General features: G+C 52.6%; 98 protein-coding genes and 1 riboswitch (2 of these 99 only partly in view). Of the genes, 51 read left to right on the forward strand and 47 right to left on the reverse strand.

What is annotated here, in order from left to right:
• Positions 1-501, forward strand: the 3' portion of a protein-coding gene (locus IMCC3135_RS33255; protein WP_088921506.1) for a hypothetical protein. Its footprint begins 114 nt before the window's first position; 501 of the gene's 615 nt are visible here — the last part of the coding sequence; the start codon falls outside the window, past its left edge; it ends in the stop codon at positions 499-501.
• Positions 502-602: 101 nt separating this feature from the next.
• Here the strand turns inward: IMCC3135_RS33255 and IMCC3135_RS33260 are convergent, their stop codons facing one another.
• Positions 603-1730 carry a class II glutamine amidotransferase gene (locus IMCC3135_RS33260; RefSeq protein WP_205737831.1) on the reverse strand — a complete coding sequence of 376 codons (1128 nt, stop codon included), beginning with the start codon at positions 1728-1730 and terminating at the stop codon, positions 603-605.
• 118 nt (positions 1731-1848) lie between these two features.
• On the opposite strand from IMCC3135_RS33260, the gene IMCC3135_RS33265 reads away from it, so the two are divergent.
• The 5 genes from IMCC3135_RS33265 (at position 1849) to IMCC3135_RS33285 (ending at position 6528) form a co-directional block, all read left to right on the forward strand.
• A complete protein-coding gene (locus IMCC3135_RS33265) occupies positions 1849-2064 on the forward strand; it encodes a hypothetical protein (RefSeq protein ID WP_157736511.1) in 216 nt (71 codons plus the stop codon).
• 26 nt (positions 2065-2090) lie between these two features.
• On the forward strand, positions 2091-2243 hold the full coding sequence (locus tag IMCC3135_RS35695) for a tetratricopeptide repeat protein (protein ID WP_418251453.1): 153 nt from the start codon (positions 2091-2093) through the stop codon (positions 2241-2243).
• Between the two features lie 174 nt (positions 2244-2417).
• Positions 2418-4322, forward strand: a complete 1905-nt coding sequence (locus tag IMCC3135_RS33275; protein WP_088921508.1) for a hypothetical protein — start codon at positions 2418-2420, stop codon at positions 4320-4322.
• A 1011-nt stretch (positions 4323-5333) separates the two neighbouring features.
• The gene (locus IMCC3135_RS33280; protein ID WP_088921509.1) at positions 5334-5696 is read left to right on the forward strand and encodes a hypothetical protein; all 363 of its coding nucleotides are present in this window, start codon (positions 5334-5336) and stop codon (positions 5694-5696) included.
• Between the two features lie 7 nt (positions 5697-5703).
• On the forward strand, positions 5704-6528 hold the full coding sequence (locus tag IMCC3135_RS33285; RefSeq protein ID WP_169727563.1) for a hypothetical protein: 825 nt from the start codon (positions 5704-5706) through the stop codon (positions 6526-6528).
• Positions 6529-6929: 401 nt separating this feature from the next.
• On the opposite strand, the gene IMCC3135_RS33290 is transcribed toward IMCC3135_RS33285, so the two are convergent.
• Positions 6930-7787, reverse strand: a complete 858-nt coding sequence (locus tag IMCC3135_RS33290) for a hypothetical protein (protein WP_157736512.1) — start codon at positions 7785-7787, stop codon at positions 6930-6932.
• A gap of 329 nt (positions 7788-8116) precedes the next feature.
• On the opposite strand from IMCC3135_RS33290, the gene IMCC3135_RS33295 reads away from it, so the two are divergent.
• The 8 genes from IMCC3135_RS33295 to guaD all read left to right on the forward strand — a co-directional run bounded on the left by IMCC3135_RS33295 (position 8117) and on the right by guaD (position 17651).
• A complete protein-coding gene (locus IMCC3135_RS33295) occupies positions 8117-8983 on the forward strand; it encodes an aromatic ring-hydroxylating oxygenase subunit alpha (RefSeq protein ID WP_088921512.1) in 867 nt (288 codons plus the stop codon).
• Positions 8984-9112: 129 nt separating this feature from the next.
• Positions 9113-10921 (forward strand): Rieske 2Fe-2S domain-containing protein, encoded by a 1809-nt coding sequence (locus IMCC3135_RS33300; protein ID WP_088921513.1) that lies wholly within the window; start codon positions 9113-9115, stop codon positions 10919-10921.
• Between the two features lie 34 nt (positions 10922-10955).
• On the forward strand, positions 10956-11597 hold the full coding sequence (locus IMCC3135_RS33305; protein ID WP_088922214.1) for a glutathione S-transferase family protein: 642 nt from the start codon (positions 10956-10958) through the stop codon (positions 11595-11597).
• A complete protein-coding gene (locus IMCC3135_RS33310; RefSeq protein WP_236994711.1) occupies positions 11594-13111 on the forward strand; it encodes an ABC transporter ATP-binding protein in 1518 nt (505 codons plus the stop codon). Before IMCC3135_RS33305 ends, IMCC3135_RS33310 begins: the two co-directional genes overlap by 4 nt.
• Positions 13111-14178 carry an ABC transporter permease gene (locus IMCC3135_RS33315; RefSeq protein ID WP_088921515.1) on the forward strand — a complete coding sequence of 356 codons (1068 nt, stop codon included), beginning with the start codon at positions 13111-13113 and terminating at the stop codon, positions 14176-14178. Before IMCC3135_RS33310 ends, IMCC3135_RS33315 begins: the two co-directional genes overlap by 1 nt.
• The gene (locus IMCC3135_RS33320) at positions 14178-15101 is read left to right on the forward strand and encodes an ABC transporter permease (RefSeq protein ID WP_088921516.1); all 924 of its coding nucleotides are present in this window, start codon (positions 14178-14180) and stop codon (positions 15099-15101) included. Before IMCC3135_RS33315 ends, IMCC3135_RS33320 begins: the two co-directional genes overlap by 1 nt.
• Before the next feature lie 41 nt (positions 15102-15142).
• Positions 15143-16237: a BMP family ABC transporter substrate-binding protein gene (locus IMCC3135_RS33325; protein WP_088921517.1), complete on the forward strand. Its 1095-nt coding sequence runs from the start codon at positions 15143-15145 to the stop codon at positions 16235-16237.
• A 40-nt stretch (positions 16238-16277) separates the two neighbouring features.
• On the forward strand, positions 16278-17651 hold the full coding sequence (gene guaD, locus IMCC3135_RS33330; RefSeq protein ID WP_205737832.1) for a guanine deaminase: 1374 nt from the start codon (positions 16278-16280) through the stop codon (positions 17649-17651).
• Positions 17652-17655: 4 nt separating this feature from the next.
• Here the strand turns inward: guaD and IMCC3135_RS33335 are convergent, their stop codons facing one another.
• Positions 17656-18333: a Crp/Fnr family transcriptional regulator gene (locus IMCC3135_RS33335; RefSeq protein ID WP_088921518.1), complete on the reverse strand. Its 678-nt coding sequence runs from the start codon at positions 18331-18333 to the stop codon at positions 17656-17658.
• 212 nt (positions 18334-18545) lie between these two features.
• Positions 18546-18827, reverse strand: a complete 282-nt coding sequence (locus tag IMCC3135_RS33340) for a hypothetical protein (protein ID WP_157736513.1) — start codon at positions 18825-18827, stop codon at positions 18546-18548.
• Positions 18828-19292: 465 nt separating this feature from the next.
• Between IMCC3135_RS33340 and IMCC3135_RS33345 the strand changes: the two genes are divergently transcribed.
• The 6 genes from IMCC3135_RS33345 to IMCC3135_RS33370 all read left to right on the forward strand — a co-directional run bounded on the left by IMCC3135_RS33345 (position 19293) and on the right by IMCC3135_RS33370 (position 40425).
• Positions 19293-19826 carry a DUF6484 domain-containing protein gene (locus tag IMCC3135_RS33345; RefSeq protein WP_205737833.1) on the forward strand — a complete coding sequence of 178 codons (534 nt, stop codon included), beginning with the start codon at positions 19293-19295 and terminating at the stop codon, positions 19824-19826.
• A gap of 17 nt (positions 19827-19843) precedes the next feature.
• Complete coding sequence (locus IMCC3135_RS33350; RefSeq protein ID WP_088921520.1) at positions 19844-21100, forward strand: TIGR02270 family protein; 1257 nt, start codon at positions 19844-19846, stop codon at positions 21098-21100.
• 1 nt (position 21101) lies between these two features.
• Entirely contained in the window at positions 21102-22202 is a 1101-nt protein-coding gene (locus IMCC3135_RS33355) for a DUF2169 family type VI secretion system accessory protein (RefSeq protein WP_088921521.1), read from the forward strand.
• A complete protein-coding gene (locus IMCC3135_RS33360) occupies positions 22199-23221 on the forward strand; it encodes a 3-oxoacyl-ACP synthase (RefSeq protein WP_088921522.1) in 1023 nt (340 codons plus the stop codon). Before IMCC3135_RS33355 ends, IMCC3135_RS33360 begins: the two co-directional genes overlap by 4 nt.
• A gap of 11 nt (positions 23222-23232) precedes the next feature.
• Entirely contained in the window at positions 23233-23733 is a 501-nt protein-coding gene (locus tag IMCC3135_RS33365) for a DUF4150 domain-containing protein (protein ID WP_088921523.1), read from the forward strand.
• A gap of 507 nt (positions 23734-24240) precedes the next feature.
• Positions 24241-40425 (forward strand): OmpA family protein, encoded by a 16185-nt coding sequence (locus tag IMCC3135_RS33370; RefSeq protein WP_088921524.1) that lies wholly within the window; start codon positions 24241-24243, stop codon positions 40423-40425.
• 173 nt (positions 40426-40598) lie between these two features.
• Here the strand turns inward: IMCC3135_RS33370 and IMCC3135_RS33375 are convergent, their stop codons facing one another.
• Positions 40599-40802, reverse strand: a complete 204-nt coding sequence (locus IMCC3135_RS33375) for a CsbD family protein (protein WP_088921525.1) — start codon at positions 40800-40802, stop codon at positions 40599-40601.
• A gap of 332 nt (positions 40803-41134) precedes the next feature.
• On the opposite strand from IMCC3135_RS33375, the gene IMCC3135_RS33380 reads away from it, so the two are divergent.
• The 5 genes from IMCC3135_RS33380 (at position 41135) to nrdF (ending at position 45934) form a co-directional block, all read left to right on the forward strand.
• Positions 41135-41821, forward strand: a complete 687-nt coding sequence (locus IMCC3135_RS33380; protein WP_088921526.1) for a cupin domain-containing protein — start codon at positions 41135-41137, stop codon at positions 41819-41821.
• A 76-nt stretch (positions 41822-41897) separates the two neighbouring features.
• Positions 41898-42089: riboswitch (cobalamin riboswitch) on the forward strand.
• Positions 42090-42181: 92 nt separating this feature from the next.
• Positions 42182-42403, forward strand: a complete 222-nt coding sequence (nrdH, locus tag IMCC3135_RS33385; RefSeq protein ID WP_088921527.1) for a glutaredoxin-like protein NrdH — start codon at positions 42182-42184, stop codon at positions 42401-42403.
• A gap of 4 nt (positions 42404-42407) precedes the next feature.
• Positions 42408-42824, forward strand: coding sequence for a class Ib ribonucleoside-diphosphate reductase assembly flavoprotein NrdI (gene nrdI / locus IMCC3135_RS33390; protein ID WP_088921528.1), 417 nt, complete (start codon positions 42408-42410; stop codon positions 42822-42824).
• A complete protein-coding gene (gene nrdE / locus IMCC3135_RS33395) occupies positions 42794-44947 on the forward strand; it encodes a class 1b ribonucleoside-diphosphate reductase subunit alpha (protein WP_236994712.1) in 2154 nt (717 codons plus the stop codon). The genes nrdI and nrdE overlap by 31 nt, the downstream gene beginning before the upstream one ends.
• Before the next feature lie 9 nt (positions 44948-44956).
• Entirely contained in the window at positions 44957-45934 is a 978-nt protein-coding gene (nrdF, locus tag IMCC3135_RS33400; RefSeq protein WP_088921530.1) for a class 1b ribonucleoside-diphosphate reductase subunit beta, read from the forward strand.
• A 31-nt stretch (positions 45935-45965) separates the two neighbouring features.
• On the opposite strand, the gene IMCC3135_RS33405 is transcribed toward nrdF, so the two are convergent.
• Together IMCC3135_RS33405 and IMCC3135_RS33410 are read right to left on the reverse strand one after the other, a co-directional pair.
• On the reverse strand, positions 45966-48332 hold the full coding sequence (locus IMCC3135_RS33405; RefSeq protein WP_088921531.1) for an ATP-binding protein: 2367 nt from the start codon (positions 48330-48332) through the stop codon (positions 45966-45968).
• Between the two features lie 261 nt (positions 48333-48593).
• Entirely contained in the window at positions 48594-49679 is a 1086-nt protein-coding gene (locus IMCC3135_RS33410) for a flavin monoamine oxidase family protein (protein ID WP_088921532.1), read from the reverse strand.
• A 140-nt stretch (positions 49680-49819) separates the two neighbouring features.
• Between IMCC3135_RS33410 and IMCC3135_RS33415 the strand changes: the two genes are divergently transcribed.
• Both IMCC3135_RS33415 and IMCC3135_RS33420 read left to right on the forward strand, forming a co-directional pair.
• Entirely contained in the window at positions 49820-50377 is a 558-nt protein-coding gene (locus tag IMCC3135_RS33415; RefSeq protein WP_157736514.1) for a TetR/AcrR family transcriptional regulator, read from the forward strand.
• A gap of 235 nt (positions 50378-50612) precedes the next feature.
• Positions 50613-50858 (forward strand): EF-hand domain-containing protein, encoded by a 246-nt coding sequence (locus tag IMCC3135_RS33420; protein WP_088921534.1) that lies wholly within the window; start codon positions 50613-50615, stop codon positions 50856-50858.
• Between the two features lie 114 nt (positions 50859-50972).
• Here the strand turns inward: IMCC3135_RS33420 and IMCC3135_RS33425 are convergent, their stop codons facing one another.
• From IMCC3135_RS33425 to IMCC3135_RS33490, 14 genes are all read right to left on the reverse strand, one after another.
• The gene (locus IMCC3135_RS33425) at positions 50973-51911 is read right to left on the reverse strand and encodes a carbohydrate kinase family protein (protein ID WP_088921535.1); all 939 of its coding nucleotides are present in this window, start codon (positions 51909-51911) and stop codon (positions 50973-50975) included.
• Between the two features lie 87 nt (positions 51912-51998).
• Positions 51999-52919, reverse strand: a complete 921-nt coding sequence (locus tag IMCC3135_RS33430) for a class II fructose-bisphosphate aldolase (protein WP_088921536.1) — start codon at positions 52917-52919, stop codon at positions 51999-52001.
• An 18-nt stretch (positions 52920-52937) separates the two neighbouring features.
• Positions 52938-53852 (reverse strand): ROK family protein, encoded by a 915-nt coding sequence (locus tag IMCC3135_RS33435; RefSeq protein ID WP_088921537.1) that lies wholly within the window; start codon positions 53850-53852, stop codon positions 52938-52940.
• On the reverse strand, positions 53849-54376 hold the full coding sequence (locus IMCC3135_RS33440) for a P-loop nucleotide/nucleoside kinase family protein (protein WP_088921538.1): 528 nt from the start codon (positions 54374-54376) through the stop codon (positions 53849-53851). The genes IMCC3135_RS33435 and IMCC3135_RS33440 overlap by 4 nt, the downstream gene beginning before the upstream one ends.
• Positions 54377-54385: 9 nt before the next feature.
• A complete protein-coding gene (locus tag IMCC3135_RS33445; RefSeq protein ID WP_088921539.1) occupies positions 54386-55138 on the reverse strand; it encodes an ATP-binding cassette domain-containing protein in 753 nt (250 codons plus the stop codon).
• The gene (locus tag IMCC3135_RS33450) at positions 55135-56166 is read right to left on the reverse strand and encodes an ABC transporter permease subunit (protein ID WP_205737834.1); all 1032 of its coding nucleotides are present in this window, start codon (positions 56164-56166) and stop codon (positions 55135-55137) included. The genes IMCC3135_RS33445 and IMCC3135_RS33450 overlap by 4 nt, the downstream gene beginning before the upstream one ends.
• A 181-nt stretch (positions 56167-56347) precedes the next feature.
• Positions 56348-57313 carry an ABC transporter substrate-binding protein gene (locus tag IMCC3135_RS33455; protein ID WP_088921540.1) on the reverse strand — a complete coding sequence of 322 codons (966 nt, stop codon included), beginning with the start codon at positions 57311-57313 and terminating at the stop codon, positions 56348-56350.
• A gap of 140 nt (positions 57314-57453) precedes the next feature.
• Entirely contained in the window at positions 57454-58641 is a 1188-nt protein-coding gene (locus IMCC3135_RS33460) for an ROK family transcriptional regulator (protein ID WP_088921541.1), read from the reverse strand.
• Between the two features lie 155 nt (positions 58642-58796).
• Positions 58797-60023 (reverse strand): MFS transporter, encoded by a 1227-nt coding sequence (locus tag IMCC3135_RS33465; RefSeq protein WP_088921542.1) that lies wholly within the window; start codon positions 60021-60023, stop codon positions 58797-58799.
• Positions 60024-61334 (reverse strand): TRAP transporter large permease, encoded by a 1311-nt coding sequence (locus IMCC3135_RS33470; protein WP_088921543.1) that lies wholly within the window; start codon positions 61332-61334, stop codon positions 60024-60026.
• A 34-nt stretch (positions 61335-61368) separates the two neighbouring features.
• Positions 61369-61830, reverse strand: coding sequence for a TRAP transporter small permease (locus IMCC3135_RS33475; protein WP_088921544.1), 462 nt, complete (start codon positions 61828-61830; stop codon positions 61369-61371).
• Positions 61831-61861: 31 nt separating this feature from the next.
• Positions 61862-62920, reverse strand: coding sequence for a TRAP transporter substrate-binding protein (locus tag IMCC3135_RS33480; RefSeq protein WP_157736515.1), 1059 nt, complete (start codon positions 62918-62920; stop codon positions 61862-61864).
• A 31-nt stretch (positions 62921-62951) separates the two neighbouring features.
• Positions 62952-63566, reverse strand: coding sequence for a phenylacetic acid degradation protein PaaY (locus IMCC3135_RS33485; protein ID WP_088921546.1), 615 nt, complete (start codon positions 63564-63566; stop codon positions 62952-62954).
• A 113-nt stretch (positions 63567-63679) separates the two neighbouring features.
• The gene (locus IMCC3135_RS33490) at positions 63680-65788 is read right to left on the reverse strand and encodes a 3-hydroxyacyl-CoA dehydrogenase NAD-binding domain-containing protein (protein ID WP_236994859.1); all 2109 of its coding nucleotides are present in this window, start codon (positions 65786-65788) and stop codon (positions 63680-63682) included.
• A gap of 242 nt (positions 65789-66030) precedes the next feature.
• Here IMCC3135_RS33490 and IMCC3135_RS33495 point away from each other — a divergent pair, with 242 nt between their 5' ends.
• Positions 66031-66624, forward strand: coding sequence for a TetR/AcrR family transcriptional regulator (locus tag IMCC3135_RS33495; RefSeq protein ID WP_088921547.1), 594 nt, complete (start codon positions 66031-66033; stop codon positions 66622-66624).
• A 73-nt stretch (positions 66625-66697) separates the two neighbouring features.
• Here the strand turns inward: IMCC3135_RS33495 and paaZ are convergent, their stop codons facing one another.
• From paaZ to IMCC3135_RS33555, 12 genes are all read right to left on the reverse strand, one after another.
• Positions 66698-68749: a phenylacetic acid degradation bifunctional protein PaaZ gene (gene paaZ / locus IMCC3135_RS33500; RefSeq protein WP_088921548.1), complete on the reverse strand. Its 2052-nt coding sequence runs from the start codon at positions 68747-68749 to the stop codon at positions 66698-66700.
• 22 nt (positions 68750-68771) lie between these two features.
• On the reverse strand, positions 68772-69542 hold the full coding sequence (locus tag IMCC3135_RS33505; protein ID WP_205737835.1) for a Phenylacetic acid catabolic protein: 771 nt from the start codon (positions 69540-69542) through the stop codon (positions 68772-68774).
• 10 nt (positions 69543-69552) lie between these two features.
• Positions 69553-70629 carry a 1,2-phenylacetyl-CoA epoxidase subunit PaaE gene (gene paaE, locus IMCC3135_RS33510; protein ID WP_088921549.1) on the reverse strand — a complete coding sequence of 359 codons (1077 nt, stop codon included), beginning with the start codon at positions 70627-70629 and terminating at the stop codon, positions 69553-69555.
• A gap of 16 nt (positions 70630-70645) precedes the next feature.
• Entirely contained in the window at positions 70646-71140 is a 495-nt protein-coding gene (gene paaD, locus IMCC3135_RS33515) for a 1,2-phenylacetyl-CoA epoxidase subunit PaaD (RefSeq protein ID WP_236994713.1), read from the reverse strand.
• A 33-nt stretch (positions 71141-71173) separates the two neighbouring features.
• Positions 71174-71944 (reverse strand): 1,2-phenylacetyl-CoA epoxidase subunit PaaC, encoded by a 771-nt coding sequence (gene paaC / locus IMCC3135_RS33520; protein ID WP_088921551.1) that lies wholly within the window; start codon positions 71942-71944, stop codon positions 71174-71176.
• Positions 71944-72288 (reverse strand): 1,2-phenylacetyl-CoA epoxidase subunit PaaB, encoded by a 345-nt coding sequence (gene paaB / locus IMCC3135_RS33525; protein ID WP_088921552.1) that lies wholly within the window; start codon positions 72286-72288, stop codon positions 71944-71946. Before paaB ends, paaC begins: the two co-directional genes overlap by 1 nt.
• Positions 72285-73277: a 1,2-phenylacetyl-CoA epoxidase subunit PaaA gene (gene paaA / locus IMCC3135_RS33530; protein ID WP_088921553.1), complete on the reverse strand. Its 993-nt coding sequence runs from the start codon at positions 73275-73277 to the stop codon at positions 72285-72287. Before paaA ends, paaB begins: the two co-directional genes overlap by 4 nt.
• A 41-nt stretch (positions 73278-73318) precedes the next feature.
• Positions 73319-74626: a phenylacetate--CoA ligase PaaK gene (gene paaK, locus IMCC3135_RS33535; protein ID WP_088921554.1), complete on the reverse strand. Its 1308-nt coding sequence runs from the start codon at positions 74624-74626 to the stop codon at positions 73319-73321.
• Positions 74627-74665: 39 nt separating this feature from the next.
• A complete protein-coding gene (gene pcaF / locus IMCC3135_RS33540; protein ID WP_088922220.1) occupies positions 74666-75871 on the reverse strand; it encodes a 3-oxoadipyl-CoA thiolase in 1206 nt (401 codons plus the stop codon).
• A 66-nt stretch (positions 75872-75937) separates the two neighbouring features.
• Positions 75938-76381, reverse strand: a complete 444-nt coding sequence (paaI, locus tag IMCC3135_RS33545) for a hydroxyphenylacetyl-CoA thioesterase PaaI (RefSeq protein ID WP_088921555.1) — start codon at positions 76379-76381, stop codon at positions 75938-75940.
• A 3-nt stretch (positions 76382-76384) separates the two neighbouring features.
• The gene (gene paaG / locus IMCC3135_RS33550; protein WP_088921556.1) at positions 76385-77176 is read right to left on the reverse strand and encodes a 2-(1,2-epoxy-1,2-dihydrophenyl)acetyl-CoA isomerase PaaG; all 792 of its coding nucleotides are present in this window, start codon (positions 77174-77176) and stop codon (positions 76385-76387) included.
• Between the two features lie 349 nt (positions 77177-77525).
• Positions 77526-78743, reverse strand: coding sequence for an MFS transporter (locus IMCC3135_RS33555; protein WP_088921557.1), 1218 nt, complete (start codon positions 78741-78743; stop codon positions 77526-77528).
• 332 nt (positions 78744-79075) lie between these two features.
• Between IMCC3135_RS33555 and IMCC3135_RS33560 the strand changes: the two genes are divergently transcribed.
• Complete coding sequence (locus IMCC3135_RS33560) at positions 79076-80887, forward strand: PHA/PHB synthase family protein (RefSeq protein WP_205737836.1); 1812 nt, start codon at positions 79076-79078, stop codon at positions 80885-80887.
• 67 nt (positions 80888-80954) lie between these two features.
• Here IMCC3135_RS33560 and IMCC3135_RS33565 read toward each other — a convergent pair whose 3' ends face one another.
• Positions 80955-81221, reverse strand: a complete 267-nt coding sequence (locus IMCC3135_RS33565) for a TIGR03643 family protein (protein ID WP_236994714.1) — start codon at positions 81219-81221, stop codon at positions 80955-80957.
• A 527-nt stretch (positions 81222-81748) separates the two neighbouring features.
• On the opposite strand from IMCC3135_RS33565, the gene IMCC3135_RS33570 reads away from it, so the two are divergent.
• On the forward strand, positions 81749-84406 hold the full coding sequence (locus IMCC3135_RS33570) for a PAS domain S-box protein (RefSeq protein WP_088921558.1): 2658 nt from the start codon (positions 81749-81751) through the stop codon (positions 84404-84406).
• 14 nt (positions 84407-84420) lie between these two features.
• Here the strand turns inward: IMCC3135_RS33570 and IMCC3135_RS33575 are convergent, their stop codons facing one another.
• From IMCC3135_RS33575 to IMCC3135_RS33585, 3 genes are all read right to left on the reverse strand, one after another.
• A complete protein-coding gene (locus IMCC3135_RS33575) occupies positions 84421-84765 on the reverse strand; it encodes a DUF1428 domain-containing protein (protein ID WP_088921559.1) in 345 nt (114 codons plus the stop codon).
• An 80-nt stretch (positions 84766-84845) separates the two neighbouring features.
• On the reverse strand, positions 84846-86267 hold the full coding sequence (locus IMCC3135_RS33580; protein WP_205737837.1) for a hypothetical protein: 1422 nt from the start codon (positions 86265-86267) through the stop codon (positions 84846-84848).
• 244 nt (positions 86268-86511) lie between these two features.
• Entirely contained in the window at positions 86512-87336 is an 825-nt protein-coding gene (locus tag IMCC3135_RS33585) for a type VI secretion system accessory protein TagJ (protein ID WP_169727565.1), read from the reverse strand.
• A gap of 300 nt (positions 87337-87636) precedes the next feature.
• On the opposite strand from IMCC3135_RS33585, the gene IMCC3135_RS33590 reads away from it, so the two are divergent.
• From IMCC3135_RS33590 to cueR, 21 genes are all read left to right on the forward strand, one after another.
• Positions 87637-88329, forward strand: a complete 693-nt coding sequence (locus IMCC3135_RS33590; protein ID WP_088921561.1) for a beta-ketoacyl synthase chain length factor — start codon at positions 87637-87639, stop codon at positions 88327-88329.
• Entirely contained in the window at positions 88329-89141 is an 813-nt protein-coding gene (locus tag IMCC3135_RS33595) for a lysophospholipid acyltransferase family protein (protein ID WP_088921562.1), read from the forward strand. The genes IMCC3135_RS33590 and IMCC3135_RS33595 overlap by 1 nt, the downstream gene beginning before the upstream one ends.
• The gene (locus IMCC3135_RS33600) at positions 89113-89382 is read left to right on the forward strand and encodes a phosphopantetheine-binding protein (protein WP_088921563.1); all 270 of its coding nucleotides are present in this window, start codon (positions 89113-89115) and stop codon (positions 89380-89382) included. The genes IMCC3135_RS33595 and IMCC3135_RS33600 overlap by 29 nt, the downstream gene beginning before the upstream one ends.
• Positions 89372-89653 carry an acyl carrier protein gene (locus tag IMCC3135_RS33605; RefSeq protein WP_236994715.1) on the forward strand — a complete coding sequence of 94 codons (282 nt, stop codon included), beginning with the start codon at positions 89372-89374 and terminating at the stop codon, positions 89651-89653. The genes IMCC3135_RS33600 and IMCC3135_RS33605 overlap by 11 nt, the downstream gene beginning before the upstream one ends.
• 14 nt (positions 89654-89667) lie before the next feature.
• Positions 89668-90186, forward strand: a complete 519-nt coding sequence (locus IMCC3135_RS33610; protein WP_205737838.1) for a COG4648 family protein — start codon at positions 89668-89670, stop codon at positions 90184-90186.
• Between the two features lies 1 nt (position 90187).
• Positions 90188-91909: an ApeI family dehydratase gene (locus IMCC3135_RS33615; RefSeq protein ID WP_088921565.1), complete on the forward strand. Its 1722-nt coding sequence runs from the start codon at positions 90188-90190 to the stop codon at positions 91907-91909.
• Positions 91906-92667 (forward strand): glycosyltransferase family 2 protein, encoded by a 762-nt coding sequence (locus IMCC3135_RS33620; protein WP_088921566.1) that lies wholly within the window; start codon positions 91906-91908, stop codon positions 92665-92667. The genes IMCC3135_RS33615 and IMCC3135_RS33620 overlap by 4 nt, the downstream gene beginning before the upstream one ends.
• A gap of 2 nt (positions 92668-92669) precedes the next feature.
• A complete protein-coding gene (locus tag IMCC3135_RS33625) occupies positions 92670-93602 on the forward strand; it encodes an LpxL/LpxP family acyltransferase (RefSeq protein WP_205737839.1) in 933 nt (310 codons plus the stop codon).
• A gap of 3 nt (positions 93603-93605) precedes the next feature.
• Entirely contained in the window at positions 93606-94043 is a 438-nt protein-coding gene (locus tag IMCC3135_RS33630; protein WP_088921568.1) for an acyl-CoA thioesterase, read from the forward strand.
• Positions 94040-94600 carry an outer membrane lipoprotein carrier protein LolA gene (locus IMCC3135_RS33635; protein ID WP_088921569.1) on the forward strand — a complete coding sequence of 187 codons (561 nt, stop codon included), beginning with the start codon at positions 94040-94042 and terminating at the stop codon, positions 94598-94600. The genes IMCC3135_RS33630 and IMCC3135_RS33635 overlap by 4 nt, the downstream gene beginning before the upstream one ends.
• A gap of 31 nt (positions 94601-94631) precedes the next feature.
• Positions 94632-97025 carry an MMPL family transporter gene (locus IMCC3135_RS33640; protein ID WP_088921570.1) on the forward strand — a complete coding sequence of 798 codons (2394 nt, stop codon included), beginning with the start codon at positions 94632-94634 and terminating at the stop codon, positions 97023-97025.
• Positions 97026-97047: 22 nt separating this feature from the next.
• A complete protein-coding gene (locus IMCC3135_RS33645; protein ID WP_088921571.1) occupies positions 97048-98283 on the forward strand; it encodes an NAD(P)/FAD-dependent oxidoreductase in 1236 nt (411 codons plus the stop codon).
• Positions 98284-98294: 11 nt separating this feature from the next.
• Positions 98295-98828 (forward strand): DUF3261 domain-containing protein, encoded by a 534-nt coding sequence (locus IMCC3135_RS33650; RefSeq protein ID WP_157736516.1) that lies wholly within the window; start codon positions 98295-98297, stop codon positions 98826-98828.
• Positions 98825-100003 (forward strand): beta-ketoacyl-ACP synthase, encoded by a 1179-nt coding sequence (locus IMCC3135_RS33655; protein WP_088921573.1) that lies wholly within the window; start codon positions 98825-98827, stop codon positions 100001-100003. The genes IMCC3135_RS33650 and IMCC3135_RS33655 overlap by 4 nt, the downstream gene beginning before the upstream one ends.
• On the forward strand, positions 100000-100494 hold the full coding sequence (locus IMCC3135_RS33660; protein ID WP_088921574.1) for a hotdog family protein: 495 nt from the start codon (positions 100000-100002) through the stop codon (positions 100492-100494). Before IMCC3135_RS33655 ends, IMCC3135_RS33660 begins: the two co-directional genes overlap by 4 nt.
• Entirely contained in the window at positions 100491-101216 is a 726-nt protein-coding gene (gene fabG / locus IMCC3135_RS33665) for a 3-oxoacyl-ACP reductase FabG (RefSeq protein WP_088921575.1), read from the forward strand. The genes IMCC3135_RS33660 and fabG overlap by 4 nt, the downstream gene beginning before the upstream one ends.
• Positions 101213-102475, forward strand: a complete 1263-nt coding sequence (locus IMCC3135_RS33670) for a beta-ketoacyl-ACP synthase (protein ID WP_236994716.1) — start codon at positions 101213-101215, stop codon at positions 102473-102475. The genes fabG and IMCC3135_RS33670 overlap by 4 nt, the downstream gene beginning before the upstream one ends.
• 169 nt (positions 102476-102644) lie before the next feature.
• Positions 102645-103088 carry an excinuclease ATPase subunit gene (locus tag IMCC3135_RS33675; RefSeq protein ID WP_088921577.1) on the forward strand — a complete coding sequence of 148 codons (444 nt, stop codon included), beginning with the start codon at positions 102645-102647 and terminating at the stop codon, positions 103086-103088.
• 56 nt (positions 103089-103144) lie between these two features.
• Positions 103145-103804, forward strand: coding sequence for a 4'-phosphopantetheinyl transferase family protein (locus tag IMCC3135_RS33680; protein ID WP_088921578.1), 660 nt, complete (start codon positions 103145-103147; stop codon positions 103802-103804).
• 71 nt (positions 103805-103875) lie between these two features.
• On the forward strand, positions 103876-106371 hold the full coding sequence (locus tag IMCC3135_RS33685; RefSeq protein ID WP_088921579.1) for a heavy metal translocating P-type ATPase: 2496 nt from the start codon (positions 103876-103878) through the stop codon (positions 106369-106371).
• Between the two features lie 12 nt (positions 106372-106383).
• Positions 106384-106776 carry a Cu(I)-responsive transcriptional regulator gene (gene cueR / locus IMCC3135_RS33690; RefSeq protein WP_088921580.1) on the forward strand — a complete coding sequence of 131 codons (393 nt, stop codon included), beginning with the start codon at positions 106384-106386 and terminating at the stop codon, positions 106774-106776.
• A gap of 97 nt (positions 106777-106873) precedes the next feature.
• On the opposite strand, the gene IMCC3135_RS33695 is transcribed toward cueR, so the two are convergent.
• The 10 genes from IMCC3135_RS33695 to IMCC3135_RS33740 form a co-directional block, all read right to left on the reverse strand.
• Positions 106874-107293 carry a F0F1 ATP synthase subunit epsilon gene (locus IMCC3135_RS33695; RefSeq protein ID WP_088921581.1) on the reverse strand — a complete coding sequence of 140 codons (420 nt, stop codon included), beginning with the start codon at positions 107291-107293 and terminating at the stop codon, positions 106874-106876.
• 2 nt (positions 107294-107295) lie between these two features.
• On the reverse strand, positions 107296-108681 hold the full coding sequence (gene atpD / locus IMCC3135_RS33700; RefSeq protein ID WP_088921582.1) for a F0F1 ATP synthase subunit beta: 1386 nt from the start codon (positions 108679-108681) through the stop codon (positions 107296-107298).
• A gap of 37 nt (positions 108682-108718) precedes the next feature.
• Positions 108719-109582 (reverse strand): F0F1 ATP synthase subunit gamma, encoded by an 864-nt coding sequence (gene atpG / locus IMCC3135_RS33705; RefSeq protein ID WP_088921583.1) that lies wholly within the window; start codon positions 109580-109582, stop codon positions 108719-108721.
• A gap of 6 nt (positions 109583-109588) precedes the next feature.
• Entirely contained in the window at positions 109589-111133 is a 1545-nt protein-coding gene (gene atpA, locus IMCC3135_RS33710) for a F0F1 ATP synthase subunit alpha (protein WP_088921584.1), read from the reverse strand.
• 77 nt (positions 111134-111210) lie between these two features.
• Entirely contained in the window at positions 111211-111744 is a 534-nt protein-coding gene (locus tag IMCC3135_RS33715; RefSeq protein WP_088921585.1) for a F0F1 ATP synthase subunit delta, read from the reverse strand.
• 117 nt (positions 111745-111861) lie between these two features.
• Positions 111862-112332 carry a F0F1 ATP synthase subunit B gene (locus IMCC3135_RS33720; protein ID WP_088921586.1) on the reverse strand — a complete coding sequence of 157 codons (471 nt, stop codon included), beginning with the start codon at positions 112330-112332 and terminating at the stop codon, positions 111862-111864.
• Positions 112333-112364: 32 nt separating this feature from the next.
• Positions 112365-112622, reverse strand: coding sequence for a F0F1 ATP synthase subunit C (gene atpE / locus IMCC3135_RS33725; protein ID WP_088921587.1), 258 nt, complete (start codon positions 112620-112622; stop codon positions 112365-112367).
• Positions 112623-112686: 64 nt separating this feature from the next.
• Positions 112687-113529, reverse strand: coding sequence for a F0F1 ATP synthase subunit A (gene atpB, locus IMCC3135_RS33730; RefSeq protein ID WP_088921588.1), 843 nt, complete (start codon positions 113527-113529; stop codon positions 112687-112689).
• 78 nt (positions 113530-113607) lie between these two features.
• On the reverse strand, positions 113608-114003 hold the full coding sequence (locus IMCC3135_RS33735; protein ID WP_088921589.1) for an ATP synthase subunit I: 396 nt from the start codon (positions 114001-114003) through the stop codon (positions 113608-113610).
• 292 nt (positions 114004-114295) lie between these two features.
• Positions 114296-115343, reverse strand: partial view of a ParB/RepB/Spo0J family partition protein gene (locus IMCC3135_RS33740; protein WP_088921590.1) — the 3' portion only. It continues 122 nt past the right edge of the window; only the last 1048 of its 1170 coding nucleotides appear in the window; its start codon lies beyond the right edge, outside the window; the stop codon is at positions 114296-114298.

A 115343-nucleotide genomic window follows, 5' to 3' on the forward strand; every position in this document is an offset into this window, starting at 1 on the left:
TTCGCCCGCTCAAGCCGAACACGGGATGGTGCACCTACGGTTGTTCCGGTCAATAGCATTGGGGCATCGGTCGAGGGTGTCATCCTGGTTCTGAATACTACTGTCGGGATCGATTTGGCTAAAGACCTGCTGTGGAGAAGAGAGACCCGGAACGAAGGCTCAGACAGGCACTACGCCAACCCGACCGGAGCTCCTGCCAATCAGGTGATGGTGGTTGAAGTTGAAGGCCTGGGCGGTATTGATGTTGTTCTGTACACCAGCATCAAAGCCAATATCTCCCACCCTACAGTAAATGAGCTAGCCCACCTGGCTATCAACAGCGCCAAGGGCAAAGCCGGCTCTCAACACAAGGATGGTATAAGCTATTTGATCTCGCTAAAAAGGCAGAACATCGAAACGCCTTTGATGGCTGGGTATGAGGCTGAGATTCTGAACTTGACCGGTGCATCGTCATTGGAGGATGCATTAGCGCAAGTCGGACCTCGCGCCATCCGCCTATAGCTGGATGCCAATCCGTTTGTAGCGAGCTGCTCACAGATGGCTACATCTGCATTCAATTATGCAGTGCTCTCACCGAGAATTTTCCTAAACACTCAGGCCATCTACAGGTTTAATTTGCTCACCTTTCGGCTTATGCTTTCGCCCTTTTTCTCAAGCATGACAATCTCGCCAAACTCAAGTCTTGACCAGTCGTCAGTATTCTCGGTCAATGGCTCAGAGGCAAAGATGGCCGATGTCGCCTGATCGTCAGAGCAGACATCAATGCCGTAGGATTTTTCGTAATCCTGAAAATTTCGACCTGTCAGCAAATACATGGGTTCCAGAAGCATGGACAAAGCATAGTCATCGGTGCCGTGGCCGGATTTTCTCAACTCTTTCCAATCCCCAGCGACCTCTGTTTCTCCCTGGTGCCCCAAACCATAGTTGACGCCAATAATTCGATTGGGCGCAACCAGAGCAATCTTCAACTTCGTCAGCTCAGCCAGGTCCAGCTTTTTCATAGCCTCACTAATGAGCTTCAACATGTCCTCAAAGCCCTGCTGAACTTCCTCGTCACTGTCGCCCTTGAGCAACGAGAGTAGCAGCACATAAAGAAACTCTGTATCAGTAGTGCCGCGCATCTGCTCCAGATACTTATCCTTGCAGTGCGATAGCAATTCTTTTTGCAAGACTCTCCAGTTCGGCAAGGCACCGTTCTGGGCAATGATCCAAGGGGTCTCTTTATAGGAAAAGGGATGACAGTTTTCGTCAGCCAGAACCGTGTTCGAGTTGTAGGCTGCCGCTCTGACGTGGGCCAACATGGTGCTGGCCTGCAAACTGGGAATGAAACTTTTGGCATTGTCGTCATAGAAAGCGGCCATCGGCCTGCGATACAGCAATGCCTGTTCTGGCTTCAGAAGATGCTCACCCCATGCGCCAAATCCCCAGCCGGCCAGCTGCAATAACGGATGAAGCTCAGGATCCAGAGTCTGATTGATCAGACTATTCTCCGGCTCCAGCAGCAGACTTTCGATAGGTATCTCTGGCCCGATATAGGCAAGAACTCGACACATGATGTTCGCTGTCTCTTCACTTGGAAAGGGGCAGATACAGCCTGCCAGCTGTACCGATGGTTGACTGTTGGGAACACCTGCATACCTTTGCCAGCGTTCCGAGAAGGGACTGTATGCCAGAATGCTCTCCAGAAACTCTGGTTGTAGATTTGGTTGCTTGATTCCAAATGCAAGCAACTCGCATTCTGTGCCTGTGCTCGATTATCACGCTGAGCCGCCTTAAAACGAGTTGCGGCTCTGTAGCACGATGAGCAATCGAAGCCTTTCCTGGCTATTTGGAGCATAGATGCGACATTTGAACAATAGAAACAAAGTTTGGTTAACGATGGTGGCGGCCGGATTGACGACACTGATTCCCGTTGCTTGGGGAACAGCCGGCGCCGAAGAATCAAAGCCTCCCGTGTCACAACTGACGACAGACAGTGACAATGTCGCCGCTACCACCGACGCTGATAGCGCTGGAGTCAAGCAGCTCGAAGAAAAACAGCAAGACGAGGCCACCCGGCTTTAGCCACCAGTCTCAATAATCTGGCGCAGCTGTACAGAGCCCAAGAGCGTTACGTTGAAGCCGGCCCCCTGTATATCGAAGCAGTTGAAATATTAGAGAAGGTCGTCGGTGCAGACCACCCCAATACGATTGCAGTGAAGGGTACTTATGAACACTACAAAGCTGCATTAGATCGGCCCTAGGGCTATCGTGTAGCCATCATGAAATGACAGAATGATGTCTGCAACGTACAAAAAGGAATACAGTCACTCACCGCGTCCTGTGCATTATTACCGCTGAGCAATGTTTCTTCGAGGCCTATAATATGCGAGCCAGTACCGCATGTACTGGTCATTTTTCTTGCTCATGGACCCGGTATGAAACATTTGCTGAAATACAAACAATATTCACTACTTCTGACCTTGATGTTGCCCGGCCTCTACGCCGGCACACTGCACGCGGATAGCTTCGACTACAACGCCTCACCTGAATCCCCCAATCACGTATTGCTGGAACCCAATCTGAGCTTCGATGGAACAGAGCTGACCTACGGTCATATTTACAGCTCTATCTATGAGCTTGCAGACAGAGACGGTGACGCTCTGCCCGAAAGAGCATTCATGGTGAGTGAGCCCGGCATCAGTTGCCTGACCTTGGTCTATGTACCCTCGACTCAACTCTCACAGGGAGATATCGATTCCAGTGACCTGTCTGCTTATGCACGAGTCAGGAATATCGGCTATCCCTACCTGTCTTCCGATGATTCCATCTGCCAGAATTCAGGACCTGGTCTGCAATCCATAGAAGGTGATTTGCATCTGGAATCGATTAGCGATATCAGTGGTGATGGTGTACCTGATTTCCTGATTAACGACTTCGAATATGTAGGAGCGATATTGCTCAAAGGCGATCTGGTTCCCGGGGTTGTCTACGATGCTGCCGACGCCGATGCCCATGTTGCAACGACGATTACTACCGGGTATATCGGCACTGTTCTGGAGGACATTGATCAGGACGGACTGGGCGAGATTTCCATGGAATGGTACCCGGATAGCGAGGATTCAGAATCCGAAAGGAGTTGCGTTGTTTATGCCGGCGGCATAGGCAACTTTCCTGCAAATGTGGATCAGCAGGATTTCAGTGCTGAGCAGACTCTTTATCTGCAATCGGAAGAATACTGTGGCTATGTGCAGAACCTGGGCGATGTCAATGGAGACGGTGTACAGGATCTGAGCATGAATGAAGCTCGGGTGGACGACAACAACAGCGTCACCTGGGTAATTCACGGTGGCTCCTATTTACAAGCAGAAGGCTCCTTGATGCCTGACACCTTCCAGCAGGCGGCGAATGCCTATGCTCTGGAATTTGACACGGTAGAAGGTGAATCGGCATCTATCAACATTCAGAGTATTGGCGATTTCGATGCTGATGGTTATGATGATGTACGCACCAACACCCTTAGAAAATCGATGGAGCTGGCACTGACCGCACCGGGAACCGATTTCTACAACAACAGCTCATTGATTCTCTACGGTAGTGCCGAAGGCCTGCCCAGAGATGTCAGCCCAGGGGTACTGAGCACGGATCAGGTATCCCAGATAATGGGTTTCGAGCAACTGAATAAGTTTACTGACGTCAACAACGATGGCGCTGCCGATCTGACAACGGATTATCCTTTTTCAGTGTATCTGGGCACACCCGGTGATCGTTTTGCCTTCCTGCTACCAAACGGTACAACGTCGAATGAAAATGAGAGCTACCAGTTGCAGGGTTTTGAGTATGGCGAGAGTTTCGGTGAACTTGTCTGGAACCAGACCAAACTGTTCGCCCTGGTATGGCAAGACGGTGAACTGGTCACCCGGACTGAAACCAACAGCCTGATGATTCCTCGGGATATCGCGGGTGGTGGCACATTCAAGCTGACGCCAGATTTTCTAGGCAAAGAACTCGGCAGTTCCATCATGATCAGTGATATCCGTGAACCTCTGATGGGTAGCAATGAAGTCACGCTTCTATCTGGCGAAGCAGTTTGTAATGCCAACGACGGTGATACCAGCGTAGCAGTCGCACCCCAGGTTGCAGGACTGAACGTCAGCTGGCCAACGGCGTGTGCAAAAACCATCAACGTCCATCGCGGCGATGGTAGCTACCTGACCACCCTGCCGGGTGATGTCACGGACTGGACAGCCACCGAGTCTGGTGAGTTCTTTTTTGTCAGCACCAATGCGGGTAACTGGTCTAGCTGGCAGCGTTCGGGTGTTGTTAGTTTGAATGTGAACTGAGGGCTGCGGGAACTTTCGCTAGCTTTTGTAGCTATGGCGTCACTCAGGGAGTTTTGAGTGACGCTATGGACTTTCCCGGAAGGACCACTCTTTGAGCTCGCCCCCAAACCGTTAACGACTTCCTCTACGTACTTTCTAGAACCTGTAGCAAATTTACCTGTAAAACAAAATATTCGGTCTGCAAATTCAATATCCGGATAGGGTTCGCACAAAGGTAAACCACTAGAGTTTGATCGCATCTGACCATCACTTTGAGGGTCGCCAGTTGCCTTTATCAAGGTATCAATTAAATCTCTCTCCTCATCGCTATCCAGAACTCCATCGGCGAGTACAGACTCAATCCTTGAGAAGATGATATTTGCAGGCCAGTGATTTGCAATATCCTTGTTCGCACGAAGCCAATCTTGCATATATTGCGCTTCGCTTAACGTAACAGCCCCATCGGCAAGTACTCCTCGACACAGGCCAATTAGCTCGTCTATTTTTCTGTCATTTATTCGTGCAGCACCAAAACGGCGGGCAACTGGCTGACCGTCGTCATCTAACATAGTCATATCATCGATATCCTTTTTGCATACCACGAGAACCTGGAGGAGTGTGTATCGCGGCGGAGTTACGACAGACGTTCAAAGAGATTCGGAGAATTAACCAAAAAACGATACTTCAGAGGTGGAAGTCATACATTGGGCAGTTCGCCTCAGTAGATAATGCGTCTTCGCATGCCTCCAGCTCATATTTAACGTGCATTGCTCAATGCATACTTCCAAACTATTCAGTAGTGTAATCGTCGAATTGCAATAATCAATGCTGTGATCACAAGAGCTCATACGCACTTTTTCCACCGCTTCGACCAATATGTAGATCACGTGATTTTTCTTGGCGAGCCACTGTGTGCCCACCTTCAGCTCCTGTTATATTCTGTAGGTACTGCGCGGATCAATTGATACCAGCACATCAGTAGCTTGTCAGTCTGCGGAAACTCCCAAAGCAAGAAAACAACGAGAACCGACCATGTTCGAAATCACGGATGTCTTGATAGCTGGCGTTATCGCACTTTTGTGTGGTGTGGTGACGTATTCCTCTATCAAGAATAATCGCAACAACACAAGTACCGAACTGACGGACAAAAAAAAGCGAAGGCAAAAAAAACTCCTTCAAAAAGAGCTCTGGGAACATGCAGCCTACTCATCGGCATACGGAATTGCCATGTTCATATTCTTTGTGTTTAATGCAGCTAAAAATTTGTCTCACTATCCATTCTGGCTCCGATTAGTTGTTTCGCTTGCATGCTTCCTTGCTGTGTTATTTGTCCTGCGTCTGACGACGCATGCTGTGTTTCGGTATTTTGTAAATAGAGCGAACACAGCTTCGTGATTAGCGAATGGGTAAATACTTGCTAGTAGAAACCATTTTGGACTCAATGTCTAATGTCAAGAAGCCTCAACGAAAATTCATAAGTGCTTTGTTCGCTGTGTTGGTCGTATTTCAAGGTAAAGCCAACTTCAGAAACATGAGCCGCTATAGCAGCATCAGTGAGAAATGCTTCAGTCGCTGGTATCGGCACCCCTTCGATTTTTCACAATTCAACACCGCCTTGCTCCTTCATGAAAGCCCTGATCCAGAACAATTCATTGCAGCCATTGATGCCAGCTTTTTAAGCAAGTCTGGGAAAAAGACGCAAGGATTGGCTTGGTACTACAACGGCGCTGCGGGGGAGGCACAGCAAACCTTGGATGAGGCGGAGAAAACACGCGTTGATTTATATGCTGAACATTTAGTATCCAAGGCCACTGCGCTCAAAGAACTGGGAGTCAAGCACATCGCGGCGGATGCGTACTATAGCAAAACCAAGTTTGTCTCGGCTGTCACCAAAGCAGGCTTTGAGCTTGTGGGCAAGCTACGGGTTGATGCCAATATGAAATGGCTGTACGAAGGCGACTATGCTGGAACGGGGCGCCCCAGAAGGCTTGACGGGAAAGTGGATACTAATACGGACATGGCTCGTTTTGAAGAGGTGGAATCATGGGTGGAGGGGGGCGATGCGTATACAGCGGTGCTGTATTCAACGCACTTGAAACGCAATATACGTGTCGTGTTGTTGAAGCAGGCATTGGCTCAAAAGACGCCACGAGGCTTATTCGTTATTACAAAGCGCGTTTTCAAATCGAATTTTTGTTCCGCGATGCGAAGCAATATACGGGGCTGACACACTGCTAGTCACTACGCAAGGAGGCAATCCATACACAAACTAACGCCTCGTTGAGTGCGCTCAATTTATTGAAACTCGAAGACCGAAAAGAGAAGCAAACTGAGTCTGAAACGGTGATTTCCATTGCCTCCTGGTAGAGAAAGAAATTCAATCAGCATGTGATGAACAGACTTTTTGACAAGTTAGACTTGGACCTGACATGTGAAAAAGTCTCACGGGTATATGAAAGCATGAAGAACTACGGGGTTATTGCCGCCTAGAAACTGTCCACAGTGTTGTCTATTCAGAACCTGACAAAAATGTTTGTATCTGACGGAAGTGATGGATTTGCATTCCATTTGAGGCTGGAGCGTATCAATGAAACCAGGGGACTTTCATCTGTCGCCCGAAACCCGCCATCAAAAAACCTCAGCATGCACAGTACTATCATCAACAATCTGGCGATAACCCGCATGCTCCCCACAAGCAACATTCAAAGCTTCATTGAAACCTTCGCTGTTGACAAGCAGGCTGACGGTCTTTTGAGTACCGCTCTCGTCATGAACCTCCAGATTAATGGACACGCCTTTATTCATCAATGAAAGCAGGCTAACCGCCTCTGAAAATCCGAGTATGTTCCCACCGCTCTCAGCCCCATAGCTTGACAGCCTTCCATCGCCATAAGCGGTCACTGTATATAGGGACGGCTCCCAAGGCTCAGGGGACAGGATTTGCAGTTTTATGGAATCGAACAAATCCATGCAAACGGCGGATATAACATAGCCGTCAGGATGCTGCGCAAGCTCTCCCACAGAAAGGTATGACACCATGCTGATGTTCATATCTCCGCCTTGTTGGTGATCGACTCTCCAGCCACCATAGACGTTACTTGTATTGTCTGATGACCTGTCAGCCTCCTGATCGTCCACCGTGACGCTATTGCCTGCAGGTGTAAGGGATTGAATATGGTTGATTGTATTTTCAACATCAGCGGCATAGATACTTGAATCGGCAAAACTCGATGCAGATACGCCCATCAAGATCAAGCTGGCAATAGTGCGATGCAAATTCTTTTTTATTATAAAACTCATCGAACTCAAGTACCCCTCATCGCCGCAGGCCTCCGACAGCTTCAAACTCTTCGAAAGAATTCCCGCCCAGATGGGCTGTAGCGGTTTCGCGCCTCCCATCTTGATTACCTTGATGTTCGATGTAACCATATAAAGCGAATAATGGCTGCTTAGCCCCGTAAACTTACAAAGCTGTAAACAAGCCACAACCTACCGGACAAGTCCCGGGAGGATAGTTAAGGATGTGGAGAAGCTATATGCAGCAGGCTTGGTTACATTCTCCAATCAGGTCTGTAAGTACGGCAAAGCTGATCCACAGGTTGTGACGTTCTGTGCGGTTGTGACCGACTCACAACCGCATTTTTTTATGCTCGCTTGAATACCTACCCGCTGCAGGCAGCCTAAGCGCCCCCCTATATATCGCGATATCAACATTCGGCAGCAAGTCTTGTCGTATTTCTGATCCGGTTTGACAGACCCAGGTCTCCTTGGCACAGTAAGGGATTGAATCGCCCTCCCCTAGCGTGTCACCGCTGATGAATCACCCACACACTCTTTGTTCAGATCCTGTCGCTCTGGGTCTCTGGCATCCTATTGCCGCGCTGGAAGATTCGGCAAGCGGCGTCAGGCTCACCACCCGCTTGCTGGGTGAGAGAATTCACTACACCAAGCTCGACGATCAGCAGGTGTCTGTTGAACACGGTGATCGCTCACTACCCGTGACGCTGGCCTATGGCTACATCTGGACCTGCATGGGCACACCCACGACCCCCTTGTTCGACTTGCCCGAATACGCCGAGTCTGACCGACGCAATGTCTGCGCAGCCACCGTCGGTGTAAAGACATCGGCACCGCGTGCAGTGGAAAACTTTCTGGACATGGGGCACTTCCCGTTTGTGCATACCGGCATCCTGGGGACAGAACCGCACACCGAGGTACGCGAGTACGAGGTCACTCTGGACGAAAAGCGTGACGAGATCCTCGCTACAGAATGCATCTTCTACCAACCGCAAGCCGCGGCAGGCGCAACCGGCGGCATCATGGCCGATTACATCTACCGTGTGCCTCACCCCTATTGCAGCGTCTTGTACAAGTCCTGCCCCACTGATGAATCGCGTCTGGATGTCATCGCCCTGTTCCTGCAGCCGGTGGACGAGGAAACCATCAGAGCCCATGCTCTGGTCAGCGTCATCGATGCGCAAAGCAGTGATCTGGATATCCGCATGTTCCAGCAGACCATCTTCGGTCAGGACAAGCCTATCCTCGAAAACCAGCTGCCTAAAAGACTACCGCTGGATCCACGCGCAGAAACTCCTATCAGGGCTGACAAGGCCGCTATCGTCTATCGACGCTGGCTACGCTCCAAGGGCTTGAACTACGGGGTCATTCCTGCCGCTGCGTGATATCGCATTTCGGCAATCAGCGTCAAAAAACCGTTGATTCATAAACGTAAATCTGTTTATCTTGAGTGCTTGCCAAGGCCTCTGTGCTCTCCTAACCTTCTCTCAAAAGATGCTCTCTTTTAGTGCCCTATGATCGATCTTGAAGCAGCCCGATATCTCTGGCACCCGGTCGCAGCGAGTAGCGATCTTGTCTATCGGCACGTCTATCAGGCCATGATCCTGGGACGTGAGCTGGCCGTCTGGCGAGCTGACGATGGCAATGTGAATGTCTGGGAAAACCGTTGCCTGCATCGTGGCGTGCGTTTGTCTATCGGCATCAACGATGGTACCGAGCTGGTCTGTCAGTATCATGGCTGGCGCTACGCCAACCGGACTGCAGGTTGCACCTATATACCGGCACACCCTGCCGACGCACCGGCCCGCTCTATCTGCAACAACACCTATGCGGTCGCCGAGCGCTTTGGCCTGATCTGGAGTGGTGAATCACCGGATGTCGCCCTGCCCGAGTTAGGCATGCTGGACACCAGTCACGTTACCCCACTGATGGGCATGACTCTCAACGCCCCCTTGCATCGCGTGGCATTACCGTTGATCGAGGCCTACACGGTGCAGCATTCAACACAGATCGGCACACAAAGTGTGCGCTACGGTGCCAACACCCCCGACCCCTACACCATCATTTTGCATGCTGACTGCTCGCAATCCGAGTCTCCGTCACCCGATATTGCCTTTTTCCTGCAACCCATCGACTCGGGCCGCACCGCCATACGCGGTGTTCTGTGCGGCCTGGATGAGACGACAACCGACAAAGCCAGCATTACCCAGCTACTGCGCTGCCACCACCATGTGATCAACAACGTGCGACGACAGTTAGAGTCCCTGATCGCCAGCGAACCCGCTCCTGCCCCGTGGATACCCATCATCCCCACGGTCAGCGAAGCTCAGGCAGGTCTGCCACCTCTGGGCAGTTCGGGACGCAGTGCCACACAGCGCGTTCGGGTCGCAGCCATCGATACCGTGGCTCAACACATCAAGTCGTTCAGACTCGAAGCCATCAGCGTGTCTGGCGCTCTACAACTACCTGCCTCGCAACCCGGCGCCCATATCGACGTGCATTTGCCAGAAGGACTGATCCGGCAATACTCCCTGATCAACGGCCCTGGCCAGACCGATCACTACGCCATTGCGGTCAAGGAAACTGCCGACTCCGCTGGTGGCTCCAGCGCTCTGCACCACAACATCAGAGTCGGTGACTTGCTGGCCACCTCGGCACCACGCAACAACTTCACCCTGCGTCGTGATGCCGAGCATACGATGCTGCTTGCCGGCGGTATCGGTCTGACGCCATTACTATCGATGGCCAGAGCACTGAATAAAATGGCTCGCCCATTTACGCTGCATTATTTTGTGACCACTGAAGACCAGATCATGTTCAGGGATGAACTGGAATCCCTGCACGGCGATGTTCAGTTCCATATAGGACTGGATCCGCAACAAACCGAACAGAAGCTGGCCACACTACTGGCCAATCCTCCTGCCCACCACCATCTCTACCTATGTGGCCCAGGCCCCATGATGGACTGTGCCCGTGACACGGCCAGCTCCCGGGGCTGGGCAGACAACACCGTACATTTTGAGTATTTCAAAAACTTAACGACCCTGGATGACTCATCCAGCTTTGTTGTGGAACTGGCTCGCTCAGGTTTGACGCTGCAGGTCCCGGCAGGTGAGAGTCTGCTGACGACACTGCGCCACAATGGCGTGGCCGTGCCCTCCTCCTGTGAACAGGGCTCTTGTGGCACCTGTCGTGTCAACGTGCTGGAAGGCGAACCCGATCATCAGGATGTCTATCTGAGCCAGAGCGAACAGGCCCGTGGAGATTGTCTGATGAGCTGTGTCTCCCGCGCCCGCTCTGAAAAACTGGTACTTGACCTGTGAACATTTTCTCAATGAACCTGCCCCTGAAAGCCGCATGATCTCACTGTACGATTACGAGTTATCGGGCAACTGCTACAAGGTTCGCCTGCTACTGAGCATGCTGGGTATTGAATACCAGACGAAGGTTGTCGAGTTCTACCCGGCAGCCGAGCATAAGCAAGCTGCTTTTCTGGCCGTCAGTCCTCTGGGAGAACTGCCGGTTCTGCAAGATGGTGAACTGATACTGCCAGACTCACAGGCGATACTGGCCTACCTTGCTACACAGTACGACAAGTCCGGAACCTGGCATCCACAAACATCGCCAACCATTGCAGCCCAAGTCACCCAGTGGTTGTGCTTTGCCAACGCCCTAACCTCAAGCGCCTCTGCTGCGCGCCTGGCAGACGGCTTCTTCTACGATTTTGATATCGATGAATGCCGCACTCGTGCGCATCGACTGTTTCGCATTCTGGATGAACATCTGTGGCTTCAGGAACGTGACAAGCAGAACTGGCTAGTCAATGGTGATGCACCCACCATTGCTGATATTGCCTGCTTTCCTTACATCATTCTCTCAGAAGAGGGTGGCATTTCCCGCATGGATTACCCTGCTATACGTCGATGGACCGACCGGATCAAACGCATTCCCGGCTTCATCGTCATGCCTGGTGTTTTCCCTGCGGGTCCGGGCGCTTGAGCGCGCTACTGCAGCTGCGCGGCATTAGCAAGGCCTACCCTGCTGTCATTGCCAACGATCAGATTGATCTGGACATACAACGTGGCGAAATCCACGCCATTTTAGGTGAGAACGGTGCGGGTAAATCCACACTGATGAAACTCATCTATGGTGTCAGCCAACCCGATGAAGGTCAGATCCTCTGGCAGGGCCAGCCAGTGAGTATCCGTAGCCCATCGCAAGCTCGCAGTCTTGGCATCGGCATGGTTTTCCAGCATTTCTCATTATTCGAATCCCTGACGGTTGCCCAGAACATTGCCTTGGCTGTGAAGGGTTCCATCAAATCACTTTCCGCTCAGGTGGAAGAGGTGGGAGAACGCTTCGGACTGCCTTTGTCTGCCGATACGGTAGTGCACTCACTATCAGTTGGTGAACGTCAGCGTGTCGAGATTATCCGCTGCATCCTGCAAAAGCCGAAGCTGCTGATCATGGATGAACCTACCTCTGTACTACCACCACAGGGTGTACAGCAATTGTTTGAAACCCTGCGCACACTGCGCGAGGATGGTTGCAGCATCTTGTACATCAGCCACAAGCTGGATGAAATACGCCAACTGTGTGACAACGCCACTATTCTCAGAGCTGGCAAAGTGGTGGGCAGCACCCAGCCTGCCAGCCAGAGTAACGAGTCATTAGCACGCATGATGATAGGTCGGACCATCGATCCACCGGCCCATGCACCCGCGGTACCCGATAGCCGCATAAGACTGTCAATTCAAAATCTACAACACGAACCGATCGATCCCTTCGGCACGACCTTGAAGAAGGTGTCTCTGCAAGTCAGCCCCGGTGAGATCGTTGGCATCGCCGGTGTCTCGGGCAATGGCCAGAACGAGCTGATGCGCCTGATATCCGGCGAAGTACTTTTTGCGGGTAAAGACATCGGTGACATACGCTTTGATGACACATCAATCAAAACCCTGCCACCCACAAAACGCCGACTGATGGGCCTGGGCTTTGTACCAGAGGAACGGCTGGGACGAGGCGCGGTTCCCGATCTGTCACTGGCCTATAACGCACTACTGACTGCCTACCGGCATGGACTGACCAAATTGGGCATGATCCGCTTTGGCGCCATGCATCGGTTTGCGCAGGATTGCATCGAGGATAACGATGTGCGCTGCGGCGGCATTCAATCGATGGCTGGCAGCCTGTCGGGTGGCAATCTGCAGAAGTTCATTGTTGGCCGGGAAATGGCCTTGCAACCCACTTTGCTGGTGTTGTCACAACCCACCTGGGGACTGGATGTGGGCGCTGCCAACAATATCCGTACAGCCCTGCTGAAAATGCGCGATCAGGGTGCCGCCGTTCTGGTGGTCTCCGAAGAGCTGGAGGAGTTGTTTGAAATCAGTGATCGTTTGCATGTCATGTACGACGGCAATCTTTCACCTTCGCTGCAGACGCGCGACACCAGCTCGACCCAGATTGGTCGCTGGATGACTGGTGAGTTTCTGCATGAGTCAGGAGCCGCATAATGGCCTACCGAATCGTTGCTCGCACCCAGACCTCATTAAAAGCACAGTTGCTGGTGCCTCTGGCAGCCGTGGTGCTGACGCTCATAGCAGGCTCCATCCTGTTCACGCTGCTGGGTAAAAACCCACTGGCAGCATTTTACGCCTTCTTCATCGAACCGCTGACAACGCAATACGGTATTGGCGAGGTGCTGCTCAAGACTGGCCCCTTACTGCTTATTGCCCAAGGCCTGGCTATCGGCTTTCGGGCACGTGTCTGGAATATCGGCGCCGAGGGTCAGCTGCTGGCAGGCGCCATGGCAGCGGGTGCGCTGGCTCTGCATTTCGAGGATTCAGAATCCGCCTGGTTGCTGCCGGCCATGGTCTGTATCGGCACCCTGGCAGGAGCGGCCTGGGCGGGCATTGCCGCCTGGCTGCGCACCCAGTTCAACGCCAACGAGATACTGGTGACCTTCATGCTCTCCAGTATTGCACTACAACTGCTGTACTTTCTGGTCAGCGGCCCCTTGCGTGACCCCATGGGCATGAGCTACCCACAATCAGCCCTGTTTGGCGATGCGGCCCTGTTTGCCCCTTTGATTGAACATACCCGCGTCAACTCCTCTTTGTATCTGGCACTGGGCGCCTCTGTACTGGCCTGGGTATTCGTGCAACGCAGTTTGCCCGGCTACAAACTGCTGGTGGGAGGTCAGGCGCCGCATGCCGCACGCTACGCAGGCTTTGCCGAGAAAAAGGCTGTCTGGGTCGGCTTGTTGATCGGTGGCGCGGCGGCCGGTATGGCAGGTGTTGGTGAGGTAGCAGGACCGCTGGGCTTGTTGCAACGATCCATCTCTCCAGGCTACGGCTTCGCAGCCATTATCGTCGCCTTCCTGGGTGGACTACACCCTATCGGTATCGTCTTCGCAGCGTTTTTCATGGCGCTGATCTACGTGGGCGGCGATATGTCGCTGGTCTCGGTCGGGCTACCTAATGCCTCCACCACCATTTTTCAGGGCATGCTGCTGGTGTTCTATCTGGCTTGCTTTCTGTTTGCCAATCACCGCTTGCAAAAAGTCGAGGTTCGTCACTGATGCTCGACTCACTTACATTCTTGATCGCTGGCACCCTGGCCGCCGCCACCCCCTTGCTGTTTGCCGCCATGGGCGAGGCGGTGGTTGAAAAGTCCGGTGTATTGAACCTGAGTATCGAAGGCATGATGGCGGTCGGTGCCGCCACAGGCTTTGCTGTGACGACACTCAGTGGCTCCTATGTCAGCGGCTTTGCCATGGCAGCGCTGGCCAGTGCGGCTCTGTCGGTGATCTTCGCCTGTCTGGTGCTGGTGTTTCTGGCCAATCAGGTAGCAGCAGGTCTGGCTGTGGGCATATTGGGTCTGGGCGCATCGGTTCTGATTGGCAAGAACTACGAGAGCCGCACCATCAGCCCCCTTGATGGACTGGAGCTGGGCTGGCTGTCGGACCTGCCCGTGCTGGGTGAGGTGCTTTTTTCGCATGACATCATGCTCTATGCGGGCATTGCCACCACCTTGTTTGTCTGGTGGGTACTGAATCACTCCAAGCTTGGCCTGATCATACGAGCGGTGGGCGAGTCTCCCAAAGCTGCCAGCGCCATTGGCTATCCGGTGATCCTGATCCGTTTTCTGGCCATCGCCTTCGGTGGCGCCATGGCGGGTCTGGGTGGCGCCTATCTGACACTGGCCTACACCCCGTTATGGGCGGAAGGTCTGGTGGCAGGTCGTGGCTGGATTGTTATCGCTCTGGTGGTATTCGGTATGTGGCAACCCCTGCGTATCGCCATTGGTGCCTATCTCTTCGGTGCTGTCTCACTGCTTGAACTGTTCATTCAGGGTCAGGGCTTTGCCATTCCCTCGCAGCTCATGTCTGCCATGCCCTACATCATTACCATCATCATTCTGGCCGTCATGTCGCGCAATCCGCGACTGATCCGACTTAACCATCCGGCCTCATTGGGCCAGCCCTACCACCGGGACGCCTGATTACCCATTTCTTCTTTCTTTAAAGCAACTGGCATCAACACATGAAAAACTGGACTGACCGTATACGCACCACAGCCATGGCTGTCACGGTGGCACTCGGCCTCGGTGCCACGAAGGCACAGGCGCAGGACGCCTTCACCATCGGCTATATCTACCCCTCTCCGGCAACCGATGTCGGCTGGGCACACGAGCTGGATCGTGGTCGTCAAGCCATCGAAGAAAAGTTTGGTGACAAGGTCAAGAGCATCGTTGTCGAGAACATTCAGGACGGTCCGGATGCTGCTCGCATCATGAATCAGATGGCCGCCTCTCAGGGCGTCGATATGATGGTGCTCGGATCCTTTGGTTATATGAACGATGGCCTGAAAATCGCCAAGCGTTATCCCGATATCGATTTCATCCACGCCAGCGGTTACAAGACTTCCAAGAATTTCTCCACCTTCCTGACGCGCAATCATGAAAGCGCCTATGTAGCTGGCATGGCGGCAGGCTATGTCACAAAATCCAACACCATCGGTGTGGTGGCAGCCTATGCCATTCCTGAAGTGGTCGGCATCATCAATGGTTTTACTCTGGGTGCCCAGGCAACCAATCCGGAGATCACCGTCAAGGTTGTCTGGCTGAACTCCTGGTTCGACCCCAGCAAGGCGCAGGAATCTGCCCGCTCACTGATCGCACAGCAATCCGACGTTCTTTTTTCCGTCTATCAGGACACACCTTCAGTGGTCTCGGTCGCCGAAGAGGAAGGCGTTTATGTGGTCAATACCAGTTCCGACATGAAAGCCTATGCGCCTGAACATCTGCTGGCTTCCATGCAGATCTCATGGGCAGACTATTTCATCGAACAGGTGCAGGCATCCATGGATGACACCTTTGCAGGCAGTGCTTTCTGGGGCGGCATGGCAGACAAGGCCGTCAGCGTCGAGTCTTTGAGCGATGATCTGAGCGAAGAGCAACGTGCCACACTGGATGCGACCATCGCCGACATCACCAGTGGCGTGCTGAGCCCTTTTGTAGGTCCTGTGTTCGATCAGGACGGCGTAGAAAAAGTAGCGATAGGCGAAAACTTGAGTGACAACGACTTGCTGAGCATCAGCTGGTTGGTGACAGGCATCGAAACCAAACTACCCAAGTAATCAATCCAGACAGGCCTCTCCATTCTGAATGACTGAACAAATGACATCACAACATGCTCAGTCAGACAGCTGGCATCTGGGTCTGTTCATGCATATGCCCCGCATGAGCAGACTCGAGGTGCTGGAGAACACACTGATCCAGGTCGATGCTCTTGGCAGCATTGTCTCGCTCACCCGTCCGGATGAGCCTGAATACACAGAACGCCTGCACACTGCTCGACGCAGTGGTGCACTGACCGAAATGAGTTCCCAGCAGATGATGATCCCCGGACTGGTGGATCTGCATGTGCATGCGCCTCAATGGCCGCAACTGGGCAAGGCTTTGCACCTACCCTTGCAGGACTGGTTGAACCACTACACCTTTCCGCTGGAAGCACGCTATCAGGATATTGATTTTGCCCGGCAAGTCTATCCGTCTCTGGTGCGTGCCCTGCTGGCCAATGGCACAACCACAGCCATGTATTTTGCCACTGTGCATGAAGAGGCCACCGAATTGCTCGCAGCCACCTGCCTGGCTCTTGGTCAGCGCGCCTATGTAGGTCGCGTAGCCATGGACGATCCTCAGCAGTGCCCGGATTATTATCGCGACAGCGATGCACAAGCAGCCGTTGCCGCCTCGGAGCGCAGCATCCATGCAATCAGACAACTATCGGGCAATCAGAACCAGCTGGTAAAGCCTGTTATTACACCCCGTTTCATACCCAGCTGCACCAACGACTTGCTGGCAGGTCTGGGCGAGCTGGCAGCACGCCATCAATGCCATGTTCAGACGCATTGCTCGGAGAGTGACTGGGAACATGATTACGTGCTGAACCGACTGGGCAAGACCGACACCCAGGCACTGGCAGATTTTGGCCTGCTGAACCGGCACACCGTGCTGGCACATTCCAACTTCATCACTGACAGTGATATGGGCCGGATACAGGAAGCCGGCAGCGGCATCGCTCATTGCCCCTTGTCCAACAGCTATTTCGCGGACAGTGTTTTTCCCTTGCGTAGAGCACTCGACAAGTCATTACGAGTGGGGCTAGGCACCGATATCGCAGGCGGTCATAGCGCCTCCTTGTTCAATACCTGTCAGCATGCCGTGGCCTCATCGCGCATGCTTGAATCCGGTGTCGATGCGCGACTGCCTGCCGCTGAGCGAGGGCAAGCCAACGCTCGCATCAACTTTCTGGAAGCCTTCTATCTGGCAACGGCCGGTGGCGCTGATGTGCTTGATAGCCCCACGGGTTTGTTCGAGCCAGGCAGGCAGTTTGATGCCCTGCTGTTGGATCTTGACTGTCCTGAGAATCGATTGAACGAGTTCACCCGGGCCAATGACTGGGAGGATCTACTGGGCTGTGTGGTCTATAATACGCAGCCATGCAATATCGGCAGAGTCTGGATCGACGGGCGTTGTGTTCATGGCTGAAGTATTACCAGCGATCGGGTAAGTCCTTGTGGATTTTCACGCAATGGCTTTCGATTGAAATATAACCACCAACCCGAAGTTCCTTGAGAATCTTGCTGATCATCTCCCGGCTTGATCCGACCCGACTGGCCAATTCCTGATGGGTGACTCTTTCTGTAATACGTGTGCCATCTTCCTGTTCGGATGCCGATGAATTCAGGGCACGTACCAGACGACCATAAACATCCATTAATGCCAGACAACTGACATCTTCTGTCATACCACGGATGCGCCCCACCAGAGAGTGAATAATGGCTTGTGCCACCAGAGGTTCTTTCAGAATTTCGTGAGTGATATCGGCACTGGGTACGACAAGACAATGACAGGCGCTGGTTGTAATCACATTAGCGGTGCGGGTGTGACCATCCAGTAGTCCCAACTCACCGAAGCACTCGCCTGAGGAAAACGTGCCAACGATGAATTCGTTGCCATCGTCATCATCGATAAAGGCATAGGCGGTGCCTTGCAACAGTACATAGGCCGCATGACTCTCTTCGCCTGCCACAATAATATGTGTGTTCTTCCTGAACTTGCGCAGTGTTGAAGCGCGTTCCAGGTTCGCAATGGCGGCTTCAGGAAAGGCCTTGAAAAAATCCACATCTGACAGTGAGGGCAGACTATCGACCGCTTTCAGCTTTCCCATAGGTAAAAAAACTCGTAATCTATAGTGTACAAACCATATCGATGGTGCAGGCTGCAGGCAGAGTTTAATCCACCGCTCCCCGTCGAGGATTCAGCTTAACACCAGAGTCCAACCGGCAACATCCTTCATTCGCAAAACGCAGGCAGGGCTGAGGTTTCATCCATGATGTGTTTGGATATCAGCGCTTTGTCAATGTAGCTTGCAGACGATGTTCAGTAACCGGCAGACAACTGAATATCATCATAGCAATGGCAGATCTGGTCAACGGTATCTGCCTCCGCTCTCACCGAACCCAGCTTGTTATAAGCCACCAGCAAACGGCTTTCCAGCGTGCCGATGAACAGGTAACGGCTACCGACATCCATATATCGTTGGGCCCGCTCGTAGAATCCCAGCACAATAGTCCAGCCGGACTGCGAATCCAGACTCTGCCAATGTATTTCAATGGCCTCCTGTTGGGCTACGATCTCTTCGAGTATTCCATTCACAGCCATTTGGGCATCGCATAGCTCCTCTTGAAAACAATCGGCCAAAACCGGAGGAGATCTCAAGCCTGATACCAAAAACAAGAAAAGCAATGATATTTGCATAAAGTTGACGTTCATCAGTAGCGTGTTTCCATGTCGATGTCCAGTCACACCCGTTCTGGATAAAGACACTATCGACGACGAACTCGCTTGCGGATGTAACTGGGCGGTTTCTAAAAAAGTGAATATTCACAATCTGTGACAATTACTGCTCAGCGATATAACACAGGTATGAAACCCTCTATTCCTAGCCTAAAGTCGAGGACGAATAGATAATGAAATAATGACTTATCGCTTAATCTAAAATAAAAATTTGGAAGGGCCATTCACAACACAGAAATGCCCTCTCCGGGTTAAGCATTAAGTTCAATCACGAAGTTCTTCTCGTATCACTGGGTATGATGAAAGCCATGACGAAAGGGGACTCTGAATATGCAAAAAATTGCAGAAATTGATCTACCTGTCCATTCCGACAAGATCAATATAAATGAGTCTCGGAACTCAGCCTTACCAGCCCCTGTGCACGGAGTCCTGATCGGGGTATTGGCAACACTCAATCAAATGGGTCAACCTAGTGTTACCTATGCCGGAAATCACACAGCACGACCGGTACTGGCCAAGTCAACAACCTTGATACCTACCGATGCCATCGGCAAGAAAGTCGCCCTTCTGTTCGAAAACGGTGACATCACTCTGCCCATTGTCATCGGCATCTTGCAGGAGCCTTGCACAACAGCGCCAGTGCTCAGCACCATCGAGGACGACACGATTCACCCGGCGCAGAGCGAACTCATCGTGGACGGACGTCCAATAGACCTTCAGGCACGCGAACAGATTATCTTGCGCTGCGGAAAATCCAGCATCACAATGACCAGTGCTGGCAAAATCATTATCCGTGGAACTTATGTTTCAAGTAAATCGTCGGGAGCCAATCGCATCCGCGGCGGTTCGGTACAGATAAACTGAGGGCAGCACCTGCCCTCATGCCGCACATTATCGAGACCGTTGTGTACCAGCATGCAGAGAATGCCTGTGCACTTTGGTGGCAATGGCATCTGGCGCTTGACCAACCACACTATACATTGGGGGATCTGACAGGGATTGAAAAGCGAATCAATGCCAATATGAACGGTCTGCGCATTGCTGGCAAAAACGCCTTGATACAGGTACAGGAACTGGCTGATGCCAACGATGAGGGAGCCATTTTCGTCTCGGCACTGCTTGCGATTCAGCGTGGCGATATATCAGGCTTTCTCACACTTGCAGAGACTGACTGCGTAAAGCCGGGCGGACTTGCCGAGCTGAGCACGGCACTGGCATGGGCCGATCATGATCAGTCGCAACGTATCATTCTGCAACTGCTGAACAGCGACAGAGCCGAGTGGTTGATTCTGGGCCTACAGGCCTGTGTGGCTCACGCGCGCAATCCAGGTCAGCATTTGTATCAATGTACCAGACACAGCGATAGTCGTGTTCGTGCCACAGCCTTTCAGGCCGCAGCTAACCTGGGCGACAAGAACATATTGCGAACCTTGCCAGTATCCACCCCGGGTGGGCCAGACGAGCAGTTTGAACTCGCACGTGCCTTTACCTTTCTGGGACGCTACAAGGAAGGTCAACTCATGCTCGAACAACTGGCTCTGGGCTCAAGTCACGTTGCGCCTCTGGCTACCAGGCTATTTCTGTTGAGTGCCTCTTCTGCCATAAGTCGCGACTTGCTCAGAACCCTGAACGATCGTCCAGAGCGTGCTCGAGATGTGGTTCGAGGCTTTGGCCTGCTGGGCGAGCCAACCTCGATGGAATGGTTGATCGATCAGTGTCACTCTCCCATGCTTGGCCGGTTGGCTGGGGAATCCATTACGTTGATCACGGGTGTGGACTTGATCAACAACGATCTGGAACTTGCCGATGGACCTGAAACGGCGATCAACGCGCTCAGTGACGAGCCTGACGATAAGCGCGTAAAACTCGATGAGGATGACAACCTACCCTGGCCGGATGCACCCCGCATCAGCCACTGGTGGGAGAACCTGTCCGCACAGCCTATCAACGACAAGCAATATCTCTGCGGGCACCTGCGCACATCCAAGAGCTACCAACTCATGCTCAGAATCGGCAAGCAGAGACAGCGAACTATCGCCGCTGACATCATGGCTTTGACTAATCCCGGCGCACCGTATTGCAATACGCATTTGCCCACGTGGCGCCAACCGGGCCTCACGCCAGGTGGACCCGACTGACATGCGACTACTCAACCACACACCCTTTCTGGCAGCGTACACCCTGGGCCTGGCTCCCGATGGTCGAGAATCGGTCGTGGTCGTCATCAAGGCCACGTTTTCCATACCCACCTCATACTATGCTCATCCTGAACTACTGGACGAACAAGTTGCGCTGGTAGAGGCAGACATTCACACAGCTGAGCCTGAATCTTCAGCCCCTCTGTATGAAGCGGACTATGCCTTGGGAAAGCCACGCTGCGACGTTACCCTCATTGGCTCGGCCTATGCCCCCAACGGCAACCCTGCTGAACGAGTACAAACCGGTCTGTCAGTCGGGCAGATCAACAAATTTATCAACGTCATCGGTGAACGTCACTGGATGAGTAATACAACGTGCGTTGTGACTAGTCAGCCACGTACTTTTCAGATGGCCACGATCAGCTATGACATGGCCTTTGGCGGCACTGACAAAGCGCATGAAGACAAGCGCTTCCATGATGCCTTCATGCTCAACCCTGTCGGCATCGGCTTTCATCGGGCTGTGCTTCACAATCTGGTTGATGGCACGCCTGCCCCCTCTACAGAGATGCCCGACCAACCCGTCATGCAACCTAATGGCGTCTACAAGCCCATGTCTTTTGGACCTGTCGGGCGCGCTTGGCAACCAAGAATCCAGTACGCCGGCACTTATGACGATACCTGGCTTGATGAGCAATTCCCCTTCCTGCCGACGGACTTCGACAATCGCTATTACCAGAGTGCACCTGCCGACCAGCAGACAAACTACCTTCAGGGCGGTGAGGAGGTAACTCTGGTAAACCTGACGCCCGAGGGCTTATGTCGTTTTCGTATTCCGACCCTGGAGATGCCCGTCTGTTTCTTCAAGAAAAAATCGGTCCGTGAATACAGACAGGCTGTGATTGACACACTGGTCATTGAACCGGACCAGAGCCGCTTCAGCATGACGTGGCGCGCCACCCAACTTTTACAATCAAACATCTTTGAAATTCCTGAGGTCATTATTGGAAAATTTCCGCAAACCAGAGGCATAGCCAAACCGCACATCTCTTCACTGGCAGAACCGGGCAAAAACCGAAACACCACGGATGAGACGCTGTGAATACTCTCATCACCATTACCGGCTCAGGCATGGTCACCGCTGTAGGCAATGACGCTGCCTCCAGCTGTGCCGCTATTCACTGTGCCATCGACAACTTCCGTGAAAGTCAGTTCATGGATAACGCAGGGGAACCGATCACAACAGCCGCCTGCGAGCTGGACGAACCCTGTAGCGGTGAGACCCGGCTGGTCAAGATGGCGGCGGCGGCGCTGGCAGAATGCCTTGCTTCAAACTCGGCCATCGACTGCAAACACACCCCTTTGATTCTGTGTCTTCCTGAACGCTCCCGACAGGACTACCCCATCAGTGATGATGCTGCTTTTTTCCTGGCTATTCAGGAGGAGCTGGGATTGGGCTTCTCTGACAAATCACGATTACTGGCGCATGGACATGTGTCCGCCGCCGTAGCGTTACTCAATGCAAGACAAATGCTGGCCAACAATCAGAGCGTGAAACATGTACTGATTGCCTCTGCAGACTCTCTGCTAAGCACAGCAACGCTGCAGCATTTTGAAGACAACGACAGATTACTCACTAGTGAGCATTCAGACGGTATATTACCTGGCGAAGCTGCTGCGGCAATTGTGGTCGAGCGCGCCAGAGGTAATCGCGGGGCAATGCTCGTTCATGGCATTGGATTTGCCGTGGAACCCGCGCCCATACTATCCGGCAAACCAACTCAGGCACAAGGTTTGACGCAGGCCATCAAGGCCGCACTTGAAGAGGCACAGCTGCCCATGCAGGAAATGGCTTACCGGATCACTGATCTTTCTGGCGAGCACTACTACTTCAGGGAAGCCGCCCTGGCATTATCCAGAACGCTGAGAGTCTTGCGAGATGAGTTCGACATACTTCACCCAGCAGACTGTGTTGGTGAAACAGGTACTGCCCTTGGCTTTATCATTCTTGGCTATCAACTGGATCTAATCAGAACTCACCCCCCTGACTTTCCCCAACTGATCGCGCACTTCAGCAACGACGATGGCAGACGCGCTGCCATTGTTCTTGGCATGAATTAGGAGAACACAGCATGGCCAGCAACGTTTACGTCAATGGTCGAAAGATTGTCTGCAAAAAAGCTGGCGGAAAATCAATCTGTGCGTTCCCCGATGTCTGCTTTACGCCACCCGACAAGATCACCTCCACCCCAAAGGGCATTCCTGTGCCCTATCCGAACACCGGCGCAGCATCCGATCTGACTAACGGTTCTAAAAGCCTAAAAATTGGCAACAAGGAAGTAGCGCTTAAAAACAAGTCATATTTAAAGAAATCTGCAGGTAACGAGACCGGTAATACTCAAAAGAAAGGTGTGCTGACTCGCACCAACCGCGGCAAGGTCTTCTTCAATAGCTGGTCCATGAATGTCAAGATCGAAGGCCTGAATGCTGTCAGGCATCTGGATATCACCACCCATAACCACGGCTCATTGCCAGGTAACTCTCCGACATGGTCCTATCTGGACCAAGCCACTGCTATCCGCACCGCTACAGATATAGACATATCAACCTCGGATGAAGAAAGCCTTTTATGAAGGCGTAGCTGCAGCGAAAGCTATTTTGCTATTCATACGTTCATAAGCCCTTCTGCTAGTTTTTTCCTTTCTCTTCTCCCGAGCCTTTCTCTTCTGCTCGCGCAGTGCTTTAGAAGAGCACGAAACGCAAATTCTTCGTCAGTACAAATCTGTTGCTGCAAGGACCCTGCGCGCTTGAACAGAACGAAACGCGTTACATAACACTGCCAGCAGGTTACTGATTTTGCTCACCACAAAACGGTGTTTTTCTTCGATCAATCCGTATATATAGCGCCAATTACGCCTGAATTTGCTGCAAATACACTCAAACTACCGAGTCTTGGTCCAGGAATTCATAGGTTAGTAAATTTTCCGACAGGCATATGCGTTGCTGTTCTGCTAACGGCACAAGGGATATTTATCGCCGGGCTCTCTTTCGAAGAAGAAATAGAAGTCACAAACCAAGACATTAATACAGCTCTGGAGAATTATTATTTTTCCAGGTTGAAAAATACGGAAAAAAACAGAATGCACCCATTGCTCGCGGCCCTCTGCCGACTGGTAATCTTTGCAGTATTTCTAAACTTCTCGTCGATAGCGATAGCTGTCGATTCCGACGGTGATGGCATTCAGAACAACTATGATCTGGATGACGACAACGACGGTATCCTCGATGAAGATGAAATTGCCTGCACCGCCAGTGGGCAACTGTCCTGGACACATGACACGCTCTTCGATGCCCTTGGCAACCTCCTGGGCAATGTCGGTATCGATGCAGCCATTGGTGACGCTATTTCGGCAACCGTTGATCTGTCCATCGGAGCGGGCCTCGACCGGCAAATCAACCTTGTAGAATACCTACTCAGTGGTGCCTCTTCACTGACACTCGATGCTGCAATAACTAATGATGACTACATCGAAGTAGGACTGACACTCAACCAGGACTCCTACCTCTACGGCTCTGGCATCAGCATCACATCCACACTACTAGGCGGTCTTTCGGCAGGTGATTATGAGTTTGCAGCCAAGATTTCCAGCGACAACTTTGTATCCTCATCACGGCTCTTCGACAACGGTTTTCTGGAAAGTCCTTTGGTCGACTTACTGGGTTCTACCAGTAGCCAGTCGTTCAGTCCGTTTCCTCTAGAGGCAAACGTTGACTACAAGATTCGCGTGTATCTGTTCAACGTTCAGAATGATGTTTCCATATCCGTCCAGATTCCTTTAGTCGGCACGATTACCTTGCCTGATTTAGTCAGCTTCGGTGATCTTCAGCTGCAAATCGGCGCTGCTTGCCTCTCTGATTCAGATGCTGACCTCATTGCCAACAGCGAAGATATCGACTCTGATAACGACGGAATTATTGATAATATCGAAGGCCAAACAAGTGTTGGCTATGCTGCACCATTGGGTATTGATACCGACCTTGACGGCCTCGATAACGCCTATGACAGCGACAACGGTGGCACACCTGTCAGCCTGCCTGATACCGATGCTACTGGCCCACCTGATTACCTGGATACCGATAGCGACGGCGATGGTGTTCCTGATGCGATAGAAGGCTATGACGTCAATGGTGACGGAGTGGCAGAAACACTGGCGGCCCCGGGCAATGCTGATGCCGACGCCGATGGACTCAATGACAACTACGACACCGTAATCTTTCCTGCAACTGGCAATGAAACTGGCGCCAACGCGCCTCTGCCCAACAGCGATGGAACCGATGCCAGCGATTGGCGTGATACCGACGATGACAATGACGGATCATTGACAGCCTCGGAAGATACAAACAGCAACGGCAACCCACAGGATGACGACGCCGATGCTGACGGCAAGCCAGATTACCTGGAATCATCAAGCGCCGATGCGGATGGCGACGGTGTGTTTGATCAATCCGATTCCAATGATGCGGATGTCTGTGCACCGACTACCTTCGGAATCGGCTGCACCACGGATACAGACGGGGATGGGACACCTGACAGTACAGAAGGTGCGACTACCGATACGGACGACGATGGCATCAAGGATCATGCAGAATCATCCGCCGTTGATTCCGATGGTGACGGTGTCAACAATCAGAATGATGCAGCCAATAATAACGCCTGCATCCCTTCAGTCTTTGGCAACAACTGCACAACGGATACTGACGGTGATGGCACCGCTGATAGTGTCGAAGGTGAAAACGTTGACACCGATGGTGATGGTATTAATGATCATGCTGAATCATCCACCGCCGACGATGATGGTGATGGCGTCAGTAATCAGGACGAATCTTCAACCGCAGATGCGGATGGTGATGCCATCAATGACCAGGATGATGCGCATAACGATGATGCCTGCAAGCCTTCTGTCTATGCTGACGCTTGCAACATCGATACTGATGGCGATGGCATTCAGAACAATCATGATCTGGATGATGACAACGACGGCATACTTGACGAGGACGAGATGTCCTGCACGGTCACCGGCCAGCTGTCCTGGTTGCATGATGTGCTTATCGGTGTTCTGGGTAATGCCACGATCGATGTCAGCATCGATGATTCTGTCTCTGCCACCGCTGACCTGACGGTCGGACCGGGCCTTACCAAACTGGTTAATGCCGCTGAGTATCTACTCGGTGGTGCGACCTCACTGACCCTGAGTGCGGCCAAGTCGTCCGATGACTACATCGAAGTCGGCCTGACACTCGGTCAGGATTCCTATCTGCATGGCTCCAGCCTGGGCATCATATCGACAGTGCTTGGTGGTGTGGCTGCAGCAGATTATGAATTTGCAGCAGAAATTTCCATCGACGACTTTGTCTCTGCATCAGTTCTCTTTGACACAGAGTTACTGTCAGCGCCTTTACTCGGCCTGGGCTCTAGTAGCGAACAGGCGTTCAGTCCCTATTTCCTGCAGGCAGGCATTGCCTACAAGATTCGTGTGTATCTGTTCAATGAGCAGAACGATAATCTGACACCCGGCGTTGCCAGCTTTGGTGACCTGCAACTACGAATCGGTACCGCCTGCATCTCGGATACAGATGCGGATCTTATCAGCAATAGCGAAGATATCGACTCGGACAACGATGGCATTGTCGATAATATCGAAGCTCAAACAAGCGCTGACTACCAGGTGCCACTAGGCACCGATACAGATTCTGACGGGCTGGACGATGCCTATGACAGCGATAACGGTGGCACACCGGTCACTCTGCCCAATTCTGATGCAACAGGTCTGGCAGATTTTCTGGATACCGATAGTGACGACGACGGAATCTCTGATGCGGTCGAAGCCTACGACGCTAACGGCGATGGCGTGGCCGATACATTGCCCGCGTCTGACAATGCCGATGCGGATACCGATGGACTGAACGACAACTATGACACCATCGTCTCACCCGCAGCGGGCAATGCGACCGGTGCCAACGCACCGCTACCCAACAGTGATGGCACTGATGCCAGCAATTGGCGCGACAACGACGATGATAACGATGGCTCGCTGACTGCCACCGAGGATGCCAATGGGAATGGCAGTCCACAAGATGATGACACTGATGCCGATGGTAAGCCGGATTACCTGGAATCATCAACCACCGATGCGGATGGCGATGGCGTGGTTGATCAATCCGATTCCAATGATGCGGATGTCTGCGCACCGACTACCTTCGGAATCGGCTGTACCACGGATACAGACGGGGATGGGACACCTGACAGTACAGAAGGTGCGACTACCGACACGGATGGCGATGGCATCAAGGACTATCTGGAATCATCCAGCTCTGATGCTGACGGAGATGGCCTTAACGATCAGGATGACTCTGGTAACAATGATGCTTGCCTGCCTTCAACATTTGGCACTGGCTGCACAACCGACACCGATGGTGATGGTACGGCCGATAGCCTCGAAGGTGAAAACGTTGACACCGATGGTGATGGCATTAATGACCATGCTGAATCCTCCACCACCGACGATGATGGTGATGGCGTCAGTAATCAGGACGAATCTTCAACCGCAGATGCGGATGGTGATGCCATCAATGACCAGGATGATGCGCATAACGATGATGCCTGCAAGCCTTCTGTCTATGCTGACGCTTGCAACATCGATACTGATGGCGATGGCATTCAGAACAATCATGATCTGGATGATGACAACGACGGCATACTTGACGAGGACGAGATGTCCTGCACGGTCACCGGCCAGCTGTCCTGGTTGCATGATGTGGTTGTCGGTGTTCTGGGTAATGCCACGATTGATGTCAGCATTGATGATTCTGTCTCTGCCACCGCTGACCTGACGGTCGGACCGGGTCTTACCAAATTGGCCAATGCAGCCGAGTATCTGCTCGGGGGTGCATCCTCACTGACCCTGAGCGCGGCCAAGTCTTCCGATGACTACATCGAAGTCGGCCTGACACTCGGTCAGGATTCCTATCTGCATGGCTCCAGCCTGGGCATCATATCCACAGTGCTCGGCGGTGTGGCTGCAGCAGATTACGAGTTTGCCGCAGAAATTTCCATCGACGATTTTGTCTCTGCATCACTGCTCTTTGACACCGGCTTGCTCTCGGCACCTTTACTCGGCCTGGGCTCCAGTAGCGATCAGGCCTTCAGTCCCTATTTTCTGCAGGCAGGGATTGCCTACAAGATTCGTGTGTATCTGTTCAATGAACAGAATGACAATCTGACACCCGGTGTTGTCAGCTTTGGTGACCTGCAACTACGAATTGGTACCGCCTGTGTCTCGGATACCGATGCGGATCTTATCAGCAATAGCGAAGATATCGACTCGGATAACGATGGCATCGTCGATAATATCGAAGCTCAAACAAGCGCTGACTACCAGGCGCCACTAGGCACCGATACAGATTCCGACGGGCTGGACGATGCCTATGACAGCGATAACGGTGGCACACCGGTCACTCTGCCCAATTCTGATGCAACAGGTCTGGCAGACTTTCTGGATACCGATAGTGACGACGACGGAATCTCTGATGCGGTAGAGGCCTACGACGCTAACGGCGATGGCGTGGCGGACACATTGCCCGCATCTGACAATGCCGATGCGGATGTCGATGGACTGAACGACAACTATGACACCATCATCTCGCCCGCAGCTGGCAATGCAACGGGGGCTAGCGCACCGTTACCCAATAGCGATGGCACCGATGCCAGCAACTGGCGTGACAACGATGATGATAACGATGGATCGCTGACTGCCACCGAGGATGCCAATGGTAATGGCAGTCCACAAGATGATGACACTGATGCCGATGGTAAGCCGGATTACCTGGAATCATCAACCACCGATGCGGATGGCGATGGCGTGGTTGATCAATCCGATTCCAATGATGCGGATGTCTGCGCACCGACCACTTTCGGAACCGGCTGCACGACGGATACAGACGGCGACGGCACACCGGATAGTACAGAAGGTGCGACTGCCGATACGGATGGAGATGGCATCAAGGACTATGCAGAATCATCCACGGTTGATTCTGATGGAGACGGCATCAACAATCAGGATGACTCAGCCAACAACAACGCCTGCATCCCTTCAGTCTTTGGCAACAGCTGCACAACCGATACTGACGGTGATGGCACCGCTGATAGCGAAGAAGGTGAAAACGTTGACACGGATGGTGATGGCATTAATGACCCTGCTGAATCCTCCACCACCGATTCAGATGGAGACGGCGTCAACGATCAGTCTGACGCTGCCAACAACAACGCCTGCATCCCTTCAGTCTTTGGTAACAACTGCACAGTCGACACGGACAACGACGGAACGCCTGACAGCCAGGAAGGTGAAACGGCTGATACTGACAACGATGGCAAAAAGGACTATCAGGAATCCTCTACCGCCGATGCCGATGGTGACGGAACTGTCGATCAATCAGACATCAATGATGCTGATGCCTGCCTGCCTTCCACCTTTGGCAATGGTTGCACAACCGACACCGATAGTGATGGAACTGCCGATAGCCTGGAAGGTGAAACGACTGATAGCGACGGCGATGGTAAGTTTGACTACCAGGAATCCTCCACCGCCGACGCCGATAGTGACGGTACGAATGATCAATCCGATTCCAATGATGCGGATGTCTGCCTGCCTTCAACATTTGGCACTGGCTGCACAACCGACACCGATGGTGATGGGACGGCCGATAGTGTCGAAGGTGAAAACGTTGACACGGATGGCGATGGCAACAAGGACTACGAAGAGTCCTCCACCAGCGATACCGATGGCGATGGTATCGTCGATCAATCCGATGCAAACAATACTGACGCCTGCCTGCCTTCTGACTTTGGCACCAATTGCACAACCGACACCGACGGTGACGGCACACCCGACAGCGAGGAAGGCGAAACCACTGACACCGACGGCGATGGCAACAAGGATTACCAGGAATCATCGACTGCCGATGCCGATGGTGACGGCGTCGTTGATCAGACAGATGCCAATGATGCTGATGCCTGCCTGCCTTCCACCTTCGGTACCGGCTGTACAACCGACACTGATGGTGACGGGATTGCCGATAGCATAGAGGGTGAAAACACCGATACTGACGGCGATGGCATCAAGGATCATGCAGAGTCGATTACAACAGACTCTGATAATGATGGCATCAATGATCAGGCAGATATCGCCAATAACGATATTTGCCTGCCCATACCCTTAGACCTCTCTTGCAGTGTCGATACCGATGCCGATGGCATTTCAGACGATGCCGAAGGCATCATTAGTGATACCGATGGTGACGGTATACTGGATTATCTGGATACCGATAGTGATGGCGATGGCATTCGCGATCTGGTTGAAGCCAACGGTTCACACGGCCTTCTGGATACCGATGCTGACTCGGTACCCGATCATCTGGATATCGATTCGGACAACGATGGCATCGTTGATAATCTGGAGGCCCAGACTGCGGCTGATTACAGAGAACCGCTGAATAGCGATTCAGATAGTGATGGGCTTGATGATGCTTATGACACCGACAGTGGTGGTGTTGCCCCGGCTCTGCACAATACGGACACACTCGATCAACCCGATTATCTGGATACTGATAGCGATAATGATGGTGTGCTCGACTCCATCGAAGCTTTTGATGCAAATGGTGACGGCATTGCCGATGTATTACCGGCCACCGCCAACGCTGACAATGATAACGATGGTCTTAACGACAACTACGACACCGTCGTCTCACCTGCTCTGGGCAATGCCTTGGGCTCCAACGCCGTCTTGTCGAATCGGGAAGGTCAGGATAGCGATGATTGGCGTGATGCAGATGACGACAATGATGGTGTTCTGACCATTAACGAGGATTCCAACAGCAATGGAAACTTGCTGGATGATGATAGCGATGCGGATGGCAAACCCGACTACATCGAATCATCAACAGCCGATGCCGATGGCGATGGCATCACTGACCAGAACGATGTCGCTGACGCTGATGTGTGCCTGCCAACAAGTTTTGGGGTTGGCTGTACAACTGACACTGATGCAGACGGCACGCCCGATAGCATCGAGACTGAAACCGCTGACACTGACGGCGATGGTATCAAGGACCATACAGAATCATCCATAGCGGATGCCGATGGCGATGGCGTAGTCGATCAATCTGATGTGAATGATTCCGATGCTTGTCTGCCAACAGCTTTCGGTACGGGCTGCACAACTGATACGGATGGTGACGGTACTCCTGATAGCCAGGAAGGTGAAACGATTGACACTGACGGCGACGGCATCAAGGACCATGCAGAATCATCCGTTACAGATACTGACGGCGATGGCGTAGTCGATCAATCTGATGTGAATGATTCCGATGCTTGTCTGCCAACAGCTTTCGGTACGGGCTGCACAACTGATACGGATGGTGACGGTACTGCCGATAGTCAGGAAGGCGATACCGCTGACACTGACAATGATGGCAAGCTGGATTACCAGGAGTCCTCTATTGCAGATGCCGATAATGATGGCATCACGGATCAAGCAGACGCCAATGATGCTGATGCCTGCCTGCCTTCCGTCTTTGGCAATGGCTGTGCAACCGACTCTGACGGTGACGGAACCCCTGATAGCATTGAGACTGAAACCGCTGACACCGATGGCGATGGCATCAAGGACTTCCTTGAATCATCCACCGCCGATGCGGACGGTGATGGCATTACCGATCAGAACGATGTCGCCAACAATGATATCTGCCTGCCGACGCCAACAGACAACTCCTGCAGTACCGACGGTGATGCCGATGGCATTCCAGACAGCGTCGAAGGCACTATCAACGATACCGATGGTGACGGCATACTGGATTACCTGGATGCTGACAGTGATGGCGATGGTATCAGTGACCTGATTGAATCCAATGGCTCTCACGGCACTCTGGATTCAGACGCTGACACGATTCCCGATTATCTGGATATCGATTCGGATAACGATGGCATTGTCGATAATCTTGAAGCCCAGTCTGCGGCTGATTACAGAGAGCCGCTGAATAGCGATTCAGATAGTGATGGGCTTGATGATGCCTATGACACAGACAGTGGTGGCGTTGCCCCGGCTCTGCCCAATACGGACACACTCGACCAACCCGATTATCTGGATACTGATAGCGATAATGATGGTGTGCTCGACTCCATCGAAGCTTTTGATGCCAATGGTGACGGCATTGCCGATGTATTACCGGCCACCGCCAACGCTGACAATGATAACGATGGTCTTAACGACAACTACGACACCGTCGTCTCACCTGCTCTGGGCAATGCCTTGGGCTCCAACGCCGTCTTGTCGAATCGGGAAGGTCAGGATAGCGATGACTGGCGTGATACAGATGACGACAATGATGGTGTTCTGACCATTAACGAGGATTCCAACAGCAATGGAAATCTGCTGGATGATGATAGTGATGCGGATGGCAAACCAGATTACATCGAATCATCAACAGCCGATGCCGATGGCGATGGCATCACCGATCAGAACGATGTCGCTGACGCCGATGTGTGCCTACCAACAAGCTTTGGCATTGGCTGTACAACTGACTCCGACGGTGACGGAGCCTCTGATAGCCAGGAAGGTGAAACCACCGACACTGACAATGATGGAAAGCTGAATTACCAGGAGTCCTCTATTGCAGATGCCGATAATGATGGCATCACGGATCAAGCAGACGCCAATGATGCTGATGCCTGCCTGCCTTCCGTCTTTGGCAATGGCTGTGCAACCGACTCTGACGGTGACGGAACCCCTGATAGCATCGAGACTGAAAATGCTGACACCGATGGCGATGGTATCAAGGACCATACAGAATCATCCATAGCGGATGCCGATGGCGATGGCGTAGTCGATCAATCTGATGTGAATAATTCAGATGCTTGCCTGCCAACAGATTTCGGTACAGGCTGCACCACCGATACGGACGGTGACGGCACTCCTGATAGCCAGGAAGGTGAAATAGCTGACACCGATGGCGATGGTATCAAGGACTTCAATGAATCTTCTACAGCCGATGCCGATGCTGATGGCACCATCGATCAGAACGATATCGCCAATAACGATATCTGTCTGCCGACGCCTTTCGATGATTCTTGTCTTATTGATGCTGATGCTGATGCTGATGCTGATGCTGATGCTGATGCTGATGGTATTCCAGATAGCGTAGAAGGCACCATCAACGATACCGATGGTGACGGCATACTGGATTATCTGGATGCTGACAGTGATGGCGATGGTATCAGTGACCTGATTGAATCCAATGGTTCTCACGGCACTCTGGATTCAGACGCTGACACGATTCCCGATTATCTGGATATCGATTCGGACAACGATGGCATTGTTGATAATCTGGAAGCCCAGACTGCGGCTGATTACAGAGAACCGCTGAATAGCGATTCAGATAGCGATGGGCTTGATGATGCTTATGACACCGACAACGGTGGTGTTGCCCCGGCTCTGAACAATAGCGATTCTCTGGATGCACCCGACTATCTGGATACCGACAGCGACAATGATGGTGTGCTCGACTCTATCGAAGCGTTTGATGCTAACGGTGATGGCATTGCAGATGTGCTACCAGCCGCCACCAATGTCGACAGCGATAATGACGGCCTTAACGACAACTATGACACCGTCGTCTCACCTGCTCAGGGCAATGCCCTCGGCTCCAACGCCGTGTTATCGAATCGTGAAGGTCAGGATAGCGATGACTGGCGTGATGCAGATGACGACAATGATGGTGTTCTGACCATTAACGAGGATTCCAACAGCAATGGAAACTTGCTGGATGATGATAGCGATGCGGATGGCAAACCCGACTACATCGAATCATCAACAACCGATGCTGATGGCGATGGCATCACCGATCAGAACGATATCGCTGACGCTGACGTCTGCCTGCCAACAAGCTTTGGCATTGGCTGTACAACGGACACTGATGCTGACGGCACGCCCGATAGCATCGAGACTGACAGCGCTGATACTGACGGCGATGGAAAATTTGACTACGAAGAGTCTTCAAGCAACGATGCCGATACTGATGGAACCGTTGACCAGGCAGACTCCAACGACGCAGATGCTTGCCTGCCATCCGTTTATGCTAATGGCTGCGCAACGGACTCCGACGGTGACGGAATCCCTGATAGCCAGGAAGGTGAAACCGCTGACACTGACGGCGATGGCATCAAGGACCATGCAGAATCATCCATTGCGGATACCGATGGAGATGGCGTCGTCGATCAATCTGATGTGAATGATTCCGATGCTTGCCTACCGACAGCTTTCGGTACAGGTTGCACCACTGATACGGATAGTGACGGCACTCCTGATAGCCAGGAAGGCGATACCGCTGACACCGATGACGATGGCATCAAGGACTTCCTTGAATCATCCACTGCCGATGCGGACGGCGATGGCATTACCGATCAGAACGATGTCGCCAACAATGATATCTGCCTGCCGACGCCGACAGACAACTCCTGTAGCACCGACGGTGATGCTGATGGCATTCCAGACAGCGTAGAGGGCACCATCAATGATACCGATGGTGACGGCATACTGGATTACCTGGATGCTGACAGTGATGGCGATGGTATCAGTGACCTGATTGAATCCAATGGCTCTCACGGCACTCTGGATTCAGACGCTGACACGATTCCCGATTATCTGGATATCGATTCGGACAACGATGGCATCGTTGATAATCTGGAAGCCCAGACTGCCGCTGATTACAGAGAACCGCTGAATAGCGATTCAGATAGTGATGGGCTTGATGATGCTTATGACACCGACAACGGTGGTGTTGCCCCGGCTCTGAACAATAGCGATTCTCTGGACGCACCCGACTATCTGGATACCGACAGCGACAATGATGGCGTGCTCGACTCCATCGAAGCGTTTGATGCTAACGGTGACGGCATTGCGGATGTGCTTCCGGCCGCCGCCAATGCTGACAGCGACAACGATGGTCTTAACGACAACTATGACACCATCGTTTCACCTGCTCAGGGCAATGCCCTCGGCTCCAACGCCGTCCTGACAAATAGGGAAGGTCAGGATAACGATGACTGGCGTGACTCCGATGACGACAATGATGGTGTTCTGACCGTCAATGAAGATGCTAACAGCAACGGGAATTTGTTGGATGACGATAGCGATGCGGATGGCAAACCTGACTATATCGAATCATCAACAGCCGATGCTGATGGCGATGGCATCACCGACCAGAACGATCTGGCAGACGCCAATGTGTGCTTGCCGACAGCCTTTGGTATTGGCTGTAGCAGTGATACCGATGGTGACGGTACTCCTGATAGTGAAGAGGGCGCCGCTTCTGACACCGATGGCGACGGCATCAAGGACTATGCAGAATCTTCTATAGACGATATTGATGGAGATGGCGTCAACGATCAGGAAGACGCTGGCAACAACAACGCCTGTGTACCTTCCGTCTTTGGCAACAACTGCACGACAGACTCCGATGATGATGGCACTGCCGATAGTGTGGAAGGCGAAACGGTTGATACTGACGGCGATGGTATCAAGGACTATGAAGAATCCTCCACTATAGATCTCGATGGTGACGGAACCGACAATCAGTCTGACTCCAACGACACTGATGCCTGCCTACCTTCCGTATTCGGTACAGGCTGCACAACAGACAGCGATGGAGACGGCACGCCTGATAGCATCGAGACTGAAAATGCTGACACCGATGGCGATGGCATCAAGGATTTCAATGAGTCTTCTATAGCTGACGCAGATGGCGATGGCGCCACCGATCAGAACGATATCGCCAATAACGATATCTGCCTGCCGACGCCTTTCGATGATTCCTGTCTTATTGATGCTGATGCTGATGCTGATGCTGATGCTGATGCTGATGCTGATGCTGATGCTGATGCTGATGGTATTCCAGACAGCGTAGAAGGCACTATCAACGATACCGATGGTGACGGCATACTGGATTATCTGGATGCTGACAGTGACGGCGATGGTATCAGTGATCTGATTGAATCCAGTGGCTCTGACGGCGCTCTGGATTCAGACGCAGACACGATTCCTGATTATCTGGATATCGATTCAGATAACGATGGCATTGTTGATAATATCGAAGGTCAGGCAGCGGTTGAGTACAGAGAACCGCTGAATATCGATTCAGATGGTGATGGGCTTGATGATGCCTACGACACCGACAATGGTGGTGTCGCCCCGGCTCTGAGTAATACAGACTCACTGGATGCACCCGACTATCTGGATACCGACAGCGACAATGATGGCGTACCGGACTCCGTCGAAGCTTTTGATGATAACGGGGATGGTATTGCCGATGTATTACCGGCAGCCAACAACGCTGACAGTGATAACGATGGTCTCAACGACAATTACGATACTGTCGCCTCACCTGCCCTCAATAATGCCCTCGGATCCAACGCGCCATTATCGAATAGCGATGGCCAGGATAGTGATAACTGGCGTGACTCGGATGACGACAACGATGGTGTTCTGACTATTGATGAAGACACCAATGGTAATGGCAGTTTGCTGGATGATGATAGCGATGCCGATGGCAAGCCTGACTTTGCCGAATCATCAGCAGCCGATGCCGATGGTGATGGTATCAACGATCAGTTCGATCCAGCTGACGCCGATGTGTGCCTACCTTCAACCTTTGGTACTGGCTGCATAGCCGACACTGATGGTGATGGTATTTCTGATAATGAAGAAGGTGCAACGACTGACACAGACGGTGATGGCAACCTGGATTTCGAAGAGTCTTCAATTGAAGATACCGATGGCGATGGGTCAGTTGATCAATCCGACTCCAATGATGCTGATAGTTGCCTGCCTTCTGTCTTCGGAATCAACTGTACGACTGACTCTGACGATGATGGCGTTCCTGATAGCCAGGAAGGCTCAATAACAGACACTGACGGCGACAGCATCAACGATTATGAGGAGTCATCAACCGATGATGCAGATGGTGATGGCATCAATGATCAGAACGATGCAAGCAACAATGATGCGTGTAATCCTTCGACATTCGGCAACAACTGCACCATTGACTCCGACTTTGATGGTACGCCTGATAGTGTCGAGTCTGAAACAGACGATACCGATGGAGATGGCATACCTGACTATCAGGAGTCTTCAACTGAGGATAGCGATGCTGATGGAACGACAGATCAGAACGATGCGGATAACAGCAATGCATGCATACCATCCAGCAGTGACATTGCCTGTTCTACCGACATGGACAGCGACGGCATTGCCGATCATCTCGATAGCGATACTGATGGAGATGGAATTCCTGATGTTGACGAGCAAGGTAGTGGCGATGAACCGCTGAATTCCGATGATGATGAAATTCCTGACTTTCTGGATATCGATTCAGACAATGACGGCATTGTCGATAATGTAGAAGCCCAATCAACGAACAGCTATACCCCGCCATTGAACAGCGATCTTGATCAGGATGGACTTGACGATGCTTACGATCTGGACAACGGTGGTGTACCAGTCGACATGCCCAATACCGATGCCGATGATACGCCCGACTATCTGGATACCGATAGCGACAATGACAGCGTACCTGATGCGGTAGAAGGTTTTGATAGCGATGGGGATGGGATTGCAGATATTCTGCCGGCGCCTGATAACGCCGATGCAGATTCGGATGGTTTAAACGACAACTATGACACCGCTACAGACGTGGACAATTCAACTGGTTCGAATTCACCGTTACCCAACCGTGAACAGGATGCATCGCCGGACTGGCTGGATGAAGACGATGACAACGATGGCGTGCTAACTCTGTTTGAGGATACCAACGCAAACGGTACGCTACTTGACGACGACACTGACGCTGATGGAATACTTGACTATAGCGAAGCATCCAATGCTGATGCTGATGGCGACGGCGTTATGGACCAGGACGATCCGGCAAATAACGACGCCTGTATTCCGTCCACATTCTCTGCAAACTGCGATGCAGACTCGGATGGAGACGGGGTCACAGACTTCGTAGAAACCGCCAACGTCGATAGTGACCAGGATGGCACTCCAGACTACCTGGATACTGATAGCGACAACGATCAGGTACCAGATAGTATTGAAGGCAACGTGGATACAGATGGGGATGGCGATCTGAACTTTCTGGATCTGGATTCCGACAACGACGGGATATCGGACACAGTCGAGGCAGGCCAGAATCCTGCATCACCTCGTGATACAGACGGTGATGGCATTCTCAACATGCACGATCTGGATAGCGACAACGATGGCTTGACGGATGAGTATGAAGCCCAGACCGTAGCTCTAAACAATGATTTTCTGGCCGGCCTTTTCAACGATCAGGAAAGCATTGAGACTCAGGATTCTGATGGTGACCGGATTCCGGACTATCTGGATAGAGACAGTGACAACGACAGCATCAGCGATCTGATAGAGACCCAGGGACTCTTTGCCGATGATGATTTCAATGGGGCTATTGATACATTCATCGATCAGAATGGCAATGGTCTGGATGATACGGTCGAGTCTGTTCCTGTCGTTGCCTCTGATATCGATGCTGACGGCCTGCCCGACTATCTGGATATCGACTCTGACGGCGATGGAATACTTGACCTTGTTGAAGCGGGTGGAATCGACTTGAATGGCGATGGCGTTATCGACAGCATGGCAGATCAGGATGGAGATGGAATTCCGGATTCAGTTGATGTGGACATGACCGGTGGTAATGATGCCGATGGTGATGGCATTGACGACTCGGCCGACATCGACTTTGTTTCCGGTGCTCTGGATACTGATGGAGACGGCATTATCGATAGCCGTGATCCGGACATTGATGGCGATGGCTTTGCCGATCAACATATCAATTCACAGATTCCTGACCGAGACAACAACGGTATTCCCGACTTCCAGGAAGCTCAACCTGCCGGTGTAGCCCGAACCGGACTGCAAGGCAATGGCTGCTCTGCATCCGGCCCTTCAACAACGAGGGATCCTGTCTTTCTATTATTGATTTTCTTTGCCTTTTTGTTCAAGCGTCAACGTCGTCTGGCAGCACCTCTGCTCACTTTAACAACGTTGACAGTGCTCATTGTGGCGCAGACGACAAGCCAGTCTGTTTATGCAGACTCAGGGAATCTGGATAAGCAACCGGGTATCGAATTCAACTCACGCTTCTATGCAGGGGCAGGATTAGGCCTGAGCAGTCTGAAACCCGATACCCGGAATTTATTCAATACCGAGTCCGATGACAGCAGTAGTGTGGGAGCTCAGTTACTGGTCGGCATGGATATCAATAAGTGGGTTTCTGCGGAAATGCATTTCACGCAACTTGGCGCAGCCGGATTCACCAATGGTGCCGAGATTGACTACCAGCAGTTTGGTGCCAGCGCATTGCTCTACATGGGCAAGAATCGTCACCGATTCAACCGCCAAGGGCTCAATGCCTTTGCCCGGATTGGCTTCGGCTCTTTAAAGAACAGCTCAAGCGGCGATATAGATTTTGAACAAGTCAATTCAACGCATATTCTCTATGGTGCGGGGCTGGAGTATTCCGGCGCTGGAAATCTTGCAGCACGATTGGAATTTTACAGCTTCGATGAAGACGTACGATACGGGCAAATCAGTCTGCTCTATCGTTTTGGCAAGACAAGACCTGCACCCATCAGCCAGGTGATTCAGCAGATGCCCCAACCTGAAGTTACTGAGGCGATCGTATTACCTGTATCGACACCGGCACCTATGTCCGAAGCGGAAGCCGCCCCCGTACTCGCATCCGCAACAAGTACAACACTGCAAGATACCGACGGTGATTCAGTTCCGGATGATCTGGATTATTGTCAGAATTCCGAACCCTCAGCTCCCGTCAATGACAGTGGCTGCGCCCTGATTTCAGGCCTGCTATCCAGTATTGCATTTCGTACCGGATCAGATGAGTTGGAGCAGTCTTCAAGAACCATTCTGGATAACATCATAAACGGGATGAGAGCCACGCCTTCGCATCGCTTTATGATATCAGCGCATACGGATAATTCAGGCACCCTGGAATCCAATATTGCACTCTCGCAAAGCAGAGCTGAAGTGGTCATAAACTATTTGAGAGCCAGAGGGATAGCTCAATCCCGTCTTGAAGTCGTGGTTTATGGAGAGGATCGTCCAAAAAATTCAAATGAATCCAGTAAAGGCCGTTCAATGAACCGCTGCGTTGATATCACGGTGATTGAATAACCAGGCACAACACGACACGATAATTGGATAGTCAGTACCAGACGAAAAAAGGCCGACTCGTTCCCGAGCCGGCCTCTGTCACTCACACTTCAACTAGCTCTTTCATTCACACTTTAAACCAGGTAGTGCGGAGCATACGCAGGCTATAAACACTCAAAGCCAGCGCAAGGATATTACTCCTTGGTTTCAGCCAGCATCTTGTCGACTTCCTCGCGGGCCTCTTCCTTGGTCTTGCCATAGCGCTCTTGGATCTTGCCCTCGAGCTGCTCACGATTGCCATCAATCTGGTCAAGCTCATCGTTAGTGATCTCACCCCATTTGGATTGAACACCGCCTTTGAATTGCTTCCAGTTACCTTCTACTTGATCCCAATTCATACTCGATACCTCGTTTGCTGTTTGGTCCGATCTGGACGAGAACTAAGTATGGGAGAACCTGAGAGGACTATTCGCCTGCTGCAACAACTGCTCATTGACCCTGTAAATAGTGCAGATATCCAACTGGAAACATGACTTGTCACACAAAACAGTGTTGCCGCCTTTCATTGACTCACTTTTCTGCGAGTAGAAATATTCATGCTAATCTATCTACCATCTGATAGGTAAATACATGCTGTACTTACCAGCTACAACTATCAAGTACGTAGACTTTCATCTATTTCGACAACTCTTTGTATTCGATAAACCGCTAACAACGAGAATCACCCCATATGGAAATCAACGCAGACTTCTCACAACGATCTCTCCTGCACACACCCGATATCGAGTGGCAGGATTCACCGATGAAAGGCGTACGCAGAAGAGTGCTGGATCGAGTCGGCAACGAAGTTGCCCGTGCCACCACCGTGGTGAGTTATGCACCCAACAGCCATTTTTCATCGCATGTTCATACAGGCGGTGAGGAGTTTGTCGTGCTCGAAGGCATCTTTCAGGATGAGCATGGAGATTATCCGGCAGGCTCCTATATCCGCAACCCACCACAATCCAGCCATACACCACGTTCAGACGATGGCTGCATTATCTTCGTGAAACTCTGGCAGTTCGATCTGGATGACCGACAGCACGTAGTTGCTGACATGAACACCGTGGAGCTGAACAATGATCCTGTACGCTCCGGTGTGCAGCTACATACCTTGTTTGAAGACAGCCGAGAGACGGTACGTCTGGAGCAATGGGAGGCAGGTGCGACCGTCACGCTGGACACCAATGGTGGAGCCGAGCTGCTGGTACTCGACGGCAGCTTCACTCAAGAGGGAGAAACGGTCGATAAACTTTCATGGTTACGCATCCCTCTGCATGCCGATTTTCAGGCCACAGCCGGTGCCAGCGGCGCCCGTATCTGGGTCAAAACCGGACACCTGCGCTTCACAAAAGAAGAGAAACAAAGACTCGCCTGAGCCTGCTTGCATGAAGTAACCCCATCACTGCCAGAATTTTCAACAACTACATGTTGACAATTGATGGCCTCGTACCCCAACATAGTGTGGTTCTGGTTCCTGCGACACTTGTCGCAGGCTAAGAGGGAAACCGGTGAAATTCCGGCACTGCCCCCGCAACTGTAAGTGACAAGCAACAACCTATTGAACCACTGATGTTCGCATCGGGAAGGAGGGTTTGCGCGCTGGAGTCACGAGTCAGGAGACCTGCCAGGCACAACGATGAAACCAAGGGCGGAGGGCTCTGGAGTTGCTGGTGCTGAATCCTCAGCGATGGCTCCGCATGGCCTTCCGTCCGTCACACTTCGGGGACGAAGAGCAATGAGCATCACCGTATATTCCAAGCCTGCCTGTGTGCAATGCACAGCCACCACGCGCGCCTTGTCAGCCAAAGGTCTGAGCTTCCAGGTTGTCGATCTGACACTGGATGACGACGCTTTCAAGCTGGTCGAATCTCTGGGCTATCGACAAGCACCGGTTGTGGTCGCAGGTGAACATCACTGGGCAGGCTTTCGCCCGGACATGATCAACTCCCTGGTGTGAGTGATTGAGCTCACTGCTCTATTACTCCAGCGCATCGGGCAACACAGAACGCTTCATTCAAAAACTGGATCTGCCGGCTATTCGCCTGCCGATCCGGCTTGATGCGCCTGTCCCCATCATCGACCTACCTTTCGTCCTGATCTGCCCGACATTTGCAGATGGCCAGGGGCGTGGGGCCGTACCCAAACCGGTGATACGGGCGTTGAACGATGTGCAACTACGTAACCAACTGCGCGGTGTGATCGCCGCAGGTAATCGCAATTTCGGAACAACCTTCGCCCTCGCTGGCGATGTGATTGCCCGTAAATGCCAGGTACCCGTGCTGTACCGCTTTGAACTGGCGGGCACGCAGAAGGACATCCAACTTGTCAGACAAGGACTAGAACTCTTTTGGACACAGCAACACTCGAACGAGCCGTGAAGAACGAAGCCCAGCAGCTGGATTATCACGCATTAAACGCCATGCTGAACCTCTATGATGCGCAGGGACATATACAGTTCGACGCCGATCGTCGTGCCGCTCGTCAGTATTTCCTCCAGCATGTCAACCAGAATACTGTCTTCTTCCATTCACTCGAAGAGAAGCTTCGCTACCTGGTGGATGAAGGCTATTACGAGGCGCAGGCTCTGGAACAGTACTCACCTGAGTTCCTCGCTAAAATCTGGAGCAAGGCCTTCGCCTTCAAATTCCGCTTTCCCACCTTTCTGGGTGCTTTCAAGTACTACACCTCCTACACACTGACCACTCGCGATGGCGCACGTTATCTCGAACGTTATGAGGATCGTGTGGTCATGGTTGCATTATACCTGGCACGCAGTGACGAAGATTACGCCCTGACTCTGATGGAGGAAATCCTCAGTGGTCGCTTCCAGCCGGCAACACCTACCTTTCTCAACGCCGGCAAGGCGCAGCGCGGGGAGCTGATCTCCTGCTTTCTTCTGCGACTCGAAGACAATATGGAAAGCATTGGACGGGGTATCAATTCAGCCCTGCAACTCTCCAAGCGCGGTGGCGGAGTTGCTCTGATGCTGACCAATATTCGTGAGCAAGGCGCGCCTATCAAAGGCATCGAGAATCAATCCTCTGGTGTTATTCCGGTAATGAAATTGCTCGAAGACAGTTTCTCCTATGCCAACCAGCTGGGCGCCCGACAAGGCGCCGGTGCGGTTTATCTGAACGCACATCATCCGGACATATTGCGCTTTCTGGATACCAAGCGCGAGAATGCTGACGAGAAGATTCGCATCAAGACACTCTCGCTGGGTGTTGTCATACCGGATATCACTTTTGAGCTGGCACGCAAGAACGAGGACATGTATCTGTTCTCCCCGCATGATGTGGAACGCGTCTATGGACAGGCGTTTGCCGACATTTCGGTCAGCGAGCGATATCACGATATGGTGGATGATCCACGTATCCGCAAAACCAAGATCAATGCGCGTCAGTTCTTTCAGAACATTGCCGAGATCCAGTTTGAAAGTGGCTATCCCTACATCCTGTTTGAAGACACCGCCAACCGGGCGAACCCGGTGGCCGGACGCATATCCATGTCCAACTTGTGTTCGGAAATTCTGCAGGTCAATGAGGCCTCCACCTTCAATGATGATCTGAGCTATCAGCATATGGGTACGGACATCTCCTGCAACCTGGGCAGCCTGAACATTGCCAAGGCCATGGATGGTGGCAACCTGGGTGCCACCGTTGCCATCGCGGTTCGTGCATTGAGCGCGGTGTCGGAGATGAGTGCTATAGACAGTGTGCCTTCGGTTCGTCGTGGCAATGATGTCAGTCATGCCATCGGTCTGGGACAGATGAATCTTCACGGCTATCTGGCACGCGAACGCATTCACTATGGGAGTGCCGAAGGCATCGACTTCACCAATATCTACTTTTGCACGATCTTGTATCACTGCCTGCAGGCATCCAATACCCTGGCCTGCGAGAAAGGCGAAAGCTTCGCAAGCTTTGAGAACTCCACGTACGCCGATGGCTCTTTTTTCGATGATTACATCAACACAGGTTTTCAGCCAGCCACCGAACGAGTTCAACAACTGTTCGATGCAGCTGGTGTTGAAGTTCCCAGTCAAGAGCAGTGGACATCACTGAGAGAAGCTGTCATGCAAGGCGGCCTTTATAACCGGAATCTGCAAGCGGTACCGCCCACCGGTTCCATCAGCTATATCAACAACTCCACCTCGTCCATACACCCGATTACTTCGCGCATCGAGATACGCAAGGAAGGCAAGATCGGCCGTGTCTATTACCCCGCTCCCTATATGAACAACGATAATCTCGAGTTCTATCGGGATGCCTATGACATTGGGCCCGAGGCTATCATCGACACCTATGCCGCGGCCACGCGTCATGTCGACCAGGGGCTGTCCCTAACGCTCTTCTTCAAGGATACCGCGACCACACGCGATATCAATCGTGCCCAGATTCATGCCTGGAAACAAGGCATCAAAACCATCTACTACATTCGCATACGCCAGCTGGCCCTTGAAGGGACAGAGGTACAGGGCTGTGTTTCCTGTGCGCTTTGAGTTACTGTCATGAACCAGACTACTATGAATCGTCGCATACCCCTTGCCATCAACTGGAACCGACTCGAAGATGAAAAAGATCTTGAGATCTGGAATCGTCTGACATCCAACTTCTGGCTACCGGAAAAGGTGCCACTGTCCAATGATATTCAAAGTTGGTCCAAGCTCACCGCTGATGAGCAGAAGCTGACCATTCGGGTATTCACTGGCCTGACCTTGTTGGATACCATTCAGAACAGTGTCGGCGCACCGGCTTTGATGCCAGACGCCAGCACCCCTCACGAGGAGGCCGTGCTGACCAATATCGCTTTCATGGAAGCCGTACATGCGCGCAGTTATTCATCGGTTTTCTCAACGCTGTGCCAGACTAGTGATGTGGATGAAGCTTTTCGATGGTCCGCAGAAAATGAACACTTGCAAGCCAAGTCACGACTGATACTGAATGAGTACGATACTTCTGCATCGCCACTTCGCAGAAAAATTGCCAGTGTGTTTCTGGAAAGCTTTTTGTTCTACTCCGGCTTCTATCTGCCCATGCACTGGTCCAGCCGAGCCAAGCTGACCAATACGGCAGACCTGATTCGTCTGATCATTCGCGACGAGGCAGTGCACGGCTACTACATCGGTTACAAATACCAGCGCGCTGTGCAGCAGTTGAGCGAGTCCGAACAACAGGAACTCAAGGACTTTGCCTTTTCATTGCTTTTCGATTTGTACGATATAGAAACCCGCTATACCGCAGATCTCTATGATCCGCTTGGCTTGACTGAAGATGTGAAACATTTTCTGCATTACAACGCTAACAAGGCCTTACAAAACCTGGGGTATGAGGCTCTGTTTCCCGATGACGTCTGTGCCGTCAACCCTGCCATCATGGCCTCCTTGTCGCCTAACGCGGATGAGAATCATGATTTCTTCTCAGGTTCAGGATCCTCTTACGTTATTGGTAAAGCGGTAGCCACGGAGGATGAGGACTGGGCGTTTTAGTTCTAGAGAGTGGAAGCTGCGAGACAGGCAATCAGCTATTGAGCAGTTGTTCAATGGTCTCGAGGAATTCGGTTCTTTTGTAGGGCTTTCTGATAACCGGTTCCTTGAGACTTCCGCTCACCTCTTCGGGTATATACCCGCTGACAAACAGGATCTTTACCTCGCTATCGACAAGTCGGACTTGTTCGACGACTTCCTGTCCGCCCATCTCTGGCATTACAAAATCAAGTACGATCAACGATATTTCGTGTCTGTGCAGATGAAACAACTCAAGGGCCTGCCTGCCACTTTCTGCCCCTAAAGTCTCGAATCCCAGTGATTGCAGACACAATCGAGTAAGCTTGAGTATTTCAACATTATCGTCAGCAACCAGGACCAGTTTGTTTCTGATTTTATCGGGTGTCTGGACAAGCAACTGAGGCTCTCGATGGGGCTCACCCTCAGCCTGCGACATGGGGAGAAATACAGAGAAACTGGATCCGGAACCGGGACTGGAATCAACCAGGATCATGCCCCTGCATTGTTTGACGATGCTGTAACAGTTGGCCAGCCCAAGACCGGTTCCCGATCCTGACGCTTTAGTCGTATAAAACGGATCAAATATTCGCGGAAGAATTTTCGGTTCAATGCCGCAGCCGTCATCTACTATTTTTATGACGCAGTATTCACCGGGGTCAACATCATGCATTTGCTTCAGGAAATTTCTGTCAACCATCTCCCTGGACGTATTGATACTGATGTTTCCATTGGAATCAATTGCGTCTCGTGCATTAAAGAATATATTCAACAGAACCTGTTCGATCTGCGCCCTGTCGGCAACTATGTGCAGAGGTTGCTCTGGCAAGAGCGAGGAAAGACAAACAGAGGCGGGCAAGGTACGTTCAAGCAAGACGACTAATTCCTCTACAAGCCGGTTCATATCAAAAACTTCTTTGCGCGTTTTTTCCTGCCGGCTTAACGTGGAAAGTTTTTCGGTTAAATTCATGGCGCGCACGATAACGTCGCAGATCTGCTCCAGAGTTCGCTTCGTCACTTTGCTGTGAGTGTCGTCCAGCAACAGGCACTCGACGTTGCCAATGATGACTTGCAGCATATTATTGAAATCGTGTGTGATGCCTCCAGCCATTTCTCCGAGTGCTTTCATCTTTTGTGAATGAGCGATGTTCTCTTCAAGACTTCTGATCTCAGTGATATCCCGACCCACGGCGGTTATGGCTTCCATTTGGCCCATTGAATCCAGCACAGCTGTGTTTGACCAGGCCAGCCAGCGCCAGCCATCTTTCGTCATTGCCCTTTGTCTGTGATAGGAGGTATGAGGGTGATACTTCAGGCTTTCCAGCGACTTTTGAGTGAGCTCTCTGTCGTCTTCATGTACCAGCGGTAGGAATTGATGGTTCAAAAGCTCGCTTTCTGGCTTGCCAAAGGTTTTGCAATAACTGGGGCTGACATAGAGGAAATCCCCATCCAGATTCACCTTGACCACCATATCGGTCTGGTTCTCCACAAGAAGACGGTATTTTTCCTCCTTTTCTGTCAAATAACTCTGCTGTCTCAGCAGGGTACGACTAGCAATGGCCAGAAGAAGTGCGGTCAGAATTCCCAGCCCTATTCCAACTTCATCTACAACGCTGTTCGTGGCATACAGATAAGACTCTAATGGCGCAAAGGACAGTTGCCAGGGCCGCCCGACTATTTCAATTGGCAGGTTGACCAGATAGGGACTCTGCAACAACATGTTCGATTGAGGCTGCGAATAGATGAGCTCATCGTTGTCAAAAACTCCCAATACAAATTGGTTTCGAAGCGGCTGTTCTGACAAGCAGGTGTCCATCAGGTCGTGCACTCGAAAGACACCATTGGCAAAGCCCAACAGCTGACCGGTTGGCGACAGAATTCTTTTGTAGAGTGCGAAACCTTTACCGGACTGGAGTAGTGAAACAATGTCGGTACGTGTCAACTGAGACGAGCTTTCCGCGGCAGCCAGGGCACGACGAACCGAGGCGTTGGTGTGTTTGTGCAGGTTGGCATTCAGAGCAGGTTTATTGCCGTCGAGTGGGTACACCACGCGAATGAATCCGTCCGGATCCATGTAGTTGAACGCATGTACACCGCTATAGATCGGTAGCAGGATGCTGGCAGATTTTGCCCACGTGTTGATTACGTTTTGACGAGTTTCCCAGGGAATACTGGCAAGTGCCGTCACCTGTTTTGCTCTTGAGTCGATGCAGGATTCAAGACGTATCTTGACTTGTTCGGCCGTGATACGAGTTTCCAGCAAAATTCTCTCCTCGTCTCTCTTGCTACTGACTACGCCAAACACCAGTACCAGCAAAAGTCCGAGAACAAAAACAGCCGTCGATATGAAGTTCTGCCGATATCTAACCGTATTCGAATTCACTTGCCAGCAAGCTCATCGATGTCACTCAAAATATCGTGAAGCTTGCAATGGCAGAGGCTGGACATCATAAAATGGCTGCATCGACGATTAACGCTCATGACAGTGAGACTTGCGGCAGTGCTGATCTATGGAGCCCGCAGCACAGCGGAGGAGGGTAACTTTGGCCGAAACAGTAGCATAAGCCAGAAAATAACTCTGAATCAGACTGTTTCATTCATGCATAGTGATATTGGTCCCTGCCCTGCACCGATAGAAAAACTATTAGCCATCTGACATCAGCTTGATGATCAGTGCTGCTGCCCGGTTTCCCGATTCCACTGCGCCCTCCAGATAGCCATTGGAATGATCGGTAAGGCCTGCAGTCTCAGAGCCTGCCCAAATCAGCCGGTTGTCCCATTCACTCATCAGCGTAGGTCGACCATGTGATCTTGGCACTACCGGATCGCGGTCCAGGGCGGTTGCTGTTTGAGCATCAAATGCCCAGTCTTTCAGGTGCACAGCAATTGGCTGGCTTGCCGCTTCGCCGAACATACGGGCCAGCTGTGCAACGCCAGCCTGCTTCAAGGCCTGCTCTTGCCCTGGCCGCTGCTCGGCAGGAATGCCGACAAAGCCGAACAAGGCAGAATTGCCACCTGTTCGCGGCGAGGCATCATGAATTTCAGTCAATGGCCCCAATTGGCTGAAACCATCCCCCGACAAGCCTTGCTCCTGCCAGAACGGCTCGGAGTACTCCGCCACGAACTTGGCCTGGGCTGCCATCCACGTCGGTATCTTTGCAAGCAGCTGCCGATCCTTGCTGGGCAGACCGGGCTCGAACGTTATTGAATCAGCTACCACTCTAGGCGGTAGCGCAAGAATTAGATGAGCGGCCTGCATCTCCTGTTCGATACCAGATTGTTTGACACGTACGGTGACACCCTCTGGTGTCTGAACAAGATGCTGTACGTTTGAATTGATCTGCAAGCTGTCGCCGGGCAATACACTGACGAGTGAATCAATCAGCTGTTTCATGCCGCCATCAATACGATTTGATCCGGCCATGGACGCACCACCAAGGCTCTTTTGCAACGAGCCATCGCCGTACTCCATGATCGACAGACCTTCACTAACTTGTGGATAAATGCTCTGTTCCAGACCCAGCTCGGCGATCAGACTGGCGATCTGGCGCTGTCCTGGCCAGAACCAGGAAGGTCCCAGATCCAGTGCGCCAGTGGGCGCAGAGTGTATCCGGCCACCCAGACGATCTCTGGCTTCCAGCAATCGGAAAGGAATACCCTGCAAAGTCAGACGGTATGCTGCACACAGGCCACTCAAACCACCCCCTACGATCAAGACAACAGGCTTCATCAAACACTCACGTGCTGGGATTGCATAGCTGGATTCTTCATGTTTTCTGACTTCATGTGTCGGAGATCAAGTAATCAACAGTGTAATATACCTATCGGAAGATAGATATATTCGCAATGCTACCGAAAGCGTACCCCGTCATGACCGATAACCGCACAAAACTGGTAGATGCCGCTCAGGATCGCGTACAAAGCAGCGGCCTCAAGGCGCTCAGTTTTCGCACCCTGGCCGATCAGATAGGCATCAAATCATCGAGCGTGCATTACCACTTCCCTGAAAAAGCGGATCTGGCTCAAGCACTGATCGAACGCTACAGCCTTTCCATGTCCGACTCCCTGTCCGCAATTTCGAACAGTGATGCTGATCTGCGTGGCAAGCTTGAGGCCTTCATCGGCATTTTCGAAGCGGTGGCAAGGCGCGACAAAATCTGTCTTTGCGGCATGCTGACCGCTGAAGTCGAGTTACTCAGCGATACAAACAAACAGGCACTACAAGTCTTCTTTCATGATATGGAACACTGGCTGTGCTCACTTTTTGATGCACATCTTGCTGAAATGAAATCCCCGCTGTCGCACCTCAGTCTGGCCAAGGCGATGATATCCGGGTTGGAAGGTGCGCTGCTGGTAGACAGGGTTGCTGGCAACACACATTGCATGAATGCTCAGAAGAAACTATTTCTGTCCATGCTCATTGCCTGAAAGCAAACCCTGCCTTCCAGTAATGTGTAGCCGATTTAAATTCATCATTCGTTCACACACTCAACGGCATTCTATACCCGTGGCAGGCAACGCCTCAATCGAGACACCCTCTGGGGGTCAAAGTTGATGTTATCTACACGGACAAAGCTTGCTGAAGTCTGTCTGTTCAGAATTCTTCAGTGGTTTGTACTTTGTTTTACGTTTTTTCATTTGAACTTCAATTCGGATAAAGACTATGAAACGCTCTACAAGCAAACTCGCAAAATCTTTCGCACTTCCTTTGGTACTGGTAGCCGGCATCGCCGCTGCTCAGGAAGATCCAGCCGCCATTTTCGAATCACTCGATGCTGACGGTAACGGCTCTTTGTCAGAAGCTGAAGCTTCTGCCAATGAAATGGTCATGAGCAAATGGGAAACACTGGATGCCGATGGCAACAGTGAAATCTCTGTAGAAGAAATGGCAGCCTTCACTGCCGAGTAAAGCATTGTCCTGATACGTCAGGGGTAGTCAGACACGGTGATGCGTGCCTATCAAGGGCGCATCACCGTTTGCAGTATTCAGAACAAGCTACGTTGAAGTCTTGCGTCCCATCGCTCAGGACTTTAGCTTTAGAAGCTGTTCTATCGATTCACTATCTGAATTACCTTCCATCGGCCCTCGGCGAGTCACCGCCAGAGCACCGGCTGCATTGGCATAACGTCCAGCTGACTCCGGCGAATGCCCTTGAGTGATCATCGCCAGGAAGGTTCCACAAAACGCGTCACCGGCACCCGTAGGGTCCACTTCCTGAACCTTGTGTCCACAAAATTCAAAACGATCCTCACCACTGATGATCAAAGCCCCTTGCGAACCACGCTTTAACGCAAGAATGTCTGCACCGTAGGACCGCATCTGATCGATACTCTGCTCTTCGCTTTTACCTGGAAACAGAAATTCCAGATCGCTTGTACTGGGAAACAGATAACTACTGTGCTCCATCATGCGAAAAAGCATATCTCGCCCTGCCTGATCACGCATCAGTTCGGCGCGAGCATTCGGGTCACAACTGATCTTCCCTCCTCGCGCCAGAACCTGCGAGGCTATGGATTCAATCGCCACTCGCAAGTTTGCATTCCCAAGTGAAGCACCTGAAACATGCAGCAGCAAAGCCCCTTCTGGCAATACAAACGGCGTTTCAGCAATGGCATCCGCAGCGGTATCATTCAGGTGGAATATGAATGTGCGAGTTCCATCATCAAAATAGGAAACAAAGGCGACCCCGGTGGTTTTGTCCTCAAGCCTTAGAACGGCTGAGGTATCCACCCCGCTGGCCTGCAAACGATCGGTCAGTACATTACCGAAGTTATCAGCTCCCAGCCCACCGAATATCTTTGTCCGCGCCCCCATACGGGCCGCCTGATCAATGCAGATAGCGGGGGCTCCACTGGCATAAGGGCCGGTGAACTCTGCCAGCTCACGCAGCGCACAGCCCTTGCGATGAGAAACAAACTCAACCAGGAGTTCCCCTACGCTGATGATGGTCGTATCGTTCATTGCCAGTCTGCCGTGTTCTAGCCGATGTTTGTCCGAAATAGCAGCATCGTGATATCTCGGACAAACTCCATTAGTCGCTGTGAGAAATCAGGCTTTGCCAGATGATTGCAGCAGATTCATCTTGTTGATGATGACACGCCGCATCTCGTTTCGTGCAGGTTCCAGTATCTTGCGAAGATCGATGATCTCAGGCTTGTCTCTGAGCAGTTCACGCACACCCGCTGTGCTGGCAATACGCAGATCGGTTCCCACATTCACCTTGCACATACCACTGGCGATTGCCTGGGTAATATCGTCATCATGTATGCCAACAGCATCCTTGAGTACGCCGCCTGCGTCAATAACACGTGCTACAACATCTTGTGGAATGCTGCTGGCGCCATGCATGACCAGTGGCTGACTGACTCTGGCTGCAATTTCGGCAATCCGCTTGTGATTGATTTCTGGTCTTCCACGCCCTTTGTTAGGACCATGCGCAGTACCCACAGCGATTGCCAGTGTATCGGCGCCGGCTGCTGCCATGAACCTTTCGGCCTCCTCAGCCGTTGTCAGCGTTGCATTCTCCTCTGAAATGATCACCTCGGCACCCAGCTCAACCAGCCGACCTATTTCCGCCTCGACACTGACGCCAACAGCACTTGCCGCATCGACAACACGCCGGGTTTCTCGAATATTGGTTGCTTCATCCTCATGCGATTTATCAATCATGATTGAGGTAAAACCGTTTCTGATGCACCACATGCATATCTCAAACGACTCACCATGATCCAGATGCACAGCAACAGGTACAGTCGCATTCCTCGCTTCAGCCAGGGCAATATCGACGATACGCTTGCTGCTGTATTTCAAAGCCCCGGCAGTAATGGCCAGCAGAATCGGACTGCGCGTCTCTTCCGCCGCTTCCATGATTGCCAGTGTGGTTTCAAGATTATCGGTATTGAAAGCACCAACTCCATATTTTCCTGCCTGCGCTGCCTGCAGAATTTCCAAGCCTGTCTGTAATGCCATGAGTGTCTCTCGTAAAAATCAGTAAATAGGATCGTTCAGGTCCAGCAATGCAAGTGCGCCTTGCAAAGTAGAATGGTTACCCAGGCAGGCCCACTGTATTTTTATGGAATCCGCAGGGTATGGCTTTCGCAAGTGCTTGCGCACATTGCTGATCAATCTGTCTTGTGGGTAGCCGGCCATCTGCGGTATACCCCCACCAACCACGATCATGTCGGGAACAAACAGCGTTACCAATGTCGCAATCATGAAAGATTGATATAAGACGAAAGTCTCCAGCTCGGCACTTAGAGCCGGATTGTCTTTTTCAATAAACAGGTTCTCTACCGAACAAGAGTGTTTGAGTGCAAGTTCTAACAGCGTATGACCACACGCATAGGCTTCGATGCAATCGGTATTGCCACACACACAAGGCTTACCCTGAGCCATGATGGGTATATGGCCAGCTTGCAAACCGGCAGCACTCTGCGCATAGGGATCACCATCGACCAGATACGCAGCACCTATACCGGTACCAAAATAGACACCAAACACCGCTGGACTACCTTGGGCCGAACCACCTCTCCACTCCCCCAGCAACTGCAACATGATGTCCTGCTCCAGAATCACGCGACACTGGAGCGCTGCGGACAGGCTTGCCTGCAGACCCTGGCCTTCAAGCTGTGGGATATTGTTGCAATGAGTGAAGGTATCCTGCTGTCGATCTATCATCCCGGGTAAACCCAGCACGACAACATCAAGCTTCAGTTCTAATTTCGTCGCATATTCGCGAATGATATCAACCAGCACCTGCTGAGCATTATCAACCCGTAGCCGATCGCTACTGATTCTCTGGAAGTCCGGGCAGGCAACTCCTTGGCGCATATGACCCAGCCGCAGACTGGTGCCGCCCAGATCAAGTACCACGACATTGCCGGTCTCATGTTCGGTGCTCATGTGTGATTCACATAGTTCAGTGCTTGTTCCAGACACTGTTCCAGAGAACTCTTGTCCGTTTCGATAACAAGCTTCGGCTCTTCAATAGGTTCCGCTGCAGCCTTGCTTCTCTGATACAACGCAAAATCGCGATCCTTGGCAAGATGTACGTCCTGGTCATTGTGCAATCGCGCTTTGACTGATTCTTCCGAACAGATGCATTCAATGATGAGCAACTGTGCATTCGAGCGTTTTGCAGCCGTTTTCACAGCTTCAACCTGATAGCGCTTTGAATAGGTGCGACCATCAAGAATAACCACTGGTGGTGCGGCTGTAGTGAGCAGGTAATTGGCTACGTCATACATTACGCCCAGACAAAGATCATTCTGTTCGTTGCTGTAATCCACATGACTGGCAAACAGAAAATCTCTGACTCTGTCCTTATCCAGCAAGACCGCATTGAGCGCGCGCTGCAACTTTGCAGCTACAGCACTCTTGCCCGAGGCTGGTAAACCTGCCATCGCAATTATCAAAGTATCGTTCATTGCTTCGCGTCAGTCGTCCAGCACGCGGCCCATCATCATGGCGACCACTTCATCTTCATTGGTATCCGAGATAAGCCGCTCACCTGCTTTGCGTCCTCTTTCAAGTACAAAAATACGATCACTGACTTCAAAGATGTCGCTGAGGTTATGCGATATGAGAATGATGGCAACACCCTGGGACTTGAGTTTTTTGATCAGAGCCTTGACTTCCCTTTGCTCCGGGACACCCAATGCTGCCGTCGGCTCGTCCATGATGATGACCTTGGCTTTCCAGTACACAGCACGACTGATGGCAATGGCTTGCCTCTGTCCACCGGACAGAAATTGCACCGGCATGCTCAGATCATTAAGCCGAATACCCAGGTGTTTCAGTGCACCACGAGCCTCTTCACGCATGTGTTTGCGATCCAGTACCGGCAGGCCCAGGACGCGCTTCATTTTCTCTCGGCCCAGAAATATATTGATACCGACATCAAGATTATCCGCCAGCGCAAGATCCTGATAGATAGTCTCGATACCCAGATCACGAACTTCTTGAGGGCTGCGTTTGCTGATGGTTTGACCGGCAAATCGTATCTCGCCCTCATCCGGCGGATGCACACCGGCAATCATCTTGATCAAAGTGCTCTTGCCAGCACCATTATCACCGGCAAGTGCCAGTACTTCTCCAGCATGTAGTTCCAGAGAAATATTACTAGACGCTTTTGTGCCTCCAAAGCGCTTGCTGACATTGTCTACCGACAATATGACTTCAGCCGTCATGACGCCGCTCCTGCAGAGGTAGCTCGAGCAAGACTAGCTCGTGACTGATCTATCAGGACCGCAATTATGATGACAAGACCAACGGTGATGAACTGCCAGAAAGGCGGCATGCCAATGAAGACCAGTCCGAACTGTATGATGGCAATAATCAGTGAACCGATAACGGTACCGGCAATCGTGCCACTGCCACCGGTCAGACTTGCCCCACCGATAAATACGGCGGCAACGGCGTTCAAAAGAATTGGCTCTCCCGCATCGGCGGCACCGGCAGAAAAACGTGCGGTATAAAAGATACCTGCCAAAGCGGCGGTGAACGCACTCATCAGATAGATCATGAAAGTGATTCTGGTGGTATTGACGCCAGCTCTGATAGCAGACTGAATATTGCCACCCATAGCGTAGGTATACAGACCGAATCGTGTATGGGAAAGCAGGTAGTGAAAGATCAGAGTAACGATCACCGCGACCAATACGGGAATAGGAACAATATCGAATACGCGTCCGTTGCCAAACTCCCGAGCTGTACTATTACGGATGCTCACGGTTGCACCGCCTGCAATCAGAAAGGCCACACCACGCGTCACACCGAACATACCCAGCGTACCGATGAATGAGGGTACTTTCAGGCGTGCGATCAACCATCCGTTGATCATGCCCGGAACCAGTGCAATACCAATACCGGCACTGATACCCAGCGTAAAAGACAAGACGGGTGGCAGCTCAGGCAGTGCTCGTATGACCACGGCCATGGTAACGGCAGCCAAACCAGCAATGAAGCCGATAGACAAGTCGATACCGGCAGAGATGATGACGAGAGTGAGGCCCAAGGCCATCATGAGTATCTGAGTGGCGGTCAGCAACACACTTTGAAGATTGTACAGATTGCCGAAAAATGTCCTGCCATACGTGATCCAGGACCAGGATTCGAAAAAGGCAATAATGATGATCAGGAACAACCATGACCAGGCGTTGGTCAGTATTTGCAATAGTCGAAGCCCGGTTGGTACTTCGTACTTTTCTGTAGTCACTTTGTTATCCACGGCTGGCTACTGTGTTGATAAAACAAGGATTGAGGGCGCAGGAGTACACGGCCCTTAAGGGTTGTGAAATGGATCGCTATTTGTTTCACGCCTTCTCAGGCCAGTCCTTTGCAGGACTGGCCACGGAACTAGTGGCCGATCAGGCTGCCACTAGGGGTCATCGTTAAAATCAATCAGAGTAGATGTAGCGTGCCACTTCAGGCTCATCAACATTCTCGGCAGTGATGACAGTGAAACCCGTACCAATCATGGGCGGCACTGACTGACCCGTCAGATGTGCATAGGCTGTCATCACACCGTAGTAGCCTATTTCAGCAGGATGCTGTGCGATAGCCATATCAACAACACCATCTTTCAGTTGCTCGACAATCGATTGAGGCGCATCGAATGCGACAACGGTTATTTCATCCAGTTTGTTGGCCGATTCAACGCCATTCGCAGCACCGATGGCTGAGAACAGGTTGGCACCGAAGACACCACCCAGATTGGGCTCACGTGCCAGTACGGCTTGTAGTTGTCCGGCCGCGGTGGATGCATCATTTTCGTTGTACTGAGTATCGAGCACCTGGATGTCGGGAAAACGCTCAGCCATCTCCAGCTTGAATCCTTCTTCACGCTGATCGGTTGTAGAAATACCGGGACGTACGTTGGATACGTAGACCGAGCCCTTGCCACCCATGCTTTCAGCCATGGCTGCAGCGGCCATACGGCCACCAGCAACATTATCAGAGGCTATATAGGACATCGGGAAGTCACCATCACCGGCGCCGTCCTGATATTTACCATCGTCAATGAATGTATCCACAGTGATGACTGCCACGCCGCGTTCACTCGCTCTTCTGAGTGGTTCGATAAGCTGCGTTGTATCTGTCGGTGCGATAACAATGGCATCGGGTTGTCGGGCAATGACGGCATCCAGTACAGGAACCTGAAGTGTCGGATTGAAATCTTCGGCACCCTGAAAATCAACCTTGATTCCCAATGCCTTGGCGGCAGCCTGTGCCCCCTTGTTCATGGTGATGTAGAAAGCATCGGTTGTCAGGCCCGGCACCAGCACAATGGAAATATCATCCTGTGCCTGGACCGTTCCCATAAAGGAACTTGCGACGATCGCTGCTGCTAGAATTTTCTTCATGATGTTTGAATCCTCCTGTTGAATTCGTGGTTTTTACTTTATTGAGACTTATAGAAACCCTTGACCTTTGAATGGCCCAGTGGTGAACAACTTCTTTTGGTGTATTGGAAATATGAAAAGCCTGGATCAATAAAACCGACTCACTGCATAAGACCTCCTTCTGCATCAGACTTGTATAGATTCGAGCCGGTACCCGTACCGTGTGCTGTCAGTGCTAGCACATCGTAGATAGGCAATGTCGCCGCCCCCAGCACCGCGTTATCGTCACCATTACTGCATTGGCGCAACTTGGCGCGTTCAGACCAACCGGGCATGTAATAGTCATCCAGGCGCGTGGAAACCCCTTGTAACAATGCACGAATGAATTCGGGAGGTAGTTGACCACCAACAATGATCGCATCCAGATTCAACATATGATCCACGGAAACAAGCGCTTTTGCGAACAGATCACTGGCCATATCCAACCAGGCCATGAGCGTTTTTTCTCCGGTATTTATACGCTCGGATATCTCAGCAAGAATATTAGCCCCCAGATCTCGTTGCAGGGCATAGCCCGATACGTAGTTCTCAAGATAGGGCACGACACCTTTGACAGGTTTTTGCGGATGTATCAGCAAATGTCCGAATTCAGCAGCATTGAGACCAGCACCGCGATAGACGCGACGGTCCAGGAACAAACCACCACCCAGCCCGTTACCAAAAAACGTTATGTGCAAGAAGTTGCGGTAATCACGCCCCATGCCATACCAAAACTCTCCGATGGCAGCAACGGTTGCATTGTTGTCCATATAGACCGGCAGATTCAGTGCTTCTGCCAGCGGTTGGCGTAGTTGTACATTATCCCAATCGGTCGTAAAAGCGGTCTGGGTGACGCTGCCCTGCACAAGGTCAATCGGGCCTACTGATGCCAGACCCGCGGCCAGCGGCTTTCCATTAGGCACTTCCTGCTTGAGTAATTTGCCAATGCGTATCAGCGATTTCATGACAGCAGCAGGTGTCGGTGGTCTGGGCAGGTCTTCAACGATATCGAAGATGATATTGCCTTTCAGATCGACTACAGCGCCACGAATTCTTTCATGACTGAAGTGAAGTCCCAGTGTGTAGGCTGAGTTGGCAGCCACCCCCATTTCTATGGCGGGTTGACCTCTAGAACTGGTTCGGCGACCCAGTTCGATGACATAGCCCAACTCAAGTAATTCAGCGACGATATAGGAAATCGAGGCGGTGGTCAGACCCACATGCTGTGCAATTTCTGACCGGGATACAGGCTCGAACAGATGTATGACTTCGAATACACGTGCACGATTGAAGTCTCGCGAATTAGACATGGGACGTACCGAATAAGACTGTCCTTCTGCCTCGCGACGCGCTCATTTAATTAAATTAAATTGTTTAACTTAATAGGAATATAGAACGCCTGTCATTGCTGTGTCAACCAAAATCCACGAATCAACGGACTTCGGTTGACACCACAACTGTCCATTCAGCCCGGGCGCACCACTGCCGATCGCCCAAGCCTGGCCACTGGTGACTCATTGATTGGCAGATGCAACAGCGCTGCAATCAGGCCCAGGACGATGCCGGCAACCCACATGCTGTCGTAGCTACCGCTGCTGTCATAAAGCCTGCCCCCAAGCCATACGCCCAGGAAACTACCAATCTGGTGGCTCAGAAAGACGATGCCGAACAAGGTCCCCATATAGCGTGTGCCAAAGACCTGAGCCACGATACCCGTGGTCAGCGGCACCGTTGAGAGCCACAACAACCCCATGACAGCGGCAAATCCCAGCACCACCAAGGGTGTTTTGGGAAGTAGCAACAAGGCGGTGATAGCGACGGCTCGGGCCGTGTAGATAAAGCTCAGGGACATTCTCATGCTGTAGCGTTGCCCTGCAACACCCGACAACAAGGATCCGGCAATATTGAAAAGCCCTATCAAGGCCAGACTGTAAGCACCAATGTTCGGATTCAACCCGATGTCTCGAACATAGGCCGGGAAGTGAACCGTGATGAAGGCGACATGGAAACCGCAGACAAAAAAGCCCAGTGTCAGCAAAATGAATCCGCGGTGTGTGAGTGCTTCGTTCAGCGCAGCTCGCAGGCTCTGCTCCTCCTCAAGCTGATTGCCAGAGCTGCCGTGCGGTAGCATCCAGGCCAGCGGTATCAGCACCAGCGCGCAGCCGGATAGAATAATCAGAGCCTGTTGCCAACCGAAACTACTGATAAAGCCTTGACCGATAGGCGAAAACAGCACTTGCCCCAGAGAACCAGCGGCCGTCCCGATGCCCAGTACAAATGAGCGTTTTTCCGGCCCGACGACTCTGACCATGGCAGCCATTGCCAGCGTAAATGCGGAGAAGGCAATACCCAGACCGGACAACACACCTCCGAACAAGTAAAGCAAGGCGTGGGAATCGGCAAACGCCATGCCGTAAACCCCGATAAAATAAGTAATGGCGCCCGCCATGATGATTCGGCTGGAACCCCATTTATCCGCAAGAATACCGGCGATCGGCAAGCCCAGTCCCCAGAAAAGATTCTGCAAGGCCAGCGCCAGGCCGAAGGTCTCCCGACTCCAGCCTCGAGTCACCGTCATGGGCTCGAGAAACAAACCGAATGAGGAGCGAATACCAAATCCGATAACCGAGATAAGGCAACCTGCAACAATAACGATGACCGGCGTTCGCCATTGGCTCTTTAATGTACTCACCTACTTCATGACCGACGGCAACCATAACGACAAGGCCGGTATCATGACCAGCACCGCCAGCCTGACCACATCGGCAATGACAAACGGTGTGACGCCACGAAAAATGGTGCTCAACTTGACATCACTCAGAACGCCTCGTAGCACATAGACGTTCAAACCCACCGGCGGTGTGATCAAACTGATTTCCGTCACCACCACCACAATGATGGCAAACCAGATCAGCACCACATCAGGTCCCATTCCAAAATCAAGATTCATGATAATCGGATAGAACACGGGTACGGTCAGCAGAATCATCGACAGACTTTCCAGCACACAGCCCAAGATGATGTAGATCACCAGCATGGCGGCCAATACCACGAACGCATTCAACTCCAGATCTTCTATCAGCCAGCCAAGCTCATCGGGCAACCCTGCCAGATTGATGAAGTTGGTGAAGATCAATGCCCCGATGAGCACCGCAAAAATCATGGCCGTGGTACGAACGCAATCCAGCAAGGACTCAAACAAGGTCTTGATGGTCAGGCTGCGCTTGGCAATGGCGATGATAAACGCAACCCCGGCCCCAATACCAGCCGCCTCGGTCGGTGTAAAAATACCGCCGTAGATGCCGCCGATTATAATCAGGAAAAGCAGTAACACTTCCCAGACACCCAGCACCGCTTTGCCTCTTTGTGCCCAGGTTGAGCGCTCACCACGCGGGCCCAGATCTGGCCAGATGCGGGTCATGACATTGATCGCGATCGCATAACCGATAACACCCAGCAGCCCCGGGATCACCCCGGCCATGAACAGGGCACCAATATTGGTTTCGGTCATGATGCCGAAAATAACCAGAATGACACTGGGGGGAATCAATATGCCCAGCGTTCCTCCGGCTGCAATGGCACCGGTGGCCAGACTATCGGCATAACCAAAACGACGCATGGGTGGCATGGCCACCTTGCTCATGGTCGCCGCCGTGGCCAGACTGGAACCGCAGACAGCACTGAACCCGCCGCAGGCGCCAATGGTGGCAATGGCCAATCCACCACGCCAATGACCGACAAATGAATAGGCGGCGTCATAGAGTTTGTGGGACAGCCCCGAACGGGTGATCAGATTTCCCATGAAAATGAACAGAGGAATGATCGACAGTGTGTAGGACAAGCCACCGTCAAAGGCCATCTGGCCAACCATCGACAAAGAGGCAGACCAGCTGGTCTGCAAGGCAAAGCCGACAAAACCAATAAGCCCCATTGCAAAGGCAATAGGCATGCGCAACAGTATCAGTACCATCAGTACTGCAAATCCGATAAGCGAGGCCGTCATGAGTGCAGGTTTCTGATGGTGTAGGCAGACTTGATCATGAGCGCTTCATCGCCTCTAGGCCCTTGAGTACCAGTACCAGAGCACTGATGGCACACGATGCCGTCATGAGATAGCCGATCGGTGTCAAGGGTATTTCCAGGGTATTGGTCACATGACCGTCAGCAGCAATGCTTTGTGTCTTGTGCCATAACTGCCAGGCAAGCACCGCCAGCACCAGAGCGCTGAGCCAGTCCATGACCAACGTCAGGAACCTGCGAAAACCATCGGGCATGAAAGCATCAAGCAAGTCGACACGGATGTGTTCATCCGTGTCGGTGGCTAACGGCAAACCGATGAAGATCATGGCGGCCAGGGCAAGTTCGGTAATCTCGAACGCCCCCGTCAGAGGGTTGTTGAACAGGTAGCGACCCACCACATCAATGCAGGTCACTACCATCATCAACAGCACCATGAATGAGGCAAGGCCACCCATGCCATAACGCAGAACATTACTCATGCGAGGCAGACCTTCATCACACGGCTAAGCATCATTTTTGCTGTGCTTTGGCCCGCAGACTGGCAAGCAAGGCCTCGCCGTCAACACCTTTTTTCGCAGCTTTTTCGAGCCACTCGGCTTCGATAGGCTCAAGAGCTGCGTTGATTTCGGCAATGAAAGCATCATCAGCAACCGTTACGGGAATGTCGGCCTCTTTAATGGCTTCCCAGGCCGCTGCATCGGCAACATCCCAGGCTTGACCTTGCAAGCGGGCAAACGCTTCACCGGATACGCTCATGATGGCTTTCTGATCATCCTCGGACAGGCTATCCCAACGCCCCTGATTCATGCTCATGAACCAGGTGGTGTTGTACAGACCACCGGGAATCTGCGTGATATTGTCTACTGCATCGATGAACTTGTATGAAACCATCGTCTCGGCCGGCATGGTCAGAGCATCGATAACACCACGAGACATGGTCTCGTAGATTTCCGAGGGTGATACCAGCATCTGCTCCGCACCCAGTGCTGCAATCAGATCATTGGCGACACCACCTGGTACACGAACTTTCAGACCTTCCAGGTCAGCCGCTTTTTCGATCTTGTTCTCTGTGCGGTTCTGGATAATGCCGGGACCATGTGTGAACAGGCTCAGGACATGAGTTCCCTCGTGCTCTGCAAAAATCTCTGGCGTCTCTTCTGCGACCTGCCAGTAAGCGGCAGACACCGCTTCGGCGCTCTCACCCAGGAAGGGGAACTGGGCCACATTACTGACTTCGAAGCGCGTGCCTTTTGTATAGCTCTGCAGACCGTAGCTGATATCGGCAATACCATCTTTGGCCAGATCAAAATGTATCAGCGGCGAGCCCAGTGGCTTGGCCAGTATGCGTATCCGTACATTTCCATTGGTTGCTTCGCGCACCTGATCGGCCCATGGCTTCAGGGCGTTGACGACAAAGGGATGAGTCGGTGGCAACCAGGAGGATAGTGTCAGTGTTTCTGCCGCCACCACGGTTGTCACAGGTGCTGCAGACAGCAGCAGCGCGACAGCGGTCAACGTGCCTTTGAATACAGTTTTAAGCTTTGTGGAAGCTGTGTACTTAGGTGTCATGAAAATTCCTTGTGGTATCAAGTGGTGGACTTCAGTCGTCAAATTTCTTGCGAGCATTGACTAGCGGCTCGAATGCACCCATGGGGATGCGAGCTCTGTTTTCTTCTACTTGCTGCAATGGTTCTGCAGGTTTCATACTTTGGTGACAACGAATACTCAACGCCTGGTAGGTGCGAGTACCTTCACTCTTCCAACTGATTTCCTCATCAGTTAACTGCCGAATGATCTTGGCTGGCAGACCCGCTACCAGAGATCGGGGTGGGATGATGATACCTGCCTTGACGAATGCCATCGCTGCCACAATGCTGGACTCTCCAATCACAGCCTTGTCCATCACGACTGCATTCATGCCGACCATGGCGTTCTTGCCGATATGACAGCCGTGCAAAACGGCACCATGACCTATATGCCCATCTTCTTCAACGATGGTGTCAGTGTTCGGGAACCCATGCATGACACAGGTGTCTTGCAAGTTGGCGCCACGTTCCAGAACCAGTCGCCCAAAGTCGCCTCGCAGACAGGCAGCCGGACCCACATAACAATCAGGACCGACAATCACATCACCAATAAGAATAGCATCTGGATGCACAAAAGCACTGGGGTCTATAACCGGGACTATCCCATCTATCTCATATACACGTGCCATGGAAGCAGACTCAATTAGTGGTCAGGCAGCTCGGAACTGCCAATACATTAAGGCAAGAATGCGAATGCCCGTCAAGCGGGCAAACGTTCTGTTTTTCATCAGTGACGATCGAATCACTTGGCAAAACTTTCCACCTTGGCGGCGTCCCGTGCGGTGTCCCGTGCGGTGTCCCAGGCGGCGTCCCGGGCTGCATCTAGCAAATAAGTGCAGGGCTCGTCACACATTCGGAGTGCAGCCATTGCCTGCAGCTTTGCCACGATGCCAGCTAATCCCACTGTCTGGGCATGATGCATGAGGCCGCCCCTCCAGCGTGGAAAGCCATAACCATGAATCTCGACCAGATCAATGTCCTGGGCACCACTGGCAAGACCTTCCTCCAGAATTCGAGCGCCCTCGTTGATCATGGGCAGGACAATATGGTCAACGATGTCCAAATCGGAGTAGTTGGTGACGGACAAGCCAGCACTGGTCGACTGCTCACTGATAATTGCGGCAACCGTTTCAGAGGGCTGCGATGTTCTGTCTCCAGGTACGTAGTCATACCAACCCGCCGAGCTTTTCTGGCCCAGACGATTCATGGCAACCAGTTTGTCGGCGACGGGGGCGAAAGGGCTGTCGCCACGTCCGCGAGCGGCACTACGCTGGAATGCTGCGATGTCCAGCCCACCCAGATCTTGTGCTTCGAACGGTCCCATGGGCATTCCGAATGCACGCATGGCACGATCCACCTCTGCCGGCGTGGCACCACTAAGCAGCAATCTCTCTGCCTGCGCGCGCGTTACCTTGAGAATACGATTGCCGATGAAACCATCACAGATACCGGCCTGTACCGGAATTTTACGCAGCGTTCTTGCCAGAGCAAATGCGGTTGCCAATACCTCTGTCTGGGTGGTTTGTGTGGGAATGATTTCCAGCAGCTTCATGACATTGGCAGGACTGAAAAAATGCAAGCCAAGCACCCTGCCCGGATGACGGCTGCGTGATGCAATGGCATCCGGATCCAGATAGGAGGTGTTGGTTGCCAGGATGGTGTCACTACGACATACAGCATCAAGCTGGTCAAAGACAGCACGTTTGACGTCAAGATCTTCAAACACAGCTTCTATCACCACATCGATGTCAGCCAGAGCGGCATAGTCGACAGAGTAGGTGATGGCCTCAAGGCGGGCTTTGCACTGTGCCTCATTCAAGCGTCCACGCTTGAGCGCGCTGTTGAATATCCTGGCCACGTTTTCACGCCCTCGTTGCAGGGCAGCCTCGTCGCGTTCAATCAAGACAACTGGCAGATTTGCATCGCGCAAGGCGGCCGCAATGCCTGCGCCCATGGTGCCACCGCCAATGACCGCCACCGAACGCACAGCCCGGACAGCGATGTCCTTTAATTCCGGTGGTCGGGGAGCGGCACGCTCAGCGAAGAACACATGCCTCAATGCGGCCGCCTGATCGCTGGCTCGCAACTCCAGAAACGTTTTACGCTCATGCGCCAGCGCCTCTTCGACACTCAGTTCTATCCCCTGACGAACGCAATCCAGGGCTCGTAGAGGTGATACTTGCCCACGGGCTCGGCGTGCAATCTGCTGGGTTTGTGCTTCCCAGAATCCAGTATCCGGAGACTCCAGTGGCTCTCTATAACGCAAGCCTGTCGGTAGTGCCTTGCCAATGATCTGGCCGGCAAAGTCCAGTGCGGTGCGTCGCAGATCCTCATCGGCTGTAACCAGATCTATCAAGCCGTTCTCCAGAGCCTCTGTCGCTGTCACCGGCTTGCCGCTTGTTACCATGGCAACCGCATTTTCGGCACTGAGCAGGCGTGACAGTCGTACCGAGCCGCCGGCTCCGGGCACCAGACCCAGCGTCACTTCCGGCAAGCCCAATCGTGCTGAGTGCGCCGCTATCCGGTAGTGACAACCCAGCGCGATCTCAAGCCCGCCACCCAGAGCCGAACCATGAATGGCCGCAACCCAGGGCTTGTCAGCCTGCTCAATCGAGGCGATCACATCGGGCAGATGCGGCGGTTCTGGCGGCTTGCCAAACTCTGTGATATCCGCACCGGCAATAAAAGTACGTCCTGCAGCAATCAGGACAACAGCCTGCACTGACTCCTGACTGTCGATGAAGGCCACTGCCTGCTGCAGCTCCTGACGCATGGCCTGGCCAATAGCGTTAACCGGAGGGTTGTCCAGCGTCACGATAGCCACATGGCCTTCTTGCTCGATGTTCAACATCAAACGGACGCTCCGCATGGAAGCACAAGAGTGTGCTGCGGCCGAGACTTTCTGTCGTTTTCCATCGCTATATTCATGGGAGAGTTTTATTGCCTGCCAGAAGCCTTACTGCAGATACTATATAATTGACTGACTGGCCGGTCAATGTTAAAACAGAGGCAACAGTTGAAGTTCTTGAGATTCATACTTCAACCGGAACCTTATTGCCAGCACCCTGAACACGGCAGCAACAGACTAGAGAGATGGCCCGAAAACAAGCCGACAATTACGAAAACAAACAACGCAGCATTCTGACCAGCGCCGCCGCTGTCATCGCGGAAGCCGGGATGGAAAATGCGTCAATGTCGCAGATTGCCGTCCGGGGCAATGTCTCCAAAGCACTGCTCTATCACTACTACCCCAGCAAGGCGGCGTTGATTTTCGACATCGTACAGACTCATCTGGCCGAGCTCGATGAGACACTGGCAGCGGCTGACAAGCCCGATGCGCCCGCCGAGGAACGTCTTGGCTTGTTGGTACTGGCCGTGATCAAGAACTATCAGCACTCCAACGATCAGCACAAAGTGCAACTCAACTGCGTTGGCACACTCAACGCCGAGCAAATGGAGACACTGCATGCCATCGAACGCAGCATCACTCGTCGTTTCTCCGGCGTCCTGCGTACCATCGCTCCTGAGCTGGAGAAGGACCGTTCCTATCTGATGCCAACAACCATGTCCCTGTTCGGCATGCTGAACTGGATGTATCTGTGGTTCAGAGACGATGGCTCAATCAGTCGTGAAGAATATGCCAAGCTGGTCACCAACCTCATGCTCAATGGCATGAAGGGTATCTAATTGCTTTGCAAATCCTGAACAGGGCCTGCTAACGACAGACCCTGGACAGACCTCTTGGTTACTGGCCCTCGACTCAGGTTTTCGCAACCATTGTCAGCACATCGTATTGTGCAACCACCGCCGCCTCCTGATTGATCACGGTGCAATCCCAGCGCACCTCTCCATAGTCATCGGTTTCGCGTGGATTGATCTCCTTGCACGTCAGAGACAGTTGCAAGGCATCCTCAGGATACACCGGCGTCAGAAATCGCAGATTATCGACGCCATAGTTGGCCAGAACCGGACCCGGTGCCGGATCAACAAACAGGCCTGCGGCAAACGAGACAATCAGATAACCGTGGGCAACCCGTCCATCAAAGAAAGGGTTTTCCTTCGCTGCCGCCTCATCCATATGGGCGTAGAAAGTATCACCGGTGAACTCGGCAAAGTGCTCGATATCTTCCAGAGTAATCTTGCGGGCAGCGGTTACTACGGTGTCGCCTATCTCCAGTGTCGCCAGTGATTTGCGGAATGGATGCACATCTCCGACCTTCACCGGAGCACCGGTTGTCCAGCGTCCGGTCACTGCCGTCAGCAGCGTTGGCGTTCCCTGCACCGCCGAACGTTGCATATAGTGTTTGACGGCACGTATGCCACCCAGCTCTTCCCCACCGCCTGCTCGACCCGGCCCTCCGTGTGTCAGCATAGGCAATGGTGAACCATGCCCGGTTGAGGATTTTGCACTCTGACGATTGCCCAGCATGATACGTCCGTGCCACGGGGCCAAGCCTGCAACAACCTCATGTGCGAAGTCACCACTATCGGTAAAGACTGATGCAACCAGACTTCCGCCACCCAGACTGGTCAGATGAATGGCCTCTTCTATCGTGTCATAGGCAATGACGGTAGCAACCGGACCGAAGGCTTCCACTTCATGAATCGCCTTGCATCCCTCTGGCTGCTCGCAATACAACAAGATGGGATTGATGAATGCACCTTTTTGCGCATCGCCAGAGACAATAGTCGGACTCTCAGGATTGCCCGCAACGATTTTTGCTTCAACACTGAGCTCCTGAATGCGTTCTTGCACTTCACGCCGCTGATCAAGACTGGCCAGTGGCCCCATTCGCACCGCCTCATCAGCCGGATTACCCACAGTGATCTTGTTCAATCGGGCCGACAGCGCTGAAATAACTGCATCCGCATAGGGCCTTGGAACCAGGGCTCTACGAATAGCTGTACATTTCTGACCCGCCTTGGCTGTCATTTCACGAGCAACTTCCCGCACGAACAGATCGAACTCTGGTGTATCCGGACCTGCATCCAATCCCAGGATGGCAGCGTTGAGACTATCCGCCTCCATCGTGAAACGAGTGGAATGACTGATGATTGCCGGATGTACGCGAAGCATCTGTCCGGTGCTGGCTGAACCTGTGAAAGTCACGACATCCTGAGCTGTCACATGATCCAGCATATCGCCGACCGATCCGGACACCAGCTGCAAGGCTCCTTCTGGCAAAACCCCGGTATCAATGATCATTCGTACCACCCGCTCTGTCAGGTAGGCGGTCTGGCTGGCAGGTTTGATAATGGCAGGCATCCCCGCCAGCAGCGTAGGTGCCAGCTTTTCCAGCATGCCCCAGCAGGGAAAGTTGAAGGCATTGATGTGGATGGCGACCCCTTCCAGTGGCGTCAGGATGTGCTGGGCAGAAAACGAGGAATCCTTGGACAAGGGTTCAGGGGCTCCGTCCAGCAAAACCCGTGTGTTGGGCAGCTCACGACGACCCTTGGAACCATAGGACAGCATCGTTGATATGCCACCATCGATATCTATCCAGCTATCTGTGCGGGTTGCACCGGTAGCAGTCGAGAATTCATAGAGTGATTCCTTATCTGCCATCAATGCCTGGCCCAGGGCCTTGAGCATCAGTGCACGCTGATGAAAGCTCATGGCACGCAAAGCAGGGCCACCGTGCGCACGACCGTATTCCAGCATGGCTTTGAAGTTCAGGCCGGTCGAATCAATCGTGGCAACGGGCTCGCCACTGGAGGCATCGAGCAGCACCTTGCCCTTGCCTGTGCCCTGGATCCACTCGCCACAGGCATAGCTTTCTATTCGGTGTGACTCCGATAATGGCGTATTCATTGGGTATTTCCGGTGTAAATATTCAGGATGAAAGATTCAGCTCTGCCAGCAAGGCAGAAATCTGCTCTTCCCACTGCAGGTGAAGTTTCTCATTAGGCGTGTGTCGCAAACCAAAACGCTGCAACAGCTCGAAGCGACTGGAACTTGCAGAACCAAAGCTTGCCGCCACGCGTGGATGCCAATAAGCCAGACTGGATTTGACCGCCTCTGTGGCATTGTCTGATTCCAGAATCTTGCGCAGACCTTCCACACCCAGTTCAGCATGTCGGCGCTCACGTGGCAGGATTTCGCGAAAGGCTGCGGCCAGTGGTTCATAAGAGACCTTCAAATACTCACCCAGCTGCAAACTGACAGCCTTGCCCATCAGTACATTCATGACCACCGCATCGGTCCAGCCTTCGACAGGATAATGAAAGACATTCAAACGCATATCCTGGCCGTGCCGACTAGTGCCGATATCAGACTCTCTGGGCAAGCGTTCGGTCCAGGGGTGATGATTGAAATAGCGTTCGGTATTGGCACCAAACTGGCCCATCAGCACCAGCACTCGCTCAGCATGGTCCAGTTTTTCCAGCGTGATACGAGAAGCTGCAATACGCTCCTTGATACCCGGCCCGGCGTTGACACTATCTGCAAACCCCGCTGAACCTGCCAGCTCGCTGTCGATGAAACTGGCCATCAGTCGCATGATTTCGGCGCGATAGCGTGGAAATGCATTCTCTGGCGAGCTCAGTTTTCCACCTTGCTCCAGATAGCTTTCCAGCGACATTGTTTCTGTATTCGATTCGCTCATCAGGCGCTCCTCATAGGTCATAGGACACAACAACACTGTCCGAAAGTGGGTAGCACTGGCACGTCAGCACATAGCCTCGATTCACTTCGTAATCTTCCAGCGCATGGTTCTTTTCCATCTCCACTTCACCCTCGAGCACCATGGCCCGGCAGGTAGAGCACACACCCGCCTTGCAGGCATAAGGCGCATCCATGCTGGCCCCCAGGGCCGCCTCCAGCACACTCTGACCTTGCTTCGGCATTTCAATGACGCGGGTCGTACCGTCTATCGTGACTGTTGCCTTGCAAACCGCACCAGTGCCAGAGTTGCTTTTTGATACGCTCTTGTGCGCTGCACGCCCTGGCTGAGATGAGGCAAACAATTCGAACTTGATCTGCTCATCACGTAAACCGTGCTCTCGCAACGATTGGGCAATCGCCAGCATCATGGGTTCGGGACCACAGATAAAGGCCATGTCTATCGATTCGATATCAATCCAGCTTTTGAACAGCAGCTTGCATTTGTGCGCATCGATTCGCCCGGAGAACAGATCGATATCCTGCGCCTCACTTTCCAGTACATGCACAACGCTAAAGCGCCCCATATACATATTCTTCAAATCATCAAGCTCCTCCCGGAACATGATCGAATTACTGGAACGATTACCATAAACCAGCGTCATGTTCGAAGCAGGCTCAGCAGCCAGAGTCGTCTTGATCAGACTCAGCACTGGCGTGATGCCACTGCCTCCAGCAAAGAGCACATAGCTGCGTCTTTCCTGCGGCTTGATGGCAGCATGGAAGCTGCCCATCGGCGGCATCGCCTCAATGGTCTCACCAACCTTCAGCTCTTCATTGGCCCAGGTAGAAAAACAGCCTCCCTCAACGCGCTTGATACCAACACGCAAAGCCCCTTCGTTGCGCCCCGCGCAGATAGAGTAGGAACGACGTAACTCTTCACCGTCGAATTCACGACGAAATGTGAGGTATTGGCCCTGGATGAAATCAAACTTCTCCTCATCGCCGGCCTGCGGTTTGAGTGTCACGACGACTGCGTCGCGAGTTTCACGGCGAACGTCCGACACTTCCAGAGGTAAAAAGCGCGCCATCAAATTGCTCCTGAAACTATATGCACTTGAAATAATCGAACGGCTCGAGACAATCCTTGCAGCGATAAGTCGCCTTGCAAGGGGTTGAGCCGAATTGACTGACGTTTTCGGTATTGACTGATCGACACCGAGGGCAACAGACAGTTACCTGAGGTCGCCCAAGTCCACACGCACCGGTACCTTCTACAGGTGGTGCAATACCATAATCGAGCAACTTCTCTCGTCCTTCTTCACTGATCCATGCCGTATTCCACGCTGGTGAAAGCCGTCTTTCCAGCCGGATATTCTCGACACCTTCGGCACGCAGTTTTGTTTCGATATCCTCATTGATCACGGCAGTGGCAGGACATCCCGAATAGGTAGGCGTCACACTGATAACCAGCGTGTCCTGCTCCCAGACAACCTCACGCACGATACCCAGATCCACAATCGAGATAACCGGAATTTCAGGATCGGGCACTTCGTGCAGCCATACCCACACCTTATCCACAGAAGGCTTGAGTTTATCCACAGGTAATGTGTTGAGTTCATTCACGCCAGGCATCTACCAACTGGCGCCAGGATAAGCCCGTTGCAGAAACTGCATTTCTGCCAACAGAAACCCCAGATGCTCACTGTGAATGCCATCTTTGCCACCACGACGGATGAAACCGGTCTCAGGCAGGCTCAGCGTCGCCGCCTTCAATGCCGCTGTTACATGCTGCTTCCAGGCATCTGCCACCTCTGCGGCAGCTGGCACCAGCCCCTCAGCAACCAGCGAGGGATTCAGATCATCAAATTCGAACATCTCACCCGTGTAGGACCACAGCTCATTCAAGGAATCCTGCATACGCCGGTGACTCTCGGCACTGCCATCGCCGAGTCGAATGATCAGATCAGTGCTGCGCTCTAGATGATAGGCAACTTCCTTGACACTCTTTTCTGCAATATCAGCGATGCGCTTGTCAGTGGAATTCATCAAGCCCCTCAACATCGGCAGATGCCAGGCATCGAACAGAAACTGGCGAACCAGGGTCAGACCAAAATCAGTGTTCGGACGCTCGAGCAGCAGCAGGTTGCGAAAATCAAAAGCATCACGCAGATAAGCCAGATCGTCTGCTGAACGGCCAGCGCCTTCAACCTCACCAGCCAGCTCCAGCCACATCTGTGTCTGACCGATCAGGTCAAGCGATACATTCGCCACCGCGATATCTTCTTCCAGAGCCGGTGCATGACCGCACCACTCTGAATTTCGATGCCCCAGAATCAGGCAGTTATCGCCCATTTGCAGGAGAAATTCGAACAGGCCATTATCGGCTTTGCCTTTATATGCCATCACATATGCCCCACTTCCTCGGGAATCTCGAAGAAGGTGGGATGCCTGTACACCTTCGAGTTGGCCGGATCAAACAAAGGTTCCTTGTCAGAAGGGGCGCTGGCGACAATACTCGTGGACTTAACGGCCCAGATACTGACGCCTTCATTGCGTCGCGTGTAGACATCACGTGCATTGTTGATAGCCATCTCGGCATCTGCGGCATGCAGACTGCCGACGTGGCGATGACTCATGCCATGCTGCCCGCGGATGAATATTTCCCACAACGGCCATTCAGGCTTGCGCTTGTCGCTCTTGTCCGAACCTTCAACATCCGGGTACGACGATGTAGTCACTGAGCTCATGCGGCCTCCTCTGAAGTATTCTTGTTTTTAGCGGCGTTGGCCATCAGACCATCACGAAACCATTCACCCCCATCCCAGGCATCCACGCGTGCCTGCAGTCGTTCCTTGTTACAAGGACCATTGCCTGCCAGTACGGAGAAAAACTCATCCCAATCGGGTTCCGAGAAATCGTGACCGCCTTTCTCTTCGTTCCACTGCACCGCTTCATCAGGCACTGTCAGGCCCAGATATTTTGCTTGTGGAACAGTCTGGTCGACAAATTTCTGCCGTAGTTCATCGTTTGTATTGATCTTGATTTTCCACGCCATCGACTGGGCCGAGTGCACGGAGTCCTTATCGGAGGGACCAAACATCATCAGTGAGGGATACCAGAAGCGATTCAATGCATCCTGCGCCATGCGTTTCTGTGCCTCACTGCCACTGGCCATCTTCATCATGATATGAAAGCCCTGGCGTTGATGAAAACTTTCTTCCTTGCAGATTCGCACCATCGCTCGGGCGTAGGGGCCGTAGGAGGTTCGTTGCAATGGCACCTGATTCATGATGGCCGCGCCATCCACCAGCCAACCTACGGCACCGATATCCGCCCAGGTCAACGTGGGATAGTTGAAGATGGATGAATACTTGGCCTTGCCCGAATGCAGTTGCTCGAACATTTCATCGCGACTGATGCCCAGCGTTTCTGCTGCACAATAAAGGTAGAGTCCGTGTCCGGCCTCATCCTGCACCTTGGCCAGCAGAATAGCCTTGCGCTCCAGTGTAGGGGCACGGGTTATCCAGTTGCCTTCAGGCAATTGCCCTACCAGTTCAGAATGCGCATGCTGGCTGATCTGCCGAACCAGTGTCTTGCGATAGCCTTCAGGCATCCACTCTTTGGGCTCGATTTTCTGATCGGCATCGATGCGCTCCTGAAAGGCACGCTCTTCTGGCGTCATCTCTTCCAGAGCCTTAACGCCGGTACCATCGGTTTTCACAATTTGTGCGTACACGATCGTCTCCTGTTAACTTAAAGCTTGTTATCGACTTGTATTCAAGGGTTTGACGGACGCTTGTCAATCACCCGCTTGGCCTTGCCTTCGGATCGTTCGACATCACCTGGTGGCACCACATCAACCACCATGTTCAATCCGATCAATGACTTTATCTGATGTTGCAGCTCTGACCCCAGCTTTGCAATACTGCCAGCATCCAGTGATTCTCGAGCTTCCACACGCACCGACAGACTATCCATATGACCGTCGCGCTCTACTGTCAGTTGATAGTGCGGGGAGAGCCCGTCAATCTTCAACGCAATTTCCTCAACCTGGCTGGGGAAAATATTGACACCACGAATGATCAGCATATCGTCCGAGCGACCCGTGATCTTGTCCATACGCCGCATGGATCGTGACGTTGGCGGCAACAATCTTGTCAAATCACGTGTGCGATAACGAATCATCGGCATGGCTTCTTTAGTCAGCGTGGTAAACACCAGCTCGCCATACTCTCCCTCAGGCAACACCTCACCGGTTTCCGGGTTGATGATCTCGGGATAGAAATGATCCTCCCAGATTGTCGGACCATCCTTGGTTTCTATGCACTCGTTGGCAACACCCGGCCCACCCACTTCTGAAAGACCATAGATATCGATGGCATCGATACCCAATCTGTTTTCAATTTCTGTGCGCATGCTGCCGGTCCAGGGCTCGGCACCGAAGATCCCGATTTTCAGCGAGCTCTCTCTCGGATCCATGCCCTGACGTTCCATCTCGTCAATCACGTTCAGCATATAGGAGGGTGTGATCATGATGATGCGCGGCTTGAAGTCACGAATCAGCTGCACCTGTTTGGAGGTCTGCCCACCACCCATCGGAATAACGGCACAACCCATACGCTCAGCACCGTAATGCGCACCCAGGCCGCCGGTAAACAGACCATAACCGTAGGCCACATGCAGCAGATCCTTGCGTTGTCCGCCACTGGCACGAATGCAACGCGCCACCAGATCAGCCCAGTTATGGATATCGTTCTGTGTATAGGTGACAACCGTGGGTTTACCCGTTGTGCCGCTGGAGGCATGGATTCTCACCACATCATCCATAGGGACTGCCGTCAGACCAAACGGATAGTTTTCGCGCAGATCTGCCTTGTAGGTAAACGGAAACTTGGAAATGTCCGACAAGGATTGCAAGTCATCGGGAGTGACACCAGTTGCCTCACATTTCTTGCGATAGGGGGCTACATTGTCGTAGGTGTGACGCACGCTCTGCCGCATTCGCTCCAGCTGCAGACTCTGCAACTCATCCGCGCTGGCGGTCTCGATCGGATCAAGGCCCGCTGTTCTACCCTCGGTGTTCATAGTGCCTCCTGTGATGGTTTTGTGCCGCACCCATATCTACTACACACGTTCGATGATCATGGCAATACCCTGACCAACACCCACACACATGGTGCACAGTGCATAACGCGACTGACGGCGCTGCAGCTGCCTCATCGCCGTCGTTACCAGCCGGGCACCACTCATGCCCAGGGGATGACCCATGGCAATCGCGCCACCTTGCGGGTTCACATGCTCAGCATCGTCCTCTACTCCCAGGTCACGCAAGACTGCCAAACCCTGGGCAGCAAAGGCTTCGTTGAGTTCAATCAGATCCATATCCTTGATCGTCAGACCGGCACGCGCCAATACCTGCTGACTGGCCGGTGCCGGCCCCATGCCCATGATGCGTGGTGAGACGCCGGCACTACCCATTGACACGACTCGGGCTCTGGGTGTCAAGCCATATTGCTTGACGGCTTTCTCAGAGGCGATCAGCAACGCACAGGCACCATCATTCACACCGGAGGCATTACCTGCTGTCACGCTCAGCTGGGCGCCATTGATGCCACGCAATTTTGCCAGGGTCTCGATACTGGTTCCGGGCCGTGGGTGTTCATCCGTATCAAACACAAGGGGGTCACCTTTGCGTTGTTTGATACTCACTGACATGATCTCATCCTTGAAATAGCCTGCCTCATTGGCACTTGCCCAGCGCTGCTGACTACGGGCAGCGAATGCATCCTGATCCTCACGACTGACACCATAGTCAGCGGCAACATTGTCTGCAGTCTGTGGCATTGAATCAGTACCGTATTGTTCCTGCATCCGCGGATTGATGAAGCGCCAGCCAATGGTCGTATCGTACATAGAGGCATTTCTGCCGAATGCCGTGTCGTTCTTGCCCATGACAAACGGTGCTCTTGACATGCTTTCAACACCACCGGCAATCATCAGATCCGCATCACCAGCCTTGATGGTTCGCGCCGCCAGACCAACAGCATCCATGCCAGAACCACACAGCCGGTTAACGGTCGTACCCGCAACCGACACCGGCAGTCCCGCCAGCAAACCTGACATACGTGCCACATTGCGATTGTCTTCGCCTGCCTGATTGGCACAGCCGTAGATCAGATCATCAACCGCTTCCCAATCGACACCCGGATTTCTGGCGATCAGCTCTGCGATAGGCAGCGCACCCAGGTCGTCTGCCCGAACCGATGAGAGTGAGCCACCGTAACGTCCGATAGGAGTCCGTATTGCATCGCAAATAAATGCATCACTCATGGTTCTGTTCTCCATAGGCCATCCCGCAGATGGCAATTTTGTATGGTTTGATGTCGAAGCTCACGATCAAGCCTCTGCATTTTCGTCGAACAACGGCTTTCCGATACGGTGCGAGCGTCCGCGAAACAAGGCAATTCGCTGTTGCTTCTGATTGCTGACAATCACATCGTACAAACCCGTGCGCCGCCCTTGGGATTGCAAGCTGGCTTCCGCGGTCAGCACATCACCCGCGTAGGCAGGGGCCATGAATTCAATGGACGCACTGGATGCGACTGCCACCTGATTGAAGGTATTACAGGCCACGGCAAAAGCCGAATCGGCCAGCGTGAACAGATAACCACCGTGGCACGTTGAGTGCCCATTCAACATCTGATCACCGACGCACATGCGAAGCTGGGCAGTACCGGGCCCTACGGCCTCCAGCTCCATGCCAAGCCCTTGCGTCGCGGTGTCATTGGCAAGCATTGCCTGTGCTGATCGTTCTGCACGATCCTGATCACTGATGTCCATGATTCAATACCCCTTGTATACAGGTTTACGCTTTTCCATGAAAGCTGCAACCCCTTCACGATAATCCTCTGCCTGACCAGCCTGGCGCTGCAGGTCACGCTCGAGGGTGAGCTGCTCATCGAGTGTATTGTCTGCGGCAGCATGAATAGCGCGCTTGATCAGCGCCAGCCCGGCTGTGGGTTGTATCGCCAGATGCGCAACCAGTGCGTTAGCCTCTTCCAACAGTTTGTCGTCATCGATGACTTGCCAGATCATGCCCCATCGTTCGGCCTGCTCTGCACTAACCTTGTCGCCCAATAGAGACAAACCCATGGCGCGTTGGGTTCCCACAGCTCGTTGTAGAAACCAGGTGCCGCCAGAATCCGGGACCAGTCCCAGCTTGCAAAACACCTGAACAAAACTTGCCGAGCGCGCCGCAAGAACAAGATCACAAGCCAGAGCAATATTGGCACCTGCGCCCGCAGCCACACCATTGACTGCACACACCACCGGCATGGGCAAGTTCTGTAAACGGCGAACCAGCGGGTTGTACCAGGTATCCACCGACGCTCCCAGGTCGGGAACCTCAACATCTGCACTGACGTTTCGATCAGCCAGATCCTGTCCGGCACAGAAGCCACGTCCGGCACCGGTAATCAATAGTGCCCGTACAGCACTTTCGGGGCTTTCCACCACATCCAGGGCATCCTTCAATGCCTGATGCATGGCTGAGTTGAAGCTGTTGAGCCGATCGGGACGGTTCAACGTTATCGTCGCTACCTGCGCCGCGATACTCAACTGTATGGATTCGGACATACAACACCCCATGAAAACTGACATTCAATCGCTGTCACTGACTGATCACTGATACGGGATCAACAAGCCATCCATCTGGCTCTCGAAATCGCACCAACAAAATTAACCGTCCGGTCAGTCAATTAACCTTGCAGCGAAGATAACGAAGTCCATGTGAAGTTGCAACTGGAATTTTCAATCCGCAACGATCTATCGCGAACCTGGCTTTCACGCCCGTTCGAGCAAGCGATTCTCAATATAGCGATATGTTGCCGAATGAACGACAAGGCAGGTCGGTAGACGAGAAGGAATACCTGCCAGAAGCCAACAAGGTAAACACGCAATGTGAATACCTGTACTTGCCGAGCTTCTAAGGGTTGCCTTTGAGCACAGCGCGCTGTTCAAGCCTGTGACTTTTTAGCTGCATCCAGCAATGGTATAGCAAGGCTGTAATTGCCAGAGCACCGCCGAAGAGTGCAAGACCGTGCCAGCCTGCCAGACTCATGACTTTCACGCCAGCAGCTGAGCCGATAGCCGCGCCGATGTAATAGCACAGCATATACACAGCGTTCATACGACTCTGTGCGGCAGGGTCGATCGAAAATACCCGAATCTGGTTGGGAATCTGTGCACCGAACACACCCAGATCCAGCAACACGATGCCGACAATGAGTCCGGTCAGGCTCTCTCCCCAGATTGCCAACACAACAAATGCCGACAGAACCAGCAACAGTGCAGCAGTGATAAGTCGTCCAGGCCCAACGGTATTGACAAGCCTGCCCGCAGCTTTGGCACCAAAGATCCCCGCCAGTCCAACGATGCCGAACATACCCGCCTGTTGCACCGTATAGGACAAAGGCTCAGCAACAACATGAATCGCCAGAGTCGCCCATGCCGCATTGAATGCTGCAAACCATAATGCACCGGTGATTGCCGATTCACGCAACAGAGAGTGGCGCTTCACCAACGTGAACATGGAAGCAATCAACCTGGGATAGGACATTTGCACCGACGGTGTACTGCGTGGCAGATAGGCATTCAGCAATAGCCCGATGACAATGGCAATAAAGGCGGCGACCAGGAAAACACTACGCCATCCGAAATATTCCGCAATGCTGCCGCTCACGGTACGCGACAACAGAATGCCAATTGTCAGACCCGTCATCAGAGTGCCGATCACTTTTCCGCGATTTTCCGGCGCTGACAAGGAGGCTGCAAATGGCAGCAATTGCTGAACAATGTTCGAGCCCAAGCCAACGATGAAACTGGCCGCCACCAGCACCCAGAAGCTGGAAGACAGAAACACGGCAAAAAGAGCCAATGAGAGGATTATCGACAGATAGCGGATCAGTTGTCGTCGATCAACCGTGTCACCCAGAGGCGAGATCAGCAATATCGAGGCGGCGTATCCAAATTGCGTAGCGGCCGGTACAAAACCAATGTCGCCGGGTTCAAGCCCGAATGTCTTCGCTATCGAGGGCAACAAAGGCTGATTGTAGAACTGATTAGCAGCTGTAGCCGATATCGCCACAGCCATCAGCAGCAACAGGGTCCGCCCCAGCGATCGGTTTTCCGTTGTATCAGTCATTTCGGAGTTATACCCGTAGATCCTGAGCTTGACTTAGCTCGGCCATCTCTATGCAAAGTGTTGAGTGTCTTGGGTTACAGACACCGTAGAGAGCCACGATAAAGCTGAGCGGGCTGCAAGTAAAACGCTTATTCTTGATAGATTCCATAATAAAAGGTATTAATGGAATACAGGAATGACACCTTTTCGAAACCTTCATGGCAGTGGCTATTACGCAGTGCTATTACAAAGAACTGTCCTGTGCCCACTCCCAGGCTTCACATCATGCTCACCGACTTTCCTCTGACTCGATAAGCAGACAACTACTAAAGTCACCTACAGGAACTGCCGAAATGACCAACAGCCCAGAAAGCCCAAATAATCAACCAAAACCTGAAGCCGTACTTCAGCAGATGAGCGAGGTTGCTCAGCAGACTCAACGGGTCCTGGAGGCATTCTGGAAACAACAGGCAGAGGAATCTGCCTCGGGTGGATTTTCAGTATCCGACACCAGTTCGATCAACACCGCGTTTCTCGATTGGTCGACAAAGTTGATGCAGGACCCTGGCAAGCTGATGGAATCACAATTCCAGTTCTGGCAAGAACAAATGAATGTCTGGCAAAGCTTTGCCACTCGTGCCGCCGGCGGCGAATCGCAGACCGCGGTACAACCAGAACCAGGCGATCGACGATTCAAGGATCCGGCCTGGAGCGAGGATGTGGTTTGCGATTACCTGAAGCAGTCCTATCTGGTGTCAGCCAAGTGGCTGCAAGGCATGGCTAACGAGGCAGATGATCTTGATCCGAAGGAACAGGAACGGGTGGATTTCTACACACGGCAATTCATCTCGGCAGTGTCGCCTTCGAATTTTGCACTGACCAACCCTGCTGCGTTGAAAAAGGCCAAGGAGACCGGTGGCCAGAGCCTGGTAGATGGACTCAAGCATATGCTGGGTGATCTGGAAAAAGGCCGGGGAAAGCTGAAGATCAGCATGACGGATGAAGCCGCATTCGAGGTTGGAAAAAACGTGGCCACCACGCCTGGCCAGGTGGTCTACCAGAATGATCTGATGCAATTGATCCAGTACACCCCGACCACCGAAAAGGTATTCAAGAAGCCATTGCTTCTGGTGCCACCCTGGATCAACAAGTTCTACATTCTGGATCTGCAGCCAAAGAACAGCTTTATCAAGCATGCCGTTGATCAGGGCCATACGGTGTTCATTGTTTCCTGGGTCAACCCGGATGAGTCACTGGCACACAAGAGCTTCGACGACTACATGATGGATGGTCCACTGGCGGCCCTTGAGGCGATCAAGCAGGCCACCGGTGAGGAATCTGTCAACATGCTGGGATTCTGCATCGGTGGCATATTGGTCAGCTCCACGCTGGCCTACCTGGCTGCCAATGGCCAGGCAAAACGCGTCACTTCGGCCACTTTTCTTACCTCCCTGTTCGACTTCAAGGAAACCGGTGAGGTATCGGTATTCATCGATGACGAACAGGTTGCACAGATAGAGAAACACGTTTCTGAGAAAGGCTATCTGGAAGGTAGCCACATGGCCAATATGTTCTCGATGATGCGCGAGAATGATCTGATCTGGTCATTTGTGGTCAGCAACTATCTGCTGGGACGCGAGCCCATGGCTTTCGATCTGTTGTACTGGAACGGTGACTCCACCCGATTACCTGCAACCATGCTGCTGTTCTACCTCAAGGAAGTCTATCAACAGAACCTTCTGCGCGAACCCGGCGGTATCAGCATGGCCGGTACACCGATCGATCTTCGATTGATAAAAACACCCACGTATTTTCTGGCAGCCAAGGACGACCATATCGCACCGTGGCAGAGTTGTTACCCAGGCTCGCAGTTGCTCTCCGGCAAGAACCGTTTTGTTCTTGCAGCGTCGGGGCATATTGCAGGTGTGGTCAACCCACCTGCTGCTAATAAATACGGACACTGGACCAATTCAAAACTACCCGAGGACTCCACCGAATGGCTGGAGCACGCCGACTGGCATGAAGGCTCCTGGTGGACGGACTGGTACGCCTGGTTGGCACGTCGTAGTGGCACACAGGTTGCAGCTCGCACGCCTGGCTCCGGAAAACTGAAGCCCATCGAAGATGCTCCGGGAAGCTATGTCCGGGTTAGAGTCAGCGATTAGTGCTCATAAGATTTAATGTAATGAGCGCGTGACGTTGAACCCATACTGCCTGGCAAGTGCAAGCAATTCAGCGCTGCTTGTACTGTGTCGGGCAGTAGGCACGTACTACCCCCGCAGGACGCTTTGCGACATGCTTGGTCGAGCGACTTGACACACGCGCACGCCACGACCTGAATGAGCCTGCCTTCAGGTGGCTGCGCATCAGGCTAATCACCTGCTGCTCGCTGATACCGTGACTGAGGGCAATGGCATCAAACGGTGTGCGATCCTCCCAGGCCATCTCAATGATGCGGGACAACTCGGCTTCCGAAAAAAGTGGCATTTTTTGTTTCATCGAATGATGAATACTCTCAGTTTGACAAGTGATTTGCAGATCACGATCAGCGTTGAAACAGCGTATTTCGTAAACGATCTTCGAAAGATACGTATCTTCTCAACTAACAGACCAACGGCTGCCAAAAAGTCGGTGGCGAGTATATTACTCGCTACACTTTTGCAGGAACACATCCAGCACCATGACGACTCATTGGGAGTGATAAGGACTTGCGCATACCTGCCGAGTGTTACTTTTCCTCCGTACCGATCGAAGAAAGTGGGCTGACCGGGCTCATCAGCTATCAACCCCTTTTGAGACAATCCATTATCAAGCGTAGTATTCTGGCAACCAGTCTTCTATCAATGGTCATGTCTGGCTTTAACGAGACCTTCATGTTCGACATTTCCAATTTTTCCACGCCCCTTTTCAGGAATGGATGCTTAATCTGTTACCTGGTGGATGCCATAGCCCACTAAGGCTCTTGCTTTACACATAGGTGCAGCTGCTGATAGTCGGTCTATCACAGATAATATGATTCAGAGAGCATGTCGATCGTGAAAGGCAAGTCATCCATCAGCACCTTCATTTCATTACTGGTTCTTGGTGCAGGTTTTTTCCTTCTGGCTGTGTATCTGACTCTTTCCTACGGCTATCAGAAGGCACAATTTCGCCAGTCGTCAGAAAATCGACTCAATTTCATCGGGCCCCGGATAATTCAGGTTACTCAACAACTGATAACTCTGGATGCCCGAGACGGTCTGGATCAGGAAATGCAGTCGATGCAAAAACTGCCGGGTGTTGGATTGATTGCCATCGTCGATCAAAACAACAAGATCCTCTATTCAACGGACACCAGCTTACGCGGCCAGAGCCTCGACTCTACCGATCTGGCCATCGCAGCAGATCTCATTGCGAAGCCCGAAGATGGTATCAACCAGACTGTGTATCAGCGTGGTGCCCTTCAGCAGATGCTGGGGGTTTTCGGTTACAGCAAACCTGATGCGCGTTCGTCGAATATCTCCCATCTCGTGATCAGCCTCAATATGCAGCGAACCTACCAGTCCTTACGACTGGCATTGCTGTCTCAGGCCCTGATTATTGGTTTGTTACTGATCGTTGTTGCAAGCATCGTCTGGTATCTGCTGCAGCGAGTCGTCATCAAGCCATTGCAAGAGATCATCGCGACGACACGGGCCATTGCAGAGGGTGATTTCACGGTGCGCAGCCACTTGTCGGTGAATAACGAGCTGGGGGAGATATCTGCAACCCTGGACTCACTGGCACAGTCCAGCCTGGAACAAGTCGATGCCCAGAATACCCAGAGACGCCTGTCTCAGGTGGTCAACAGTATGGTTGACGAGGTGATTGTCTGCGATGCTGAAACGTTCGAGGTCATTAATACCAATAAGGCCGCCCAGACTAATCTTCGTTACAGCGACGCAGAATTAGTCGGCATGAAACCATGGCAGTTTGTAGAAAACCATTCTTATGCCAGCATGAGTAATTTTCTGGATCCATTGCTGGATGGCCTTATTGACCACATCAGTTGCGAGTCACTGCATATACGCAAGGATGGAACAACCTATCCGGTCAGAGCCAGCATGCAGTACATGGAACATCAAACGCCGCCGGTGCTGGTTGCCATCTCTCAGGATCTCTCAGAGCTGCGCACTCAGGAGCTGCACGCGCAGCTGTGCGAAAGAGCCATGGATGCGGTAAGCGAGGGCATCATCATTACCGATGCGGGACAGTCCACCCGAACAATGGTCTATGTGAATCAGGCTGTTTGTGATATGTCGGGGTTTAGTCTGGACGAGCTTCTGGGAAAAAGCACGCAGATGCTGCGCACGAGTAACGGAAATCAAATCGCCTTCTCGAAGATCGCCGATGCGATCAAGAAGGCTGAGTCAATCGAGGTTCAGATTGATGCCCTGAAAAAAGACGGCAGCGCCTATGTGACTGAAGTTTCCATGTCGCCGGTGTTCAACACATTGGGCGAGCTGACTAATTACATTGGCATTCACCGCGATGTGACGCAGAAATTACTGACTGAAGAAAAACTGAACCAGGCTCAGAAGATCAAGGCAATCGGTCATTTGTCGGGCGGAGTGGCCCATGATTTCAACAACCTGCTGAGCGTTATCGTCGGCAATCTTGAACTGCTCAAAACAGGAGCACTGGACAAGGCCCAGCTAGCCAGAATAGAAGGCGCAGAGGTCGCAGCCCATATGGGCGCGCACCTGACGCGCAGACTCTTGTCGTTTGCCAGCCAGCAAAAACTTGCACCTATTGTGACGAACGTGAATGACCATGTCCGTAATGCTGCCGCCTTGCTGGCCCCAACCATTGGCGAGACCATTACGCTGACAGAAAATCTGGCTACCGATCTCTGGAGCACCCTCTCGGATCCCGGAGAGGTTGAAACAGCCGTCATCAACTTGACTATCAATGCTCGGGATGCAATGTCTCAGGGCGGAACCATCACCTTCATAACTGCCAATATAACTCTCGATGCTCAGAGCATGGATGGGGCGCTGGATATCGAACCGGGTGAGTACGTCCGATTGTGTGTCATGGATAATGGCCCGGGAATCAGCGAGGCGGTAAAGGCAAGAATCTTTGAACCTTTCTTTACCACCAAGCAAGATAGTGAAGGCAGCGGACTGGGCCTGGCATCGGTATTCGGTTTTGCAAAACAATCCGGCGGCTGTGTCGAAGTATCCTCTTCTGTCGGCGAAGGAACCGTTGTCAGTATCTATCTTCCCAGACATTTGTCAGAGGATGCCGGCTTGCATAAAAGCCCTGGAACTCTGGATGAACCCTATCACTCCTTCAGCGACTCAACGGTACTGGTGGTCGAAGACAAGGCCATGGTACGAGAACTGACCGTGCACCAACTTCAGTCTCTCGGATTTACGACTCTTGAAGTAGAAAATGGTGTCAAAGCCATCGAGCTACTCGAATCGGGTGTAGAGGTCAGCATTGTGTTCTCGGACATCATCATGCCTGGAGGCATGGATGGCTATGATGTTGCCCAATGGGTGAAAGAGAACCGACCACAGTGCCGCATGCTCCTGACCTCGGGATTTAACGGACCTGCTGACTGGCAGGAAGGCAACACCGAAGTCACCGATCTTCATGTACTGCAAAAACCGTATCGTCTGGATGATTTGCGCAATGCCTTACATGAAACTCTGAAGTGAGTTGTGAGCCGAGCTCAGCTCTCCAGAATTGTCTCAAAACCACCATAGATCAAACGTTTACCGTCAAAGGGCATCTCCCCAGCCATATCCGGATCCTCCATGACGGCCTGCATCCCGGCATTGCGCACCTCCTTGGAAGGCCACAGGATCCAGGAGCAGACAACCGTTTCATCCGGTTTGCACTTGACCGCCATGGGTAGTGAGGTAACTTCACCCTCTGGAATATCATCTCCCCAGTTCTCTACCAGTTGCAATGCGCCGTGCTTCTTGAAGACGGTGGCGGCCATGCGAGCGTGATCAATATAGGTTTGCTTGTTGGCCGTTGGAACGGCGGCAATCATGCAGTCAACATAGGTCATGAAGCTACTCCTGTATTTTCTGGCGACAGATTCAAAGGATCGTTGATGGGTTCACGAGCTTTGAGCATACACCGACATTGTCAGCCAAATAACGCACTGTAAAGTACAACCCATGCAGACAGCACCAAGGCGGCCACCACAGTGTAGACACCGTTCCATTTCAAGCCGACATGGCTGGCACTGACATTGGCAAATGAACCTATCAACATGGTGGTGGCAGTAAACGGCGAACAGGCACCGCTGAGCGACCAGCCCGCGGTAATAGCGACCATAATGGCGGTCGGTTCGACACCTAATGCGGCAGCTCCCGGTAAAATAGGTGCAAAGAGCGAAACGGCCAGTATCGGGTTCATGCCAACCTGGCCCGTCAGTGGAATGAGCCAGACGAGCGATACGAGAATTATCCAGGTGGGAACACTGGACAGGTCGATACCTGCCGAGCTCACAACAGGGGCCAGCAACATACCGCCCATCGTGCCGATATACCCCGCCATCATCAGCAAAGTAAGCTCATTGCGGAAAGCGGGAAGATCCACGTTGATATACAGCTGAGCCCGCTTTACTAACGCACGCACAGGCCTGTCATGACGTGACTGCCAGGCAATCCAGCCCAAGGCAATCAGGGGCACGACCGTCAGCACAATGCCAGCAACCCGCACGCCACTGAGCCAGTGCAGTATTGCGGCAACGCTGCCCAGAATGCCAAGTAGCAGCAATAGTGGAAACACACTGAACCACGAACCTTCTATTTTTCCGCGCACAGGTACCGGTGCCGACGCCGATAACCGAGGCTTGAACAGACTATCCATGGCCCAACCGATGCCGGAGACAATGATGCCTGTAAGCATGCAGGGCCAGAACCCCTTCGCCCAGGTGGCACCGGGAATGACCGTCGTGGTAATGACGACGGCAAATGATAATGGCGACCACGGCAAGGTGGCTATGAAGCCGCGCTGAATAGCCAGCAACATCCTGCGCGTGCGATGCAGCCGGATTTCCTCATTGGGCTCCTTGTTGGCACTAGCCATCGCAAGGCTGCCCAGTAACGCGATAGCACCATAGTTGAGGAGCAGTGCAAATGCCTGGGCCCCCACGGTCAGTGCCGCATAGCGTCTGCCAGGAGGTTGTTGCGCGAGAAAAACGCCACATTGTTCAATGGCCTTCGAGCTGCCAGCCGCATTGCGCAAGGTATTGAGTGCACAGAAAAAAGCGCCAATGAAAGCGGCAGTACCCAAGCCTTTTTCGATTCTGTCGGACCAGTCCGGCATCGTATTGATGGTCATCAGTGTCAATACAACAGCCACGATGATGAACGCCAGGCGGGTCCCTCTGACACGAGTCGCAAACAAAGCACTTACCAGCACAACCAGAACAGAATTGGCAATCGCGAACGGCAGCTCGGGTTGCCACTCGTGCAGGACTGCCAGAACAGTGATGCCGACCAACAGCCAGCCATTGACTCGTTCCGAAAGCGGATACGGCCGAATTGAATGTGTGCTCAAGTCGATAATTACAGTCGGTTGGTTGCTCGCCCCGATCAGAGGAACCGAACGCTCCTCGTCGAGCGCCTCTGAGCGGATATCTTGCGGCCGATTACATGGATTTTGCCGGTGACCCGGCATTATTGGCTGCACTGTCGGCGTAGTGTGTCACGACTCAGAGCCTGCTGCACGATCCTGCATCAGCCTGGAATACGATTCTCGACTAGCTCAACGATAAATTCAAACTGGAACGCCTCAGGCTTCGTTATTGCCCACTGCCGGTATCCAGACTCGGATCAAATCCAGTTTCGAATACGATCTTGTGCGCCTGCAACAACGGATATTCATCATTTTCAGTGGCAAACATGCGTTGCCCCGAGCCGATGTAGAAGCGTTCACCGATATCGGTCCAGTCAGTTTTTCTGGCTAACGCACTCTGCGGATCACTCACTGTTGCCAGGCCCGGGTATCGCGTCGGCATGAACCCGGCTGAACTACTTTTGTTGACCCATCGCACCTGTATTGGCAGCCAGACAAGATCACGTAAACACTGCGGCTCGGAAAACGAAATTTCAGCGATATTGTCGAAGGGAACCCAGCAGTATTTGCAATCGAGAATGATCTCGAAAATCGGGCCAAGCCGCATGTCTGCATCACTTATCCATGAAAAAGACTGACCATCGATCGTGCCGGAGCGTGGCGCGGCCTGCTCCATCGCTTTCATGTCCCGTTCATTAGCCAGCGAACCGTTGCCATTTTCGGCCAGTTGCAGTGATTGTATGAGCGTAGCCAGCCAGCTATCGGGCTCGCCAAAGATCAGGGGCGCACGCTCACCAATGAAAACCTCATCACGAAAGACTTCGCATTGCAGCAGTTTTCGATAGGTTTGAGCCATCAGAAAGGCCCCCTTGTTCATACCTGCAGCCGTTTCCAACTGATTCAACGCCAGATCCCAGTTGCCCATGACACTGAGCAACTCGAATAACAATGTCTGCATTTCAGAATTGGCAGGCTCATCACTCAGCCCGTCTCGCAGTGCCTCAAGCGCCGCTTCAAGCTGTCCTGCGTCAATGCATTCTTCAACGTTCACGATGGCCTGCATCTCCATGACGATTTGAACTCAACATGAATTATTTGCAAACAATACAGTCCAATTGCCGAGTGCGCTCTGATTCGTAGCTGGTCAAATTATCAGGAACCGCCGAACCTGGCGGTAAGAGTGTGAGCAGGTATTGATATTTTTTTGCCCCTGGCAAGTATTATTTCGATCCCGGACGGCACGACTCTCGGTGTTTGTAGTTCTTCGAATGACACAGCTACACTACTCCGCTAACCTGATGATTCGACGCCACACGGCGCAAGGGGCTCAGGCCAGTCGGAGTTATTGTTTATGTTGACAGGATCGTCTACAAATCACGCCAATGGAGAGTCGCTCTATGCCAGCCTGGTCATGGAAAACTGGCTGGGTTGGTCAGAAGATGGTGACAGTAGTATCGCTGTGCCCCAACATTACTTGTTGCCGCAACGTGATAGCGTTCCCGCCTCGTTAAGACGTCGTCTCAGCCCTGTCGGTCTGGCTACCTGCAGTATTCTGTCGAGCCTGGCCGGTGATTCCGATATTCCCGTGATTTACGTCTCACGGCACGGTCGAGCTGGCAATACGCTGCTACTGCTACGAGAACTAGCCAACGAAGGCAGTATATCTCCCAGCCGCTTTTCCTTATCGGTACATAATGCGGTGGCAGGTATCTACAGCATTGCGAATAAGCACCTTAACTCCATACAGGCAATCTCGGCCAGTGGTGACGAGCTGCAAGCACTGGCACTGGAAGCCATCGCCTACCTGCGAACAGGTACAACCGCGGTTGTTGCCGTTTTCGCAGAAGAAGCCTTTCCGGATCATTACAAAGCCTACACCAGTGGCCCGAACCAGGGCTGTGTCGTAGGCATGCGCCTGTCCTTGAACCCGGACCTGCAACTGTACCCCGACATGCCACCGCTGCCGGACAAGCACGGCAGCAACCCACTGGATGTGCTGCAGTGGCTGGGAAGCTACAAACAGTGTAAAGAACGGACGCTCTGATGCACCTACCTGATCCATGGCCCAGGCGCCTGAACCGACTCAGGCGTGCAATCGGAACTTACCTGTCCTTCACCGTTTTCGGAATCGGTGGCCTGTTCATCGGTCTGCTGGCCTCACCTGTACTCACGCTGATGGAACGCGACGTCGGGCGGCGTCAGAAAAAAGCCCGTGCCATGATTCGCTGGTGTTTCTGCCGATTCATCGACGTCATGGAAGGCCTGGGCGTCATGCAACACGACTTTGAACATGTGGAGCGGCTACAACGCCCCGGCTTGCTGATTCTGGCTAACCACCCGACCCTGGTCGATGTCATCTATCTGGTGGCCCACGTTCCGCACGCCGTTTGCATCATCAAGGAAAAACTCACCACTAACATCTTTACCCGTGGGCCAGTTCTGGCCGCCGGTTATATTACCAATTCAGACCCTGAGCGAGTAATGGCCGAGGCTGCTCGACGCATGGCTGAGGGTGAATCCCTGATTCTGTTCCCGGAAGGCACTCGCAGCACACCTGGTGAGCAACTGGTCATGCAACGCGGGGCTGCCAATATTGCGCTGCATACCGGAGCGACAATAACGCCTGTTCTGATAGACTGCCGCCCCTCCGCGCTGAATAATGTAGATCGTTGGTACCAGATTCCAGCCGAGAAAGTTCAACTGACGCTGCAGGTGCAGGATGACCTGCCGCTGAAGGTGGACAGTACGCTTCCGAGACGCCTGGCGTCGAGACAATTGACAGACAGTCTCAGCCGCTACTTCAATACAAACATGAGCCGATTTCTGGATGAACACATCGACCGACCTGACGCTTGAGCTAAAGCGCGTCATCATCGAGACATTGGAACTCGAAGATATTACGCCAGAAGATATCAATGCGGATGAGCCCCTTTTCGGAGAAGGACTCGGCCTGGACTCCATTGACGCTCTAGAATTGGGTCTGATGCTGCAGAAACGCTACGGCATTAAACTGAACGCCGAGTCGGATGATACCCATCGTCATTTTTCCAGCCTGAACGCATTGCGAGCGCTGGTGGAGTCACAGCGTGAAAAATAGTAATTCAACGCCAGAAACGGAAAACGGTATGGATACCAAAGTGTTCGATCATATTCGCGACACATTGAACAGCATGTTCGATATCGACAAGAACAAGATCACACCTGAAGCACGTCTTTATGAAGATCTGGATATCGACAGCATCGATGCCGTCGATCTGGTCGTGGAGTTGAAGAGCTTCACTGGCAGCCGCATCAATCCGGATGATTTTAAATCGGTGCGAACCATTCAGGATGTGGTGTCTGCCGTCGAACGGCTCATGAAGCCCTGACCGGAGACGTATTCGTGCTGGAAAGACTAGGCACGGGGATCGCCTTATTGTGGCCAGCGATGGTGTACCTGTTGCATCAGCAACTGGGTGCATGGCCATTATTGCTGGTCGGCTCAATGCTGCTGGCCTGGCGCATGCCGCGTGCGCGCGGTATTGCGCTGGCAGTGGCTGCGATGCTTTTGCTGCCCGGCCTGTTTGGCCAACCCGAACTGGGTATGCGCTTTTACCCCGTAGGAGTCAGCCTTGCCATGTTGTTGCTCTTTGGCAGCAGCCTGATCTCAGGCATGCCAATGGTAGAGCAGATCGCCCGCTTGAAGGACCCACAATTGCCCGCTGCCGCTATTCCCTATACCCGTAAAGTCACCTGGGCATGGTGCCTGTTCTTTGTAGTGAACGGCAGCATTGCCGCATGGACCGCAGTCTATGGCAGCATGCAGCAATGGCTGAGCTACAACGGACTCATCAGTTATTGCCTGATGGGACTGATGTTTGCCGTCGAGTGGTGCTTACGTCCCCGCCAGCAAACTCACTGACATGTACTACTCACTGTGTTCACAACCCTGGCTGATGCCCGATGATGCCAGCTGGCATTGGCAGGAATCATTGTCTGAGCATTGGGTCACACCAGCGCGCCTGTCAGCCTTGCTGCCAGATGCTCGCGACTGGTTGTCCAGGCATCCCGGTCAACGCTACCTGCTTCACAGCGACAGTGCCCTGCATTTCAGTGCAGCATTGCTGGCTTGCTGGGAACAGGGAAAAATCGTGGTCTTGTCACCGGATGAGCACCCCGCCACCTTGGCAGCACTTCAATCCAGCACCGATCAGACAATACCGACCCGCCTACCGGCACGCGAGTCCCACGAAAGTGCATTGGTCAGCCAACCTCAGGCTCGTACCATGGATGCATCTGCCATTGCCGTGGAACTGCACACCTCGGGCACCAGCGGGCAACCCCTGAAGGTCGTAAAGCACTTCTCGCAGCTGGACAACGAGCTGGGCGTGCACGCCGCCCTGTGGCCGCTGACGAACGCCTGTGTGATCTCTCAGGTCAGCCATCTGCATATCTACGGGCTGCTGACAGCCATTCTGCGTCCAATATGCGAAAAAGTACCGTTCAGCAACTCCCAGACTCGATTTCCGGAGGTGTTGCTTCAGCACCTGATCGAGGTTCAGCAGCATGCCATGCCGGCCACCATCATCAGTTCGCCAGCACAGCTGTCTCGCATGCCCGATGAGGTGCTGGGCACGGATGTACCGCCCGTCACCAGTCCGCAACGCCTGTTTTCCTCGGGTGCCCCCTTGTCCCAGCAGGATGCAATCCGCAGCGAGTCCTTATTTGGCTGTGAAGTGATCGAAATCTATGGCAGTACAGAAACAGGCGGTATTGCCACACGCCGACAATCGCAAGCAGCAGCATGGGACCCCTTGCCGGGTGTCACCATCAGCAATGTCGATGACTGCCTGTGTGTACATTCCCAATTTCTCGAAAATCCGTCTCAGCCCTGGATGCAGGCGGACAGAATTCAGTTGCAGGGGCAAACGTTTACCTTGTTGGGGCGTCAGGACAGAATCGCCAAGATTGCTGGCAAGCGTGTGTCACTGGGTCGTGTCGAACGCCTGCTCGAAGACTTTGACAAGGTGACTCAGTTACGCTGTATTGATCTGAACCCTCAACATGATCGACTCGGCATGGTGGTCGCCATGTCGCCAGATGCCCTGCCACAGACACACGCTGAACGACAGGCATTGCAACAGCAAATGCAAGCTCACCTGGCCCGCGAACTTGATCCGATCTCCATTCCACGCTATTGGCGTCTGGTTGACAGCATTCCTCTCAATTCGCAGGGCAAGCCTGATCGAATAGCCATTTCGCGCCTGTTCGCCGACTTGTACGACCGGAGTCTGCCACGCTGGCTGGGCCAGAGTCGGCCCGATGCAAACACCGCAATCTGCCAGCTTGAAGTGCCCTTCAGGCTAGCCAGTCTTGAGGGTCATTTTGAAGGCTTGCCGCTTGTCCCTGGCATGGTCATGGTCCAGTGGGGCTGTGATCTGGCCGCAGAAGCATTCGCCCCTCTGGGAGACTTTCGCGGTCTGAGCAGGCTCAAGTTTCAGCAAATTCTGCAACCCGGCCAACGGCTCACCCTGCGCGTTGAACGAAAGCCTCACTGTATTGCCTTTTCAGTGACATCAGCACTAGGCAGACACTGTATGGGTCAGCTGGATTTCTCCGGCCTTGCGGAAAAAACAATCCCATGACTGACTTTCGAGTCTGCGCCCTGGTTCCGGTATACAACCACCCCGGCACCATTACCAAGGTCTGTCGTGAACTCAGTGACATGGGCATGCCCGTGTTGCTGGTCGATGATGGTTGCAGTGCCCCTAATGCAAAGGAGCTGGACCAGCTGAGCACTGGACAAGATGTTCACTTGCTACGACTCGAAGACAATCATGGCAAAGGCTATGCGGTTCGCGCAGGACTGGTAAAGGCCGAATCTCTGGGCTTCACTCATGCTCTGCAACTGGATGCGGATGCCCAGCACGCTCAATCCAGCCTGTCAGCTTTCCTGCAACAGGGTGAAAGTCACCCACAGACGCTGTTTGCAGGTTATGCCTGTTATGACGACAGCGTGCCCAAGAGCCGCTTTTACGGACGCTACCTGACGCATGTATGGGTGTGGATAAATACCCTGTCGCTGAGCATTCGCGATTCCATGTGTGGCGTCAGGCTCTATCCGCTGACAGAGATCAATTGCCTGCTAGCGCATCACGACTGCACCGATCGCATGGCATTTGATACCGAGGTGCTGGTGCGCTGGTACTGGTCAGGTCGTCCGTTAAGCAATCTACCGGTTGAAGTCCATTATCCCGTCGGAGGCGTCAGTCATTTTTCCCTGTTCCGAGACAATCGTGATATCACCATGATGCATACACGCTTGTTTTTCGGCATGTTATTGCGCTTGCCGGTTTTATCATGGCGCAAGCTCAGGACGGCAACAAACACTGGAAGGCAGTAGCAATGCATTGGGCAAGCATTAACGAAAGAGGCTCTATTTTCGGTATGCAGCTGATCTTGTGGATCCAGAGGCATTTGGGTCCCTGGCCGTTGCGATTATGCCTGTGGCTGCTCATTTTCTGGTATTTCATACTGCACAAAACTGCCAGGCTTGCATCACAGGACTTTCTTGTGAGAGTCGATCCCACCTTGCGTGCGCGCCCCTGGGCTCTGTTAGTACGCTCCTATCGACATCTGCTCAGCTTTGCAGAAACGCTACTGGACAAGGTTGCTGCCTGGAGCGGACTCATCGCTGATGAGCGCCTGGTTGGAATAGGGCGGGAGAACTTTCGCAAAGTTCAGGAAGCGGGACGCGGGGGCGTGATCATAGTGGCTCATCACGGCAATCTGGATGTCATCAATGCGATGGCAGAAAACTATCCGGGCCTGGAGCTGGTCGTACTGATGCACACCAGAAATGCTGACAAATTCAATCGTATTATTGAGCAGGCCAGTCAGCGAAAACGACCACGAATCATTGAAACCTCGGATATAACACCGGGCACGGCACAGTCGCTGGCAACATTGCTGAACAAGGGCGGATTTGTGCTCATTGCCGCCGATCGTGTGCCGATCAATAGCGATCGTTCGCAGAACGTCGAATTTCTCGGCCATTTGGCACCCTTTCCGCAAGGACCTTTCCTGCTTGCAGCGTTGCTACGCTGTCCGATCTATCTTGCAGGCTGTATCAAGCAGGGACAACAATTTCTAATTGATTTCGAGCCGCTGGGCGATTCGACGCAATTGTCTCGCCGCGATCGTGAACAATGGATTGAAGATACAACCCGACGTTTCGTCAAACAACTGGATACACGGGTTCGCGAATATCCTTTGCAATGGTTCAACTTCTTCTTTTTCTGGCGCGCACCCGTCGTGCACGATGACACCCAAGATTGAATTATGAGTCCTGATGATTTCGCTCTACCCCGGGTTGAAACGGTTATCAAAATCCCGTTTCATGATGTCGACAGCATGGATCTGGTCTGGCATGGCAACTACGCACGCTACCTTGAAATCGCTCGCTGTGAGTTGCTCGATTGCATCGACTACAACTACCTGCAGATGCGTGATTCGGGCTATGCCTGGCCTGTCATAGACATGCGCCTGCGCTACGCCGGCCCTGCAACCTTTGGTCAACAAATCATCGTGAAGGCTGAATTGAAGGAATGGGAACATCGTTTGAAGGTGGGCTACACAATTGTGGATGCGACCAGTGGCAAACGCCTGACGCGAGCCTCGACGGTACAAGTTGCGGTCTGCATGAAAGCCGAGGAAATGTGCCTGGCATCACCGCCCGTATTCGTTGAACGCCTGCTTGCGTGGCAGCAAAAACAATGATCGAAACCAGCCGATACCTGGCTCTGGTCTTGTCGCTGTGTACCGCTTTGACGGCACAGAGCATAATGGCGCAGCAAACTGAACCCTCTGTGTCGACAACCGGACTGTCACTGGCAAGCTTCAATTGTGCCCGTTTTACCCAGGAACGTTATCTGGCCGATTTTGAAGCCAGCATCCACAGCAGTGGCTATCTGCGCAAGGACGATGAGAGTATCGAGTGGCATATCCTCGAACCCATTGAAGATACGACCATCATTGGACCTGATGCAGATAATCTGTCACCGGCATTAAGTGCCATGGCACCGTTGCTGCGCAGTTTGCTATCAGGCGATTGGCAACAACTGGAACAGTTCTTTGCCATTGAGCTAAACAGTGCAGAAGGGGCATGGCAGGCAACATTGCAACCGCGCCAGGAGTCTCTTGCCGAGCATTTGAATTCGCTCCTGCTCAGCGGCGACGAAGCGGTGGACAAGATCGAATTGTATTTCGCCAACCAGGATCATCTGGCTATCCAGCTACAGATCGTGGAGTGTGCAAGCCTTGAGGCAAGTCGCTAGTGATCAGTATCTTATGGGTTGATCATCAGGCATGACGTCACGGCATTTCACTACCCAGCTCTCTGCCATTGCAGCCATTGCCTGGCTGCTGGTGATTCTGACATGTCTGGTCACGACAGTCAGATTGCTGGCGAGCGGTGATGCACCCATCGAAACCCGCATTACTGCCCTGTTGCCGCAAACGCATCAGAGTGAATTGCTGGATGAAAGTCTGGCCTTGCTGGATGAGCGGGTACAGCAGAGCGTGCTCTTGCTCGTGGCCGGGGATTCACCCGCAGCACTTGTCAGCGATTTGCAAGCAGAGCTACAAACAAGTGCAGGAGTTGCATTTACAAATGCCGATGCATTCAGTGAACTCAAACGGCAGCTGCTACCGTTCAGGAACTCGTTACTGAGCCCACAGCTTCGTGCCCTGACGCAAGAGCAATGGCAGCAACGTGCCTTGCAAGGTCTCTTTACGCCCGGTATGCAATCGGATTTTGCCAACGATCCGTTCGCCCTGCTCGACACCTGGCTACTGAATTCCATTGATACCTCGATCACACTTCAGAACGGTGTGCCGATGATCAAGACAGAAACAAAGACCTGGGCCCTGCTTTCCGGACAGCTTGAAAAAAGCCCCTTCGATATGCAGCAGCAGACAACCATCGTCAAGGCGCTGCAAGACTTCCATGATAGCCACCCGGAGGCGCAGCTGTTGCGTAGCGGGGTTGTATTTCATGCCGCAGCAGCTACCCAGCAAGCACAGTTTGAAGTAAGCACCATCGGTCTGGGCTCTCTGCTGGGCGTTATACTCATTGCTTATCTGATCTTTCGGCGTCTGCAGGTACTGCTCAGCCTGTTACTACCCGTTGCCTGCGGACTGTTGTTCGCGCTCTCAGGCAGCATGTGGATATACGGCAGTATCAATCTGCTAACGCTCACCTTTGGTGCCAGCCTGGTCGGACTATCAGTTGACTACGCCCTGCACTTGCAATGTTTTCGACTACTGCACCCCGAACGAAATCTTCGCCTTATCTGGCCAGCCTTGATACTGGCTCTGATCTCCAGTCTGGCAGCCTATCTGGTGCAGCTGGCAACGCCCTTGCCCGGCTTGCGTCAAATGGCCACTTTTACCTCATTGGGATTGATTGGCGCCTGGCTTAGCGTCTGTCTCTGGCTGCCCTATATGCCGGTCAAGCCCCACCCCTTCACGGCACAAGCGGCCAGTACTTTGTCTCGATTCAGCATACCCGACGGGCGTCGCTGGCCCTGGCTTTTGCTGATTCTAGTGATGGCATCCAGCTTACTGACCATAGCGCTACGAATGCACAGTAACGATGACTTGCGGCAGATCAACCCTGCCAGCGAATCACTGATGGCTGAACAACGGCAGGTACAGTCACTGTTTTCCAGTGCCAGCAGCAACCGCTTCCTGCTGGTGAACGCCGCTGACGATGAACAACTTCTACAGCGCCTGGAGGGTCTGCAGACGCAGCTATCAGCCCTGCAGCAGGCGGCTCATCTGCAAGCGTTTGAACATCTGGCCAGTTGGGTACCTTCGGCGCAACGCCAGCAACTAAATGCAGCGATTGTCGATGAGGCCTATCGCAGCGCCTTGCCCAAAGCGTTGCAACAAGCTGGACTCCCATCCAGTATGCTGGCGCGCTTTACTAACGGTGAACGCAAGCCTGTTAACCACGGCAAGAATTTGTCTGAGCAGGAGCAGGAGCAGGAGCAGGAACAGGAACAGGAACAGGAACAGGAACAGGAACAAAGCCTGGCACCAGCTCTCACTCCTCAAGAATGGCTCACGATGGCCCATAACCATCCATCCACAGCCCTGTGGATAGAATCCAATAGTGCACATGGACCTGCCGCTCTGGTCTTGCTTGGAGAGATGGATGCACAGGCTGAGACCACGTTGCAGCAACTCGCCAAGGCATCCGACATTCAATATATCGATCGCGTCAACATTATCTCAAACGCTCTGTCAGCCTTGCGCAAGCAGATAGCAATCTGGATGCTGGTTGCAATCGTAATATTATCTGTGATTCTTACCCTGCGATACCGACAGAATTTCTGGCGGGCTCTGCTACCGTCAATTGGAGCTATAGTGCTGACATTGGCGTTGATCAGCGCTGCGGGCACCGCCATTACCCTGTTTCACCTGCTAGCTCTGTTGCTGGTTATCGGGATCGGTCTGGATGCCGGCATATTCAGTGCCGAGCATCAGGACAGTCACGGAGCCTGGCTGGCTTCAAGCCTGTCTTGCCTCACCAGCTTGCTGGCATTTGGCTTGTTGGCATTGAGCAGTACGCCTGCCTTGTCCATACTGGGAACGACTTGCCTGTTTGGCTTGATCTGCACCTGGCTACTGGTACCCTTCGCACGGGCCAGAAGCATACCTTCACTCTCCTCTTTGCTGAGGCTCAGTCAAACCTGAATGCGAACGGACTCCTTATAGAATGCAAGCTGAATTCGAACAAACAGATGTAGCGATAATCGGAGCTGGCCCCTCAGGTGCAGCCGCCGCTAACTGGCTGGCGCAGCAAGGGTTGCAGGTCAAGGTCCTGGAAAGAAGTCACTTCCCCCGTTTTTCCATTGGCGAAAGCCTCCTGCCGCAGTGCATGGAGTATCTGGATTTTTGTGGTTTGCTGGAAACGGCAACAACCGGTAACTTCCAACGGAAGAACGGTGCTGCCTTTAGCTGGGGTGAACAATATCGCGATATTGATTTCAGCGACAAGTTCTCTCCCGGTCCGGCTACAACCTGGCAAGTAGAGCGCTCGGAGTTTGATCATCAGCTGATTCGTGGTGCTCAGGCATCCGGTGTTGATGTTGAATTTGGCAGTCAGGTTGTCGGTTTTGAACCTGATGCCACTGAGCCGGTACTACAGGTCCAGCCAGAAAACGGTGATGCCTATGCACTGAAAAGCCGGTTCGTTCTGGATGCCAGTGGTTACGGACGAGTATTGGCCAGATTATGCAACCTGGAAAAAGCCTCCAGACTGGAAAGTCGCTGCGCCCTGTTTACACACATGCGTAGTGTTGTGGATGATGAGAACTATGACCGCAAAAAAATACTGATTTGCATACATCCGAGCATCAAAGGCATCTGGTACTGGTTTATCCCTTTTCCAGAAAACCGATTTTCAGTGGGTGTGGTCGGCACACCTGATCAGCTGGCCTTGTTCGGCGACGACGATACGCAGCGTTTGCAAAACACCTTGCTTGATGAGCCTCGCCTTGCCAAATACCTCAAGGGGGCAACCTCCCTGCGTGATACCAGCAAGCTGGCAGGCTATTCGGCGGATGTTTCGGCATTGCATGGGCCCGGTTATGCATTATTGGGCAATGCTGGCGAGTTTCTGGATCCGGTTTTCTCTTCCGGTGTGACCATTGCACTCAAATCTGCCGTACTTGCAGCCCCCTTGGTACACAGACAACTACAGGGAGAGACTATCGACTGGCCATCGGAGTTCGAGCAACCTTTACGCGCTGGCGTCAATACCTTCAAGGCCTTTGTCAACGCCTGGTATACGAACGAGCTGCCAGACATCATCTTCTCCGATCAGGATTCGGTCCGAATCCGTCAGATGATCAGTGCAGTACTGGCAGGCTATGCCTGGGACAGCACCAATCCTCTGGTCAGTGCATCTGAGCGCCGTCTTACCAAGCTGGCAGAATTGTGCAGGGCATGATCCGTGGGCGTATGACGTTTTTGAGCGGATTACTGGCATTCGCACTGAGCTCTTGCGCCATTACCCCATCAGCGCCACCGATCCCCCGGTTGACTGAACTGGCACCCACGGCTCCCAGAGTCCAACGTCTGCAAATTTTCTCTGCAGAGTCTGAGTTTCAACTCACAGCCGTACTTGCGCATACCCACGATCGACTGCAACTGGCTGTTCTGAGTCCCAATGGACAGCGATTATTTACCTTGTTGCATGATCACGATGGAACGCGATATCTGCCCGACAGCACGATCTCTCCACCGGTGACGGCGCCTTGGTTAGCCAGCCGCCTGGGGTGGGCACTGTGGCCGAAAGAATCTCTGGAATCGGCATTTGCCAACACCCCATGGAGTCTGCACAGCGTGGCAAATCGACGAGAAGTATTATTTCGTCACAGGATACAAGCTAGCATTCTGCTATCAGATGCGTGCACAGTGATAGAAGATTTCCAGATGAAGGTCAGTATGTCCATATCTCCGCTCGATTCAAGCAAACCCTGTGCCCCCCTATGAGCGTGCCAGCACCCTCCTTCTGTCGCCTGCATCCGCCAGCTATTGTCTGCCCGCTGGGTAGCGAGCTGCCGCAGATCAGAGATGCCTTGTTTTCAGGTCGAGATGGTTTGCAGCAGAGTGATCGTTTCACTCCTGACATGCCGCAAATGCTGGGCTATGTGGATTCAGCCCTGCCTGATATCACGCTCTGGCCCGTCCACGAACGCTCCCGCAACAATGCTTTACTGTCCCTGGCACTGGACCGATTGATGCCGCAGATAGACCAATACCGGGATAGTCACCCGGAGGCACGAATTGCCGTGGTCATGGGTACCAGTACCTCAGGCATCGGAGAAGCCGAACAAGCAATCAATCAGCTGGACAAGAACGGTGACTGGCCTGAAGAGTTTCATTATTCCAATCAGGAACTGGGAGCTCCGGCCCTCTTCATCAAGAAGCGCGCAAATCTACAGGGTCCTGCCTACACGATCAGTACGGCCTGTACCTCCAGTGCCAGAGCCCTGGCCAGTGCGCAGCGGCTGTTACAGGCCAATTTGTGCGATGCCGTCATAACCGGCGGTGCAGACAGCTTGTGTGGCTTGACCATTCAGGGGTTCAGATCGCTCGAGGCCGTCAGTGACAGCCAGTGCCGCCCTTTCGGTCAGGATCGCAACGGCATCAACCTGGGTGAGGCCGCTGTGCTGTTTCTGATGACCGCTGAACCAGGTGGCATGCAACTTCTCGGTTATGGCGAAAGCAGTGATGCACATCACATCAGTGCCCCTGCACCCGATGGACACGGCGCCAGTGCAGCCATGCAGGCAGCCATAGACATGGCAGGTCTCAAGCCCGAAGATGTCGGCTATGTCAATTTGCACGGTACGGCCACTCGTTTGAACGACTCCATGGAAGCAACGGCCATGCAGCGTATCTTCGGCTCGTCAGTGCTCTGCAGTTCAACCAAAACACTGACCGGGCATACCCTGGGTGCCTGTGGTGCTCTGGAGGCCGCTTTTTGCTGGTTGGCACTGGAGAGCGGGCAGCTACCCGCACAACAGGCAGACTACAAGATAGATCCCAAGCTGCCGTCCCTGAATCTGACCCGAGGTGGCAAGTGGGAAGGGGATACCGCCATGAGCAATTCATATGCCTTCGGCGGCAATAACATCGCATTGCTGATAAAACGCAGCTCATGACAATCATCGATTCTAGCGCCACTATCAAGATGCCTTGCTGCATCAAGCCCTACGTGCCGCACTCGGGCAGAATGTGCTTGCTCGACACTTTGTTGAAGACAAATGGCGAAGTTCTTGAAGCCGGCGTCGTACCCACCCTGCAAAGTCAGTTTGCCACGGATCAGGGAGTCCCGGGCTGGATCGGTCTTGAGTGGATGGCACAGGCCATCGCGGCCTGGTCAGGCGTACAGGCTCGTGCTGCAGGCAGAGCGCCTGCCATTGGATTTCTGCTGGGAACACGTCACTACGACTGCAAGCAACCGTGGCTGACACTCGGCGAACATTTCCGGATTCGCGTTGAACAGGATTTTCAGGCTGATAACGGCCTGGGATCATTTATCTGCAATATCTACGACAGCCGTTCGAATCAGATAGCCAGTGCACAGGTCAATGTGTTCCAGCCTGGACCCGATGACAACTTGCAACAAATTCAGGCACGAGGATTCCGATGACAAACAGCATACTGGTGACCGGATCAAGTCGAGGCATCGGCAAGGCCATCGCACTGCGGTTGGCCGCTGACGGGTTTACGGTGGTTGTTCACTGCCGTGAGCGCCGGACTGATGCCGATAGCGTCGCCAGCCAGATCAAGGATTCAGGTGGCGATGCTCGAGTATTGCAGTTTGACATCGGTGATACCGAGGCGGTCAATGCGGTTATCGAACAGGATATTGAATCGCACGGCGCCTACTACGGCATTGTGTGCAATGCAGGCATGACGGCCGATGCTGCATTCCCCGCATTGACCAGCGATGACTGGCATGGGGTCATCAACACCAACCTGAACAGCTTCTACAATGTGGTCAAACCCGCAATAATGCCCATGATTCGACGTCGCAAGGCCGGCAGGATAGTGGCGGTCACGTCGGTCTCGGGTATCATGGGTAATCGTGGGCAGGTGAATTACAGTGCAGCCAAGTCGGGTCTGCACGGTGCTGTTCGTGCGCTGGCCATGGAACTGGCTGGTCGCCGGATTACGGTCAATGCTGTAGCACCCGGCCTGATTGAAACGGATTTGCTGGATCCGGATATCATTGAACGAGCCATGCCAATGATTCCCATGAAGCGAATCGGTACTGCGGACGAGGTAGCTGGCTCAGTAAGTTTTCTGTGTTCGTCAGATGCGGCTTATATTACTCGTCAAATTCTATCGGTAAATGGAGGTATGTGTTGAATTTTCCTGCAATGCGTCGTGCGGACGGTGGACGCCGGGTCGTGGTCACTGGAATGGCCGGGATCTCCCCGATCGGTCAGGATTGGCCCAGCATTCGCGAGCGTCTTGAAGCCCTGCAGAATGGGGTACGCAAGATGCCGGAATGGGAAGTCATCGAAGGTCTCAACACGGCACTGGCAGCACCAGTGCCCGACTATGAAGTCCCTGCCCACTACACGCGCCGCAACCTTCGCAGCATGGGTCGTGCTGCCTGCATGGCCACAACCGCCACGGAACGCGCACTGGAGGATGCAGGTCTGTTAGGCGACCCCAGTCTGAAGGATGGAATGACTGGCATTGCCTACGGCGCCTCAGCCGGCGAGTCGGACGCCATCGCCGATTTTGGCAAGATGATCTTCAACAATTCGACAGAAGGGCTTAGCGCCAACTCTTATATACGCATGATGTCGCATACATCGCCGGTCAATATCGGCGTATTTTTTGGTATCACCGGACGAATCTACACCACATCCAGCGCCTGCACATCGGGTAGTCAGGGTATCGGCTATGCGTACGAGGCCATCCGGTTTGGCCGCCAGAACACCATGGTAGCAGGGGGCTGCGAAGAACTGACAGCTACTCAGGCTGCCGTATTCGACACATTGTTCGCCACCAGCACCAAGAACGACACGCCAGAACTGTCACCTAGCCCGTTCGACCGGGATCGTGATGGACTGGTGATCGGAGAAGGCGCCGGCACTTTGATTCTGGAAGAACTGGAAAAGGCACTCGAACGAGGCGCCACCATTCATGCCGAACTGGTCGGATTTGCCAGCAACAGTGACGGCAAACATGTCACTCAGCCACGCCCCGAGACCATGGAAAAAGCGATACGCATGGCTTTACTGGATGCGGGAATAGAAGCCGAACAGATTGGTTACATCAGTGCTCATGGCTCTGCCACCGATCGAGGCGATATTGCAGAAAGCCTGGCAACACATGCTGTCTTTGGCGAGCAGACGCCCATCAGCGCTCTGAAGAGCTTCATGGGGCATAGTCTGGGCGCCTGTGGGGGACTGGAAGCCTGGGTAGCCTTGGAGATGATGAACAATAATTGGTTTCATGCAACAGCCAATCTCAACAACATTGATCCCAAATGTGCTCCACTGGACCATATTCGCGACGAAGGCCGGTCGCTGGATTGCGAGTATATAATGACCAATAATTTCGCCTTTGGTGGAATCAATACATCGCTGATATTCAAACGCTGGAATGCATGATGTCGGGATTTATAAATACGCAATGAATGCAGTTCAACATCAAATCATTGCGTAAGTCAGAAGCATGTAATGCCTCATATGAAACCCATGCACTGCCAGTCCGGGTTCGTAATCGCCAATCACTGCTAAGCTCAAGCTACTCAAGCCAAGCAACTCAAGGAGAGACTTAATGCGAAAATTTCTGGTAACACTAACCATCGCCACCAGTATCTTGCTAGCTGCCGGCAATAGCCAGGCACGTGACAACAAGCTGATGGTACCCATTGCCGATCTAATGGCAAAGGGTCAGACACAGGACAAGCTTGACCCTGAAATACGCCTGCTTTTCGCTGGCCAATCTTATCCAGAACCCACAAGAAAATACGGCAACTTCGTCACCAACAAAAAGACAAACGCTTTCAACAAGAGTGACTCTGAAGCTTGCGACTGGGTCATGTTGTCAGCCCTGATTGCACTTCAGGACCGGGCTCGATCAGAAGGCGGCAACGCGGTAGTCAACATTGAAAGTTACTACAAGAAAGTTGTCATGGCATCGGCTACTGAATATGAATGCCATGCAGGCAATGTCATGGCAGGCGTAGCTCTGCGTGGCGATATCGTCAAATTACCCTGATTTCTGGCAAACGTCTGATTTCTGAAAGTACACCGCATGGCCAGTTACGACTGGCCATGCAGCAACTACCCGGCGGTCAGGATGCCGCTACTGCCTCATTCAAGTCTCGCCAGTTACTGAGCCAGTTATCGACCAGCGCAGGAATTTTTCTCGAACCTGCAAACTGGTCAAAACGCGGCACCGGAAGACCACAACACCCCGATATGCCTGCCGGCTGGCACGCCAGCATCAGCCACCGACAGGGACGAGTTGTAGCAGCCCTGGCTAATTGTCCGATCGGCATCGATCTGGAATTCTGGCAAGCTCGGCATACGACCCGTCTGAATGATCTGATCGAGTTATTACCCGAGCCTGCCATACAGCAGCAAATCAGACAATCCGGCGATCCTCAACGCAGCTTCTACAAGGCCTATACATTACATGAAGCCTTGTACAAACTAGCCTCCGCCAATGGCCAGCCTGTCGAAGGTTTGTTCCAGACTCGTATCGCGGATATTCAGCCCCTCGGCAAGCACTTCGCCTGGCAGTGGGAAGACCCACAGTGGTCGCTCTCGATTGTTGCCAGTGAAGATGTAAGTATGGAGCTACCCTTGATGGCCCGCCATCATCAAATTGCATTGAAGCTTGATCGTATATCCTGCCACCTGTCAGAGCAGCTTGCCCAATTACCCGCTCTCCGATCATTGCGCGTAGAGCCAACCTGTCCCCACGGATAGAAAATAGACGCTTGACCTTCCAGTAACCGGAAGGTCTAAGCTGGCCACACATTGAATAGTGGGCGGCCAGTATGGACTCGAACAAATCGTATTTAATCGACATTGAAGGCATGAGTTGCGCATCCTGCGTGAATCGTGTGGAAAAGGCTATCAAGGCCGTGCCGGGCGTTGAAGAGGCGGTAGTCAACCTCTCAGCTGAGAACGTCGTGGTCTCGGGCAACGCTGATATCACAGACCTGCTCAAGGCACTGGACGAGGTGGGCTACCCTGCCCGCTCTGAGACGGTGGAGCTGGCCATTGGCAGCATGAACTGCGCCTCGTGTGTCGGTCGTGTGGAAAAGGCTGTGAAGGCCTTGCCCGGCGTACTCGAGGCTTCTGTCAATCTGGCAACAGAAAGCGCATCTGTGACATTCTTGCCGGGCATCTCCAGTCTCAGCGAGCTGACAGCCGTTCCAACCGCGCTGGGCTACCCTGCCACGCTCAAAGGCTCGGACCATCAGGATCGAGGCAAGCTCAAAGAGTTAGAGGCTCAACAGCTTAAACACATGACGCTTATCGCAGCGGTCTTGACGCTGCCCGTGTTTGTCATCGAGATGGGCGGCCACCTGCTACCGGCGTTTCATCAGTGGGTCGCCACAAACGTCGGTACCCAGACAAGCTGGATCCTGCAGTTTGTATTAACGACCCTTGTCATGGCCTGGCCCGGTCGGCGTTTCTACATGAAGGGCATTCCAGCCTTGCTCAAGAGGTCCCCGGACATGAACAGTCTGGTGGCATTGGGCAGTCTGGCGGCCTGGAGTTATTCGGTAGTTGCCACCTTTTTGCCCAGCCTGTTGCCAGCAGAATCCAGAGCCGTCTATTTTGAGGCAGCAGCCGTTATCGTGACGCTGATACTGTTGGGCCGCTTTCTGGAAGCACGAGCCAAGGGGCGTACCGGTCAAGCCATACAGGCTCTGCTCGGACTGCAAGCCAAGTCAGCTCATGTGGAACGCGATGGCCTCGTCAGCGAGATCTCCATCGACGACATCATCGAGGGTGACATCATTCATGTTCGTCCCGGTGAGAAGATACCGACCGACGGCAAGGTGTCCAGTGGCCAAAGCTACGTGGATGAAAGCATGATTACCGGCGAGCCAATACCCGTCGAAAAATCCTCCGGAACCGATGTGGTGGGCGGTACTGTGAATGGCACAGGCGCACTGGTTCTCACAGCCAGTAAGGTGGGTGCCGACACCATGCTTTCCCAGATAGTTCGTATGGTCGAACAAGCCCAGGGGGCAAAGCTGCCTATTCAGGATCTGGTTAATAGAATTACCGGCTGGTTTGTTCCTGCGGTGCTCACGATAGCTTTGCTGACAACTCTGGTCTGGTTGTTTGTCGGTCCTGAACCGTCATTGACTCATGCGCTGATCGCTGGTGTCTCTGTTTTGATCATTGCCTGCCCCTGCGCCATGGGCCTGGCTGTTCCAACCTCCATCATGGTGGCGACCGGCCGAGCTGCGGAAATGGGCGTTCTGTTCCGCAAGGGAAGTGCCCTGCAGACACTACAAGGTGCAACCATCGTAGCACTCGATAAAACAGGAACCCTGACCCAGGGCAGACCGGAACTGACCGACCTGCACGTGGTTGAAGGAGTCGATGAGAGTTCGTTATTGAGTACCATTGCCGCCATTGAAGCACGCTCCGAACACCCGATTGCCCAGGCTATTGTCAGAGCTGCTCAGCAACGCAAACTAGAGCTTCCGACAGTCGATACATTTGATTCTGTGACCGGTATGGGTGTGACTGCTCAGGTATCAGGACAAACCATAATCGTCGGTGCCGATCGCTTCATGATTGAATCGACCGTTGAACTTGGGGATCTTGAAATAGCGGGCAAGCGCTTTGCAGAGCAAGGTAAATCTCCTTTGTTTGTTGCTTTCGATGGCCAGATCAAAGCGGTATTGGCAGTCTCGGATCCAATCAAGAGCAGTACACCTGCAGCCATCAACGCGCTGCATGCCATGGGTTTGAAAGTTGCGATGATCACGGGTGACAATCAAGTTACCGCCAAAGGCATAGCGGCCCAGCTTGGTATCGATGAGGTGGTTGCCGAAGTATTGCCCGCCGGTAAAGTGAAGGCTATCGAAGCACTCTCAGCAGCACATGGCAAAGTGGCCTTTGTTGGTGACGGCATCAATGACGCACCAGCCCTCGCCGCTGCAGATATAGGCCTGGCCATTGGCACCGGTACTGATGTCGCCATCGAAAGTGCTGATGTTGTGCTGATGTCTGGAGATCTGCGAGGAGTAATCAATGCTATCGATCTGAGTCAGCGCACCATGACAAACATTCGCCAGAATCTTGTCTGGGCCTTCGGCTACAACGTCTTGCTGATCCCGGTTGCGGCAGGAGCGCTGTATCCGATCAACCAGATGACGCTGTCACCGATGTTGGCAGCTATTGCAATGACACTGTCCAGTGTCTTCGTCCTTGCCAATGCCCTGCGTTTACGCTGGGTTAAACCGCCCATGCAGGAGCCTCAGGATCATTCTGAACCTGCCATCACACTACAAACAGCTCATTAGGAGGATCACACGATGAATATTGGAAGCGCATCAAAACAGTCGTCGATACCATCTAAAACCATTCGCTACTATGAAGATGTCGGGCTTATCAAACCACTCAGAGACACCAATGGTTATCGTGATTTTAACGAACAGGATGTCCACAAGCTCAACTTTTTAGGGCGTGCTCGGGCTCTGGGCTTCACTATCGAAGATTGTCGTGGCCTCCTGGGACTCTGGGAAGACCATTCACGAGCCAGTGCTGATGTGAAAGAAATTGCTCGAGGGCACTTGAGCCTTATCGATGCAAAAATAAAGGATCTGAGTGGCATGCGAGATACGCTCAGTCACCTGGTGGACACCTGCAATGGCGATGAACGTCCCGGTTGTCCCATCATAGAAAAACTGGCTGGCAATGGCCTCTGATCTAGTGATCTGAGTTGCAATAGAGGCGGACACAAAAAAGCCCGGACACCTGTAGAAGGTGGCCGGGCTTTTAGCTAACCGAATCGCTAAATCTAATCTAGCGACGCAGCTTCTTGATGAACTGCAGCTGGGCAGATGCTTCAGCCAACTTGGCCTGAACAGCCTGGAAGTCAATTTCACCAGGTTGGGCGCCAGCTAGTGCAGCTTCAGCTTCTTCCTTGGCTTTCAATGCAGATGCCTCATCCAGCTCCTCAGCACGCAAAGCAGTATCAGCCATGATCGTTACGATATGTGGCTGTACTTCCATGATGCCGCCAGAAACATAGATATCCAGCTCTTCACCGTCATCAACAGGCTTTACCCGAATTTCACCCGGTTTGATACGAGTGATAAACGGTGCATGACCGGGCGCAATACCAACCTCACCCATCTGCGCCGAGGCGCTGACCAGTTTGGCTTCGCCACTCCAGATCTCTTTCTCAGCACTGACAATCTCAACTTTGAGAGAGGAGGCCACGATTATGCTGCAGCCTTGCTGTTGAATTTCTCAAGAACTTCTTCGATCGTGCCCTGCATGTAGAACGCCTGCTCTGGCAAGTGATCGTATTCGCCGGCAACGATGCCGTTGAAAGCACGAATCGTATCTTTCAAAGATACATACTTGCCTGGTGAACCTGTAAATACTTCTGCCACGAAGAATGGCTGAGACAGGTAGCGCTGCACTTTACGTGCACGAGAAACAACCAGCTTGTCTTCTTCAGACAGCTCGTCCATTCCCAGAATTGCGATGATGTCACGCAGTTCCTTATAACGCTGCAAAGTGTTCTGAACGCTACGAGCACAGTTGTAGTGTTCTTCACCAACGACCAGAGGATCCAGCTGACGAGACGTGGAATCCAATGGATCCACCGCCGGATAAATACCCAGCTCAGCAATGTTTCGAGACAGTACAACTGTTGCATCAAGGTGAGCAAAGGTTGTTGCTGGCGATGGATCGGTCAAATCATCTGCAGGTACGTATACCGCCTGGATTGAAGTGATTGAACCAGTCTTGGTAGAAGTGATGCGTTCCTGCAATGCACCCATTTCTTGCGCAAGTGTTGGCTGATAACCTACCGCAGAAGGCATACGACCCAACAGTGCTGATACTTCTGTTCCAGCCAGTGTGTAACGGTAGATGTTATCGATAAACATCAGTACGTCACGACCTTCGTCACGGAAGAATTCAGCCATGGTCAAACCTGTCAAAGCAACGCGCAGACGGTTGCCCGGAGGCTCGTTCATCTGACCGTATACCAGTGATACCTTGTCCAGTACGTTGGAATCCTTCATCTCGTGGTAGAAGTCATTACCTTCACGAGTTCGCTCACCTACACCGGCAAACACTGAGAATCCAGAGTGCTCGGCAGCGATGTTACGAATCAGCTCCATCATGTTTACGGTCTTGCCTACACCCGCACCACCAAACAAGCCAACCTTACCGCCTTTGGCGAACGGGCATAGCAGGTCGATAACCTTGATGCCTGTTTCCAGCAATTCAGTAGATCCAGATTGTTCCGCATAAGTAGGCGGCTCTCTGTGGATAGGCATGCGGTCCTCAGTTGCAATTGGGCCAGCTTCGTCGATCGGCTGTCCAAGAACATTCATGATGCGACCCAGTGTAGCTTCGCCAACTGGCACGGAGATAGGTGCGCCAGTGTTGCTGACTACCAAGCCTCGCTTGAGACCATCCGATGTACCCATTGCAATCGTTCGCACAATGCCGTCGCCCAACTGACCCTGTACTTCCAGTACGGTCGCGTTGTTGGCAACTTCAAGTGCATCATAGATTTTCGGTACGGCATTACGCGGAAATTCGACGTCGATAACCGCGCCGATGATTTCCACAATTTTTCCTGTACTCATGCTTGTGTCCCGCCTGTAATTTGTTCTGTAGTCGGATCTAGACAGCCGCAGCGCCGCCGACGATCTCGGAAATCTCTTGAGTAATAGCAGCCTGACGAGCCTTGTTGTAGACAAGTTGCAAGTCGTCTATCAACTCACCAGCATTATCCGAAGCACTCTTCATGGCGATCATACGAGCTGCCATTTCACAGGCTACGTTTTCAACAACCGCTTGATAGACCAGTGATTCCATATAACGCTCCATCACGTGATCCAACACTTCGTTTGCATCGGGCTCATAGATATAATCCCAGCCGTAGTTTGCGTTGCTTTCCATCGTAGCGACCGCAGGTAAAAGCTGAGTTACTGACGGTGACTGAGTCATGGTGTTAACAAATTCGTTTTCCACTATGAACAGTCTGTCGATTTCACCCGCATCGTACTTGTCCAGCATGATGCGTATGGCACCGAGCAAAGTCTTCAGTTCAGGTGCATCACCCAAATCGATGGTGCTGCCGACAATATTGCCGCCAATGTTGCGAAAAAAGCTCTGTGCTTTTTTGCCAATGGTGCAAATGTCGATTCCTATGTCTTGTTCGTTCCACTCATTCATGGAATTCACAGCAGCCTTGAATATATTGGTGTTCAAACCGCCGCACAATCCGCGGTCGGTAGAAACAATAATATAACCAACTCGCTTTGGCTCAGGACGTTCTGTCAAGTACGGGTGCTTGTACTCGACGTTCGCTGACGCAATATGACCGACAACTGTCCTGAGCTTTAACGAGTAAGGCCGGTTCGCACGCATGCGATCCTGGGCCTTGCGCATTTTTGACGCAGCAACCATTTCCATGGCTTTTGTGATCTTCTGAGTATTTTGAATACTCTTGATCTGCGTGCGTATCTCTTTACCGGAAGCCATGAGTGCTTACCAGCTTCCGTTAGCCTTGAAAGCGTCCAGACCTTTTCTGAAAGCTGCCTGGATATCATCATTCCAGTCGCCAGACTCATTCACCTGGTCAAGGAGATCCTTAAGGTTCGAACGGAAGTTATCATGCATGGCTTCTTCGAAATCAACGATCTTGTTGACTGGAACATCATCAAGATAGCCTTCGTTTGCAGCAAACAATGAAACACCCATCTCACCGATAGACAGAGGCGCATATTGCTTCTGCTTCATCAGCTCGGTTACTCGCTGTCCACGCTCGATCTGCTTACGTGTAGTTTCATCAAGATCTGATGCGAACTGTGCGAATGCCGCCAATTCACGGTATTGCGCAAGTGCCAGACGAACACCACCACCCAGTTTCTTGATGATCTTGGTCTGCGCTGCACCACCAACTCGTGATACTGACAGACCAGCGTTGATCGCTGGACGAATACCCGCGTTGAACAGATCCGTTTCGAGGAAGATCTGACCATCGGTGATTGAAATAACGTTTGTCGGTACGAAAGCAGATACGTCACCGGCTTGAGTTTCGATGATCGGCAGAGCCGTCAGTGAACCTGTCTTGCCTTTGACTGCACCGTTGGTGAACTTCTCTACATATTCAGCGTTAACTCGTGATGCACGTTCCAGCAGACGAGAATGCAGGTAGAAAACATCACCAGGATAAGCTTCACGACCTGGCGGACGACGCAACAACAGGGATACCTGACGGTAGGCCCAGGCTTGCTTGGTCAGATCGTCATATACGATCAGTGCATCTTCGCCGCGATCGCGGAAGTATTCACCCATGGTGCAACCAGCATATGGCGCGATGAACTGCATGGCTGCAGAGTCGGCAGCGCCGGCCGCAACAATGATTGTATTCTCGAGAGCACCGTGCTCTTCAAGTTTTGCAACAACATTGGCAATCGTGGATTGCTTCTGTCCGATAGCCACGTAGACACATTTGATGCCTGTGCCTTTCTGGTTAATGATGGCATCGATTGCAACAGCAGTCTTACCTGTCTGACGGTCACCGATGATCAGTTCGCGCTGACCACGACCTACTGGCACCATCGCATCAATCGCTTTCAAACCAGTTTGTACCGGCTCATCAACAGATTGACGTTCGATTACACCAGGAGCGATTTTTTCAATAGGTGACGTTTGTGTAGCGTTGATCGGGCCTTTGCCATCAATTGGCTCACCCAGTGCATTTACAACACGTCCAAGCAGTTCTGTTCCGATCGGCACTTCAAGTACCTTTCCAGTACAACGAACCTTGTCGCCTTCTGTCAGATTTTCGTAGTTACCTAAAACAACCGCACCGACAGAGTCGCGCTCGAGGTTCAACGCCAGTCCGAAGAGGCCGTCGTCGAAAGCAATCATTTCGCCAGACAGTGCATCCGTAAGGCCGTGTATTCGTACAATACCGTCATTCAAACTGACGATTGTGCCTTCAGTTCGTACGTTGGCAGCTGTATCGGTAGTACCGATTTTCTCCCGGATCAGGTCACTGATCTCGGATGGATTCAGTTGTTGCATGGGTCTATTTAATCTCTTGAAATCTGCAGGGTCGGGTCAGTAAACGCTTCTAGCCGGTCTCCCCGGCCAGAGTGCATTCAGCTGGCGACGGATTGTTCCAGTGCTGCTAGACGGCCGCGAATGGATCCGTCGATGACCAGGTCGCCAGTACGTATAATCGCACCGCCAATCAGATCTGGGTCAACCTCGCTGGTTATCTTGACTTTACATGAGAGCCTTTTGCCCAGCGCTTCCACAATGCTAGAGGACTGCTCTTCGGTAAGTGCATAAGCACTTACTACATGAGCTTCCTCTTCACCCTGGGCTTCGCGCCGGAGCTGCTCGAATTGTTTAAACATATCCGGCAATGAAGCCAGTCGATCATTTTCTGCAAGCAGCTTCAGCAAACTGAGGCTGTCGCTGTCAAGTCCATCAGACACCGACGCAATAAGATCAGCTTTTGCCTGAGCAGTAATGCCAGGCTCAGCCAGTCTTGTACGTATAGCCTCGTCTTGAACAACCGAGGCCCAGTAGCCGAGGCGGCCAGACCATTGGTCGTAGCCACCACGCTCTGAAGCCAGCTCGAAAATGGCTCGCGCATAAGGTCTTGCTGTTGTCGATTCGGATGCCATGTTTCGTACCTGCCTATCGTTGCCGCTGTTCTGTGACGCTATTTTGTGCTACCCGGTTTTTCAATCAAACTCCCCGAGTCGCGATTCTTTAGTGCCTGCGCTGTTATATCAGCTGATCTAGATCTGCTTAACGAGGTCGTCGATGACCGCGTTGTGCTTGTTCTGATCGACTTCACTCCCAAGAATTCGTCTTGCTCCTTCAACAGCCAGCAAGCCGACCTGCTTACGCAGACCTTCTTTAACACTGACTACTTCCAAGTCGATTTCTGTCTGGGCACTTTGCTTAAGTCTCTCACCTTCGGAGCGTGCTGCATCCTTGGATGTTTCGACCATCTCACTACCGCGTTTGTGTGCTTGAGCCACTATCTCTGCTGCTTGCGCCTTGGCATCCTGAAGCAGTACAGCGATTTCAGCTTCTGCTTCTTCGCGCTTCTGGGAGCCTTTCTCAGCATCAGCCAGCCCGCCCGCTATCATCGCCTGCCTTTCTCGCAGTCCGTTGATAATAGGTGGCCAGACATACTTCATGCAGAAGAGAACGAACACGGCAAAGGAAATAGCCTGGCCGAGCAATGTCAGGTTCAGGTTCATATGCCTTGCCTCTCGTTAGTTGATTTCTCTAATCAGCCTGCGATCTGGCCGACGAAGGGGTTGGCAAATACGAAGAACAGTGCGATACCAACACCGATCATAGGGATCGCATCAAGCAGGCCGGCAACGATGAACATTTTGACCTGCAGCATAGGCACCATTTCTGGTTGACGAGCTGCACCTTCGAGAAAGCGACCACCAAGCAGCGCAAAGCCGATAGCAGTGCCAAGAGCAGCAAGGCCGATCATGATCGCAACAGCGATGGCAGTAGAGGCTACGACAGTTTCCATGAGAACTCCAAGATATTTAAAGGGTTAAAAAGTAAGAGTGGTACTGGTGAACTAAAAACTACGATTAATGATTTTCGTGCGCCATAGCCATATAAACGATGGTCAACATCATGAATATGAACGCTTGCAGGGTGATTACGAGAATATGGAAAATCGCCCAAGGCACTGACAACATCCATTGGGCCCAGAACGGCAGCAACGCAATCAGGATGAAGATGAGCTCACCGGCATACATGTTACCGAACAGTCGCAGTGCCAGAGAGATGGGCTTTGAGATCAAACTAACCCCTTCCAACAAGAGATTGACCGGTATGAGAATCGCCTGAACAACAGGATTGCTGCTGCCAAATGGCATTAGCGTGAGTTCTTTGACGAAACCCATGGGTCCTTTGACTTTGATGCTGAAGTAGATCATCAGTGCAAAGACTGAAAGAGACAGACCCATCGTGACGTTGACGTCAGTACTTGGGACAATCTTCATATAAGGAATACCTACGGCCTCACCGAGACGCGGTACGAAGTCAACCGGTATCAGATCCATGAAGTTCATCAGAAAAATCCAGACGAAAACTGTCAGCGCCAGTGGCGCAATCATGGGGTTTTTAGCGTGGAAGGTGTCGCGTACGTTAGTGTCGACAAATTCAACAACTACCTCAACGGAGGCTTGCAACAAGCCAGGCACACCGGAGGTAAAACTATCTGCAGCTTTCTTGAACAACCAGATGAAAAATGCACCCAGGACGATAGAGAAAAACATGGAGTCCAGGTTGATGGCCCAAAAGCCCATCTCTGCCGCTTCTTTGCCACTGTGGGCAATGCCTAAACCCTTCTCAGGGTGAAAACCAAGCACCAGGTTCTGCAAATGGTGCTGGATATACTCTGACGATGTAGGTGCGCTGTTGGCCATGGTTTCAATGCTTGAGTCTGGACTGGAGTCTATAACGGCTACTGAATTCTATAACTGCAACTTAATTTACTGAAAAACTTATTTAGCTCCGGCGGCTTCTTGCCTACCGACTACAAGTGGCACGATCCAATTGCAAGTCTGCACCAAAGCAAAGCCAATGAACACCGCTGGAGCGTTCAAGGGTTTCAAGTTGATAAAGACCAACGTGAACATACCAGCTGTTAGCAACATTTTACCAGCAGCACCTGCATAAAACGACCGCACGATCAGTTGTGCTGCCCTTGCTACCCGATACCTGAAGGCACGAAAAGCAAAATATGAATTCGGCAGAACGACTGTCATCCCGCCAAGGAAAGCAGCCAAAGCTACATCCTTATTCCAAAAAAAACCTGCTAACCCTACCGAAACGGCCCCAACAAGCTGCCAGATCAATATAAGTCTGATAACACGCAACCGTTGTTCAACCTGTCGCATGACTCAGTCCCGGGGTTTCTGCTATGAACGATGGCTGCATTCAGCTGCTCGTCCAACTTTGAACAGCGGCAGTATACCAGCGTTTTTTCTCTGTAAGACCGTTATCCATTCGATTGTTTATTATAGATTTTACCAATACTAACCAGCTCAGCACCTATAGTGCTCCATGATGCATCTGGTAGCTTGTACTTCGACAATCGGCAGGGAGTTATTAACTGTTTGTCGATAACGGCATGTACATCATTCAAGTGAAGGGCAGATAACCCGTTTACTGGTCAGGCGATCAAAACACTCACTTTATATGTGCAAGTATGCCCTGCAGCTCCGCCACCGAAGCGTAATTGATCTCAAGCTTGCCTCGGCCGGTCGACTTGTGCTGAATGCGTACTTTTGCACCCAGCTTCTCACCCAGCTTCTTGCTTAATCTTTCAATATCCGGATCGGCAATGGCTGCAGACTTGCGAGTCGGAGCCTCACTACCCTCCTCTGCGATCTCTCGAACCATTTTTTCCACAGCTCGCACAGTGAGCCCGTTCTTGATCACCTCCTTGGCTAGCGCATGCTGTCGATCACGCGGCGCACCGAGTATGGCCCGTGCATGGCCCATTTCCAGCTCGCCCTTGTCAACCAGCACCTTGACTTCATCATGTAACTCCAGGAGTCGCATGAGGTTGGTGACCGAAGCACGTGAACGCCCCACGGATTCGGCGACAGCCTTGTGCGTCATACCGAATTCATCACACAACCGTTCGAAGGCAGCGGCCTCTTCCAGCGGGTTGAGATCTTTGCGTTGTATGTTTTCGATGACAGACACCGCAGCTACAGATTTATCAGGCATGTCACGAATAATGGCGGGGATTTCGGCCATACCGGCCAACTGAGCCGCTCTCCAGCGACGCTCGCCAGCCACAAGCTCAAAAGCGCCCGCAAAGGGTCGCACGATAATTGGCTGAATCAACCCTTCTGCCTTGATGGAGTCTGCCAGTTCCTGCAACAACTCCTGGTCGAACAGACGTCTTGGCTGGTAACTACCACGCCGAATCTGATCAACGCCGACCATACGGAAGCGATCACTGGTACCTGCAACCGTGACATCAGGCTGTGTTGCCGCAACTTCCGACTTTTCGGTCGCTGGCACAGATGCCTTAGCGTTCGATTCCGGAGCCGAAAACATATCAACGGTAGGTTGTGATTGTCCCGACTGAGCTTTGCTTCCTGCAGTGTTTACGCTTTCAGACTGCTTGACTGCATCGGAGTTGATGTCCTGTGCCGGGCCTTGCGCAGCTGCTGGCGACTGAGCTGCCTCAACCGTCTTCTGAGTCGGCTCATCAACAGGTGCG

The organism is Granulosicoccus antarcticus IMCC3135 (assembly GCF_002215215.1).
GTDB classification, from domain to species: domain Bacteria; phylum Pseudomonadota; class Gammaproteobacteria; order Granulosicoccales; family Granulosicoccaceae; genus Granulosicoccus; species Granulosicoccus antarcticus.

Coding starts and splice junctions, on each gene's coding strand:
- IMCC3135_RS33275 (WP_088921508.1), top strand. CDS start 2,418: ATGAAACATTTGCTGAAATACAAACAATATTCACTACTTCTGACCTTG.
- IMCC3135_RS33280 (WP_088921509.1), top strand. CDS start 5,334: ATGTTCGAAATCACGGATGTCTTGATAGCTGGCGTTATCGCACTTTTG.
- IMCC3135_RS33285 (WP_169727563.1), top strand. CDS start 5,704: ATGGGTAAATACTTGCTAGTAGAAACCATTTTGGACTCAATGTCTAAT.
- IMCC3135_RS33295 (WP_088921512.1), top strand. CDS start 8,117: ATGAATCACCCACACACTCTTTGTTCAGATCCTGTCGCTCTGGGTCTC.
- IMCC3135_RS33300 (WP_088921513.1), top strand. CDS start 9,113: ATGATCGATCTTGAAGCAGCCCGATATCTCTGGCACCCGGTCGCAGCG.
- IMCC3135_RS33305 (WP_088922214.1), top strand. CDS start 10,956: ATGATCTCACTGTACGATTACGAGTTATCGGGCAACTGCTACAAGGTT.
- IMCC3135_RS33315 (WP_088921515.1), top strand. CDS start 13,111: ATGGCCTACCGAATCGTTGCTCGCACCCAGACCTCATTAAAAGCACAG.
- IMCC3135_RS33320 (WP_088921516.1), top strand. CDS start 14,178: ATGCTCGACTCACTTACATTCTTGATCGCTGGCACCCTGGCCGCCGCC.
- IMCC3135_RS33325 (WP_088921517.1), top strand. CDS start 15,143: ATGAAAAACTGGACTGACCGTATACGCACCACAGCCATGGCTGTCACG.
- guaD (WP_205737832.1), top strand. CDS start 16,278: ATGACATCACAACATGCTCAGTCAGACAGCTGGCATCTGGGTCTGTTC.
- IMCC3135_RS33335 (WP_088921518.1), bottom strand. CDS start 18,333: ATGGGAAAGCTGAAAGCGGTCGATAGTCTGCCCTCACTGTCAGATGTG.
- IMCC3135_RS33340 (WP_157736513.1), bottom strand. CDS start 18,827: ATGGCTGTGAATGGAATACTCGAAGAGATCGTAGCCCAACAGGAGGCC.
- IMCC3135_RS33345 (WP_205737833.1), top strand. CDS start 19,293: ATGCAAAAAATTGCAGAAATTGATCTACCTGTCCATTCCGACAAGATC.
- IMCC3135_RS33350 (WP_088921520.1), top strand. CDS start 19,844: ATGCCGCACATTATCGAGACCGTTGTGTACCAGCATGCAGAGAATGCC.
- IMCC3135_RS33355 (WP_088921521.1), top strand. CDS start 21,102: ATGCGACTACTCAACCACACACCCTTTCTGGCAGCGTACACCCTGGGC.
- IMCC3135_RS33365 (WP_088921523.1), top strand. CDS start 23,233: ATGGCCAGCAACGTTTACGTCAATGGTCGAAAGATTGTCTGCAAAAAA.
- IMCC3135_RS33370 (WP_088921524.1), top strand. CDS start 24,241: ATGCACCCATTGCTCGCGGCCCTCTGCCGACTGGTAATCTTTGCAGTA.
- IMCC3135_RS33375 (WP_088921525.1), bottom strand. CDS start 40,802: ATGAATTGGGATCAAGTAGAAGGTAACTGGAAGCAATTCAAAGGCGGT.
- IMCC3135_RS33380 (WP_088921526.1), top strand. CDS start 41,135: ATGGAAATCAACGCAGACTTCTCACAACGATCTCTCCTGCACACACCC.
- nrdH (WP_088921527.1), top strand. CDS start 42,182: ATGAGCATCACCGTATATTCCAAGCCTGCCTGTGTGCAATGCACAGCC.
- nrdF (WP_088921530.1), top strand. CDS start 44,957: ATGAACCAGACTACTATGAATCGTCGCATACCCCTTGCCATCAACTGG.
- IMCC3135_RS33410 (WP_088921532.1), bottom strand. CDS start 49,679: ATGAAGCCTGTTGTCTTGATCGTAGGGGGTGGTTTGAGTGGCCTGTGT.
- IMCC3135_RS33415 (WP_157736514.1), top strand. CDS start 49,820: ATGACCGATAACCGCACAAAACTGGTAGATGCCGCTCAGGATCGCGTA.
- IMCC3135_RS33420 (WP_088921534.1), top strand. CDS start 50,613: ATGAAACGCTCTACAAGCAAACTCGCAAAATCTTTCGCACTTCCTTTG.
- IMCC3135_RS33425 (WP_088921535.1), bottom strand. CDS start 51,911: ATGAACGATACGACCATCATCAGCGTAGGGGAACTCCTGGTTGAGTTT.
- IMCC3135_RS33430 (WP_088921536.1), bottom strand. CDS start 52,919: ATGGCATTACAGACAGGCTTGGAAATTCTGCAGGCAGCGCAGGCAGGA.
- IMCC3135_RS33435 (WP_088921537.1), bottom strand. CDS start 53,852: ATGAGCACCGAACATGAGACCGGCAATGTCGTGGTACTTGATCTGGGC.
- IMCC3135_RS33440 (WP_088921538.1), bottom strand. CDS start 54,376: ATGAACGATACTTTGATAATTGCGATGGCAGGTTTACCAGCCTCGGGC.
- IMCC3135_RS33445 (WP_088921539.1), bottom strand. CDS start 55,138: ATGACGGCTGAAGTCATATTGTCGGTAGACAATGTCAGCAAGCGCTTT.
- IMCC3135_RS33455 (WP_088921540.1), bottom strand. CDS start 57,313: ATGAAGAAAATTCTAGCAGCAGCGATCGTCGCAAGTTCCTTTATGGGA.
- IMCC3135_RS33460 (WP_088921541.1), bottom strand. CDS start 58,641: ATGTCTAATTCGCGAGACTTCAATCGTGCACGTGTATTCGAAGTCATA.
- IMCC3135_RS33470 (WP_088921543.1), bottom strand. CDS start 61,334: ATGACGGCCTCGCTTATCGGATTTGCAGTACTGATGGTACTGATACTG.
- IMCC3135_RS33475 (WP_088921544.1), bottom strand. CDS start 61,830: ATGAGTAATGTTCTGCGTTATGGCATGGGTGGCCTTGCCTCATTCATG.
- IMCC3135_RS33480 (WP_157736515.1), bottom strand. CDS start 62,920: ATGACACCTAAGTACACAGCTTCCACAAAGCTTAAAACTGTATTCAAA.
- IMCC3135_RS33485 (WP_088921546.1), bottom strand. CDS start 63,566: ATGGCACGTGTATATGAGATAGATGGGATAGTCCCGGTTATAGACCCC.
- IMCC3135_RS33490 (WP_236994859.1), bottom strand. CDS start 65,788: ATGTTGAACATCGAGCAAGAAGGCCATGTGGCTATCGTGACGCTGGAC.
- IMCC3135_RS33495 (WP_088921547.1), top strand. CDS start 66,031: ATGGCCCGAAAACAAGCCGACAATTACGAAAACAAACAACGCAGCATT.
- paaZ (WP_088921548.1), bottom strand. CDS start 68,749: ATGAATACGCCATTATCGGAGTCACACCGAATAGAAAGCTATGCCTGT.
- IMCC3135_RS33505 (WP_205737835.1), bottom strand. CDS start 69,542: ATGAGCGAATCGAATACAGAAACAATGTCGCTGGAAAGCTATCTGGAG.
- paaE (WP_088921549.1), bottom strand. CDS start 70,629: ATGGCGCGCTTTTTACCTCTGGAAGTGTCGGACGTTCGCCGTGAAACT.
- paaC (WP_088921551.1), bottom strand. CDS start 71,944: ATGGCATATAAAGGCAAAGCCGATAATGGCCTGTTCGAATTTCTCCTG.
- paaB (WP_088921552.1), bottom strand. CDS start 72,288: ATGAGCTCAGTGACTACATCGTCGTACCCGGATGTTGAAGGTTCGGAC.
- paaK (WP_088921554.1), bottom strand. CDS start 74,626: ATGAACACCGAGGGTAGAACAGCGGGCCTTGATCCGATCGAGACCGCC.
- pcaF (WP_088922220.1), bottom strand. CDS start 75,871: ATGAGTGATGCATTTATTTGCGATGCAATACGGACTCCTATCGGACGT.
- paaI (WP_088921555.1), bottom strand. CDS start 76,381: ATGGACATCAGTGATCAGGATCGTGCAGAACGATCAGCACAGGCAATG.
- paaG (WP_088921556.1), bottom strand. CDS start 77,176: ATGTCCGAATCCATACAGTTGAGTATCGCGGCGCAGGTAGCGACGATA.
- IMCC3135_RS33555 (WP_088921557.1), bottom strand. CDS start 78,743: ATGACTGATACAACGGAAAACCGATCGCTGGGGCGGACCCTGTTGCTG.
- IMCC3135_RS33560 (WP_205737836.1), top strand. CDS start 79,076: ATGACCAACAGCCCAGAAAGCCCAAATAATCAACCAAAACCTGAAGCC.
- IMCC3135_RS33565 (WP_236994714.1), bottom strand. CDS start 81,221: ATGAAACAAAAAATGCCACTTTTTTCGGAAGCCGAGTTGTCCCGCATC.
- IMCC3135_RS33570 (WP_088921558.1), top strand. CDS start 81,749: ATGTCGATCGTGAAAGGCAAGTCATCCATCAGCACCTTCATTTCATTA.
- IMCC3135_RS33575 (WP_088921559.1), bottom strand. CDS start 84,765: ATGACCTATGTTGACTGCATGATTGCCGCCGTTCCAACGGCCAACAAG.
- IMCC3135_RS33590 (WP_088921561.1), top strand. CDS start 87,637: ATGTTGACAGGATCGTCTACAAATCACGCCAATGGAGAGTCGCTCTAT.
- IMCC3135_RS33595 (WP_088921562.1), top strand. CDS start 88,329: ATGCACCTACCTGATCCATGGCCCAGGCGCCTGAACCGACTCAGGCGT.
- IMCC3135_RS33600 (WP_088921563.1), top strand. CDS start 89,113: ATGAACACATCGACCGACCTGACGCTTGAGCTAAAGCGCGTCATCATC.
- IMCC3135_RS33615 (WP_088921565.1), top strand. CDS start 90,188: ATGTACTACTCACTGTGTTCACAACCCTGGCTGATGCCCGATGATGCC.
- IMCC3135_RS33620 (WP_088921566.1), top strand. CDS start 91,906: ATGACTGACTTTCGAGTCTGCGCCCTGGTTCCGGTATACAACCACCCC.
- IMCC3135_RS33625 (WP_205737839.1), top strand. CDS start 92,670: ATGCATTGGGCAAGCATTAACGAAAGAGGCTCTATTTTCGGTATGCAG.
- IMCC3135_RS33630 (WP_088921568.1), top strand. CDS start 93,606: ATGAGTCCTGATGATTTCGCTCTACCCCGGGTTGAAACGGTTATCAAA.
- IMCC3135_RS33635 (WP_088921569.1), top strand. CDS start 94,040: ATGATCGAAACCAGCCGATACCTGGCTCTGGTCTTGTCGCTGTGTACC.
- IMCC3135_RS33640 (WP_088921570.1), top strand. CDS start 94,632: ATGACGTCACGGCATTTCACTACCCAGCTCTCTGCCATTGCAGCCATT.
- IMCC3135_RS33645 (WP_088921571.1), top strand. CDS start 97,048: ATGCAAGCTGAATTCGAACAAACAGATGTAGCGATAATCGGAGCTGGC.
- IMCC3135_RS33650 (WP_157736516.1), top strand. CDS start 98,295: ATGACGTTTTTGAGCGGATTACTGGCATTCGCACTGAGCTCTTGCGCC.
- IMCC3135_RS33655 (WP_088921573.1), top strand. CDS start 98,825: ATGAGCGTGCCAGCACCCTCCTTCTGTCGCCTGCATCCGCCAGCTATT.
- IMCC3135_RS33660 (WP_088921574.1), top strand. CDS start 100,000: ATGACAATCATCGATTCTAGCGCCACTATCAAGATGCCTTGCTGCATC.
- fabG (WP_088921575.1), top strand. CDS start 100,491: ATGACAAACAGCATACTGGTGACCGGATCAAGTCGAGGCATCGGCAAG.
- IMCC3135_RS33675 (WP_088921577.1), top strand. CDS start 102,645: ATGCGAAAATTTCTGGTAACACTAACCATCGCCACCAGTATCTTGCTA.
- IMCC3135_RS33680 (WP_088921578.1), top strand. CDS start 103,145: ATGCAGCAACTACCCGGCGGTCAGGATGCCGCTACTGCCTCATTCAAG.
- IMCC3135_RS33685 (WP_088921579.1), top strand. CDS start 103,876: ATGGACTCGAACAAATCGTATTTAATCGACATTGAAGGCATGAGTTGC.
- cueR (WP_088921580.1), top strand. CDS start 106,384: ATGAATATTGGAAGCGCATCAAAACAGTCGTCGATACCATCTAAAACC.
- atpD (WP_088921582.1), bottom strand. CDS start 108,681: ATGAGTACAGGAAAAATTGTGGAAATCATCGGCGCGGTTATCGACGTC.
- atpG (WP_088921583.1), bottom strand. CDS start 109,582: ATGGCTTCCGGTAAAGAGATACGCACGCAGATCAAGAGTATTCAAAAT.
- atpA (WP_088921584.1), bottom strand. CDS start 111,133: ATGCAACAACTGAATCCATCCGAGATCAGTGACCTGATCCGGGAGAAA.
- IMCC3135_RS33715 (WP_088921585.1), bottom strand. CDS start 111,744: ATGGCATCCGAATCGACAACAGCAAGACCTTATGCGCGAGCCATTTTC.
- IMCC3135_RS33720 (WP_088921586.1), bottom strand. CDS start 112,332: ATGAACCTGAACCTGACATTGCTCGGCCAGGCTATTTCCTTTGCCGTG.
- atpE (WP_088921587.1), bottom strand. CDS start 112,622: ATGGAAACTGTCGTAGCCTCTACTGCCATCGCTGTTGCGATCATGATC.
- atpB (WP_088921588.1), bottom strand. CDS start 113,529: ATGGCCAACAGCGCACCTACATCGTCAGAGTATATCCAGCACCATTTG.
- IMCC3135_RS33735 (WP_088921589.1), bottom strand. CDS start 114,003: ATGCGACAGGTTGAACAACGGTTGCGTGTTATCAGACTTATATTGATC.